Source organism: Dialister succinatiphilus, from assembly GCF_928721695.1.
GTDB lineage: Bacteria > Bacillota > Negativicutes > Veillonellales > Dialisteraceae > Dialister > Dialister succinatiphilus.
Window position 1 is genome coordinate 782,501 of record NZ_OV788641.1, and the last position, 115,343, is coordinate 897,843.

Consider the following 115,343-nt stretch of genomic DNA (forward strand, 5'->3'; position numbering starts at 1 on the left):
TGATGATATCACGGATGGCTCTTTGTGTCAACAGTTTTTTTGAAATATTTTTTGGACACGCCCTTTGGACACGCCCTTTCGGGCGTGAAGGTTCAGAAGGTTCAGAAGGTTCAAAAGGTTCAGAGGGGAAAGGTTCTTAGGATTGACCGGCCTGACGGCCGGAGGGTTCTTAGGTTTGACGGCCTTTCAGGCCGAGGGTTGTGGTGGCGGCTTCGCCGCAAATTATAAAAAGGGACGCGGCTGACGCCGCGGGTTGTACAGAAGGGTTGTGTTCGCTTCCGCTCAAGGGGCGACAGCGCCTGCGGCGCTGAGGGTTGTGGTATCGCCCTTACTGGCGATGAGTATAAAGTCAGCGTTACGGATTTACCTTTCTGTGTCATATGGCATGATAAGCATTCTGCTGACTGGCTCGCTGCGCTCGCCTCCCCCTATCCGGCTGCGCCGGACTTCCCACGCAAGCGGGGGCAGAATAAAACACCGCGAAACACTCTCCTCATAAATGGCTCTACAGTAAGCACGGGTTATAGTGCCACTGTGCACATCCTGCATAGGATGTGCAAGTTGGTCAAAGTAAGCCCTAAGCCTGCCCATAAAAGGGCCTTCCTTTTAATTGACCAACCGAACTGCGGGGGGTGGCAAAGGAACTGGATTCATAGGGGAGCCCCGCGACCCGCGAATCCAGTGACATGCTTCCCACCGGGCAAGGTGGTGGCGCCAGCCACCAAAGGAGAATTGCATTTCCAACGCCCGCAGGGCGGTTGTAAAGGTTTTATACAAACTGGCGCCTTCTATAATTTAGAGGCGCCCTACAACAACCCTCGCGCCAAAGGCGCGTCAAACTTAAGCCCCTTAAGAACCTTCGGCCCAGCGGGCCGTCAACCCTCACGCCCCAAAGGGGCGTGTCCATAGGGCGCGTCAACCTTCGGGAATACTGCAAAGCACCGCTCCGACCCCGACCCCGCCCTAAGTTATTCCTTACAAAATCTTTTTATTTCTGTTACAATAAGCTAGCTAAATGATTCATATTCTTATACTCATATAAGGGAACGGAGGCGTGCCTGTGGACGCAGGAAGGATACAGACCATGGCGGAGCAGCTGATCCGGGAGAATCCGAAGCGCCGGATACTGGATTTCACGCTGGAGGGGCAGAAGTACTGGATCAAGCGGAAGCTGGGAAACGGGCGGAACCAGCTGGTCAAGTATTCGGTGGAGAAGGAATTTTATTATGAAATCGCCCGCATGACCATTGCCGGAAGGTTTCATCCGGAGCTGGTGCCTCATATGGTATGCCTTACGCCGGACTACATGGTCACTTTGGACGGAGGTCCTACGCTGAAGAATGTGCTGGGCTCCAAACGGGAGGAAGAGGAGAAGGAAGGTATTCTGGAGGATACCGGCGCCGCCCTGGCTTCTCTTCATCATGACGGCATTATCCACGGCCGTCCTGCTCTCCGGGATATCACCTATCTGGACGGAAAGCTCACGTTTCTGGACTGGGAAAACAGAATGTATGCCCGGGACCGGGAAACGCTGAAGGCCCTGGATTTCCTCCTGCTTCTCCAGGGCATCTGCCGGGAAAATTACAGGGAGGAAAAGTCCCGCGTCGCTGCCGTCATACGGGGGTATGAGGAAAACGGCGGCGCCCCTTCGGTGGAAAATGCTCGTCAGTTTCTGAAGCACCACAGCATCATCGGCTCTCTGGTGCACCTGCTGTCTCCTTTCCAGATGAAGGATATTGAATCGGTACGAAAAATATATGATTATCTAAAATAAAGGGTTCCTGTTCTCATGGCATTTCCTGTGATGAGGACAGGAATTTTTTCTACAGCTTTTTCCCAAAAGCGCTCTCCCTCTTATCCCCGGAAATTCGCCTCTTGCCGCCGGAGCTCCACTTCTCTATACTTAAGGAAGTATGATAACAGGGGGAAGTCAGATGCTGTTTTTAGAACAGGAAAAAGAAAAGTTCATGGCCTGGTGTAATGATATTTCCATGAAAGAACTGGCGCTGTATTTCGTCAGCGCTCTTGGCCTGCTGCTTTTAGTATTCCTATATTATAATGCGCTGGGGATTACCGGCCTTTTTCAGTGGTACCGGTTTGGAAGAAATATGGGAGAGTGTTTCCTTCTGATTTTCTTGACGGAGCTCATGACCGGAAAAAATCTGCTCCATCCTTTCTGGCGCATCGGGTACATTCCCTTCTTTTCCTGGGTCCTGGTATTTCCTTATGTGCTGATTCACGCGGTGAACGGCATGAAGGATCCCACATTTAACCACCTGAGTCCCTATTTTCTCACTGCCATCGGTACGCTGCTTCTGATTTTTTTTATGATGAATGTGATCTGCCGGGTCTATGTAGGGCGGAAGCTGGCTGCCTCTATCTGTCTTCTGGCAGTCTGTTTCTTTTCCTTCAGTGCCTTCATCTTCCTCATGCATTATGCCTTTATGCATATTATGATGTCTCCCCGGGAAATGTTTTTTGCCCTGTACCAGCCGGTGCGCTGGTTTCACCGCATTGTGCTGCCTCATGTGGGCCTCTGGAATCTCCTTCTCATGGGAGCAGGCCTGGTGGCCTTTGTGGTTTTGTACTGGCAGTGGATTTATAACAGTGCCTATGCACTGTCTCCCCGCTGGAAGAAGCAGGGAAGAAAATCCTATTCCTGTATCCATCGTATCCTCCAGTTCCTGGTTTTCTTCGGCTGTCTCTGGCTTCTGGTACGCTGGCTCAGCGAATGCTTCCCGCTCCACGATTACGAGCTGGCAAAGCAGTATAAGGAATATATCGATTTCATCCAGAATACAAGGCTCTGAGGGCGGCGGAGCCGCCGGGTTCCGCGCCCTTTTTTCGCATGCAGGGATACAGGCATCTCTTCCTTTTGCCTCAATTTATGAAAGAAGGCTTATATTGGAAAATATAGATAGAAATAACCTGACCATCCGGGATAAGATGAAGCTGATCCTGGACACGGGGCAGCTTTTGATGGAGAATGGCTCCGGCAGCAAGCGTATCGTCAGGGATATGCTGGAAACCGCTGCCTATCTTGGTATTTACTGGCAGGATGTGCAGATCCACCTGACCTACTCCACCATTATGATTAATGTGGATGACGGAAAAACCACGCATACCATGTTTCGGAAATGCTACCGCCACGGCATCAATATGACTGCCGTGCTCCAGGCCAGCCGTGCTTCCCGGAATGCCCTCTACCAGAATGCGCCTTATGACCGGTTTGTGACCCATCTGAACCATATCCAGGAGTCCAGCACCCGCCGCATTTATCCGGAATGGATGGTGATCCTGGCCATCGGGCTGGCCTCTTCTGCCTTCTGCCTCATTTTCGGCGGTCATGCGGTGGAAGCTCTCTATACCATGCTGGCTGCCATGGCCGGCGCCCTGGTACGCTATCTCTGCAGCCGGGTGGAATTCAATGTGTATGTCACCATTGCAGCCTCCGCTTTTGCTGCTACAGTAACCGCCTATTTCACCATGTACCTGCCCGGTGCCATTTCCCCTTTCCTGCCCATTGTGGCCTGCGCCCTCACGTTGATACCAGGGGTGCCCCTCATTAATGCGGTAGACGATTTTCTGAACAATTACCTCACCTCCGGCATGACCCGCATCACCCATACCCTTCTCATCATGCTGGCCATGACCTTCGGCATTGCCGGCGCTGTGGGAATCACCGACGTACCCAGCTTCACCGACGTGAACATTGCGCCGGAGAGCCTGTACCTGACCCAGGCACTGGCGGCTGCCATGGCGGCCCTGGGCTTTTCCATCATGTTCAATGTGCCCAGACGCTACATCCCCGCCGCCTGTCTGGGGGCCATTATCACCGTGGACGTGCGGGACGTATGTATGGTGCTCTTTCACACCGGCATGGCCAGCGCCTCCTTCTTCGGCGCCGCCGTGCTGTCCCTGCTCTATTTCAGTATTTCCAAATACTTCCACGCTCCCGTATTCGTAGTCACCATTCCTGCCATTATCCCTCTCATTCCCGGCGTGCTGCTGTACCGCTTCCTCTTTGCCATTATCGACATTTCCCATATGAACCTGCTGGAGCTCATGATGGCCTTCCGGACCGGCGTAGAAGCCATGCTCATCCTTCTGGGCATATCCCTGGGCGCCACCCTGCCCGACGTGCTGGCCCATCAGTACATTGAAAGAACCAAGCGGAAAAAGCTGCAGAAGCTGCTGATGAAGCGGGATGGAAATAGGGAAATCCTGAAAAATGCGGCGGATCTGGACAAGGCCAGCGGGAGAGGGTGATGGGAGCGCTTTTGGACACACCTTCGGTGTGAGGGTTGACGGGGCTGCGCCCCGAGGGTTCTTAAGGTTCTTAAGTTTGACGGCCTTTCAGGCCGAGGGTTGTGGTATCGCCCTTCGGTGCACAGCGAACACATTTTGAAGGAGCGCTAGCAACGCGCAAAATGTAGTGAGTCGTTTCCCCTTTAGGGGGCGATGAGTATAAAGTCAGCGTTATGAGGGAGGATTCTTAAGATGGACCGGCCCCATGGGCCAGAGGGTTCTTAAGTTTGACGGCCTTTCCGGCCGAGGGTTGTGGTATCACCCTTGCGGGCGATGAGCATAAAGTCAGCGTTACGGATTCACCTTTCTGTGTCATATGGCATGATAGGCATTCTGGTGATTAGCCACCTCCGGTGGCTTTTCCCCCCTTTGGTGCCTTACGGCACCACCTTTCCCCCGCTGAGCGGTGGGACAATAAAGAGACGCAAAGCAATCCCTTCATAAGCAGCTCACAGCATAACGGAGCTTTATAGTCCCCTGTGGAGGTCCTGCATAGGACCTCCAAGTGGGGCGAAGTAAGGCGCCTAGCCTGCCCATTAAGGCGCTTTCCTTTTGTCGCCCCACCGAACTGCGGGGGTGGCAAGGGAACTGGATTCATAGGGGAGCCCCGCGACCCGCGAATCCAGTGACATGCTTCCCACCGGGCAAGGTGGTGGCGCCAGCTACCAAAGGGGGATTGCATTTTCTCGCCCGCAGGGCGGTTGTTAAGGTTTTGGCGCCTTATATAATTTAGAGGCGCCCTACAACAACCCTCGCGCCAAAGGCGCGTCAAACTTAAGCCCCTTAAGAACCTTCGGCCCAGCGGGCCGTCAACCCTCAAGCCCGTCAGGGCTTGTCCATAAGGCGTGTCAACCTTCGGGAATACAGCTTCCCGCCAATTCTGCACAAAAACCCATGGTTTCCCTGACGCCAAAGGCGGCATATAAAACTCCCCTCTGATCGAGATGACGGTGGCGGCTAATGCCGCAAGTTTTATAAAAAAGACAAAAAAATCCCCTATCCTGCCGGAATTCAGAGGAGCAGGATAGGGGTGTTTCTCACTTCCGAAGAAGTGAGGGGGGACAACGATATGGAAGATGAACCATTGTTCATCGCGTCCCTGCAGGGTGAAGGGTGGTCTCAGATATGAGCCTTGGCGCCTTCTTCTTTAGCAGCCAGTGCTGCTTTTTCAGCTCTTTCCTTAGCAAGTACGCCCTGGAAGCGGACGACTTCTTCTTTAATGACAGGAGAGAGAACGAGCAGGGAAATGAGGTTTGGAATTGCCATGAGTGCGTTGGCAATATCGGAGAGGTTCCATACCAGATCCAGGGTCTGGGTAGCACCTACGTAAACAACCAGGGAGAATACAACTCTGTAAACCATATTGAATTTATGGGTTCCGAAGAGGTATTCCCATGCTTTTTCGCCGTGGTATTCCCAGCCAAGGATGGTGGAGAAGGCGAAGAGGATGATACCGATAGCTACGATGTAGGTTCCGATGACGCCGATGTTGGAAGAGAAGGCTGCCATGGTGAGGGCAATGCCTTTCAGAGGAGCACCGCTGGCATCAGTGGTGCCAAGGACACCGGAGGAAGCAATGGTAAGACCGGTAATGCTGCAGACAACGATGGTATCCCAGAAGGTGCCGGTCATATTGATGTAGCCCTGACGAACAGGATCATCGGTGGTGGCAGCAGCAGCGGTAATAGCTGCAGAGCCCAGGCCGGCTTCATTGGAGAAGCAGCCTCTGGCAACGCCGTAACGCATGGAGTTCATAATGGTGACGGTAATGGTGCCGAGGACGCCGCCGCCGATAGCCTGCGGATTGAAGGCCATCATGAAGATCAGATAGAGGCCGTGAGGTACGTTCTGGATATTAATAAGAATGCAGATAACGCCTGCGATGATGTAGAACACAGCCATACCGGGAACAACGACAGAGGAAACCTTGGAAATTGTCTTGATACCGCCTACGATGATGATGAGAGACAGGATGGTCAGAACCACGCCGCAGACTTCCAGCGGAATGCCGAAGACTGTCTGCACAGCTCCGGAAATGGAGTTTGCCTGGGTCATGTTGCCGATACCGAAAGAAGCGATGACAGAGAAGAGTGCGAAGAGGAAACCGAGGGTGCGGCCGGCCATTTTATTTTTGAAGCCGTTTTTCATGGTGAACATGGGGCCGCCCTTCATTTCACCTTTGGCATTCACTTCACGGTATTTAATAGCCAGCATGCATTCGGAGAATTTGGTGGTGAGGCCGAAGCATGCGGAAATCCACATCCATACCAGGGCGCCGGGGCCGCCGGAGAACATGGCGGTGGCAACGCCTACAATATTGCCGGTGCCGATGGTGGCAGCCAGGGCAGTCATTAATGCGGAGAATGGAGAAACATCGCCTTTGCCTCGTTTTGTGGTGCGGGCTTCTTTAGAAAGGACGCTGTGGATTGCATAGGGCAGATTCCGCCAGGTCTGAAATTTCAATAAACAGGTGAGGTACACGCCGGTACCGACAAGGAGCACCAGCATTACCGGGCCCCAGACTATGCCGTCAATGGTATTGACGACCGAGTTGATTGCAGCCATGTCCATAATAATATCCCCCTTACATTTGACCCGTATTTCTGAGAAAAAAACAACCGCCGCACTCAGGCTGCTGGTGAAAAAAGTCTGAGGCTGGCGGTGATATGTATGTATGCATCCATGCATAGCGGGAGTTACCCGACTGCCAGCCCTGTCCTTTTGCCTGAGAGATTCGGGATTTACGGGTGAAATCCCTTTACACCTTCGGCGCCCAATTGAATGGGACTCTCCAGAGTTGTGTCCGTACACAGTTTCGTGTTCTTCTGAACGCCTGATAGTATTACTCCTTCGGCAGAGGGGCTTTGGGCCTCTCATTTTTCAGTGTACATCATCCACCATATTTTGCTTTTCGGCTTCTTTCGGGAACCAGATCTGAATTCCCCCTCCGGAAGCCTGCCGTGCATTGCGGCATATATTCACAGGCATTGCCTGATCCTATACATACATTAAGGGTATTGATTTTATGGAACCATTTTTAGAAAAGCAGGGCCTCCACTTCGGGAAATATTTCCAGGGATACTTCCCGAAGCCCGGCACTCCCTGATGAATCAGTTTAGGAGGGCTTATCCACCAGGGTGCCCTTTGCCGGATGGGGTGTCATATTAATCCCGGCGGAAGGAAAATGGGAAAACCTTTCCGTCTGGAAATAATATGTAATATCGGTGCCTGATTGAAAGACTCAGTCTTCCGCATTGGCGGAAATTTTGGCCTTTACTTCCTTGCTGGGGTCCTGGTCTACGTATTCTTCGTAGTCCTTGCCTGTCTTCAGGTGGTCGAAATACTTGGCAGTTTCTCTTACCACCACGCCGGACAGGGCCAGCAGGGCAATCAGGTTAGGAATAGCCATGAGTCCATTGACAATATCTGCCAGAACCCAGATGGCTTCAAGTTTCAAAAATGCGCCGCTCGCAACCAGTGCGATAAAGATGATACGGTAAGGAAGAACTCCTTTGGTACCAGCCAGGTAAATCATGCAGCGTTCGCCGTAGTAGTTCCATCCAAGGATGGTGGTGAAAGCGAAGAGTACCAGGCCGATCATGAGCATGTAGCCGCCAAAAGCGGGGAATGCATCTTTGAATGCGGCATTGGTCAATGCTGCACCGTTCAGGCCGTTCAGCCATTCACCGGAAACGACGATGGTAAGACCGGTCAGTGTGCAGATGATAATGGTATCAATGAAGGTACCGGTCATAGAAATAAGTCCCTGTTCGGCAGGCCATTTGGTTTTAGCAGCGGCTGCTACGATAGGAGCAGAGCCCAGGCCAGATTCATTGGAGAATACGCCTCTGGCTATACCATTTCTCATAGCCATGATCATGGTAGAACCAAGGAAACCGCCAGCTGCTGCACTGCCTGTAAATGCGTTGGAAATAATAGTTTCCACAGCGCCAGGAATCTTATCAGCGAAGAAAATCAATACACCAATGGTTGAAATGAAGTAAATCACTGCCATAGCCGGAACGATTTTGGAAGCGGCTGCAGCGATGGACTGGAGTCCGCCAAGAGTAATGGCTGCGACCAGAACCGTGAGAATCACGGCTGTCCACATGGGATCCAATCCGATAGTCATCTTGGTGATATCCACAATGGAATTCACCTGGGCAAAAGTACCGATTCCGAAGTAGGCTACCAGAACGCCGAAGATGGCGAAGAGGGTGCCCAGCCACTTGTACTTCTCGCCCATACCGTTTTTAATGTAGAACATAGGGCCGCCGGCGATTTCACCTTTGGCATCTACTTCGCGGTACTTGACGGCCAGAAGACCTTCTGCATACTTGGTAGCCATTCCGAAGAATGCGGCAAGCCACATCCAGAAAATGGCGCCCGGGCCGCCGGCTGCGATGGCTGTTGCCACGCCTACAATGTTGCCGGTACCTACTGTGGCAGAAAGGGCTGTGCAGAGAGCCTTGAAAGAATCAATATCACCGCTGCCTGCATTCTGTGCTTTGAAAATCAGCTTCAGTGCCTTTGGTAATTTGAATACCTGCAGCAGCTTCAGTCTGATGGTAAGCAGGATACCGGTTCCTACAAGAAGAACCAGCAGCGGCGGCCCCCAGATAAAACTATCCAGCGAATTCAACACATTCATGTAATTCAAATCCATTTTAACAACGCCCTCCAGATAATAAGATAGATACAAAAAAGCCGGCTTTCCATGAAAAATAAAACTCTGGAAGCCGGCATTGTCTACCTTAAAGCGGAACACATAGTGTGACGCTGCTTTCTCTGTCCTTTTGCCTGAGAGATTGGGATGTTTCCATCCTTACACCTTCGGCGCTCTTTAATCGAGACTCTCCAGAGTGTGTCCGCATACGGTACTCATCTTTTCAGATACCTGAGAGTGTCACTCCTTCGGTAAGCCTTACGGCTTTCTCCCATATGTTTCATCCACCTGTATGAATTTGATGTTTGCATTATAGGTCCCCTTGTAAAATTTTGCAAGAGGTTTTTTCGCATTTAATTATTTTTTAATTTGATACGCCTGCGGCGTGAGGGTTCTTAAGATAGACCAGCCCTATGGGCCGGAGGGTTCGTAAGTTTGACGGCCCTTCGGGCCGAGGGTTGTGGTATCGCCCTTACGGGCGATGAACATAAAGTCAGCGTTACGGGATTGGCTTTCTATGTCATATGGCATGAAAAACAATTCTGCTGATTGGCTCGCTGCGCTCGCCTCCCCCTTTCCGGCTGCGCCGGACTTCCCCCTGTTCAGGGGGCAGAATAGGTTTCTATGCTTTCCTACAGAGACATGGCTCCATTGCTAAGCACCCATAGTGCCCCCGCTTGCGGGGGAAAGGTGGTGGCGCCAGCCACCAAAGGGGGATTGCATTTCCGACGCCCGCAGGGCGGTTGTATGGTTTTATACAAACTGGCGCCTTCTATAATTTAGAGGCGCCACCACAACCCTCAGCGGCAAAGCCGCTGTCAAACTTAAGAACCTTCGGGGCGATAGCCCCGTCAGTCGAGTAGACGGAATCAGATTACTCTGTCCGCCCCTCACAGAACCGTACGTGCGGTTTTCCCGCATACGGCTCTTAGAATAGTCCTTGAGGTGTACTCGTTACACCTTATCAGTTGCAGTTCCGTTTACATTTAACTAATCTCTAAGTCTTAGTTTCTTCTACATCTCTGTGCAGAACCTGTTTCCCTGCGATTGTTGACTATTCTTTACCCCCTTCACTCCACCTGCTTTCACAGGTTTCATCACTACTATGAGGTAATCCGACTGCTGACCGGGCATCTGTGACGTCTCCATACAGTTAAGTATTTTGGCGTCCATACCATTGGGATGGGTGTCATCCATTTAGGACCCTTGTCAGCTCTCCCAGGTACATGTATAGTACTTCGTGCGCTCGCCATGCTCTATGACCCCGGTGGAACCTGCACAGTTCTCGCTTACCGACCTGCGCATTTCTGCCTGCGACCAAAGTTAGAGTATCGGCTTCCACTTGTCGTTCTAACGAGGCTGAATCGCTTCACGCTTTCGCATTACGGCTCTCGCACTCCTTTGTCTACGCTTCATGCTGGCCTCACGGCTTCACATGCAAGACTAAGTACCGGCTGCTTGCTAGGCTTTGCCGGGTCTGGGCTTTCACCAGACTATACTATACACGCCGAACTGGCGCACAACTTTAGAACCCTCACGCCCATAAGGGCGTGTCCATAAGCAGGCCCACTCTCCTATCCCAGGGCCACATCCAATGTCATCATCACCATGAAGCCCAGGGCGAAGGTGAGGACCCCTATATCGGAATGCTCTCCTTCCGACATTTCAGGAATCAGCTCTTCCACCACCACATACATCATGGCGCCTGCCGCAAAGGAAAGAAGATAGGGCATAAGAGGCACCACCAGGGACGTGAGGAGAATGGTGAGCATACCGCCTACCGGTTCCACCGCCCCTGACAGCATACCGCCGACGAAGGATTTCATCTTTCCCATACCGGCACCCCGAAGAGGCATGGAAATAATGGCCCCTTCCGGGAAATTCTGAATAGCAATGCCGATGGAAAGAGCCATGGCTGATGCATAGGTAATATCCCCGTGGCCTGACAGGAAACCGGCCAGCACCACCCCCACGGCCATACCTTCCGGAATATTATGGAGCGTCACTGCCAGTACCAGCATAGTGGTGCGGGCCAGATGACTCCTGGGCCCTTCTGCCTCCTCCGCCCCCATATGAAGATGGGGAATGATGTGATCCAGGAAAAGCAGAAAAAGAATGCCTCCACCAAATCCAATCACCGCAGGCAGAAAAGCCAGCTTCCCCCAGTCCGACGATTCCTCAATGGCCGGAATGAGAAGACTCCAGATGGAGGCTGCCACCATGACGCCGGAAGCAAAACCTGTGAGCCCCCGCTGTACGCCGCGATGCATTTCTCCCCGCATAAAAAACACACAGGCCGCCCCCAGAGAGGTGCCCAGAAAGGGGATAAAGAGTCCCCAGAAAATATCCATATTCATTATGTTCTCCTTTAAGCAAAATTTTGAATTAACTTATCCTAACAATAGGCTAACTGAGAGTATTTGTCAATATGGTTTCTTTGAGGTTTCCTGTCCGGCTTAGTTCCGCTTCCTTTTATGCCGACAGGAAACTTTTTGCGAATGGTTTCCTTACTTGTCGTGGCTCACACGGTGCTTCTTACCGACAGGAAACTTTTCGACAGAAAACTTTCCATTCACTACATATTCACAGATTGTGAATAACTCTGTTGTGAATCTCTGTGACTAACTTTGTCGATAAAATCAGTAATTCAGAACTTTTTTCCTGTGAATTTCTACAGGAATTCACAGAGTTTTGAACAAAATGTGGATAACTTAAAAGGGCCGCGAAGCGGCCCTTGGACACGCCTGCGGCGTGAGGGTTGACGGGACTTCGTCCCGAAGGTTCTTAAGGTTCTTAGGTTTGACGGCCCTTCGGGCCGAGGGTGATGGTGGCGGCTTCGCCGCAAGTAAAAAAGGGGCGCGGCTGGCGCCGCAGGTTGTGTAGAAGGGTTGCATAAAAAGGGTTCTTAAGATGGATGGGCCTTCGGCCCAAGGGTTATTAAGTTTGACGGGGCCTTTGGCCCCGAGGGTTGCGGATTGCCATAGGCAATGCTTATAAAGTCAGCGTTACGAGATTTACTTTCTGTGTCATATGGCATGATAGGCATTCTGCTGACTGGCTCGCTGCGCTCGCCTCCCCCTATCCGGCTTCGCCGGACTTCTCCACGGGAAAGCGTGTCACACGATTCTCAGGTCGCTTCGCTTCCTTACGAATCGTGTTCCCTTGCCACCCCTATGCAGGGGGAAGAATAAAACACCTCGAAGCATTTCTTTCATAAGTCACTCACAGCATAACGTAGCTTTATAGTGCCCTCGCAAAGTGGGGGTGGCAAAGGAACTGGATTCATAGGGGAGCCCCGCGACCCGCGAATCCAGTGACATGCTTCCCACTGGCCAAAGTGGTGGCGCCAGCCACCAAAGGGGGATTGCATTTTCTCGCCCGTCAGGGCGGTTGTATGGTTTTTCCTGCTGCCGCAAGGCAGCATTGATACTGGCGCCCATAAGGGCGCCCACCACAACCCTCAAGCCCCAAAGGGGCTTGTCCATAAGCCGCCTGTCCGCTATTTTACAAATTCCCCTATATGCCGGTTAATCATATCTGCCATCCTCTTTTTGGCTTCCACGTCGCCGTGGAGGCCGTCCAGAGCCAGGTATTCCGGCATCAGGTTATCGTAGAGGAAGGCCGCTGCCGTGTCGATATGGGGCTGGGTGCGGATGAATGCATTAACCTTTCGAAAGGCTTCTTCCCAGCCTTCTGCTGTCGGTTCGTGAAAGACTTTATCTATGCTGGATGGATTGATAGGCGGCAGGGTGAGGAGGATGGGCACAATGCCATGGTCTCTGCACTTCTGCTGGATTTCCTGCAAATCACGGATGACCTCTTCCGCCGGCACGCCGCCGCGGAGGCTGTTGCTGCCGCCCAGAATGAGGAGGTATTTCAGATGAAAGGGAAGGACGTCCCGATCGAAGCGCTCCACCATGTCATGGCTCGTATTTCCTGAATCTCCCAGATTGATGGTGTCAAAGTCCAGATAGTGGCCATAGCTGTATTCCAGGTCATTGGGGCCATAGGACATGCGGCCGCCGCCATGAGTAATGCTGTCGCCAAAGAGGCCGATGGTATAGCCTTCCGTAGAAAACTGCCGCTTCTGGGGCAGGCTCCACTGTCCCACCGGATTTCCTTCCTCATCCTTTCCCCGCACCCGCCAGTACCAGGTGCCGAATCGGGGAGTGTCGTCGTAGAAATCGGTATAAAGGAAATCTCCGCCGCCTATGTGGTACATGGAATGGGCAGTGCCTTCCGTATTTTCGGGATAGGCAGACAGGACTTCGATTTCATAGGAGGAAGCTCCGGGATTTCCTATGTAGGAATAGACAGGATAGAGCAGAGCCCCTCCCCTTTCTCCGCTTCTGTCCGGCCGGGGAAGGGGTGCATTTCTGGAAACAGGAGTCACCGAGCTTTCCAAAGGCCGGGGCCTGCTTTCCATCCCTATGGGATACCCGTCAAAATCAAGGGGCTTTTCCTGCCAGTACAACTCCTGCAGGTCCTTGAACTGCCCGCTTTCAGGAAGAAGCATATCGCTCATATAGGCGGTGGTTTTCCAGGTGCCTGCCATTTTTCCGTGATCCCTGCGGCTGAAGGTGACATCATACTTCACGGCATCATAGTCGGGCTTCCAGGACAAATGAAGCAGCCCCTCTGCAGGCACAGTGCCTGCGGCAAGAAGAGCTGCCAGTATAGTAGAAATCATGATTTTTTGATTCATTGTTTATCTCCATTGTTTCACGTGAAACAAGTGCGCCCTTAGGGCGCAAAGGGGCACGGCTTCGCCGTGGGTTGTGGCCTGCTGGCGCAGGCAGGTTGTGTAGAAGGGTTGTATAAAAAGGGTTCTTAAGATGGATGGGCCTTCGGCCCAAGGGTTCGTAAGTTTGACGGCCCTTTGGGCCGAGGGTTGTGGTGGCGGCTTCGCCGCAAGTTTTAAAGATTTCATACAAACTGGCGCCTTCTATCAATTAAAAGGCGCCATACTACAACCCTCAGCGGCAGAGCCGCTGTCAGTCGAGTAGACGGAATCAGATTACTCTGTCCGCCCCTCACAGAACCGTACGTGCGGTTTTCCCGCATACGGCTCTTAGAATAGTCCTTGAGGTGTACTCGTTACACCTTATCAGTTGCAGTTCCGTTTACATTTAACTAATCTCTAAGTCTTAGTTTCTTCTACATCTCTGTGCAGAACCTGTTTCCCTGCGATTGTTGACTATTCTTTACCCCCTTCACTCCACCTGCTTTCACAGGTTTCATCACTACTATGAGGTAATCCGACTGCTGACCGGGCATCTGTGACGTCTCCATACAGTTAAGTATTTTGGCGTCCATACCATTGGGATGGGTGTCATCCATTTAGGACCCTTGTCAGCTCTCCCAGGTACATGTATAGTACTTCGTGCGCTCGCCATGCTCTATGACCCCGGTGGAACCTGCACAGTTCTCGCTTACCGACCTGCGCATTTCTGCCTGCGACCAAAGTTAGAGTATCGGCTTCCACTTGTCGTTCTAACGAGGCTGAATCGCTTCACGCTTTCGCATTACGGCTCTCGCACTCCTTTGTCTACGCTTCATGCTGGCCTCACGGCTTCACATGCAAGACTAAGTACCGGCTGCTTGCTAGGCTTTGCCGGGTCTGGGCTTTCACCAGACTATACTATACACGCCGAACTGGCGCACAACTTTAGAACCCTCGGGGCGATAGCCCCGTCAAACTTTAGAACCCTCAAGCCACAAAGGGGCTTGTCCATAAGGCGTGTCAACCTTCGGGAATACTGGAAAGCACCGCTCAGATCCCGGTCCCGGTCCCGATCCCGACCACGCCACAGGCTCACTATTTCATAAACTCTCCCATATGCCTGTTGATTTCTCCGGCTATCATCTGCTTGGCATTCCAGTCTCCGTGGATGCCGTCCATAGCCAGTTCTCCCGGCATGACGGGGTAGTCTGCAAAGGGAGCGGCCGTATCTATATGGGGCTCTGTGCGGATCCAGTTGTTCACGGTGTCCACTGATTCCTTCCAGCCGCTGTAGGTCACATCGCCGTAGTATTTCTGTATGTTTTCCGGGTTGATGGGAACGATGGTGAGGAGAATGGGCACAATATGGTGTTCTATACATTTTTTCCGGATGGCTTCCAGATGACCGATGACTTTCTGGGGATCTGCGCCCATGCGAAGGTCATTGATGCCTCCCATGATGAGAAGGTATTTCACATGGAAAGGCAGTACGTCCCGGTCAAAGCGGTCTTCCATCATTTCCGTGGTGTCGCCGCTTCTGCCCATATTGACAGCCGGAAAGTCCAGGTAGGTCACATAGCTGTAGGCCATATCGGCCGGACTGTGGTACAGGTGGCCGCCGCCCTGGGTAATGCTGTCGCCGAAAATGCCCACTTCGAAATGCTCTTCCGGATTGGTGCGCACTTTTTCCGGAAGGCTCCAGATGCCCAGGGGATTTCCATTTTCGTCCATGCCTCTGACCCGCCAGTAGAAGGTGCCAATGCGCGGATTGTCATCATATACGTTGGACAGGGTGGTTTCTTTGGAAAATACCCGGTATTTCGAAGGTTCTGTGCCGTCCCTATTTTCCGGATACTGGTCCGTCACTTCCACTTCGTACTTCACAGCGCCCGGATTTCCTGCATAGGAATAGACGGGATAGAGAAGGGTGGAGCCATTCCCCGGACGGTACACATGGGGATAGGGGGCGTTCCTGGTGATGGGCTTCATGGTGCTTCTTACTTCCATGGGCGAGGAAAAGGGTCCCATGCCTTCCCAGTTGGCGTCAATGGGCCGCACCCGCCAGTAGAGGGGTGCTTCTCCGGGCGGGAAGGTGGACAGGTCCACCAGGACCTGGTTCGTATAAATGCGCTGGTTATCGTACAAATGATTTTCCACCGGGCTGTTCCGGTCCAGGTTTTCCGGCAGTCCCCGGAAGATTTCCACTTCGTAGCGCACCGATTCCGGATCTTCCTGCCAGGTAAGAAGGATGAGCTTTTCCTGGGGTCCCGTCTTTTCTTCTATCTGGGAAGGAAGGGCCCCTTCTTCCCTGCCCGCAGCCAGGGCGCTCTGAAGGAGCTGGTCTTCTATAGACCCATCTTCTGCTGAAACAGGAAGGGAAAAGGACAGGGCCAGAAGGGCCGATATAATCAGTTTCGCAGGATTTTTACCAGTCAGGGATTTCATGATTTCATTCCTTTAATTTCGTTATAGAGATACTGAAGGGCCTGTTCTGCTTCCCGGCTTCCCAGGGAGGCCGCTTTTTCCAGCCACTGCACGGCGGCCAGGCTGTTTACCTCCGTACCGTAGCCGTACTGATAGCAGGCGGCCAGCCAGCCCATAGCTTCCGGGAATCCCCGGTCTGCGGCCTCTTTGAAAAGGGCAAAGGCTTTATCATCATTTCCATCTTCATGGTACATGACTCCCAGCTGGGTGGTGGAGGAATCCATGCCGGCCTTAGAGGCTCTGCCATACCATTCTTTGGCCAGGCGCCGGTCTTTTTTCGTGCCATTGCCATAGTAGTAGCAGTTGGCCAGATTGCCCATGGCGGTGGGCTCTCCCCCTTCTGCCGCCTTCTTTGTATACCGGAAGCCTTCTTTTTTGCTCCCCCCTTTTTCATCAAAGAGATAGAGCATGCCCAGGGCGGTGCCTGCCTTCAGGTGGCCTTTGGAAAAGGCTTTCTTAAAGAGGCGAATGCCTTCCTTTTCATCCTTCGCCACGCCGTCGCCCAGGTAGTAGAAATAGGCCAGGCGGTTCATACTGTCAGGATAACCGGCTTCCATGGATTTCCGATAGCAGGAAATTGATTTCTTATCGTCAATGTAGGGTTTCAGAAGAGGATTATTATCCTTCACATGGCGGTCATGGAACTGGCCCAGGTCATTCCAAGCTTTCCAGTAACCCTGCAGGGCAGCTGCTTCCAGCAGATGAAGACCCGTATGCACTTCTTCTGCCGTTTCTCCATGCACCACGCTGAGGCAGCCAAGGGCTTCCAGGGCAAATACATCGCTTTCCTTTTTGACAGCGTCTATCCACTTTTCTTTAGCATCCATAATTTCATGGAATTCCTCATGACTTAACAGGTCGTAGTGGAGCATGCAGAAAACGCCGCAGAGCCCATCGTCTGCCCGGGCGCCTTCAAACGCTTTTCGTATGGCTTCTTTGGGGTCCGGAGAAACCGCATCCAGAGGATACAGCTCATAAAGCGCCAGAAAATAAAGGGCCCGGCTCTGTCCTTCCCCTGCCAGCTTCTGGAAGAGAGGGTATGCTTCTTTTACCTTATAGGACTGAAATAATTTTTCGGCATTTTCTAATTCCGTCATTATGATTCCTCGTTTCTTGTGGATATATTGACACACCTGCGGTGTGAGGGTTGACGGGACTTCGTCCCGAGGGTTCTAAAGGTTCTTAAGTTTGACGGCCCTTCGGGCCGAGGGTTGTGGTATCGCCCTTCGGGCAATGCTTATAAAGTCAGCGTTACGGGATTTGCTTTTCTGTGTCATAGGGCTTGATTGGCATTCTGGTGATTAGCCGCTGCGCGGCTCCCCCTTATCCGGCTGCGCCGGACTTTCCCCCATCCGGGGGACAGAATAAACTGCTCCATGCTTTCCTGTAGAGACTTCGCCCCATGGTTAAGCATCCACAGTCCCACCACGAAGTGGTGGCAAGGGAACTTGATTCGCAAAGAGCCGTAGGCGACTGAGAATCAAGTGACACGCTTCCCAACGGGGCGGGAAGGTGGTGGCGCCAGCCACCAAAGGGAGAATGCATTTCCTCGAGCGGAGCGAGGTTGGCCTGTTTTCCGACGCCCGCAGGGCGGTTGTATGGTTTTCGCCGCCAAAGGCAGCATATAAATAAAACTCCCCTCTGAACCAGCCCGCTCTGTGGGCCGAACCCATCGTTCGGTGCGCAGCACACGGACCATAGAACCCGGGCGCCGAAAGGCGCCTGAACCCTCAAGCCCCAAAGGGGCTTGTCCATAGGGCGTGTCAACCTTCGGGAATACCGGAAAGCACCTCCCAGGTCCCGATCCCGACAGCAGCCGCAGGCTCACTAGATATCATAAATTCCCTGTTTCTTTAATTCTTCCGCTGCTTCCTTCGAGCCATGGAGTTCTGCTTCCCGGAGGTAGTCTATGCCTTTTTCTCTGTCCGGTTCTGTTCCTTTGCCATAGAGGTACATCATGCCTGCCAGGTAGAGGGCCCGTTCTTCTCCTTTGGCTGCGGCGGCTTCCATGTATGGCAGGGCCTCGTCCTCTTTTCCTTCGTCCAGGTAATGAAGAGCCAGGGAGAAAAGGGCTTCGTCATAGCCATAGCCCACGGCGTCTTTGAGAAGGTCTGCCGCTTTTTTGCTGTCTTTCGGCAAGGTGACGCCGTTTTCGTAGAAGAAGGCCAGTTCTGCCAGGGCTTCTCCATTTCCTTTGGACGCCGCTTTTTCAAACCACAGCCTTGCCTTTTCCGGTGCCGGGGACATTTCCATGTCTGTATCTATGGTTCCTTCATACAGTTTCCCCAGAAACAGGGCAGCCTCTTCGTTTCCCTCCTCCCAGGATGTTTCCATCCATGACACAGCTTCATCCATGTCTTTTTCCGTCCTGGCTTTCATGGCCAGCATAAGACCCAGCATGTATTGGCTTTCTTTATCATGAAATTCTGCTGCCTTCTTGAAGCAGACCATGGCTTTTTCTTCGCTGTCGGCGCTGATGTTGAATTCATAGTAGAACATGCCCAGATCATAGAGGGCTTTCCAGTATTCATAGAAAGCGCCTTTGGCCAGCCATTTCACTCCTTCTTCGTAGTCCAGAATGACGCCGCCGCCGATGTAGAAAAGGCCGGCTTCGTCCATGGCCAGTACATCGCCATGGTTGGCGGAGAGAAGGACCCGGGAGAAATCCTGGTTCACCGTGTCCCACATATTCTTTCCCGTTTCTCCCTGAAACAGGGCCACGCTGCAGAGAGGGCTGCCCTGTTTCTTTCCTTTTTCAAAGAATTGACGGCTCTTCTCTTCGTCAGCCTTCCGGTGGCCATAGCCTTCCCGTTCTATGAGGCCTAACAGATAGAGGGCCCGTCCTGTTTTCTCTTTTTCCAGCACTTCATAGGCTTCATCAATTTTTCCCTGTAAAAACAGACTTTCTCCTTCTGTCATGGTTTGGCTCCTTTTGGTAATCTAAAAAGTTTACTCCCCGGCAGGGCACCACTGTGGTTCTTACCCACAGGAAACTTTTTGCCGTTAGGGAAGCGCTGATTAAATCGTTGTTTGCTTTTATTCTTGAATTTTTATGCAATGCAAGGAATGAGGCGACGCGAATAGCGAGCTATTTAAGGAGCCTCATGACGAAGCAGTGCATGAAAATTCTTATAAAAGCAAACTCTATGAATTAATCAGTGCTTCCCTAGATTTCGGGGCTCCGCTTCCAACCCTCGAAATGACGGGGCAGCATGACGCCGCCGTATTTTATGAAAAATGGATTTTCAGTTCCTTTTCTGCCTCTTTCTGTCCCTTCAGGGCAGCCCGCTGAAAGAGTTCCTGTGCTTTTCTAAGGTTTCTGGGAACGGCGGTGCCGGAGAAGTAGCAGTATCCCAGGGCAAATTCCGCATTCGGTTCGCCCATGTCCGCTGCTCTGCGGAAGTATGGCAGGGCTTTGTCCGGCTCTTTCTGATTCATATACCAGTTGCCCAGAGCCGTAATGCTGAGGGGCTCATTTTCTTCTACCAGCTTTTTCAGTATGGCAAGTCCCTGGGATTCATCCTTTGGTATACGCCGGCCATAAAGGATGCAGAGAGCCATTTCCCGGAATGCACTAATGTCCCCTTCCTGACCTGCCTGATAAAAGTAGGAAATCCCCTTTTTTGCACTCTCCTCATCGTCGAATCCATAGATGTAAATGAGCCCCAGCATGGTACCGGCCATGGGATTTCCAGCGTCCCAGGCCTTCTCATAGCACTCAATCGCTTTTTCTGTATCCGCCTCTGTCCCTTCTCCCTGATAATACATATGACCCAGACGCATGAGAGCTTCGCTTTCCCCCTGCCTGGCGGCCATCTTCAAATAGGAAAAGCTCTTTTCCTTATCGCGGAGCTCAAGTTCTTCTTCCCCTTCTGCCCCTTCACCGGAATAGATTTCATAGAGCAGCATGGCTGCTTCGGCAGAGCCATGGGACGCTGCTTTTTCAAGGCAGATGAGGGCCCGGTCCATATCCTTCCCGGTACCGATGCCATCACGATAGCAGAAGCCCAGCTGGCACTCGCCGTTTCCATAGGTCATGGCCGCACTTTTCAGATACCAGAGAAAGGCCTTATGGTCATCATGGTCCTTGAAACTGTGACTCTCCCAAATCCATCCGGCCTTTACCATGGCATCTGCATGGCCCAGGGATGCGGCCTTTTCATACCAGGTCAGCGCTTTTTTCAGATTCACTCTCCGGTGGTAGCCGAATTCAAACATGAGTCCCATCTCTATCATGGCCAAGGTATTTCCCTGATCTGCCAGCTTTTTCAGCTTTTTCACCAGCCTTTCAAACTCAGCCGATGAAATATCGGGGTCTTTGGATTCTACCAGGAAGAGGCCCAGAGGACTTTCGAGCCTGACGGCTTTGGCCAGAAAATCATCGGCCAACCGGTCGTTTACCTCCCCTGTCATACCGCATCCATACATATGGGACAGCATGGCAGCGGCAGTGCCTCTGTCTTCATCACTGTCAGAATCGTTGTATATACGGTTATACATGGCCAGGGAGGCGGAAAAATCGCCTGTCAGAAGAAACTGCTGTGCTTGTTCGATGGTATCAGTCATAAAGGTCTCCTTTGGAAATCGTATTTGAGGCTTGAGGGTTCAAATGGACACGCCCTGTCGGGCGTGAGGGTTCAGGCACCTTTCGGCGCGGTCGGGATCAAAGATCGGGATCGGGACGGTGCTTTCCGGTATTCCCGAAGGTTGACACGCCCTTACGGGCGTGAGGGTTGAGCCAGCCGCCGGGCCTTTCGGCCCTGGGCTGCCAGGGTTCTGCCTGTGATCGGCTTCGCCTTACAGGCGGGTTGAGGGCTCTCGCCCTCGGGAGGTATGAAGTACTGTGGAGGTCCTGCATAGGACCTCCAAGTCAGCCAAAGTAGGCCCTTAGCCTGCCCATTAAAGGGCTTACCTATTGGTTGGCTGACCGTGCCCGCTGGGAAGGTATAGCGCCCTTTCGGGCGCCATCATATATGTCTATGCCGCCTGCGGCGCAGAGGGGCATATGGCATCCATCGGGCCTCCGGCCCTTGGTGCCAAGGGTTGTGTAGAAAGGTTGTGCCCCACAGGGGAAACGACTCACTACATTTTGTGCGTCGCTCCGCTCCTTCATCCTCTGCTGTCACTGACTCACTGGATTTTCAGGTCGCTGATGCTCCCTTACAAATCCAGTTCGCATAGTGCAAAATGTGTTCGCTGTGCATCGCTTCGCTCAGGGGGCCGCCGATTGGCGGTCAGGATAATGATGGAGTATCACTTCTGTGCTCTGCCCCGTACACCCTTTTGCCACTACGTGGCATTTCCCCTCAAGGGGAAACAAGGAATTTGAGGAGAAAAACAGAGAGTCATATACTTCATGTACCACTCCGGCATTCCCCCTTTGGTGGCTGGCGCCACCAACTTCCCCCCACTTCGTGGTGGGACTATGGATGCTTAGCCATGGAGCCATGTCTCTACAGGAAAGCATAGAGCGGCCTATTCTGCCCCCTGAACAGGGAGAAGTCCGGCGAAGCCGGATAGGGGGAGGCAAGCGCAGCGAGCCAATCCGCAGAATGCCTATCATAACGTATGACACAGAAAGGTGAATACGTAACGCTGACTTTATACTCATCGCCCAAAGGGGCGATACCATCACCCTCTGAACCCTTTGAACCTTTTGAACCCGAGCGCCGAAAGGCGCTTGAACCCTCAAGCCCTAAAAGGGCTTGTCAAAGGGCCGCCGAGCGGCCCCATTTGTTTCACGTGAAACATTTCTAAAAAACGCAGCCCGTCTCTATGACGCGCTGCGTTTTTATCAATAGTTTCCAGGCAGGAAGTAGGTAGGATCCACGGCGTCGCCGTTAATCCTGACTTCATAGTGGCAGTGGGGACCAGTGCTGTTTCCTGTGCTGCCGGCCAGGGCGATGACGGTGCCCTGTTCCACTTCCTGTCCCACGGACACAAGAAGGGCGGAGTTATGGCCGTAGCGGGTAACAAGGCCGCCATCGTGTTTGATTTCTACCAGGTTGCCATAGCCTCCCACCCAGCCGGCCTGGGTTACCACGCCGGAGGCGGTGGCTTCGATGGGACTGCCGTAATCGACAGCAATATCAATGCCTTCATGGTAGGTAGATCCGATGCCGCCGGGGCTTGACCGGAAACCGTAGGTACTGGAAATGGTGCCTTTTACCGGCCACATGTCGGGGGTGGTGGAAGAGGTATGGAGGAGCGGAGCCTGCATGCCATAGGTTTCATTAATCAGCTTTTCCCGAAGGACGATCATGGTTTTGATCTGGCTGTCCAGCCGTTTATCCAGCTTCCTCATGCTGCTCAGCAGCTGGCCGGGGGTGGAAATTTCACCGTCTCCATCCTCTGCTCCATTGTCATGTTCCGAGGCCTTTACGTCCCTTGCTTTATCGGGCACCGTAGAAGCACCGCCCTGGCCGCCTTCACCAGAAGCAGAAATATTCTGTCCTGCGCCGTTGTTATTGGCTTTAATCATATCCTGCAGCTGGGAGGACAGTTTTTCAATGGTTTTCGTCTTATCGGACAGGGCGGTCATTTTTTCTTCCGCCATTTTCAGCTGGTTCTTATAGAGCTCATTTTCGCTCTTCAGGGAGTTCATGGAAACAGCGGCATACACCGCTGTGCCCAGGCTCAAGACGAAAACAGCCGCACCTGCCAGGGATAGGATTTTCAGTTTTTTGATTTCTTTGTCTGTAAAGGAGAAGGTCACTTCTCCTGTGTCTTTATTCAGTGTTTTTTTCATGGATTACCTTTTATCTGAAATCAACTGCCGGAAGTATCCCCATATTCCGGAGGTTACATGGTAGACTTCGGGTACCTTAAGGTATTCCCGATTACATGAGGCTCATAGGATTCATAAGACAGCGGATTGCCGTCAAAGGCGCGCTGCCCTGTGCATCAAAGTTTTTACAGATGCCCCTTCCTTGCGGAAATGCATCTTTGTTACGGAGGCTTTTACCGACCCTTAGCGGTATCGATCTTATGCTGCTGGGGTTTGGATTCCGGAGAAGCAGGGGCCATCTGATTTCCTGCTTCTTCTGCCATATCGGGCATCAGGGTATCCAGAGCGATATTGATACTTTCCGCTTCTTCTGAAGAAAGGGCTTCCCGGCACTGGCCGTTCACTACTTTCTTGGCGTAAATGCGGGAGGTATCATGACCGGCCAGGGAAGACAGGATGAAGCCGTTATTCTTCCCGTCCAGCACGGTGAGGGAGAAGGACAGCTTGTCTCCCGTATCATCGAAGGCATCATAGCGCACCAGGCCCACCTTCTGGAAGGACTGGAGCTGCATGGTGGCCAGCAGTTCCTGCTGATGAAGCATATTTTCAGAGGAAGCCACCATTTCCCGAAGCTCCCTGACTTCGGTAGACAGTTTCAGCTCAATGGAACCGCCATCTTCGCCGTTCATGAAATATTTATATTTCTTGGCCAGACGGTTCAGTTTATTTCTAAGCAGCACATACTGCAGAAGAATAAAAAGGAAAACTACAATGACTACGCCGATAGCGGCATACATGAATACATTGGGATTGATCATATTCGCAGAAACTCCACCTATCTTGACTTATGATTCTGATTCAGAATATCGGCAATGCGCTGAAATTCCTCGTCATTGCTGAAAGAAATGGAAATGGTGCCTTTGTGGGCATTTTTTCCTTTTCCTATTCGTATACGTACTTTGGATCCTACAGAAAGACCCAGCTTTTCTTCCACCGCCTTCATAAAGGTTTCAGCCGGCGGCGGATTGTCTTTTGGCTTCGATTCCCTGCCCTGCCGGATGATTTCTTCCACCCGCCGGGCCGAGAGTCCTTCTTTCACAATGCGGCGGGCCAGCTGCACTTTTTCCGCATCGCTTCCAAGCCCCAGAAGAGGCCTTGCCTGGCCGGCAGTGAGCTGTCCTTTGGAAAGGAAATCCTTCACTTCCTCCGGCAGTCCCAGAAGACGCACCATGTTGGCCACATAGGGCCGGCTCTTTCCCACCTTCCGGGAAATGTCTTCCTGGGTAAGACCGTAGTCGTCCATGAGCTTCTGGTATGCCAGGCCTTCATCCACAGGATTCAAATCCTCCCGCTGCAGGTTTTCCACCAGTGCCATTTCCGCCATGGACCGGTCATCATAGTCCTGGGTCACGGCAGGAATAGTCTCAAGGCCTGCCAGTTTGGCCGCACGCCAGCGTCTTTCGCCGGCTGCCAGCTCATAGGTGCCGTTTTTCTTCTGCCTCACCACCACCGGCTGGATGAGACCGTTTTCCTTAATGGACTCCGCCAGCGCCGTGAGGGATTCCTTCGGGAAATCCCGTCTGGGCTGCCAGGGATTGGGGGAAATGTCACGGACAGCAATTTCCATCACCCTGCCTGTATCATCCAGGGCATCTCCCAGAAGCTCGCCGAGGCCCCGTCCCAATTTTTTCTTATTCACGTTTTAAAACCTCCCGACTCAGCTTCTTATAGGCTTCTGCACCCTTGGACTTGGGGGCATAGGTCAGCACCGGCTCTCCGAAACTGGGCGCCTCCGACAGCTTCACTGTCCGGGGAATCACCGTCCGGAACACCTTGGAACCGAAATATTTCTTCACTTCCTCCGCCACCTGGAGGGACAGGTTCGTCCGGCCGTCAAACATGGTGAGAAGGATGCCCAGAATATGGAGACGGGGATTCATCCTGCGGGAAACCACCTGCACCGTCTTCACCAGCTGGGACAGCCCTTCCAGGGCATAGAACTCCGCCTGGATGGGAATGATAATGGAATCGGAAGCCACCAGGGCATTCAGCGTCATGAGCCCCAGAGAAGGAGGACAGTCGATGATGATGTAATCATACTGCTCCCGGAGCGGCTCGATTTTCCGCTTCAGAAGAGACTCCCGCTCCGCAAGCGGCGCGATTTCGATTTCCGCCCCTGCCAGATCAATGGATGCCGGCAGCAGATGGAGCTTGCGGATGGCGGTCTTCACCACCGCCTCCTCAGGAGAGGTATCATTCAGCAGTACATCATACAAACTTTTGTCAAAGGTCACAGACCTGCTGAGACCACTGGTCGAATTTCCCTGCGAATCTTCGTCGATAAGAAGAGTCTTCTTCCCCTTGTCTGCCAGGTACGCCGACAGATTCACCGCCGTGGTAGTCTTCCCTACCCCGCCCTTCTGGTTGATGATGCTGATGATAGTTCCCATGGTCTTTTCCTTTCATAGATAGTCCTTTATATTATAGCATAAAAAGGGGTAAAGGGACCCTTGATTTCGTAAGGAAATATGAGTTTCCTTATGAAATCAGGGTTCAAAAGGTGCAGTAAGTCAATAAAAAATCATTCCGTTGTCTGCTGTATTCCCGAAGGGGCCTTCGCCTCCGGCGAAGAGGGGCATATGGCATCCATCGGGGCTTTTGCTCCTCGGTGCCAAGGGTTATGGCCGCTGCCGCGGCAGGTTGTGGATTGGTAGGACAATGGGCCATATATACGATAAAATAACTTTTTCCTGTGTCCATCAAGGAAGTCTAACTATATAAGGAGACTGATGACGCAGCATTGGAAAAAATACATAGGAAATTCGATTCTGCGAATGAATCAGTGTTTCCCTAAGCAGCAGAACACTTCATTTGGCCCCTTGAGCGCAGCGAACACAACCCTTTTATACAACCTGCCGCGTCAGCGGCGCCCCTTTGAACTTTATGACCCATGGGCCCGTCTCCAGAAGTGACCTCATCGCGATTTGACAAACTCTTTCATCTCTGATACTCTCACTATAGAAATAATTCTATTTATCACAGGAGTTCAGATATCTTATGGAAAAAATTTACATTGATACCGCCAAAATCCTGAAGGCCATTTCCGATCCCAAAAGGCTGAAAATCGTGGATATGCTTTCCTGCCGGGAACAGTGCGCCTGCAAGCTGCAGAAAGCCTTTGCCATTACCCAGCCCACCCTGTCCCACGACATGAAGGTGCTGGTGGAGTCAGGGCTCATCATTGACCGCCGGGACGGCAAGAATATTTTCTATTCCCTCAATCCCGAAGCCTTAAAGGAATTCCACACCATTATGGGCGAGATTTTCAAAAATAAGCTGCACTGCGTCTGCGACGGCCATGACAGCCATGAAAGAAAAGCCGCCGGACAGCCGTAAAGAACGGTTTTCTCAAACCTTCATGCCATCCTTTCATAAAGAATGACAGAACTTAAAAACCTTTCCATTTCCTTCCCATAAAAGGAATTTTCCTTTTTTTACAGAAAAAAAGAAATATTTCCCCGGGAAATCTTCTGTTTATCATGAAAAAGTGGTAAACTATATAAGGAAATAGCAATGGTTCGTTGCTATAAATTGGTCGTAGAGGTGATAAACATGGCAGAAGTAACTGAAAAAAGTATTGTTGTGTGCGGCGTTGATAAATACGCTGTAGCAGATCTGAAGCGTGTTTACGGCAGCGTAACATACCAGGGTGCAGAATATATTTTCCTGCAGTTCCCGGTAGTTGGCGACACAGTCAGAGAATATCGTCCGGACAGCTATACCACAGCTATTCAGCTGGGCGATGAAATTTTCGATGGCCAGACTTTCCATTATCATGTAACCCTCACTTATGACGGACATGTAAGAGAAGTGGCTTATCTCGGTCTTGATGATGCAGGCAGACCGGATACTGTGGATATCGAAGCCTGAAACCAATGAAAAAAGTCCCCGGAGAAATCCGGGGATTTTTTTATGCTATAGAGTCATGGGGGTAGAGGCATATGTGCAGAGCGGCTGTATTCCCGAAGGTTGACGCCCGCTTCCGCGGGCGAGGGTTGAGGCAGCCGCCGGGCCTGTCGGCCCTGGGCTGCCAGGGTTCTGCCTGTGATCGGCTTCGCCTTACAGGCGGGTTGAGGGCTCCGCCCTCGGGAGGTATGAAGTACTGTGGAGGTCCTGCATAGGACCTCCAAGTCAGCCAAAGTAGGCCCTTATCCTGCCCATTAAAGGGCTTACCTATTGGTTAGCTGACCGTGCCCGCTGGCGAGGTACGGCGCCTTCGGCGCCATTTTATATGCCGCCTTTGGCGGCGAAGCACCACGGTCGGCCGACTAAGCGGAAAACCCTTTTATGGGCAGGCTAAGGGAGGGCTTCGGCCGACTTGCACATCCTATGCAGGATGTGCACATCAACCTTCGGGAATACAGCTGCCCGTCACCCATGACTCTACAGCCCGTAATCCTTTGTTCCTGGTATCTTCTTTATCCGGATTCCCGGAAGAATAAAAATCACACTGGCTATGAGACCCACAAAGAGAGGCTCCACCGGAAGACCCATAAAGACAGACAGAAGAGCGGCCAGGGTACTTCCGGCCATGGAAATCACGGCCCAGGTCTTTGTCAGGTGCCCGGGAAGGAAAACAGCCAGGGTGAAGGGGATGAAAATGCCGCCGCCGCGAAGGGCCATGGAGAGATAGTTCCAGAAAAGCACTTCCGAGCCCCTGTTGGCAATGGAAATGAGGCAGGCCAGAATCATGACTGCCAGTACCGTCAATTTCGTCACCTTCAGCAGCTTCAGATCATCGGTGATTTTTGTGATGGGCATGATGATATCATGGGAAATCATGGTGCCGATGCCCAAAGACAGGCCGCCGATGCTGCCGATGAGGGAAAGAAGGATGCCGCCCATGGCCAGACCGCCGATGAGGGTGGAGCTGTGATTAATCAGATAAGACGGGAGAACCAGAATCGGTGATACGTTTGGATCAAAGGCATGCATGTACATGCCGATGGCCACGCTGGGAAGACCTACAGGAATGACAATGAGGGCTGCCGCAAAGCATCCGAAGGCCGCCGTCACCGGTGTACTGGCAGAGAAGATGCACTGGATATAAGTCTGGGTGCAGAGAACCCCTACAATCACGGAAAACAGATTCGCCATGGAAAGCTCGAAGCCCCGGCCGAAAAGGTCCATGTCCACGGCTGGAAGAGAAGCCCATTCCGAAGTGCCGTAGAGAGATTCCATGGCTTCGAAGCCTGCCACAAAAAGGGACAACCAGATAATGACCATTTTCAATATGCCCCCTACCGCCGCACTCTTCATGCCGCCGAAAAAGGTATATCCAATGACCATGACAATGAGAAGCACCGATGAAATCACAGGATCCAGCCCTGATAGACTGGAAATGATTTCAATACCCGGCAGACAGCTGGCCACGGCGGAAAAAAGAATGCCAATGGATGAAATCACGGAAGAAAGCTCCTCCGCCTTCTTTCCATAATTGAGAGACAGAAACTGGGGAATAGTTTCCAGCCCCGTGCCCCTCATGCGGCGGGCATAGAAAAGTCCCATCAGAATAAAGGCAATCCCGCTTCCCAGCGTAAACCACCAGGCAGAGAGACCGAAATTAAAAGCCAGCTGCGCCGTACCGATGGTAGCGCCGCCGCCTACCACGGTGCCCGCAATACTGCCTGCCACCAGAGGCACCCCGGCGCTCCTGCCGCCTACACTGTAGCCGGCAGCGGACTTGATGGACCGGGAATGATAAATACCGATGCCGATGACCAGGGCCACCGTGAAGAGGATAATCACAGCATGCATGGTTGTAAGATTCATAATCCTATCCTTCTTTCCATGAATCTTCAAAAAACTTTTTAAAAGCATTATAGCAGAACAGGTTAGCTATGAACAGGAAAAAATGACTTTTCATAACCATTTTTTCTTTTGCAGGAGAAGAAGGTATAATGGAAATACAGGGGACGCCCGCTCCGCGGGCGGGGGTTCTTAAGGTTCTCAGGTTTGACAGCTGCCTTTGGCGGCTGAGGGTTGTGGATTGCCCTTCAGGCAATGAGTATAAATGCCGCCTGTCAGCGGACAGCGGTTAGCCTTTTCTTTGTCCCTTGGGCTGTCGCCCTTCATGTTTTCGGGAATACATCCCGGCACTGCTTCCCGCCGACTGGTATGCAGCATCATTCCCTTACTTACGATTCTTACCGAGATCCTTCGCCTGCGGCTCAGTATTCTGGTCATAGGTCAAGTCTTTTTTTTGAAGAAATTTATTATTTTTTCTTAAAAAAGTGTAACCTTAACACACCACCGGGTAAATTGATTTTTTCGAATATATTCCGGCGTTCGATCTTTCTATTCCAACGTTACCATTACTTTGTTATCGGAATACAGCTGATGTTTATCCAGTAATGTAAAGATCAGCCGGACGATCTTTCGAGCAACGAGATTGAGTGCGGCCCTGTATGGAAATAGGGTCTTACGACTGCGAATACGTTCATATGCCTCGCGATATTTAGCGCTGTAGTTTATGATCTGTCCTGTAGCTAAGAGCACATAATAGCGGAGATACACATCACCGGCTTTTGACAGATGCTTAACCGGGCTTTCTGATTGACCGGATTGCTTTCCTCTCCAGGTTAATCCTATGTATTTAGCTAGGGCATCATCGGTTTTGAACCGCTTGATATCGCCAATTTCCGCTAGGAGCCCTCCGGCTATGACTGGTCCGACGCCGTCGATTGACAGCAGGATCTGATATGAGTCGCTTGAAAAACTTTTGGCCATTGTCTCAATGGACTTGTCCAATTTCTTTATTGCAGCCTCAAGAGAGTGTATAATGAAAAAGGACACGGATAATCCCGAAGTCAGTGGCTCATAAACCCTTTTGTCCAACCGATAGGAATTGCGGGCTGCCTTCTTCACTTTTTCGACGACATCTAAAGGATGGGAAAATCTTCCGTGTCCTTTTTCTGTGATGAAATTGAGCAGTTCCTCATCGGACAGACTGAGGATTTCATCAGGGCCCTGAAAGGTTGTCAGCAGCTCCTGGCAGGTGGTGGTCCATACATTACAAAAGGGATTCTCTCCTGTCATAAGTCCGCTGCATTCAAGGTAGATGCTGTTTCCGGTCGAGTTCTTCACTATTCCCATGAGTTTGGCGATGCGGAATCTCAAACGTGTAAGTACCCGCAAGCCAAGCAGTTCTGGCCCTTTCCAAGGGCGTGACCGGATTTTGTTGGAACGCGCATAATCGGCAATAACCATGGCATCGACATAGTCGTCTTTCCCTACATCCGTAAAAGTTTTCTTGTAAGCATGAATCTCTTTGGGATTAACGGAATAGACGATGGCTGGGATGTGTCCGTTAAAATGTGCAACGGACAGAAATGTTGCCAGGTGAAAAGAATAAACCGAAGTAGCCTCTAACGCAATGACAACCTGTATGACATCAGGATAGAATTTCAAGAAGTCACTGACTTTTTCGACAATTCCTACAGATCCAGCAGGAGTGTTAGGAGCGGAAAAACGCAGATGCGCGTGCCCAGGATGGTCCTCAGGGGAAAAAGGCATCGCATGCACAACGTTCTCTTTCATCGAAACGTCTATACCAACAAACAAAGAATGGAGTAATTCATATTGTTTCATAATCGCACCTCCTTCCTGGCAACATTCATGAAATAGGAGAAGGAATCCTGATCTCAAACTCCCTCTAAAATCTCGTTAATAGGCAATCACCCGTGGAGGTAAATCGTTTACTGGAAGAAGCTCCGCCCGGGGCCGCAAATTCTGAAGTAGGCAGAATGGGAGAAAGAGCCAGGCGAGAATACTGAGCTGGCGGTAGAACCGCAGGATGACTTGGTCGTCTTCTGAGCTATTCCATGTTACTTTCATCGTAGCACCAGGATTCCCTACCCATCAAGATGGGCAATGGAAGTATTTGACTTCATGCCCTACACATACTATACGAGGATGACAGTGGCAGGCGGGAATCGGACAGCCGACAGCTGCCCCCCCTGTCCCACTATCTCACCAGCCAACTAGCTCACTAGATCACTAGATCACTAGATCACTAGATCACTAAATCACAAAGGAGCATCCCATGTATAAAGCAGTTATTTTTGATATGGACGGTACCATTTTAAATACCATCGGCGACCTCACTGCCGCTTCCAACTATGCCCTTGAGAAAATGGGGAAGCGCCATGATTTCCCGGAGGAGAAAATCAAGCTCTGTTTCGGATGCGGCATTGATGCGGACATGGAGAAGGTGCTGGCCCTGGAAGGGGGATGCCCGGAGGAGGAGCTGGAATACATAGGCAGTTCCATCGCCTTTTCCCGCTATCACTTTACGGAAGAAGATGTGAAGAGGCTGAAGAGTTTTTTCGTGCCCCGCTATACCGCCCACTGCCGGGAAAAGACGGCGCCCTACGAAGGCATACCGGAGGTGCTTTCTGCCCTTCGGAGCCATGGCATTCTGACGGCTGTGGCTTCCAATAAGGATGACCGGGATGTGCAGGTGCTGGTACGCGCCCTTTTCCCCCGCCTCTTTGACCGGGCCATGGGCAATCATAAGGAAATCCGGCGCAAGCCGGCGCCGGATATGGTACTGGCCATTCTGAAGGACCTTCATGTTTCTCCGGCCCAGGCTGTGTATATCGGCGATTCGGAAGTGGATCTGGAAACAGCGAAAAACGCAGGGCTTCCCTGTATTTCCGTGGACTGGGGCTTCCGCACCCGTCCCTTCCTCCTTTCCCACGGAGCCAGGGTGATCGTCTCGTCCCCCAGAGAACTGATTCCTCTCTTGATGGGATAAATAAAGGGGTTCCGAAGGTTTAAAGAGAAAGGTTGACGGCCCTTTGGGCCGAAGGTTCTTAAGGTTCTAAAGTTTGACAGCGGCCTTTGGCCGCTGAGGGTTGTGGTACCGCCCATAGGGGCGATGAATTTTATATACCGCCCTTGGCGGTATGGGCTCGCTTCGCTCCCCTGCAAATCCAGTTTCTTTGCCACCCCTGAGGGGCGCTATGGATGATTCCCATAGATTCATATATCCGGACTGCAGTCAGCCAAACTTCCGCCTCCTTTTCACCGACCATCAGTTATCATTTTTTCTCACTTCCCCGGAAAGCACGTAACGTTGATTATATACTCATTGCCCCAAAGGGGCGATACCACAACCCTCGGCCCGCAGGGGCCGTCAAACCTCCGAACCCTCCGGCCGGAGGGCCGGTCAATCTTAAGAACCTTTTTCCAAATAAAAAATCCCTGTGAAACCATCTGATTTCACAGGAATTTTTATTTCTCATCCATTATTTATGTTCGAAAATATCCACGCGCCGTCCATCGGCTCCGCTTCCATCTTCCGAACCTTTCACCATGGCCACCAGTTTGGAAGCATCCACACCATGGTCCAGGGCGTACTGTTTCACGCTGTCAATGCGGCGGGCAGAGAGATCCCTGTTATAGTCGGCACTGCCGGTAGCATCAGCACGGCCTACCAGTTTGAAGGTATGGCCCGTTTCTTTCGCCTTTTCCACGAAAGCGTCCAGGTTTGCCTTCTGGGCATCGTCAAGGGCCGCAGAATCGCTCTTGAAATGAATGCTGTTGAAGTAGTAATCATTTTCCGGAGCTTTCACCGGCGTATCAGCCGGTACTTCCTGGGTGTCCGCCTTTCCTGCAGCAGGCTTCACAGTCACCGTGGACGGTTCCGTTTCTTCTTCAAAATCGTAGTTCTTTTCTTCTTCCACAGGCTGCAGGGTTTCATTGCTGCCGCCGAAGCGGTAGGACAGGCCTGCCAGGAAGCCCTTGTAGGAAACATTATGGTCATCGTCGCCCCGGGTATTGAGGTAGCGATAGCCGGCGTTGAGGTCTACATTCTTGTCCACCGCCAGGTTCACTCCCGCTTCCCACAGGGAGGTGGATTCGGTGCCTACAGCGCCTTTGGCGTATACATCCACCACATCATTCACCGGCTGCCGGGCAATGATACCCAGCTGGGCAATGTTATTGGTAGTCTCAGAAGAACCGAAAGCGCGATCCGGGAAGTCCTTCATGGAAATCCGGTTCCAGCCGGCAAAGGCAGCCACCTGGGGATGGAGGGAATACAGGGCATTCACTTCGTTCATATTGCCATTGGTATGGTCCGTATGAAGGCCGGTGTACTGATACTGGGCAGCCCAGCGGTCATTGATGCCATAGGTCAGGCCGCCAAGGAAATTCCATTCTCCGTCTGATTTATAACCATTGGAATGGGCGGAAGCATCCCACATGCCCACATTCACTTCCGTTTCTCCCTTCTGGAAGGAAGTCTGGGGAGAGGCATAGGCCGCACCGGAAATGGAGGCCGCCAGGGCCATCATAAGAAGTATCTTTTTCATATCATTCACCTCACGAATTGACACATTCATGGATTCAGTCTTATGGATATTATATCATATGGGGACACGCCCTGTCGGGCGTGAGGGTTGACGGGACTTCGTCCCGAGGGTTCTAAAGGTTCTTAAGTTTGACGGCCCTTCGGGCCGAGGGTTGTGGTGGCGGCTTCGCCGCAAGTAAAAAAGGGGGCGCGGCTGGCGCCGCAGGTTGTGTAGAAGGGTTGTGGAAAAAGGTTCTTAAGATGGATGGGTCTTCGACCCAAGGGTTCTTAAGTTTGACGGCCCTTCGGGCCGAGGGTTGTGGATTGCCGCTCTGCGGTGCACAGCGAACACATTTTGAAGGAGCGATAGCGACGCGCAAAATGTAGTGAGTCGTTTCCCCTTTAGGGGGCAATGCTTATAAAGTCAGCGTTACGGGATTTACTTTCAGTGTCATATGGTATGATAAGCATTCTGCGGATTGGCTCGCTGCGCTCGCCTCCCCCTTTCCGGCTGCGCCGGACTGCCCCCTGTTCAGGGGGCAGAATAGGTTTCTATGCTTTCCTGCAGAGACATGGCTCCATGGCTAAGCATCCATAGTCCCACCACGAAGTGGTGGCAAGGGAACTGGATTCGCAAGGAGCCGTAGGCGACTGAGAATCAAGTGACACGCTTCCCAGCGGGGCGGAAAGGTGGTGGCGCCAGCCACCAAAGGGGGATGCATTTCCAACGCCCGCAGGGCGGTTGTAAAGGTTTTATCATAAGAGGGCGCCTTCTATCAATTAAAAGGCGCCCTCCTCGCCAGCGGGTACGGTCAGCCAACCAATAGGTAAGCCCTTTAATGGGCAGGCTAAGGGCCTACTTTGGCTAACTTGGAGGTCCTATGCAGGACCTCCACAGTACTATATACCTCCCGAGGGCGGAGCCCTCAACCCGCCTGTAAGGCGAAGCCGATCACAGGCAGAACCCTGGCAACCCAGGGCCGAAAGGCCCGGCAGCTGGCTCAACCCTCACGCCCGTAAGGGCGTGTCAACCTTCGGGAATACTGGAAAGCACCGCCCAGGTCCCGGTCCCGAAAAGCGGCTTTAAACCTTCGGGAATCCTGTTTTTCTATAAATCGTCTATTCCTTCTGCAGTACGTCTTCCATTTCTTCGATCATGCCCACATTGCCGCTTTCGATGAGCTTTCTGAATTCTTCCAGCTGTTCCCTGATTTCCTTTGACATTTCCGGAAATTTCGGCGCAATGTCCTTCAGTGCCCGGATGACGATCTGGGAGACCACATAGCGGGTGTACCATTTGTTGTCTGCCGGCACAATGTACCAAGGCGCTTCTTCGGTAGAGGTGGCGGATATCATTTCGCTGTACAGTTCCTGGTACCGGTCCCAGTACCGTCTTTCATTGATATCAGCCATGGAAAATTTCCAGTTTTTCTTTTTGTTCAGAATCCGCTGGGCCAGGCGGTCCCGCTGTTCGTTTTTCGATACATGAAGGAAAATCTTAATCATGTGGAATCCATTTTCCCACAGGTACCGTTCCCAGTCCCGGATCTGGCGGTAGCGGATATCCCAGATATTTTTCGTAATCAGGTTCTTCGGCAGCTTTCCCTGGTGGATGAGGTCATGCACCCGGGTCACCACCACATCTTCGTAGTGGGAGCGGTTGAAAATACCGATATCCCCCCGCCGGGGCAGGGCTTTATTGATGCGCCACATGTAGTCGTGGTCTTTTTCTTCGCTGGTGGGCTGCTTGAAGGACACCACGTGGACACCGTTGGGGTCCAGATGGGAAAAGACATGACGGATAGTACCGTCCTTGCCGGCGGCATCCATGGCCTGGAGGACGATGATGAGGCCGTAGGTGCTCTGGGCATAGAGCTTGGCCTGCAGCAGGTTCAGCTCCTCCAGTGCTTTGGGAAAGGCACTCATTTTGACCGATTCCTTATCCACATTCACATCGCAGGCCGTAGGGAATTTCTTCAGATTGATTTTCTCCCCTTCCCTGGCCCGATAGCGGTCAATATCGATTTTTACAGGGCCGTCATATTTCTTTTCCGGCACAGATTCCTGATTCCCCTGATTTTCCATAATGGTTTCTCTCCTTGTAATCCTATGATGCGAAAATAATTGATCAGTAAAAGCTGTTTTCCCTTGGAATATGGCATCGGCCGCCATGTCTCCTCCACTCCCTGAGTGGAGAAAACGCAGCCTTTCTATGCAGCCTGCCCCACCAGCGGCGCCCTTTTTGCCTTCGGGAATCCCCTGCAGCAGTCTGCCCTGCCAGCTGCTCCTTTTACTTCTTATCTATGGAATTCTTGATTTCCTCCAGGGATTTGATATCCACTTCAGAAATGAGTTTCTTGAACTGTTCCAGCTGTTCCTGTACTTCCGGCGCCAGCTTCGGAAACTGGGGATTGATTTTCTTGAGGACCTCAAGGGTAATGAGGGCCACCACGTAGCGGGTGTACCACTTATTGTCTGCCGGCACAATATACCAGGGGGAAATTTCCTTGGAAGTTTTGGTAATCATTTCTTCATAGAGTTCCTGATACCGGTCCCAGTACTGTCTTTCGTTAATATCGGACATGGAGAATTTCCAGTTCTTCTGCTGGTTAATGATGCGGTCCATAAGGCGGCGCTGCTGTTCCTTCTTCGATACATGAAGGAATATTTTTACCATCTGGAAACCATTCTGGTGCAGATACTTTTCCCAGTTGTTGATCTGCTCATACCGCTCTTCCCAGAAGTCCTTGTGAATCAGGTCCTGCGGCAGCTGGCCCTTATGGATAAGGTCATGAATGCGGGTAACAATGACGTCCTCGTACTGGGAACGGTTAAAAATGCCGATGTCTCCCCGTTCCGGCAGAGCCTTGTTGATACGCCACATGTAGTCATGGTCCTTTTCCTCGCTGGTGGGCTGCTTGAAGGACACTACCTTCACGCCGCCGGGATCCAGGTTGGCGAAGACATGGTTTACCGTGCCGTCCTTGCCGGCAGCATCCATGGCCTGGAGTACGATGATGAGACCGTAGGTATTCTGGGCATACAGCTTTTCCTGCAGGTCCTTCACTTTTTCAATGACCTCCGGAAAATAGAGAGATTTCACCTTTGCCTTGTCAATGACCACATCGCAGGCCGTGGAATATTTCTTCAGATTGACCTTGGTGCCTTCCTTGACACGATACCGATCAATATTCACTTTTCCATCTTTGATTTCATCCATCACAGCATCCTCCTGTCTATCAGAATCACACACTCTCTTTTATTATAAAACACATGTACTTTTACAGGCATAAAAAGAATTTCTATTAACCCTTATCAGCATAGTATAATAAAAGCAGAAAGGAGGAGCACCATGGAAGAAGATAAGAAACCGGAAGGAAAAAGGTACCGCACCATGGAAAGCATTGCCGGCGTCTTTACGGAATCCGACGTAAGGCAGAAACTCTTCGGAAATAAGGGCTTCCAGTTTTACCTGTTCCAGAAAAGGTGGAAAAAAATCGTAGGCAGCCTCATGGCGGAGGAATCCTACATTTCCGGCTGCAAAGGTCCCCTCCTCTTCGTCCGGGTCACCAACTCCGCCTTCCTCCAGCAGCTTTTCATGATGAAGGCGGACATTCTGAAAGAGCTTTCCAAAGATGAAATCGGCCGCTATTTCACGGATATCAAATTCCTTGCCGGTTCTCCCCAAAAGCCTTACAAGCCCTTCACCACCCTGGATCCAGTGAATTCGGCCATTGAAAAGGAACAGAAACGGTACAGCCAAAGCCTCTCCGAAGGAGAAGAAGCCTGGATACAGAACTGGGTCAAAAGTCACGTGAAAAAAGAGGCCGTCCGTGCCCCCTTTGCTGAAATGATGGAAGAAGTGCTGAAAATCCGAAAGGGAGAACTGGCCGACGGCTACCACCCCTGCTCCATCTGCGGCAGCCTCTGCCCGCCTGCTTCCCCCATCTGCCCTGCCTGCCAGCGGAAACTGGCCAGAACAAAGAAAAACAAGGTCATCCTCATTCTGAAAGAAAATCCCCACTACACCTATCAGCAGGTCAGCGCCATCCTCCCCTGCGAATACAGCCTCTATGAAGAAGCAAGGGATATCCTCATTCATCGGGCCAAAGAAAAAATCTTTCGCAAAGAGGCGGCAGATGAAGAAAAGAGAAAACTTCTTTCCCTCCTCCTCCACCGGCCTCTGTCTGATATTACGGCGAAAGAAGCAGAGGACATGCTGAAGCACATGCCCCAGAAGAAATGGGACTAAAGCGCCTCACAGCACAGATGCGGAAAGTTCAGAATCAAGGTCCATCTGCGAAGATTCACAGGTAAGGTCACTTCCTATGATGGAATAAAAAATTGTTTCACGTGAAACAGGCCCGGCGCCAAAAAGCGCCGGGCCTGTTTTTTGTAGCAAAAAACTCCTGATTCGTCCCATGCCGATGCATGGTAGGACTCAGGAACACCGTCTTCAGTGAATCGGCCAGGAGCAGCCGCCGAAGCGGAATATCTGTGTCGTCAGAGAAGATCGGCCGAAGCCATATTGCCACCGTGATGTCTGACAGGTTTTTCCTCAGGAGTTTTTTCAGAAATTTTTCAGTTGTCGGTACCGAAGAGAGGCTGAGTCATGAGAAGTTTCCTTCTCTCCCGCCGGTTCCTCAAGGATAGGCGCCTGCCGGAAGGAAAAGGAGGGCCCTTCGGAGCTCCCTCAGCTCTCTCTGTATACATAGTCCTTTTGAGAAAAGGGATGTCTCAATGGTTTCATTGGACACACCTTCGGTGTGAGGGTTGACGGGACTTCGTCCCGAGGGTTCTAAAGGTTCTTAAGTTTGACGGGGCCTTCGGCCCCGAGGGTTGTGGTATCGCCCTTACGGGCGATGAGTATAAAGTCAGCGTTATGGGATTAGCTTTCTGCATCATATGGCATGATAGGCATTCTGCTGATTGGCTCGCTGCGCTCGCCTCCCCCTATCCGGCTTCGCCGGACTTCTCCACGGGAAAGCGTGTCACACGATTCTCAGGTCGCTTCGCTTCCTTACGAATCGTGTTCCCTTGCCACCCCTGTTCAGGGGGCAGAATAAAACACCGCGAAACACTCTCTTCATAAATGGCTCTACAGTAAGCACGAGTTATTGTGCCACCGAACTGCGAGGGTGGCAAAGGCGGTATAAAAAATGGCGACGAAGGCGCCGTACTTCGCCAGCGCAGCGATACTATATACCTCCCGAGGGCGGACGCTCGGAGCCCGCCTGTAAGGCGAAGCCGATCACAGGCAGAACCCTTGGCGCCCAGGGCCAAAGGCCCGGCGGCGCCATCAACCCTCGCCCGCGAAAGACCACGGTCGGCCGACTAAATGGAAAGCCCTTTTATGGGCAGGCTAAGGGCCAACTTCGGCCGACTTGCACATCCTATGCAGGATGTGCACATCAACCTTCGGGAATACTGGAAAGCACCGCCCAGGTCCCGGTCCCGATCCCGACCGCCGCCTGCTATCCCAGGGCCACCACTTTTCCTTCTCCTTCAAACATTTTCTCTGTCCCTGTGACCAGGGTCTGAATGTCCTGTTCTGTAAGGAAGGAAAGGAGGGCAGCCCGCCGGCTTCTGTCCAGTTCGCTTCCTATGTCGTCCAGAAGGAGCACCGGGTATTCCCCTGTTTCTTTTCTGATGAATTCCATTTCCGACAGTTTCATGGACAGGATGGCTGTCCGCTGCTGGCCCTGGGAGCCGTAGGCGGATATGTCCAGTCCGTTCAAGAGGAACCGGAGGTCGTCCCGGTGGGGTCCCAGGGAGGTGTGGCAGAAGCGGGTGTCTTCTTCTCTTCTCCGGGAGAGCTGCTCTAAGAACCATTCCATGTCATAGCGGGGGCTGTCGCTGCCCTGCTGGATGTAGCGGATAGAGAGGCTTTCTTTGTTTCCTGTCAGTCTTTCTTCCATGGCCGGCACCATGCGGTTCATCTGGTCTATGGTTTCCAGTCTTTTCCTGACCAGGTAGGAGGCGGAGGCAGCGATCTGCATGTCCCATATGTCCAGGTCCGGTTTCCGGCCGGTGAGCTGGGCGTTTTTCAGTGCGCTGTTCCGCTGCTGCACCGCCCTGGTGCAGCGGAGAAATTCTTCGTAGTACCGGGGGGATACCTGGGAAATTTCCATGTCCAGGAAACGGCGGCGCAGCTGGGGAGCGCCTTTGATGAGCTGCAGTTCATCAGGGGTGAAGAGGACGGTGCGGAACAGGCCCAGCAGTTCCTTTTTCCGGATGGCCGTGTCGTTCAGGAAGATTTTCTTCCCCTGGCTTCTGGTGAGTTTGATTTTAATGGTCTGCACCGTTTTTCCTGCTTCAAAGTCCACCAGTATGGTGCCCTCCTCTTCCCCCAGACCGATGATTTCCCCATCACTTCCGGTGCGGAAGGATTTTCCGGTGGAGGCATAGGACAGGGCTTCGATGAGGTTCGTTTTGCCGCTGCCGTTGGGACCGGTGAAAAGGGTGAGCCCCGGGGAGGGCTCCACCTTGTAGTCCTGAAAGCTTCTCACCTGGATGAGGCGGAGGGATTTGCATTTCATGGCTAGGCTCCGGTCATGTGGAATTCTTCGCCGTCAATGGAAAGGATATCATCCTTTCTGATTTTCTTTCTTTTTTCATGGACTTTGTTTCCATTCAGGGTGATGGTATGTCCTTCCAGAAAGGCGCCGGTTTCTCCGCCGGAGGAAATATAGTCTAATTTTTTCAGAAACTGGTCCAGCTGGATGTAGTCTCCGTAAATCGGGATATCTTTCATCAATATTTCCTTCCTCTCATAGGGGTGAGCATATAGCTGTAGCTCTTGTCCTCTTCCTGTTCAATCACAATGGGGCCTGCTTTCTGCAGATTCAGAATGATCACGTCCCCTTTGGAATGTTTCAGAATGTCTTCAATGTAGTTGCAGTTGAAGGTGAGGCTGATATTGTCTCCTTCCAGTTTCACGGGAATGGAGGTGTCCGCCTTGCCGATGTCCGGATCTTCTTCGAAGATTTCCAGGGTATCTCCTTCGAAATGGAAATTAATAGTCTGGTAGCTCATGTCTCTGGAAATGGGGCTCACGAAACGGACTGCTTCTTCAAAGTCCTTCAGGTTTACTTCTGCCCGGGCATCGAAATGAGTAGGGATAATGCGGTGGTAGTCCGGATATTCCCCGTTCACCAGGCTGGCAATGAAGTAGGTGTCTCCGAAGGTGAAGGCCACATGGTTCTTGGACCAGGAAATTTCTACCTGGGCTTTGTCGTCATCCAGTGGAAGAATACGGCTCACGTCAGAAAGGATTCCTGCCGGAACGATGAAACGGCCTTCTGCTGCCGCCTCTTCATCCAGGGTGATTTCCTTGGCTGCCAAGCGATGGGTATTGGTAGCGGCCATGGTGAAGGTGTTCTTTGTGACTTCAAAAAGAATACCGGAAAAAATGGGTTTCTGTTTGTCATTGGCAGCAGCAAAGGAAACGAGGGATACCATGTCTGCAAAATCCCTGCATTTCACTAGGCAGTGGTTCCGATGGTCCATTTCCTGTACATCCGGAAATTCTACCTGATCCCGGGTAGGAAATTTGGATACATAGGATCCGCTCTGGAAGGAAACCAGATTTTCATGGTCTCCTTTTTCCATAGTAATGTCTCCTGACGGCATCATGCGGATGGTGCTCTGCAGCTGAGGTGCTGCAATGACGGTAACTCCTTCTTCTTCTATGTTGGCAGGACAGGAGGTTTTGATACCGATGGTGTAATCATTGGCCTGGATGAGAATGTTCCCTCCGGCAGCAGAAATGAAAAATCCATTATTTGTATTGGATGTGACTTTGGTCTGAGCAGCCCGCTGGACACGATCCAGGGCACTGACGAGATCGGATTTGTTGAAGATGACTTTCATGGCAGCTCCTTTAAAAAACGACGGGGATATATAAAAGATAGTAGTAGTCGTAGTAGTACGCTGTGAAAAAGTGAATAACTTTGTGAAAATCCAGATTTTCTCGAATTTCCCGGTTTGTCAGAAAGGAGTGAATAACTTTTTTCGCTATTCACAGAATTCACAGCTTTTTGGGAAATCCCCTTTATTCACAGTGTGTTAACAGGAATATCCCCTGCCCCTGGTCCCATTATTCACAGTCATTTGAGAAGGGGCAGGAGGAACGTTTCCTGCTGTACTTAGGGGTGATGGTGTTTCCTATATACAGGCCACACCATGGCTCACCTGTTCCGAAGCAGTTTCCTTATGGCTTCCACGGCGGCCCGGGTCTGGGGGTCTTTGGCCATATCGTTTTCTACCCTTTCGCAGGCATAGAGGACGGTGGAATGATCCTTGCGCTTGAAGCAGTCCCGGAGGGTGGGATAGGATTCATGAAGCTCGTTGCGGCAGAGGTACATGGCAATCTGCCGGGGAATGACGATCCTCTTGGGACGGCCGTTTCCCAGAAGCTTTTCCTTCTTCACGCCGTAGTACTTGCATACCGTGTCGATAATGAAATCTACGGTGAGCTCCTGTCCGCTTTCAATGGGAATCTGGTCCTTCAGCGCTTCCCGGGCAAAGGACAGGGTAATAGGTTCCTTTTTAATATGAGAGAAGGTGACTAGCTTGTTGAAGGCCCCTTCCAGCTCACGGACATTGGTATTGATGTGGCTGGCAATGTAGTCCACCACATCCTTGGGCAGAGTGATGCCCATTTTTTCCGCCCGTTTCTGCAGGATGATACAGCAGATTTCATAGTCCGGCGGTGAAATGGGAGCCACCAGGCCGCTGGAAAAGCGGCTCTGCAGACGGTCCTCCAGCTTGTCAATGTCCGATGGCGTGCGATCACTGGTCATAATGATGTATTTCTTCTTATCGAAAAGCTCGTTGAAAGTATTGAAAATTTCCATCTTGGTGGAATCCTTGGAGCCGAAGAACTGCACATCGTCGATGAGGAGGAAATCCAGATTCCGGTACTTGGCCCGGAACTTGGGCATGGTATGGTTCTGGATGGCATCGATGAGCTCGTTGGTGAAGGTTTCGCTGGAAACGAAGAGCACTGACAGGCTGGGCTTATAAGTATGGATATAGTTGCAGATGGCATGAAGCAGATGGGTCTTCCCCAGTCCCGACGGGCCGTAGATGAAAAGAGGATTCATCTTCTGGTCCGCCTGGTTCGGATTGGTGGCGGTCTGGGCCACCGCATAGGCGGCCTGGTAGGCGATTTCGTTGCAGTTGCCGTGGACGAAGGTTTCAAAGGTGTATTCCTCGTTCACCGGATTGGGCTGGAAATTTTTCTTCGTCTCCACCGTAGTCCCCAGCGTATCGAAAAGGGAAGGTTCGTGGAGTCCTTCATAATTCCGGATATCCGGCAGAGTCACCTGGTCCGCCGTTTTCGGTTTGAGGCTGGAGAAATCGGGCGGCGCCACTTCCTTCGGGAAGGGGTCCGTTGCCGGTGCCGGTGTTTCCGGAAGGGGCTGCGGAACCGGTGTCGGAAGGGGCTCTTCATCCTCCGGCAGAGGAACGGCAGGCGCCGGAGAGGGAGCCGGTTCTTCCTTTTGTGCCGGAGGCACCGGCATCTGCGGTGAGGGAGACGTGGAATCAGGAGGCGGGGCCACTTCCACCTTCATCGGCTTTCCCGCAATCCGGCTCACAATCTGCTCCAGCTTTTCCCTGTACACCCCGTTGATCCACCGCACCAGGTAAGGCTTATTGGGTGTAATGACCAGGGTGGTGTCGGTGATGGATGTGGGAAATACATTGTATGAGAACATCTGATAGTACTGGCTGTCATTTTTATTAATGTAGTCCAGCACCTGTTCCCAAAGCAGAAAAAAATCCATAATATCTCCTTTGGATAACATGTGAATACCTGTGAATTTCTGTGAAAAAGTTTTTCGCGGAAAATTCTGTAAAATCCGATAAATACGGAAAGTTCAGCCTTTGAATAAGGCTGTTCATAAGTGAAGAATCTTGTGAATAACTTAATTTTACCATCTCTTCCCCCTTCTGTACATTCACAAGATAATGGGAGAAAATCCTTTTGAACCTACTAGGGGTAGTAGAAATCACTGTTCACAGGAATTCACAGGGGAGAAAAGCCTGCTGTCGGCTGACTGCGAACCGCTGTCTGCTGCCTGTAGAGCTTTCCCGCTGGGCAGCGTCATCCTAGGTGTAAGCGAAGGATCTCGTTACATGCAGTATATGAAATAACAGGTACCAGCTCTATTCGGCGGGAAGAAATCATAGACAGCAGGCAGAAGGTTCAAAGGCGGCAGAGTTACATAGAAAGCGATACAGGCTGATGGATTCATTCATTTCCAAGTAGAAAAGCAAGTAAAAAAACACAGAAAATGGAACAATCAAAAATTTGTCTTTTCCATTTTCTGTGATATAATGGGCATAGAAAGAGACAGCTGGCATCCGTGGAGTGGAAAACGGCTCTCTCAGAATATTTTGTATTTGAAAGGAGCCTTCCAAGCCATTGGATGGCTTTTTTCAATTGCTACTTTTTAGAAAGTGCAATGATGGCGACCACCAGAGCAGCAAAATTAATAACGACCATAAAGGCCTGATACAATTCTTGGCTCATAGTGAATCACCTCCTCTTACGGAAAGTAAGAGAAAGCCCTGCCAGCTGTCCTGTGTAAATATTATCATTTTTTTTAAAGTTCTGGCAAATATTTCCCTAAATAGTGAGGTGCTTTCCCCTTTGGGACGCTTTCTTTTCTGTCGGGAATACAGTCCGGTACTCAGCAGACAGCGGGAAGGTGTCCGGTAAACAATCTCTGGCTCCTTCCCCGGAAAGGGGCTGAAAAAATGCGCCCGAAGGGCGCCACCACCCTAAGAACCTTCGGGACTCCTGCCCGTTAATCTTGTCCCTAAAGGCTGCATTATAAAATAATTACCCGAAGGGCAATCCACCACCCTTTGAACCTTATGAACCCTCTGAACCTTTTGAACCCGGGGCCGGGCAGCGGCCCCTTTTACACTAGTCAAAGCGTCCAAATCATGGTACCATAAAGGAGATATTATTACGGAGGCCCTGTATTATGCCGGACTGGGAAACAGGGCTTCCCTGGAAAGGAATCACGCCATGAAAAGACCGCAGAAAGTGACCCGGGAGACCAGGCCCAATCAGTATGCCCGAAAGATGTACGGCAAAGAAAAGACGGAAAAAATCATGGAAGATGAAGACATGGAAAAGATACAGCCCAGCAGGAACGGAACGAAGAAGAAAATACGGACCCTGCTGAACAGGAGACTCCGCCATTCCATGAAAAATAAAGACCTTCCCAATGGAGCTGCTTACCGCCGGGAAACAGCCTGGGAAGAAGAGTAGTCAAGGCGCAGGGAAGGCTGCGCTTTTTTAATAGGAAGTGACTTGGATGAATCAAAGCGACATTCTTGTACTGGATACGGAAACCACCGGCTTTCTGGGAGACGCAGAGCTTCTGCAGGTGTCTATCCTTGACGGCCAGGGCCAGGTGCTCATGAATGAATATTTCAAACCAGACCATACGGTAAGCTGGCCCGGTGCCATGGCGGTGAACCACATCACGCCGGCCATGGTGGCGGACAAGCCTTCCATAAGGGAGCGGAAGGAAGCCATTTCCCATCTTCTCCGCCATGCCCGGATAGTGGTGGGATACAACATTTTCTTCGACCTGAAAATGCTCCGCCAGAACGGCGTCTTCGTCCCCGGCCCCAGGCAGCTTCGGGCCATCGACCTCATGGGCCCCTTCTCCGACCGCTACGGAAAAGAAAAGAATCTTCCCCTGAATCAGTATGGCCACTACCGGTACCAGAAGCTCATCACCTGCGCCGGCTACTACGGCTATGAAGGCAGCGCCTGGCATGACAGCCTGGAAGATACCAGGGCCACCCTCTTCTGCTTCTGGAAAATGGTGGAAGACGGAACGGTCATATTGTAAACAAGCACGGATTCTTTCAGGAATCCGCGCTTGTTTTTTCAAAACAGGAAATAGATATGCAGCGTAAAAATTTCAAAACATCAGCCAAAAAGAAATATTATATTGTCAAAAAAGGTAAAAATCCGGGGGTTTACTACAACTGGCCGGACTGCCAGAAACAGGTGCAGGGATTTCCCGGCGCTGTGTATAAAGGATTTGTGACTCGGGAGGAAGCGGAAGCCTGGTACGGAAAACCGGTGAAGGAAGCCTCCCATGCCCCTGTCTTAGCTCCCAAAAAAGAAATCCCCGATATCAGGAAACAGGAAGTCCTCTACCCGCCCCACATTCACCCCCTGGATGACAGCATCCTTTCCTATAATGGCGTTTCCATGGCCCTTTCCCTGCCCGAAGAGCTCACCATCTACACCGACGGCTCCTGCCTGGTGAACCCCGACGGTCCCGGAGGATTTGCGGCGGTCTTCCTGAGCCGGGAAGGAAAAGAACTGCTCACATTAACCGGCGGCGAGCCCTCTTCCACCAATAACCGCATGGAACTTCGGGCGGCCTATGAAGCCTTGAAACTGGCAGACGACGGCACAGTCCACACCATTTCCTTCCACACCGACAGCAAGTACCTCCAGCAGGCCTTCACCAAAGGGTGGGTAGAAAAATGGAAGAAAAACGGCTGGAAAACCGTGCAGGGCACACCGGTGCTGAACCGGGACCTGTGGACAGCCATCGACGGCTTTATGGAAAAACACCACATCCTCTTCCAGTGGGTCAAAGGCCATGTGGGTACCAGGTATAACGAACTCTGCGACCGCCTGGCCAAAGAAGAAGCCAGAGATCATAGATAGCTGGCGGCTGTCCGCTTGCCGCTGGCGCGAGGGTTGCAGTGGGCGCCTATGGCGCGGTCGGGATCGGGACCGGGGCGGTGCTTTCCAGTATTCCCGAAGGTTGACACGCCCTTACGGGCGTGAGGGTTGAGCCAGCCGCCGGGCCTTTCGGCCCTGGGCTGCCAGGGTTCTGCCTGTGATCGGCTTCGCCTTACAGGCGGGTTGAGGGCTCTCGCCCTCGGGAGTTATATAGTATCGCTGCGCTGGCGAGGTACGGCGCTTTCGGCGCCATCATATATATGCCTATACCGCCTGCGGCAGGGGAGACAATAAAGCTTCGTGATGCTATCTTTTGATAAGTGACTCTACTTTAAGCACAGGTTGTTCTGTCCCCCGGATAAGGGGGAGCCGCGCAGCGGCTAATCACCAGAATGCTTATTATGTCATATGGCACTGAAAGTAAATCCCGTAACGCTGACTTTATAAGCATTGCCCCCTAAAGGGGAAACGACTCACTACATTTTGCGCGTCGCTAGCGCTCCTTCAAAATGTGTTCGCTGTGCACCGAAGGGCAATCCGCAACCCTCGGGGCCAAAGGCCCCGTCAAACTTAAGAACCCTCCGGCCAAGGGCCGGTCCATCTTAAGAACCTTTTTCCACAACCCTACTACACAACCCGCGGCGGAGCCGCGCCCCTTTTTTTTAAATCTGCGGCGAAGCCGCCACCACTCCCTCTGAACCCTCTGAACCCTCTGAACCTTCTGAACCCTCTGAACCCGGGCCGCGAAGCGGCCCCATGCGTGCCCTTCTCTCATATACTGCAAAAATTTATTTTTTCTCTTGTGCTTGTTATGAATAGCGCCTATAATAAAAAATGAATAGGAGGCAAGTCTACTTTTCACATATTTTCAACTCTGTTTTTCTTTAGGAGAAAGAAGGTACTATCATGACATCGGGCAAGGAAGATTATTTAAAGGCAATATATCTGCTCAGCGAAAACCATGATATTGTCACAAATAAGGAACTCTCGCAGACCCTCCAGGTCTCCCCTCCTTCGGTGAGTGAGATGATCACAAAACTGCAGAAACAGGGATATGTGGACTATACAGCCTATAAGGGAAGCAAGATGACGAGAAAAGGCCGGAAAGAAGCAGGCAGCCTGCTCCGCTACCATGCCCTGTGGGAAGTATTCCTGGTAAACTACCTCCATTTCTCCTGGAGCCAGGCCCATGAAATGGCGGAAGGACTGGAACACCAGACCAATGATATTCTTTCTGAAAAGCTGGAAGCCTACCTGAACCACCCCACCCACTGCCCTCACGGCGATCCCATCCCCCGAAAAGATGGCAGCCGTCTGGGAATCACCCGCGAGCGGCTGGCTGATCTGGAAGTAGGAGATACCACCCACATCCGCCGTATCATGGAAGACTACAGCCTCATGGACTACCTCCAGAGTCGGGGCATCGACATTGACATGGAAGTCAAAGTCAAGGAAAAAGAACCCTACGAAGGCCCCATCCTTCTGGAAACACCCAAAGGAGACATTTCCCTGAGCTACAAAGCAGCCCAGCGGATTTTCGTAGACGATAAGAAATAAAAAATATCCCGCCGGACAAGAATGAATTTCATGGCCGGCGGGATTTTTTGCGTAAAAAGTTTCCTGCTGAGGCGGAATGTAGCGGCCCCATGCCGCTCCCGTCATTTTGAGCGAAGCGAAGCGGAGTCGAGAAATCTCCCGTACCGAAAAGTTTCCTATCGAGTTGAAACGCAGCGGCTCCAAGCCGGACAGGAAACCATTGGCGAAAAGTTTCCTGCTGGGATGACAGGCAGTGGTTTCACGTCGAACAGGGTATATACCCATCGCCCGAGAGGGCGATACCACTACCTTCTGAACCCACTGAACCCGGGCCGCGGAGCGGCCCCTTTTCCCCTTGCTTTTTCCTTTCCGTTTCTGTAAAATGAAAAAAGGGATAATCTTTTCAGGTTATCCGGCCCCGGATGGGGCTTTTTTGTTGCCTGCTTTTCCCCAGAAAGCGCATATGCGTGATAAAGCAGGATGATTTTATGCAAACGGGGTGTTTTTTATGGCAAAATCCTATGATGTAGTCATTATCGGTGCCGGCCCTGCCGGTATTTTCACCGCACTGGAGCTGGCGGATACGGGCCTTTCCATTCTGATTCTGGAGAAGGGCCTGGATATCCGGGAGCGCATTGCTTTAAACAGGGACAGGACAGCACCGGCCGCTGACCGTCGGGCCAATATCGTGTCCGGCTGGGGCGGTGCCGGCGCCTTTTCCGATGGCAAGCTCACGCTGACCACTGATTATGGCGGCAATCTGGATGATTATATGAATAAGGGCGAACTGGCCCGGCTCATTTCCTATGTGGATTCCGTATACTGCCGGTTCGGCGGCGAGGGGCGCCAGGTGTACGGCGATGAGCACCGGGATAAGATTCACGAGCTGAAAAGGAAGGCGGCCGCAGCGGATCTGGCCTTCATTCCGGCCCGCATCCGTCATCTGGGCACCGACGTGAATGGGGAAATTCTGACCCACATGCGGGACAGCTTCCCTTCCTATGTGACGGTGAAGGCAAACTGCCCGGTGGACCATATTCTGGTGAAGGATGGAAAGGTGGAAGGCGTCATAGCCGGCGGCGAGACCTATCTCTGCAAATACCTGGTGGCTGCACCGGGCAGAGACGGTGCCGAATGGTTCACGAAGGAAGCGGAGAGCCTGGGGCTCCATACCGCCTCCAATGCTGTGGATATCGGCGTTCGGGTGGAATCTCCGGCGGAAATCTATGAACCCATCACCGACATCTGCTATGAATCCAAACTGGTTTATTTCTCCAAATCCTTTGACGACCGGGTGCGTACCTTCTGCATGAACCCCTACGGCTTTGTGGTAACAGAAAACAATAACGGCCTTATGACGGTGAATGGCCATTCCTATGCCCATAAGAAAAGCGGCAATACGAATTTCGCCATTCTCGTTTCCAAACAGTTTACCCAGCCCTTCCACGAACCCATCGAATACGGCAAGTACATTGCCTCCCTGGCCAACATGCTGGGCGGCGGACCCATCGTGCAGCGGCTGGGAGACCTGCGGGACGGAAGGCGCTCCACGGCAGAACGTATCCGCCGGGGTCTGGTGCACCCCACCATGCCCTCTGCCACACCGGGAGATTTATCTTTGGTCTTGCCATATCGCTTCTTAAAGGATATTATGGAGATGTTCGAAGCGCTGGATAAAGTGGCGCCGGGAGCCAACTCACGGCACACCCTTCTCTATGGTGTGGAAGTGAAATTCTACTCCTCCCGCATCGAGCTTTCAAACCAGCTGGAAACGAAGATCCCCAACTTCTTCGCTATTGGTGATGGAGCCGGCATCACCAGGGGTCTGGCACAGGCCTCCGCCGCCGGTGTAGTGGTGGGCCGCGAAATCTGCGCCCGCATTGGGAAACCGAAGGGAGAAATCTGACAAATGATACCAAGGTACACACGTCCGGTCATGGAAAAGATCTGGAACGAAAGAAATGAATGGCAGACCATGCTGAATGTGGAAATCGCTGCCTGCGAAGCAAATGCTGAACTGGGCCGCATTCCGAAGGAAGCAGTGGAAGTGATCAAAGCCAAAGCAGACTTTGACGTAGACCGCATCCATGAAATTGACCGCGAAATCAACCACGACATTATCGCCTTCCTCACCAACGTAGGTGAACACGTAGGCGACGAAGCCAAGTACATCCACATGGGCCTCACCTCCACCGACGTGAAGGACACCGGCCTCAACGTACAGCTCAAACAGGCCTCCGAAGTCCTCATCGACGACCTGGAAAAACTGGCAGAAGTACTGAAGAGAAGAGCTGTAGAATTCAAACATACCCCCACCATCGGCAGAACCCATGGCGTTCATGCAGAACCCACCACCTTTGGACTGAAACTCCTCCTCTGGTACTCCGAAACCCTCCGGAACATCGACCGCATGAAACGGGCCGCTGACGAAATGGCCGTAGGCAAACTCTCCGGCGCCGTAGGCACCTATGCAGACATCGATCCCTTCGTAGAAGAATACGTATGCAAAAAACTGGGCCTGAAACCGGAAATCGTTGCCACCCAGGTCGTACAGCGCGACCATCATGCAGAATACGTAGCCACCCTGGGCGTCATTGCCGGCGTCCTCTCCCAGATGGCCCTGGAAGTCCGTCACCTCCAGAGAACGGAAGTGAGAGAAGCAGAAGAATACTTCAGCCCCAAGCAGAAAGGCTCCTCTGCTATGCCTCATAAGAGAAACCCCGTGAAATCCGAAAGAATCTGCGGCATGGCCCGCCTTATCCAGGGCTACAGCCTCCCTGCCTTCGAAGACATCCCCCTGTGGCATGAAAGAGATATTTCCCACTCCTCTGTAGAAAGAGTGATCCTCCCCGATGCCACCATTGCCCTTGACTACATCCTTGACCAGACCACCAGCCTCATCGACAAACTGCTGGTTTATCCGGAAAAGATGATGGCTGACCTGAACCTTACCGGCGGCCTGATCTACAGCCCGAGAGTCCTCCTGGCTCTGGTTGCCAAAGGTGCCTACAGAGACACCGCTTACCGCTGGGTACAGAGAAACGCCATGAAACGCTGGCTCCAGGGAGAAGACTTCTACGAAAACCTCTGCAAAGACGAAGACGTCAGAAAGTACCTCACCCCCGAAGAAATCAAAGCCTGCTTCGACTACAAACCCATGCTCAAGCACGTGGACGAAATCTTCGCCAGATTCGGCCTGTAATCTTATGTGAAATCAAAAATCCTCTCCATGAAGGAGGGGATTTTTATTTGTGTAGTTTCCTGTCCGGCATGGGCTCATAGCTTGTCACCGCCATAGGAAACCCTTCAGGCAGGAGATTTCTCGACTCCGCTTCGCTGCGCTCGAAATGACGGGAGCGGCGTGGGACCGCTGCGTGTCACTGCCATAGGAAACTTTTGGCAAACAGTTTCCCGTCCGGCATGGGACTACTGCGTGTCATCACCATAGGAAACCTTTCAGACAGGAGATTTCTCGACTCCGCTTCGCTGCGCTCGAAATGACGGGGCGGAGTGGGGCCGCTGCGGTCCACCTTAGCAGGAAACGATTCCCTGTATGCCCTTAGTGTAAAATTTTACTCGGTAAGGGAATTTTTCCAGAAACAATAAAAGAGGAAAGCCTCCCCTTGAGTGGAAATGTTATAATTTCCGTGGCAAAGAATAAAACAAAGAAAGGGCTTTCCTCATGGATATTATAACAAAAACTGGAGAAATTTGGAGTGAAAATGCAATTGGTGCAGTCATTTCTCTCATTAAGGAATCTGATGACTCTATCGAGGCTGAAAGGAAGCTAACTCATTGGCTCACTGAAATGAACTGTCAGCTTATAGCTATGGCCCTGGCGCGTATTGACACTGAGCTGTATCAGATTTACAAGGCACAGGGGTGGCGTGTGGCGCGCCGGGACTCTAGGACGATTTGCTGCCGCTATGGAGAGCTGACCTATACACGAAGACTTCTGCAGAAAGAAGGGAAGAGCTTCTATCCCCTGGACTGCAAAATGGGCTTTGAGTCCAGAAAGCACTACAGCTTGGGAATGATTGAGCGGATTGTCGAGGCTGTTGCAATTACCACATCTCGCAGTGCCAGCGAACTCCTGCAAAGCCTGGCCGGGATTACCATCTCCCATCAGTCCGTTATCTCACTCAAGAACTATGCCGGCGAGAAGGCGAAGACTTATGAAAAAGCATTGGCAGAAGAGGAAAAGGTTGAAAAGCCGACACAGCCGGAAATTATAGCGATTGAAGGAGATGGAATTGTACTCAAGAACAAGGAGAAAGGCAGCGTTTCGGAAGTGCACCGCCTCCAGATATATGAGGGAGTCAGGAAAAATGGCAACAGGACAGAACTGGTAGGACTTCGCTGCTTTGCATCTACCAGCAGAAAAGAACTTTTTGCAATGGTAAGAAGCTATCTGCTTGGGCACTATGACCTGTCTAAGACCACAGTGCTGTCGAATGGGGATGGAGGGTCCGGATACCAGTTTCAGGACTTTGAGCGAATGGTAGAAGGCTGCCTGGATCACCAGCACTTCCGCGACTGCTATCATGTGCATGAAAAGATCCGGACCCGGCTCAGCTTCTGCAACAGGAAACTGATAGACCGTATTATCCGAGAACTTCACCGGACCGACAATATTATGAAACAGATTCCCGTATGGATGGACACTGCCCGGAGCTGTGCCCGGACAGAGGAGGATTTGGAGGAGGTAGACAAGCTGCAGAGCTATCTGGAGAGAAATGCCCCCTATATCCCCAGCCTGAGTCAGCGCGGCATCCATACAGAGATTCACCTGGGGACTGCAGAAACAAACCACCGGTTCTATAGCTATCGCATGAAGCGGCAGGGACGGAGCTGGTCCAGCGAGGGAATGGAGTGTATGGTTTGGGTATTGACCGCCCGGAAGAATAAAACACTTACAGCAGCTCTCCTGTACCATGCTAATGGGAAAAGCTACAAAAAGATGGATAGAGCCATGCACAAGGCTGCGGTGCAGGCAGAGCGTAAAATCGCCCAGAATGTCCGGAGTGAGGCGCAGAAGCGTAAAATGAGAAACTATAGGCCAGGATGCCTGGAGGGGCGTATAGGCGTTTATGGAGCTTCTTCTTCACCAATGGGGAGACTGGCCAGAGCTATACAGAAATACTGATTAAACCGAAGCCACGGAGATAGTAATCATCGACAGTCAAATGAATTACCGAGGAAAACTTGACACTTACCTGTATGCCTATCAGGTATCACAGAAAAGTGGGAAATATAGTATATTAATAAAGTATGAAAAATTCATGATATATTTTCATAAAAGAAAGGACATTTGTATGAAACGAGCATCCCTATCTCCTGAAGACCAGGTCCGGAGCATCCATTTCAAATATGAAATTCCCAAAGACAGAGTACAGGCTGCCCTGGACAGAGGCTTCCGCTTCGGCGACGTAGACCAGGCGGCCCTTCTTTCCTGCCTCTCCGACGCCTCTATGGAAGACATTCTGGCCATGCGGAAGGACGATCCCTGGGGCGTGATAAAAAAGAAACTGGGCCTTACGGCAGCAGTCTACGAAAAAACCTATCTTCTTCACCGGGCAGAGCGGCTGGAGCGGTTCTACGGCATTTCCGCCCAAAGGGCCCTCACCCTTCTGGAAGAAGGCTATCCCAACCACTGGATCCGTCTGGCTTTCCTTTTGGAGCAGCACACCGGCATGAAAACCGAGGACATTGTCCACAGCCGGAAGAAATCGGAAAAATGGAAGCCCTGGGCGGAAAGAGTACTCCATGTATCACCGGAAGACTTTACCGCCTGGATTGCAGAAACAAGAAATCCCTCCCTGGCGAGGAAGAAGTGAGCTGGTGGGCTAGTGAGCTGGTGAGCTAGTGTGACAGTTTGGCATCTGTCCTCCGGGTCCGGGCTGTATTCCCGAAAGCAGGGAGACCTTCAGACTGTCAGACATTAGACTTCGAGTCTTACTGTCATCCTGAACGTAAAAAAGGCGCCGCTTACGTGGCGGGAAGCAGTGTGTATAGATACCGCAGATTTATCGTTAAGGAAAATAAAAGACACAGAAAATGGAATCATCTCAAATTTGTCTTTTCCATTTTCTGTGGTATAATGAGCATAGAAAGAGACAGCTGGCATCCTGGGGAGGAAACGGCTCTCTCATAATTTTTTAGATTTGAAAGGAGCCTTCCAAGCCATTGGATGGCTTTTTTCAATTGCTACTTTTTAATAAGCGCAATAATGGCGACCACTAAGGCCGCGAAGTTGATGATGACCATAAAGGCCTGATACAAATCTTGGCTCATAGTGAATCACCTCCTCTTACAGGAAGTAAGAGAAAGCCCTGCCAGCTGTCTTATATAAAGATTAACATGTTTTTTAGAGATTTGGCAAATATTTCAAAAACAGGATAAGTGTACATACGATATATCCATAGCATTTATGATTACATATGATTACACCCGCAGGGCGCTGAATCTTTTTTGCTGCGGCGGAGCCGCCACTGCAGCCCTCAGCCCTGAAAGGGCCTGTCAAACCTCCGAACCCTCCGGCCAATGGCCGGTCAATCTTAAGAACCTTTTTCCACAACCCTTCTACACAACCCGCGGCGCCAGCCGCGCCCCTTTTTTATAAAACTTGCGGCGGAGCCGCCACCACCACCCTTTGAACCCTCTGAACCTTTTGAACCCTTTGAACCCTCACGCCGCAGGCGTGTCCATTTATCCCCTTGTTTCCTGGGCGGAAAGAATTTCCACGCCTTCCGAAGGATGAGCGCCGGCATCCGCCATTTTCCGGGCCACCGATTCCGTAGGCACGGGGGCCATGGCTTTGCAAAGCCCCAGACTGCTGGCCAGCTGAAGCAGTTTCACCGACACCGTTTCAGCCGGCCTTTTGGCGTGCTTCCGAATCAGGGACGGGGGCCGGAGAATGGTAAGGCTGGGAAACTGGAGAGCTTCCACATCTTTTTCGATGAGTCCTTTTAATTGTAAATAGAAAAAACGGGAAGAACTGTCTGCTCCTACCGACGAAACCAGAACCATATGGGGCACGCCGTTTTCCTTGGCCGCCCGGGCAAAGGAAAGCTGGTAGTCGTGATCTACCCGGTACTGGGCTTCTTTAGAACCCGCCTGTTTCAGAGACGTACCCAGGGCGGAGAAAAGGACATCCCCCTGCACCAGATGATGCCAGGTGTCAGGAAGGTTGAAATCAACGATAAATGATTGGATTTTGGGATGGGTAAAACCCAGAGGACGACGGGTAAAGGTGGTCACTGTTTCATAACGGTCATCATAGAGAAGCGTTTTTACCAGATCCTGCCCTACCGCTCCGGTGGCACCGATTACAATGGCTTTCATGGGGCCTCCTTGCAATTATGAACGATTGGCGTGAATCATTTCCTGCACTGCCCGGAAATCGGGGTCCCTGTCAAAATCATAGTTTGACTTTTCCCCCACCTTCCAGCGAATCCACACAGCGCCGTCAGCCATGATTTCAGAAGAAAGGGCCCTGAAACGGAGGGGCTGGTCTTTGGAAAGGCCTTCCTTTGCCATGAAAAGGGTCTGGGTATGGCAGCTGCCGTCGGCGGCAGGCGCTATGACCTGGCTCACCTCATCTGCTAGTCCGGCCTGCAGGAAGCTCCAGTTCAGCACGCCGCCGCCGCCCAGAATCATGGTGTCCACATGGAGGAGGTTCTTGATTTTCCTGCAGGCCAGGGGAAGGTCCACCTTGTCTTTGCCGCAGATCAGGTAACTGATACCTTTCCGGCGGAGAAAATCTTTGTACCCCATGGAAGCAGATTCCGTCAGGATTTCCACAATGTCCATGGAAATCCCGTTTTCCTCGGCCCTCTTTTCCTCCCAGGCCAGTTTTCCCTTCCCGTCCACCGCTATGAGGAAGGGCCCCTTGGCGCCGGTAAGGAAATCTCCCTCCGGCAGGGGAACGGCATTTTCATAGATTTCCGGCTTTTTGTACAGGGTCCTGTTGTCATCGATGGTGGTGCGTCCCATGATGATGGCTTGGAAATTAAATTTCCTCTGCACTGCATAAAAGGAATCCTCCACACCCTCCGGGCCGGGGAGCCACAGATACTTTCCCATGATTTTGCCGTCCAGGCTCGTTTCCATATGACAGATAATATAAGGTCTTTCCATGATAGTCTCCTTCCTTCTGGGAAAACAGGTTCGCTAGGGAAGCGCTGATTAAATCACTGTCTGCTTTTATTCTTGGATTTTTATGCAATGCAAGGAATGGGACGACGCGAATAGCGAGCTATTTAAGGAGTCCCATGACGAAGCAGTGCATAAAAATTCTTATAAAAGCAGACTCTATGAATGAATCAGTGCTTCCCTAGAAGCGGCGGGAAGCATTGTGTATAGATACCGCAGATTTATCGTTAAGGAAAATACGCAGAAAATGGAATCATCTCAATTTTGTCTTTTCCATTTTCTGTGGTATAATGGGCATAGAAAGAGACAGCTGACATCCGTGGTAGGGAAATGGCTCTCTCATAATTTTTTGAATTTGAAAGGAGCCTTCCAAGCCATTGGATGGCTTTTTTTAATTGCTGCTTTTTAACAAGCGCAATAATGGCGACCACTAAGGCCGCGAAGTTAATCATGACCATAAAGGCCTGATATAAGTCTTGGCTCATAGTGAATCACCTCCTCTTACAGGAAGTAAGAGAAAGCCCTGCCAGCTGTCTCATGTAAATATTAACATGCTTTTTAGAAATTTGGCAAATATTTCAAAAACAGGGGTAGGTGCACATACGATATATCCATAGCATTTATGATTACACCCGCAGGGCGCTGAATCTTTATTACTGCGGCGGAGCCGCCACCACAACCCTCAGCCCTGAAAGGGGCTGTCAAACCTCCGAACCCTCCGGCCAATGGCCGGTCAATCTTAAGAACCTTTTCACTTCAAAGTGATACAATATATATAGGAAACGAGCCCTCACGGCTCATACTGTCAGAAGGAGGTTGACACAAATGGAAATCAGAAAAATTACCATTGCCGGCGCCGGTACCATGGGGTATTCCATGGCGGAGATTTTTGCGCGGAAGGGCTATGATGTGATTCTCTGGAACCACCGGAGTGCTACGCTGGAACGGGCAAAGACGAAAATCGCACCGGATATGGTGAATCATATTTCTTACACCACCGACCCGGCGGCCTTCCGGGGGCGGGATCTGATTGTGGAAAATATTGTGGAAGATCTGGCGGTGAAGTCCGATTTCTACCAGACCTATTCTCCCCTGGCCGATGAACAGACCATCATAGCCACCAATACCTCCGGCCTTTCCATCAATACCCTGGCAAAGTCAGTGAAGGGGCCCGAGCGTTTTCTGGGCATGCACTGGTTCAATCCGCCGACCCTGATTCCGCTCATTGAAATCATCAAGAATGACCATACCCAAGATGAAGTGGCAAAAACCATTTATGACCTGGCCGTTTCCATCGGGAAGAAACCGGCCATTGTGGAAAAAGATGCCCCCGGCTTTGCAGCCAACCGCATCCAGCTGGCAGTGATGCGGGAGGCTCTTTCCATGGTGAAAAAAGGGATTATCAGCAAAGAAGGCATTGATGCGGTGATGAAGTACGGACTGGGTTTCCGCTGGGCCTGCCTGGGACCGCTGGAAACGGCCGATTTCGGCGGGCTTGATGTATTTGCCCATATCAGCGAATACCTGATGCCGGACCTGGAAGACAGCCATGAGGTGCCTTCCCTTCTGTCGGAAAAGGTAAAGGAAGGCCATCTGGGCGTGAAAACGGGAGAAGGCTTCTATCGGTATGACGGCGATAAAGCGGCCAAAGCTACCAGGGAAAGGGACCGGAAACTGAAGGCCCTGTATGACGCGCTGTATAAATAGTGTCCAGTTCTTCGCGGGGGAGTGCTAAAGACTCTCTGTAAAGGCAAAGGGGCTGTGAAAAAATGGTCATCATTTCTTCACAGCCCCTTTTTTATAATCTGCGGCAAAGCCGCCACCACAACCCTCGGCCCGAAGGGCCGTCAAACTTAAGAACCTTTAGAACCCTCGGGCCAAAGGCCCGTCAACCCTCACACCGCAGGTGTGTCCGAACCCCTTTTTACTTAGCAAAATGTTCTCTAGCAAATCCCATTTTCTGTACGATTTCCAGGGTTCCCAGGAAGGTGCCTTTGGCGTCCCGCACCGCCATGTATCGTACCAGCACCGGCTCTCCGTTTTTCTCCATCCATACATCGAAAAGGTCCTGCTTTCCGGTGCGGAAGGAGTCAATCAGGTTTTTCACCATGGGCACCACCTTCGGCGGGTGGCAGGTATAGACTTCCCGGCCCAGGGCAGTGGCGGGGCGGGAGAAGAGTTTGGGGGCGCCGTCGTCGTTCCAGTAGCGGTTGATGTCATGGGCATCTACGAAGGTGATTTCAAAGGGAAGGGTGTTCAGCAAGGCGGTGAGTTCCTTCACTGTGAGCCGTCCTGTGGGAAGATGGATGATTCCGTCAGAGAGAGAGCTTTCTTCTTTTTCCTGTGGGAAGGCTTCCTGCCAGCGGGGCTGGGGGTCAATGAGACAGGGTTCCATGTGGGCGAAGTCCCGGGCAATGCTTTTCCATTCTTCTTCCTTGAAATTCTTGGCGCAGAGGGGGAAGAGGATATTCTTTTCTTTGTAAATCATTTCTTCAGCTCTGGTGAGGGCAGAGGAGAGACGTTCCTGCCACTGGGGCGTTTCACGGACAGCGGGGCTGGCAAGGCCCCGCTTTTCCAGATTTTTCAGGGTGTCCCTGATTTCATCGTCCACGCTCCACATGACGTCCGAGGGGCCGGAGAAGCCGTAGTTCATCTTCAGGATGGGGTAAAGGACGTTCTTTTTGTTGTAATGGAAGGAAATCCGGCGGAGCGCTGCCAGTTCTTCCATCAGATTGCCTCCTGTTTCCATCGCTTTCCGCACCTTTTCCAAGTGACTGCCGAGGGCTTCGTTTTCCAGGGAAAGGATGGACAGGGGATGTCCCGGAATGGAGCGGAGGGCTTCGTAAAGGCCGTCGGCGCCGTCTTTTCGTTCCAGGGCGGCAGGGGAGCGGCGGCCCAGGGATTCCTGCACTTTGGCTTCGGCAGCAGCGATTTTTTCCGCTCTGGTGGTGCCGTGGAAGAGGGCGGAGTGGACGTCGCAGAGCCGCTGCACATCCCGGAGGGGGACGCCGCCTTTCAGAAGGGACTGTTCTGCCAGGGCGATTTCGCCGGGGTCCACGTCTTTGAAGTGCTTTACAAAGTCTGCCCGCACCTTTTCCAGATCCTCTCCGGCGGAAAGGCGGCGGATATATTCGGTGATTCTGGCGGTTCTTTCATCCGGTGCAGTTTCCTCGGAAGGAGCCGCTTTCTCCTCCGGCGCCTGGGCGAAGGAACCGCCCAGGGTAAAACCGTGGGCCAGGAGGGTGGAAATCACCTTCCCCATGTCAATGTGCATCATCATGGCTCCTTTGGGAATAGTCATGAAACGGCCCAGGGTGTTGAGAGCCGTTTTCTCGGTAATGCGGGTAAATCCCAGCTCCTTCATAAGGGGAATCAGTTCCGGATATTCCTTCACCAGATCATGGACGCTTTTGGTGAGATAAATGATTTTTGAGTCTGCCATAGGGGCCTCCTTATATTTTATAGATGATTTTCAATGGATAAAATCATTGTAACATGAAAAAAGGGGGGATGTCACTACAGGACATCCCCGGGGGAAAAGGCAGATTTTGGGAAATCTATGATAGAAACAGCTTTATATAGTCCTTACCGCTTTCCGGCAGCGGGTGAAGATTTTTCCGAAGGCCCAGGCTGTGGCGGCGGTGAAGGCCATGCCGGGTGCGGCAGCTATGAGCATGAGGGTGAGGCCCTTGCCCAGAAGGAAGTACATCACCACCCGGGCCAGAGCGGTGCCAAAGGGACCGGAAAAGATGTAGAAAAGTTTGTTAGACCCTGAAAGGAGCCAGAAGGCACCTACCCCCAGACGGAAGGACATCTGGATGGCCACATTCAGAATGGTGCAGGTGCCGAGGGAAAGGCCTATAAGAGAAGCCAGAATGCCGGCGATGATATATTTCTTAAATCCGAAGACACCGCAGATGGCCACAGCAATGGGCGCCGACAGCTGGAACTCCGTGCCTGGCACAATGCCGGGAATGCGGAAGGTGCCGCTCACGGCAATGAGCACGGCCAGAAGGGCTGTTTCGCAGCAGTCCGTGACCATGGTTCGTTCTTTGTTAATGGATAAGGTCTTTTCCATGATGTTCTCCTTTGAAACTTTGAGGGGACGGGAAAGTGCCGGACCGGTGGGTCAGCGCCCTGTGGACAAGCGCCTGTGGCGCGGTCGGGATCGAAGATCGGGATCGGGACGGTGCTTTCCTGTATTCCCGAAGGTTGACACGCCTTATGGACAAGCCCTGACGGGCTTGAGGGTTGACGGCCCTTCGGGCCGAAGGTTCTTAAGGGGCTTAAGTTTGACGCGCCTTTGGCGTGCACAGCGAACATGATTTGAAGGAGCAAAGCGACGCACAAATCATAGTGAGTCGTTTCCCCTTTAGGGGCGAGGGTTGTGGTGGGCGCCCTTATGGGCGCCAGTATAAATGCTGCCTTGCGGCTCTTGATTGTCCCACCGCTCAGCGGGGGGAAGGTGGTGCCGTAAGGCACCAAAGGGGGAAAAGCCACCGGAGGTGGCTGATCATCGTAATGCTTATTTTGCCATATGATACCGAAAGTAAATCCCGTAACGCTGACTTTATAAGCATTGCCCGCAGGGCAATCCACAACCCTCGGCCCGAAGGGCCGTCAAACTTAAGAACCCTCCGGCCAAGGGCCGGTTCATCTTAAGAACCTTTTTCCACAACCCTTCTACACAACCCGCGGCGTCAGCCGCCACCACAACCCTCGGGGCCAAAGGCCCCGTCAAACTTAAGAACCCTTGGGCCGAAGGCCCATCCATCTTAAGAACCTTTCCCTCTAAACCTGGGACTGCGTCAGCAGTCCTCTATAAAACATTCTTTCATCACCTTTACGGCCCGGTCCAGTTCTTCTCTGGTATGGGCTGCGGTGACGGTGAGGCGGATGCGGCTGGTGCCGGCAGGCACGGAAGGCGGGCGGATGGCGGAGAGGAGGATACCCCTTTCCCGGCAGCGGGCGGCGTATTCCATGGCCGCTTCTTCCCGCCCCATGACGATGGGGATGATGGAGGTATCACCGGGAAGGAAGGGGATGTTTGCTTCTGTGAGCTTTTCTTTTATATACCCGGTGTTCCTGCGGAGGGCGCCCATGTATGTTTCCGGATTTCTTTCCAGCAGGCGCAGGGCTGCCAGGGCGGCGGCGCCGGTGGCAGCGGAAATGGAGGTGGAGAAGATGAAGGGGCGGGAGCGGTTGCGGAGGTAGTCGGTAATCTGACGGCTGGCAGCGGCAAATCCCCCTTCGGAGCCCAGGGATTTGGACAGGGTGCCCACCTGGATGTCGATGCCCTCCATGTGGTAGTATTCCGCCGTGCCCCTTCCGGTTTCACCGATGACCCCTGTGGCGTGGGCGTCATCTACGATAAGGCAGGCTTTGTATTTATCCTTCAGCCTGACAAGGGACGGCAGGTCTGCCACGTCGCCGTCCATGCTGAATACGCCGTCGGTGACGATGAAGCGCTGGCCCTCTGTCTCCGTTTCATGCAGGAGTTTTTCAAGGGTTTTCATATCAGAGTGGGGGTAGACTTTTACGGCGGCTTTGGAAATACGGCAGCCGTCCACAATGCTGGCGTGGTTCAGGGCGTCGGAGAAAATCACGTCCCCCGGGCCGGCCAGGGCATAGAGGACGCCCAGGTTGGTCATGTAGCCTGTATTGAAAATGACAGCATCTTCTTTATGCTTGAAAGCAGCGATTTCTTTTTCCAGATCTGACAGTTCAAACACTGCGCCGCTGGTGAGCCGGGCACCACCGGAGCCGGTGCCGTAGGCTATGGCATTTTTAGCCGCTTCTTCCACTTCTTTTTCGTGGGTCATGCCCAGGTAGTCGTTGGAATTGAAGACAATGTATTCTTTTCCCTCCCGGTCCACGCCCCGGGAGGCGGTGATCATGCGGAGGTCACGGACCTTCCGGAAACGGTCGGCTTTCCGGATTTCCTCCAGCTCCTTTGGAATGTCACTGATCTTCATGGGGCAGCCTCACAAGAACGGTCTGGTTCTGCATGTAATCATCATAGGCGGCTATATCGGTGCCCGGCTGTACGAAGAATACCCGGCCTCCCACGGGGTCCCCCATGTCCTTCATCACCGTAATGCGGCCGTAACCGAATTTCCGGGAGCCCACGTAGCCGGTGACATAATCCGGGTCATCGGACCAGCAGAGCTCTGCCACCGTACCGGGAGCATAGGCTACCTTGGACGCCAGCACCAGCGCTTCCCGGGGATGGTCTCCGCCAAGGCCCTTCCTGCCCATGATTGCATCGTAAAGGGCAGTGTCTTCACAGTCCATATTGCTGCACCGTACGCCCCGTTCATGACGGTCGTCCAGCCGTTTCCCCGTGACTGCGTCCATGACGATGGCGCCCCGCATGCTGTCGGTGAGGGACTCCAGCTCATGAAAGGCGCTCTCAATGGCAGCCTGGCTTACGCCGATGCGGGCAAGCTCCTTCCTGGCTGCCTGCCGGCCCTCTTCTTTGGTGGACGTATTGATTTGGTAAATGGGAATCATGGGACAGTAGGTAATGGTCTGGGGCTTCACCTCTTCCACCTTCACCTGAATGAAATCGGCGGCGCCCCGTTCATGGGTCCGGGCCCGGCGAAGCATGGCAATCACATCAGCCTCGACCTGATCCTCCGGCACGATTCTCTCGGCCCCGGAAATATGACGGCCCCCTTCTCCATGATAACCGCCAAGACTGGAACGCATTTTTACACTATACAGCAACGAAACCACTCCTTTTGTCAACTTATTATAGCCTTATTGTCAACTACAAGGGTATAAAATAATCCGAAGTTATCGCGCTTCGGCTGTTATTTTTTAGTGTAAAACTGTTAACTCTTATTTGTCAAGTAAGAAGTATTATTTAGTTTACAATATAAGAAAATGGCAGAGTATGGACAAGCGCCTGTGGCGCGGTCGGGATCGGGGCCGGGACCGGGACCTGGGCGGTGCTTTCCAGTATTCCCGAAGGTTGACACGCCCTTACGGGCGTGAGGGTTGAGCCAGCCGCCGGGCCTTTCGGCCCTGGGCTGCCAGGGTTCTGCCTGTGATCGGCTTCGCCTTACAGGCGGGTTGAGGGCTCTCGCCCTCGGGAGTTATATAGTATCGCTGCGCTGGCGAGGTACGGCGCCAAAGGCGCTATTTTTATACCGCCTTTGGCGGCTAAAACCATACAACCGCCCTGCGGGCGAGGAAATGCAATCCCCCTTTGGTGGCTGGCGCCACCACCTTGCCCGGTGGGAAGCGTGTCACTGGATTCGCGGGTCGCAGAGCTCCCCTATGAATCCAGTTCCTTTGCCATCCCCACTTCGCGGGGGCACTATAAAGCTCCGTTATGCTGTGAGCTGCTTATGAAAGGACTGCTTTTCAGAGCTTTATTCTGCCCCCGCTTGCGGGGGAAGTCCGGCGAAGCCGGAAAGGGGGAGGCGAGCGCAGCGAGCCAATCCGCAGAATGCTTATCATGCCATATGACACAGAAAAGTAAATCCCGTAACGCTGACTTTATAAGCATTGCCCGAAGGGCAATCCACAACCCTCGGGGCCGAAGGCCCCGTCAAACCTAAGAACCCTCCGGCCCATAGGGCCGGTCCATCTTAAGAACCCTCCCTCATAACGCTGATTTTATAAGCATTGCCCGAGAGGGCAATCCACAACCCTCGGCCTGAAAGGCCGTCAAACTTAAGAACCCTCCGGCCGCAGGCCGGTCAATCCTAAGAACCTTTCTCCCTGCCCCCTGATCGATAGCGACGCAACCCTTCTACACAACCCGCGGCGTCAGCCGCGCCCCTTTTTTTAAAATCTGTGGCGAAGCCGCCACCACAACCTTCGGCCCGAAGGGCCGTCAAACTTAAGAACCTTAAGAACCCTCGGGGCGCAGCCCCGTCAACCCTCACGCCGCAGGCGTGTCCTCCTCCCTCTTTATTATTTGAAAGAATTCTATTTTTTTGCTAGAATGGTACTGTTATCAGTTAGAGAGGTGCGAAATGTTTTTACATGAAATTATAAAAGGGGCAGATCCTGCCCATGCGGTGTTTGAAGGAGAATCCAGGGTAACCTACGGAGAACTGGAACAGGACCTTCGCCAGTACCGGAACTGTCTGTACCATATGGGCGTAGGCAGGGGAGACCGGGTGGCCCTTTATTCTTCAAACCGGCCGGAATTTGTGTATGTGTATCTGGCTGTGGTGAGTCTGGGAGCCATTATTATTCCGGTGAATAATTCCCTGGTGGACCGGGAAGTGGACTACATTATCAGAGATGCGGGCGCCAAACTTCTGGTCACCGATACGGCTCTGGAAGTATCCTGTCCGTCTATTGATATCCATGACCTGGATTTCCAGGCTTCCAGGGATACCTGCCCCGAAGCACCTCAGTTTCCGAAAGATATCACCGAGGATGACGTATGTGCCCTGGTGTACACTTCCGGTACCACCGGCAGCCCGAAGGGGGCTATGCTCACCCATCGAAACCTGGTGGGCAATGTGGAGCAGTTTATTTCCCGCATCGTCTTCAAGCCGGAAGACAAGGTGCTCTGCGTACTGCCCATGTTTCACTGCTACGGTCTGACCACTGTGGTGAATGCCGGCCTCTATGCCCATTCCACCATCGTCATTCTCCGGTCCAAGAGTCCGACGGAAATCATCAATACCATTGTGGAACATTCCGTTACTATCGCCATTATGGTGCCGCCCATGTACAACCTGCTGGCAAGGCGGGGCGATCCTTCAGTCATGAAAACGGTTCATACCTTCATTTCCGGCGGCGCCTCTATTCCCCAGCCTGTGGCCCAGGCCTTCTATTTCCGTTTCCGCCATCCCGTACAGGAAGGCTACGGCCTCACCGAAGCGTCACCAGTAGTATGCGTCCTGCCCAGCGCGAAACCGAAATACCTGACCAGCGGCCCTGTGCTTCCCGGCGTGGAAGCCTATATCCGCACCGAAAACGGCGGCCCCTACGTGGCTGGTACCGTGGGCGAACTCATGGTGCGGGGCTCCAATATTATGAAGGGATACTGGAACAAGCCGGAGGAAACAAAGAAAGTCCTCTCCGAAGACGGCTGGCTCCATACCGGCGACCTGGCCTACATGGATGCCGATAAATACATTTACATTGTGGACCGCATCAAGGACCTGATTATCGTAAACGGGGAAAATATCTATCCCGGCGAAGTGGAAGACTGCATTTACGAAGTGGAAGGCATAGCGGAATGCGCCGTCGTAGGCCATCCGGATCCCCTCCGCGGCCAGGCAGTGTGGGCCTATGTGGTCATGAAAGAGGGCTATGGTTTTGATGAAAATAAAATCAGAAAGCACATGTCCAAAAACATTGCCAGCTACAAGATTCCCCGCCGTTTCATCCCCATGGACGCTCTGCCGAAGAACGCCACAGGCAAGATTCTGAAACGGGCCCTCCGGGATAATTGAAATCAGCAGCATAGAAAAAAGAGCAGCTTCTTTGGCTGCTCTTTTTATGTTATTAATGGCGCTTTTACGGACAAGCCCCTATGGGGCTTGAGGGTTCAGGCGCCTGTGGCGCGGTCGGGATCGGGACCGGGACCTGGGTGGTGCTTTCCAGTATTCCCGAAGGTTGACACGCCCTTACGGGCGTGAGGGTTGAGCCAGCCGCCGGGCCTTTCGGCCCTGGGCTGTCAGGGTTCTGCCTGTGATCGGCTTCGCCTTACAGGCGGGTTGAGGGCTCTCGCCCTCGGGAGGTATGAAGTACCGTTCCACTGGGGAGGTACGGCGCCTTCGGCGCCATTATATATTAAAACCTTGACAACCGCCCTGGCGGGCGATGGAAAACAGGCCAACCTCGCTCCGCTCGAGTAATGGCTTCCCCCTTGCCCGCTTCGCGGGACTTCTCCACGGGAAAGCGTCTCACGAAATTTTCGGTTGCCTTGCGGCCCCCCTGCAAATTTCGTTCGCTTGCCACCCCGCAAGCGGTGGCAAGGGAACTTGATTCGCAGGGAGTCGTAGACGACTGAGAATCAAGTGACACGCTTCCCAGCGGGGCGGGAAGGTGGTGCCGTAAGGCACCAAAGGGGGGAAAGCCACCGGAGGTGGCTGATCATCGTAATGCTTATTTTGCCATATGATACCGAAAGTAAATCCCGTAACGCTGACTTAAATAATCTGCGGCGAAGCTGCCACCACAACCCTCAGCCCGTCAGGGCTGTTGCCCCCTGAGCGGAAGCGAACATAACCCTTCTACACAACCCGCGGCGCTAGCCGCGCCCCCTTTGTTAACTTGCGGCGAAGCCGCCACCCCCTCTGAACCCTCTGAACCCTCTGAACCTTTTGAACCCTTTGAACCCTCACACCGAAGGTGTGTCCAATGGCGCAGTCTTTACAGCTCCGGCAGTTCTCTCCCTTCCAGCGTTTTCTGTACCATGCGGATATGCTTATCCACGGTTTCCAGTTTCCAGCGGGTTTCCAGTTCTTCTTCTCCGTCCAGGCGGAGGACGCATTTCCCGCTGTCTCCGGTGTAGAAGCCGCGGATGGCGTCCAGGCGGACGTAGCCCAGGGTGGGCACTCTGTCGGTCATGCGGATCTGTACGAAGATGCTGCCGTCGTTTAAGAGGATGCCGGTGCCCCGCTTTCTGTCGAACAGTTTCCGGCAGGCCCGGTTGTCATTTCCCATGAAGGCGGCTAGGGTATTCATGTACCGCTCTACGCTGCAGAAACGGCGGCAGCGGCGGCCGTCTTCGTAAACCACCATGCAGCCTTTGGCAGGGCCGTTCATGATGGGAATCAGTGCTGTAATCTTTGATGGTTCCATATATCCCTCCTGCGTTTCCATACTGTTCCTGTTTGTATTGGGGAGAAGGCGGCTGGAGGCCTTCGGCATCGCTCCTCAATAAGAACGTTAGTTCTTTATAGATTATAATAGAACTGATGTTTGAAATCAAGGGAAGGAAATGGATTTCCTTCTTTGCAGGAGCATGGGAGAGCATGTATCTCTAAAAGGAATGAAAATCATGGAAATCGATGAAAAACAAATATATATTGACATATTGCAATTTCAAAATTCTAGTGTATAATTTGGATAAATCACTTTTCTGCGGGAATTCAGACAATGCAGGGGTGATGGAGAAATGTACGGGAAACCGTACCATACTGGTGGATGATGTACACTGAAAAATGAGAGCCAAAGGCTCTCTGCCGAAGGAGTAATACTATCAGGCGTTCAGAAGAACACGAAACTGTGTACGGACACATCTCTGGAGAGTCCCATTCAATTGGGAGCCGAAGGTGTAAAGGAATTTCACCCGTAGAAATTCCGAATCTCTCAGGCAAAAGGACAGGGCTGGCACATGGGTAACTCCCGTGTTTTCTGTTACGCCAGCATCAGTCTTTTCAGAAGCCTGAGTGCGGCGATTTTTTGTTTATCACAACAATTACGGGAAACAAGGGGGACATGATTATGGACATGGCACAGATTAATCAACTTGTAGGTACCATTGACGGGTTCGTATGGGGACCGGTCATGCTGATTCTGCTGGTAGGCACGGGCATTTATATGACCGTGAGCCTCCGTTTTCTGACTTGGCGGAACCTGCCTTATGCGCTGAAGAGCGTATTCGGCCATGATGCCCGCACCACCAGCCGCGGCAGCGGCGACGTATCGCCTTTTTCCGCCCTCATGACGGCTCTGGCTGCCACCATCGGCACCGGCAATATCGTCGGCGTGGCTACGGCCATGTTTGCCGGCGGCCCCGGCGCCCTGGTATGGATGTGGCTGTCTGCCTGCTTCGGACTGTCCACCAAGTTTTCCGAATGTATGCTGGGCTTCAAATACCGTGAAGTGAATGCCAAGGGTGAAATGAAGGGCGGCCCCATGTTCACCATGAAGAACGGTTTCAAGAACAGAAAAGCGGGCCTTGTCATGGGCACCCTCTTCGCTTTCTTTGCCGTCATTGCTTCTTTCGGCATCGGCAATATGACCCAGGCAAACTCCATCAGCACCGCTGTGCAGACTACCTTCGGCATTTCCACCACCATCGTGGGCGCCGTGCTGACCGTCCTTACCCTGGCAGTCATTGTAGGCGGCATTACTTCCATTTCCAAAGTTTCTTCCGTTGTCGTTCCCGGCATGGCTGCCTTCTATATCCTGGCCGGCCTGCTCTGCATTGCCATTAATTATGAAAATATTCCTCACGGCTTATATCTGATTCTCATGATGGCCTTTGACCCCTCTGCCGTAGAAGGCGGCGTGGTAGGCACCATCACCGTTTCCGTTATGAATGCGGTCCGCTTCGGCGTGGCCAGAGGCTGCTTCTCCAATGAAGCCGGCCTGGGCTCAGCTGCTATTTCCGCTGCTGCTTCCACCACCGACCGTCCTGCCAGACAGGGTTATATTTCCATGACCGGTACCTTCATCGATACCATCGTAGTATGCTCCATCACTGGCCTTACTATTGCCTCCTCCGGCGTCCTGGGCACCATGGGCGCTGACGGCAAGCCTTTAACCGGCGTAGGTCTCACCATGGCCGCTTTCTCCACCCACCTGGGAGTGGTAGGCAGCTACATCGTCTCCATCGGCATTATCCTCTTCGCCTTCTCCACCATTCTCGGCTGGGAATACAATGGCGAAAAAGCCTGGGAATACCTCTTCGGCACCCATAAATACAACATCATTTATCGCGTAGCCTTCTCCCTTGTGGTATTCGTAGGCGCCACCCAGACCCTGGATCTGGTATGGAACCTCTCCGATATCGCCAACGCCCTCATGGCTATCCCGAACCTCATTTCCATCCTGGTTCTCTCTCCGGTTATCAAGGAAGAAGTTTTCTCCTTCCAGGAAGTGATCCGTCAGGAAAAAGCAGCTAAAAAAGCACTGGCCCATGAAACAGCCAATGAATCTGTAAAAATCTGATACCCCCTGCGCTGCAGCCCCCGGCTTTGAAAAGCCGGGGGTTTTTGATTTCGCCGGGAGTGATATGCCGTCTTTGGCGTCAGGGAAACCATGGGTTTTTGTGAAGAATCGGCGGGAAGCTGTATTCCCGAAGGTTGACGCCCGCTTTCGCGGGCGAGGGTTGATGGCGCCGCCGGGCCTTTGGCCCTGGGCGCCAAGGGTTCTGCCTGTGATCGGCTGACGCCTTACAGGCGGGTTGAGGGCTCCGCCCTCGGGAGGTATGAAGTACCGTTCCACTGGGGAGGTACGGCGCCTTCGGCGCCATCATATATTAAAACCTTGACAACCGCCCTGGCGGGCGATGGAAAACAGGCCAACCTCGCTCCGCTCGAGTAATGGCTTCCCCCTTGCCCGCTTCGCGGGACTTCCCCCGCAAGCGGTGGCAGAATAACCCGTGCTTATGGTAGTGTGACTTATGAAAGGATTGCTTTGCGGATCTTTATTGTCCCACCGCTCAGCGGTGGCAAGGGAACACGATTCGTAAGGGAGCAAAGCGACCTGAGAATCGTGTGACACGCTTCCCAGCGGGGCGGGAAGGTGGTGCCGTAAGGCACCAAAGGGGGAAAAGCCACCGGAGGTGGCTGATCATCGTAATGCTTATTATGCCATATGACACAGAAAGTTGAATCCGTAACGCTGACTTCATGCTCATCGCCCGAGAGGGCGATACCACAACCCTCGGGGCCGAAGGCCCCGTCAAACTTAAGAACCTTAAGAACCCTCGGGGCGAAGCCCCGTCAACCCTCACGCCGCAGGCGTGTCCAAAGGCGCCAGCGGCGCCTTAATTGATAGGCAAAATGATGCAATTTCATGAATTATAATTCAAATGTTATTATTTCCATATTTTATTGACTATTCAATTTCAATATATATAGAAATGTATGAAAGATTTTACAAATATATTGGTTAAGTGATATATATTTGCTATAATAGGGTAAATATCAGGTACAAGTGTACGAGGGAGGACACGAAATGAACTTATCTGTACAAATTTTTATTTCCCTGGTTCTATCCGTGGTGGTAGGACTGGTGTTGGGGGACGGAGCGGCGGCTCCGGTGAAGACATGGATCGCGCCTATCGGCACCATGTTTATCAACCTCATCAAGATGATGATTGTTCCTGTGGTTTTCTGCTCCCTGGTGGTGGGCATGACTTCCATGGGGGATATGAAAAAGCTGGGCCGTATCGGCGTGAAGACCCTGTGCATCTACATGGTGACCACGGCCATTGCCATTGTTATCGGCTTTGCAGTGGCCGGTGTCATCGAGCCTGGTGTGGGCATGGCCCTGCCTACCGATGCAGCGGCACCGAAGGTGAAGGAAGCGCCTTCCATTATGCAGGTATTTGTCAATATGATTCCTGCCAACCCCATTGCGTCCATGGCTAAGGCCGATATCCTTCCGGTCATTATCTTCGCCCTCTTCGTAGGGGCCGGCATTGTTTCCGTCGGCGGAAAACGGGCGGAAACTTTGATTTCCTTCTTCGACGCATCGGCGGAAGTATGCTACAAGATTATCGGCATGATTATGAAAACCGCGCCGGTAGGCGTGTTCTGCCTTCTCCTTCCGGTGGTGGTACAGAATGGTCCCAAGGTGCTCCTGCCGCTTCTGTCTGTCATTATCTGCATGGCTGTAGGCAGCGTTATCCATGCGGTATGCGTGTATTCTTCCCTTACGGCTGTATCGGCTCACATGAGCCCTCTCACCTTCTTCCGGGGCATGTCGGAAGCCATGGCCATTGCCTTTACCACCTGTTCTTCCGCCGGCACCCTTCCGGTGAATATGCAGAATGTGCAGACGAAACTGGGAGTGAAGCGGGATATCGCATCTTTCGTCCTGCCTCTGGGCGCCACCATCAACATGGACGGCACGGCGCTGTACATGGGCATCTGCTCCCTTTTCATTGCTAACGTATTCGGCATTCCCCTGACCGTGGACCAGATGATGATGATCGTCCTCACCGGTACCCTGGCTTCCATCGGTACCGCCGGCGTTCCCGGCGCGGGACTCATTATGCTGGCCATGGTGCTCCAGTCCGTAGGCCTTCCCATGGAAGGGCTGGCTCTGGTGGCAGGCATTGACCGTGTACTGGATATGTTCCGTACCTGCCTGAACATTACCGGCGATGCCGCTGTGGCAGTGGCCGTGAATGCTACGGAAAAAGAATAAACTTTTTGAAATCCAAGTCATGGAATCATATTGTTTATTTCTTCATGATAATTTATAATAGTGACAACTTCACAAGTGGATGATGCATGTGGAAAAAGACCGTAAGGTCTGCCGAAGGAGTAACACTATCAGGCGTTCATGGAACACGAAACTGCATGCGGACAAAACTCTGGAGAGCCCCGGGCATTCCCGGGCGCCGAAGGTGCACAGGCCGGATTTCCGGCTGTAATCTCTCAGGCAAAAGGACAGAGCCGGGTGGTGATTCTGCATGATGACCGCCGGCTCTGTTTTGTTTTACGGAGCCGGCGGTTTTATTGTGGAGAGGTAGAATGGAAGGATCATCCATCGTTCATAGGGTAGTGAATCTGACAGATTCGGGGAGGTTGTTTTATGCTGGTAGATGTATTGAACCAAATCGACAGTATCGTATGGGGGCCCTGGCTCCTCATTCTTCTGGTAGGCACCGGTGTATTCCTGTCCTGCCGGCTGGGTTTCCTGCAGGTCATGAAACTGCCCCGGGCGCTGAAGCTCATTTTCTTCGCCCGGAACAAGGGAGACGGGGACATTGATTCCTTCAAAGCCCTCTGCACCGCCCTGGCAGCCACCGTAGGCACCGGCAACATCGTAGGCGTAGCCACCGCCATCAAACTGGGCGGTCCTGGCGCCCTCTTCTGGATGTGGCTGGCCGCCTTCTTCGGTATGGCCACCAAATTTTCCGAAGGCTGCCTGGCCGTGAAATTCCGGCAGGTGGATGATCAGGGAAATATCGCCGGCGGTCCTATGTACTACATCGAAATGGGCCTGGGAAAGAAATGGAAACCTCTGGCCATAGCATTTGCCCTCTTCGGCATTATGACCGCCATGCTGGGCAGCGGCACCACCACCCAGATGAACGCCATCGTTTCCTCAGTGAACGCAGGATTCGGCGTTTCCACCTACATTACCTGCGCCATCGTCACCATCCTGGTAGCCATCATCACCTTCGGCGGCCTCCAGTCCATTTCCAAGACCGCCTCCAAAATCGTACCGGCCATGGCTGTGATTTACTTCATTATCACCGTCATTTTCCTCATCATGAATGCCTCTGAAGTACCCCATGCAGTGAGCCAGGTCATCACCGGCGCCTTCAACGGCACCGCTGCCGCCGGCGGCTTCGCCGGAGCTGGCCTGATGCTTACCATCCGAAGCGGTATCGCCAGAGGCCTCTACTCCAACGAATCCGGCTTAGGCTCTGCCCCCATCGTGGCAGCAGCCGCCAAAACCAAGTGGCCTGCAGAACAGGGCCTCATTTCCATGACCGGTACCTTCATCGATACCATCATTATCTGCACCCTCACCGGCCTCACCATCATCGTATCCGGCGTATGGACCGGCACCACCAACGGCGCCGAAATGACCCAGTCCGCCTTCGCCACCACCTACGGGAGCCTGGCACCCTTCATCCTCACCATTTCCCTCACCCTCTTCGCCTTCACCACCATTATCGGCTGGAACTACTACGGCGAGCGGTGCTGGGAATACCTCTTCGGCACCAGGACCATCAAACTCTACCGCATCGGCTACATCGCCATCCTGGCCTCCGCCGTATTCCTCAAGCTCGAAGCCATCTGGTCCCTGGCTGATATCGTGAACGGCCTCATGGCCATTCCAAACCTCATCGCCCTCCTGGGCCTCTCCGGCGTCATTACGGCGGAAACCAAGAAATACTTCAACCACCTGGCCATCAGGGATGCGAAGCTGAAAGCCTACAAAGCAAGAAGGATAGGAAAGAAATAAGAAAAACCGGGCGCCAGCCCGGTTTTTTACGTAGAGGCACTGGCGATATGACAAGCCCCTATGGGGCTTGAGGGTTCTAAAGTTTGACGGGGCTATCGCCCCGAGGGTTCTAAAGTTGTGCGCCAGTTCGGCGTGTACAGTATAGTCTGGTGAAAGCCCAGACCCGGCAAAGCCTAGCAAGCAGCCGGTACTTAGTCTTGCATGTGAAGCCGTGAGGCCAGCATGAAGCGTAGACAAAGGAGTGCGAGAGCCGTAATGCGAAAGCGTGAAGCGATTCAGCCTCGTTAGAACGACAAGTGGAAGCCGATACTCTAACTTTGGTCGCAGGCAGAAATGCGCAGGTCGGTAAGCGAGAACTGTGCAGGTTCCACCGGGGTCATAGAGCATGGCGAGCGCACGAAGTACTATACATGTACCTGGGAGAGCTGACAAGGGTCCTAAATGGATGACACCCATCCCAATGGTATGGACGCCAAAATACTTAACTGTATAGAGACGTCACAGATGCCCGGTCAGCAGTCGGATTACCTCATAGTAGTGATGAAACCTGTGAAAGCAGGTGGAGTGAAGGGGGTAAAGAATAGTCAACAATCGCAGGGAAACAGGTTCTGCACAGAGATGTAGAAGAAACTAAGACTTAGAGATTAGTTAAATGTAAACGGAACTGCAACTGATAAGGTGCAACGAGTACACCCCAAGGACTATTCTAAGAGCCGTATGCGGGAAAACCGCACGTACGGTTCTGTGAGGGGCGGACAGAGTAATCTGATTCCGTCTACTCGACTGACAGCGGCTTTGCCGCTGAGGGTTGTGGTGGGCGCCTTACATTTATAGAGGGCGCCCTCTTATGAAAAAACCTTTACAACTGCACTTATTAAAACGAGTGCCACCTGCTTGCAAGGGGGAGAGGACCATGAGGTGGCGAGGGAGGCCGCCGATTGGCGGTCAGGATAGCGATGGAGCATCCTATCGGTGCTCTGCCCCGTACACCCTTTTGCCACTACGTGGCATTTCCCCTCAAGGGGAAACGAGAAAATAGGTAGCACTGGATATTGTGTCACATATGACACAGACAGCCAATCCCGTAACGTTCTTGCGTCCCCTTTAGGGGAAGAGGGCCACGAAGTGGCGAAGGGGTGGACGGTGGTAATCCTGATTATGATACTTGATGTGGACGTGACCGCCGAAAGGCGCCATTATAATACTCATCGCCCGCAAGGGCGATACCAGAACCCTCGGCCCGAAGGGCCGTCAAACTTACGAACCCTCCGGCCCATAGGGCCGGTCCATCTTAAGAACCTTCACGCCCGAAGGGCAATCCATAACCCTCGGGGCGCAGCCCTGTCAACCCTCACGCCGCAGGCGTGTCCGTGGGCGGAGCCGCCCCCTTTTCACCCACATTTCCAAGTGCTATGCTATACATAAATCATTTCATACAGGAGGCAGCGATGAACTACACAGAGGACAAATCATATCGGAAATGGATACTGGCAGCCCTTTTGACGGCGGCGGGGGTGCTTCTTTCGCCTTTGTTTTCCTTTCCCCTGGGGGTGACCCGGGCTTTTCCGCTGCAGCACATGATTAATATTTTCCTGGCCGTGCTCTGCGGCAGCCGGTACAGCACGTCGGCGGCGTTCTGCACGTCGGTGATTCGAAATCTTCTGGGCACCGGAAGCCTTCTGGCTTTCCCCGGATCCATGGTAGGCGCCTTCCTGTCTGGGTTCCTCTACAGCCGGCTCCATACCCTGTGGGCGGCGGTGCTGGGCGAATTTGTAGGTACCTCCCTCATCGGTGGCCTTCTGTCCTATCCCATTGCGGCCCTCTTTATGGGCTCTTCCAAAGGGGCTCTCTTCTATGTATCCCTCTTTTCTATTTCCTGCGGCACCGGCTGCGTCATTGCCTATGTGGTTTTGAAGAGCGCCCGGTTAATTCAAACGGAATTCATCAAAACGAAATAAAATACAGCTTCTTTATGAAATGAAATGCCCTTTCAAAGGGAAAAACAAAGAAATATTCTCAAAAGAGACCTGGCCCCGGTCTCTTTTTTTATGGAAGCTATATGATTTTTAGTGCGAAAAATAGGGTATCCTTGCCATTTTAGCATCAGGTGCTAATTCCTATTGACAAACTATTTCATTCCAGTGTATAATGTTTTAGTTTCATGAGCTGAAAATCATTCAATTTCATACTAACGTTTTAAAAATAAAAATCCATTTGAGAATTTAGAGAGCTTACCGAAAGCTCCGGGGAGAGAAAATGAACCACTGCCTTCTGAAAACCACACTGGCTGCCCTCTTTGCAGCCACCGCCTTCAATGTTTCCGCTGCCAATCCCTTTGCTGATGTAGATACATCCTCTTGGGCCTACCAGGCTGTATCCCAGCTGTCCGACCAGGGTGTGGTGGATGGATATCCCGACGGTACATTCAAAGGGGATAAGAATGTAAGCCGTTATGAACTGGCCCAGATCATCGCCCGCCTCATGGCTAAGGAAGAAAGCTTGAACGACAGCCAGAGAGCCACGGTACAGAAGCTCTCCGCCGAATACGCCGGCGAACTCCAGAGCCTGGGCGTCCGGGTGAAGGAACTGGAAAAGAAGACAGGCAATCTGTCCAACATTACGGAAATCCGGGTGCAGGACATTCCCCGCTATGACAATGTATACAAAGACAATAAATCCAGCCACGATGAACTGAGCCTTCGGGTACGTCTCAACACCATGGCCAACGTCAATGACAGAAGCACCGTGTACAGCCAGCTGGAAACCACCATGGGCATGAACGGCTCCACCCCCTTCAACCCCAACCGCCAGGACTGGTCCAGCCGGGAAAGTTCTGATTCCGACAAAACAAGGACCGGATACGGTGATGGCGACTTCCACATGAACCGCCTGTGGGCTACCTACCACTTCGGACCGAAACAGGACACCTCCAAGCTCCCCTTCGGACCGTCCAAGAACCTCATCGGCATCGGCCAGTTCCCCGTTAAAATGGGCGTTACCGGCTACACTTACGACGGCCAGTTCAAAGGCGCCTTCATCTCCTTCGGCGACTACCGCCAGGGCGGCCGCTTCACCATCGCCCATGGCCGGGCTACGGATATCAACTATAACTACACCCGCCCCATGATTCACGGCATGGATATTAAGGGGTCCGGCAGCAATGCAGGTTTGATTTCTGCCATCCTTGCTGCAGGAAATGGAGAACTGGGAGAACTGAACCAGGCTATCAACCTTAAAGCCGAAGGAAATGCAGCTAAAAGAGAAGCATTCATTAATGACATTGTAGATAAAGTGGAACAAATTAAAGCTCAAACGAAAGATCTTTCGGCCGATCAGAAGCAGACTTTCATGGCGCAGGCTGTAGGCCAACTGGCTGGACAGCTGCCGGGGGATTTAACGGCCAACATGGGGGCCATCAAGGGTGCACTGGATAAATTTGACAGCATGTCTGCCGGTGGCATGACCATTCATGATGGCACTGCCGTGTTTATGCAGAATGAGGACTGGGGCAGCGATCAGGACGTACCAGTCACCTATGCTTCCTACATTTTCAAGAAACCCCAGCAGTGGGAATTCCATGCCTACGGTATGACTGCCAACGGCCCGGTAGGTAAAATCTGCAGGGCCTATGGCTTTGCCGGCGCCTACTATGTCACCCCCATGTGGCATGTACAGGGTGAATTTGTAAAGAACCTGCGGAAACTGCCGCTGAATGAAGAAAGACCTTACAGCTTCAACTATGGTCTTCACTACGGCACTGCCGATGTATTGAAAGCTCGTTCCTTCGAAGTGGGTCTTGACTACGTATACAGCCAGGCAGGCAGCTACTTCGGCGGCTCCTCCGATGACATTGTGGATCAGTACATGGGCCATGTATACAAGGACTGGCATGGCATGAAGAACGTACCGGCCTATATCGCTGACGTCATGGACGACACTGCCAAATACGGCGGCAAGGTAGACGGAAAGAACTACGGCGGCGCCAAATTCTTCCTGGCCAAAGCCTCCTTCGTCCCCATGAGAGGCCTTATCATTGACGCAGAATACGGCTTCAACGCCAAGGACATGGGCGGCCGGAAGATGGACAACATGTTCATGCTGAAAGCTACCGCTTATCTGAAATAAAAAAGGCATCAAAAAACCGGATGAGAAATCATCCGGTTTTTTCGTGTGCATGGTATGGACAAGCCCCTATGGGGCTTGAGGGTTGACGGCCCTTTGGGCCGAAGGTTCTTAAGGGGCTTAAGTTTGACGCGCCTTTGGCGCGAGGGTTGTTGTAGGGCGCCTCTAAATTATAGAAGGCGCCAGTTTGTATAAAACCTTAACAACCGCCCTGACGGGCGAGGAAATGCAATCTCCCTTTGGTAGCTGGCGCCACCACCTTCCCCCACTTCGTGGTGGGACTATGGGTGTTTAGTCATGGGGCCATGTCTCTACAGGAAAGCATAGAGCGATTGATTCTGTCCCCCGGATGGGGTGGCAAGGGAACACGATTCGTAAGGGAGCAAAGCGACCTGAGAATCGTGTGACACGCTTTCCCGTGGAGAAGTCCGGCGAAGCCGGATAGGGGGAGGCGAGCGCAGCGAGCCAATCCGCAGAATTGTTTTCATGCCATATGACACTGAAAGCCAATCCCGTAACGTTCTTGCGTCCCCTTTAGGGGAAGAGGGCCACGAAGTGGCGAAGGGATGTACGAGGGTAAGAATGATTATGATACTCGATGTGGACGTGACCGCCGAAAGGCGGCATTATAATACTCATCGCCCCCTAAAGGGGAAACGACTCACTACATTTTGCGCGTCGCTAGCGCTCCTTCAAAATGTGTTCGCTGTGCACCGTAAGGGCGATACCACAACCCTCGGCCCGAAGGGCCGTCAAACTTAAGAACCTTTAGAACCCTCGGGCCAAAGGCCCGTCAACCCTCACGCCGCAGGCGTGTCCGTGGGCGAAGCCCCGTCATCACACCGTAGGCGTGTCCGTATCTTCCGCGATTTCCGACACCTTTTCCCATACCAGACCCAGCAGGAAGCCGGCGGCGAAGAAGAGGAGCCAGGACATATTGGACGAAGAAAGGGGAAGGGATTCCATGAAGCGGGCCATGACAGGCACCGAGAGGCCTGCGGCTGTCAAAGCGTCGTAAAGAGCGGGGACCATGGTGAAGAGGGTGGCCAGCACGTACACCTTCCGGCTGCCCTGGAAGAAGTCATGGAGGAAAGTGAGGACAATGAGTGAAATGGACAGGGGATAGAGGAAAAGGAGCACCGGAATGGCGCCTTTGATAATGGCAGACAAACCGAAGAGAGCGATGGCAAAAGAAAGGACCGTAAAGAAGGTGGCCCAGGCCTTATGGGAGAAACGGGGCAGGAGGGTGTGGAAATAGGCGGCGCAGGAAGCGATGAGGCCGATGGAAGTAGTGAGGCAGGCCAGGATGACGATGAAGCCCAGAAGAAGACTGCCCATAGGTCCGAAATAGAAGGACGCAGCCCCTACCAGCACAGGCGCCCCGTTTTCCACGTGGCCCAGCACAGACACCGAAGAGGCGCCCAGGGTGCAGAGGGCGGCATAAATGAGGAACATGAAGAATGTGGAAATGAGACCGGACTTCAAGGCAGCGCCGGCGATTTCACGGTTGGAAGACAGGCCGTAGAGACGGATGGATTCCACCACGATGACGCCGAACACCAGGCCTGCCAGACAGTCCATGGTATTGTAGCCCTCCAGCAGAGCCGAAGAAAAGGCTTTCACCGGCGTGTCATAAGCAGGAGACGGCGCCTGCCAGCTTCCCATGGGCAGGAAAAGAGAGGCGGCGATGAGGATGAAAAGGAAAGAGAGAAGCATGGGCGTAATGCACTTGCCGATGCGGGGCACCAGCTTGGAAGGGCTGATGGACAGATACCAGGAAAGAAGGAAGAAAAGAAATACAAATCCGTAAAGCCCCATACCCCTTATGTCAGCAGGAAGGAAATGGGAAATGGCGATTTCATAGGACACCGTGGCCGTCCGGGGGATGGCAAAGAAGGGTCCGATGGTCAGGTACAGGGCGCAGCTGAAAAGAATGCCGTACAGCGGGCTCACCCGTCCGGCCAGCTCCCTCAGATTCTTCCCGGAAAAACAAATAGCCAGCACCGAAGCAAAAGGCAGCCCCACGCCGGTGATCAGAAATCCTGCCGTGGCATACCAGGTATTCCAGCCGGAATTCTGTCCCATAAAAGCAGGAAATATCAGATTTCCCGCACCAAAAAAGAGGGCAAACAGCATGAGCCCGATAGCAATGTATTCATTCGAAGTTTTTTTCATACAATTCCCATTTCTTTATTTAAATACGTCGAAACAACATAATGATATTTTATCATAAATTCTAATGTTTTGCATGAAAAAAGTGAATAATATATAAGTATATAAATAGGGTGGAGGTGGGCGCCTTATGGACAAGCCCCTATGGGGCTTGAGGGTTCTAAAGTTGTGCGCCAGTTCGGCGTGTATAGTATAGTCTGGTGAAAGCCCAGACCCGGCAAAGCCTAGCAAGCAGCCGGTACTTAGTCTTGCATGTGAAGCCGTGAGGCCAGCATGAAGCGTAGACAAAGGAGTGCGAGAGCCGTAATGCGAAAGCGTGAAGCGATTCAGCCTCGTTAGAACGACAAGTGGAAGCCGATACTCTAACTTTGGTCGCAGGCAGAAATGCGCAGGTCGGTAAGCGAGAACTGTGCAGGTTCCACCGGGGTCATAGAGCATGGCGAGCGCACGAAGTACTATACATGTACCTGGGAGAGCTGACAAGGGTCCTAAATGGATGACACCCATCCCAATGGTATGGACGCCAAAATACTTAACTGTATGGAGACGTCACAGATGCTCGGTCAGCAGTCGGATTACCTCATAGTAGTGATGAAACCTGTGAAAGCAGGTGGAGTGAAGGGGGTAAAGAATAGTCAACAATCGCAGGGAAACAGGTTCTGCACAGAGATGTAGAAGAAACTAAGACTTAGAGATTAGTTAAATGTAAACGGAACTGCAACTGATAAGGTGTAACGAGTACACCCCAAGGACTATTCTAAGAGCCGTATGCGGGAAAACCGCACGTACGGTTCTGTGAGGGGCGGACAGAGTAATCTGATTCCGTCTACTCGACTGACGGGGCTATCGCCCCGAGGGTTCTTAAGTTTGACAGCGGCTTTGCCGCTGAGGGTTGTGGTAGGCGCCTTACATTTATAGAAGGCGTCCTCTTATGATAAAACCTTCACAACCGGGCTTTCGCCCGAGGGAAAACCATACAACCGCCCTGCGGGCGAGGGAAATGCATTCCCCCTTTGGCGCCTTACGGCACCACCTTTCCCCCGCAAGCGGGGGCACAATAACCCGTGCTTACTGTAGAGCCATTTATGAAGAGAGTGTTTCGCGGTGTTTTATTCTGCCCCTGAACAGGGAGAAGTCCGGCGCAGCCGGATAGGGGGAGGCGAGCGTAGCGAGCCAGTCAGCAGAATTGTTATTTTGCCATATGACACTGAAAGCCAATCCCGTAACGTTCTTGCGTCCCCTTTAGGAGAAGAGGGCCACGAAGTGGCGAAGGGTGTGCAAGCGAACTGGATTCATAGGGGAGCCCCGCGACCCGCGAATCCAGTGAGACGCCATCCAGCGAAGTCGGTATGTACAAGGGTAAGAATGATTATGATACTCGATGTGGACGTGACCGCCGAAAGGCGGCATTATAATACTCATCGCCCCCTAAAGGGGAAACGACTCACTACATTTTGCGCGTCGCTAGCGCTCCTTCAAAATGTGTTCGCTGTGCACCGCAAGGGCGATACCACAACCCTCGGCCCGAAGGGCCGTCAAACTTACGAACCCTCCGGCCCATAGGGCCGGTCCATCTTAAGAACCCTCCCTCATAACGCTGACTTTATAAGCATTGCCCGAAGGGCAATCCACAACCCTCGGGCCAACGGCCCGTCAAACTTAAGAACCCTCCGGCCAAGGGCCGGTCAATCCTAAGAACCTTTCCCTTCACAACCCTTCTACACAATCCGCGGCGCCAGCCGCGTCCCTTTTTTAAAATCTGCGGCGAAGCCGCCACAACAACCCTCGGCCCGAAGGGCCGTCAAACCTAAGAATCTTAAGAACCCTCGGGCCAAAGGCTCGTCAACCCTCACGCCGCAGGTGTGTCCAACTCCATAGTGACACTGCTGCCATGAGGCTGTATAATAAAAAGAAAATCCGCCGTTTTGGCGGAAGGTGTACAGAGGGAGGATACCTATGGGTCTCAGAGAATACAAACTGGCCTATGGCCATGGAACACAGTCTGTCATGCTCCCGGAGGAGCATATTTCCGATGTGCTGGAAGGGGTGCCTACGCCTGCCTGTGATGTGAAGAAAGCCACCATAGAGTGCATGCGTCATCCCATCGGCACGAAGCCCCTGCAGGAACTGGTGAAGAAGGGTGATAAGGTATGTCTGGTGGTGGCCGACATTACCCGCGCCTGGAACAGGGCATCGGAATTCACCATTCATGTGGTGAATGAGCTGAATCTGGCCGGCGTGCCGGATGAGGACATTTACATTGTCTTTGCCCAGGGCACCCACCGTCCCCACACGGATGAGGAAAACGTGACCTGCGTAGGCGAAGAAGTGGCCCGCCGCATTAAAATGTACCAGCATATTTCCACAGACAAATCCATGCTCACCCACATGGGCGTCACCAAGCTGGGCACTGACGTGTGGATCGATACCCGGGTGGCAGAAGCGGACAAGGTCATCCTCATCAATGCCGTTTCCACCCACGACATGGCCGGCTTCGGCGGCGGCAGAAAGCTCATCCTTCCCGGCGTGGCAGGATTTGAAACAGTGCAGCAGAACCACTGCCATGCCCTGGGACCCACCCTGGGCAGCGGCCTCAACCCGGATGCCAAACTTTTGAAAATTGAAGGAAACCCCGTATCCGATGACATGCAGGAAGCCTGCGACATGGTGGGCCCCTGCTTCCTGGTTCATTCCATCATTAATGAAGAAGGGGAAATCTCCTCCATGGTGGGCGGAGATCCCTACAAAGCATGGCTGGAAGGGACGAAAGAAACCTACCGTATGCAGAAAGTGCCCATGAAACAGCAGGCCGACGTGACCATCGTATCCGCCGGCGGCTACCCCAAGGACACCAACCTCTACCAGGGCACCAAGTGCTACACCACCGCTGAAATCGCCACGAAAAAAGGCGGCATCATCATCACCATGATTGAAGCAGAAGACGTCATGGAACCACCGGCCTACCTGGGCAGCTTCAAGTATAAAAACCTGGAAGACATGGAAAAAGGCCTCCGCGGCTGCTTCACCATTCCCTTCTTCGTAGCCTTTGAAAACCTCATCACCGCCATGACCCATACCGTTTACATCGTGACCCGGCCGGAAAACTTCGACATCCTCCGGGAAAAGACCCATCAGATCCCCGTGGCCACTGTGGAAGAAGCCTGGGAACTGGCGAAAAAACAGCTGGCAGAAGAAGGAAAGACAGACTATTCCATCAATATCATCCCCCACGGCAGTGCCATTGTGCCGTTCCTGAAAAAATAAGAGACAGCCCATGAAAAAAGAAATCCTGACCCTCGCTGCCGCCCTGGTCTTCGCCCTGCCCTTCACTGCTGGAGCTGCCGATTTCATCCATCTGGACGAAACATCCTTCGATACCATGTGGCAGCAGGGGAAAACCATCAAAAAACATGGCTCCCTGGAAAATCCCATGCACTACGGCGTAGAAATGCGCCACGGCACCATCGGCTCCAACCAGGTGGTACTGGTGACACCCTACACTGCAGGACTCTATATTTCCTCCACCGAAACCCTGCGCCTTCTGGACGTGCCCCATGACTTCAGGGACCGGCTCCTCCAAAACCAGGACATCCTCTTCATCGCCCCCGCCTACGTGCCGGTGCACCACCTCATCTCCTGGTCCACCGAAACCAAGGGCAGCGGAAGAGCAGAACACCTGGCCCTGGTAAAAGAAGGGAAAATGATTTTTCCCCGGTATACCATGGACCCCGTGGTAGACAGCCTCCTGCCCCACAGCCACTTCGTCCGCTACTTCGGCTTCACCAGAAAAGAAATCCTGGACGTACCCTACGAAGTGCGCTACGTCAATGGCGAAGGAGACCTTATCTCCTTCAAAGTGGATGAAAAAGATCTGGAAACGCTGATTCGAGAAGAAAAGAACTTTAAAGCCTGAACCTGAATAAAGAAACAAAAAAACTGCGAGAAAACTCGCAGTTTTTTTGTTTCCAACTCGGACAAGCCCCTTTGGGCTTGAGGGTTCAGGCGCCTGTGGCGCGGTCGGGATCGGGACCGGGACCTGGGCGGTGCTTTCCCGTATTCCCGAAGGTTGACACGCCTTATGGACAAGCCCCTATGGGGCTTGAGGGTTGACGGCCCGCTGGGCCGAAGGTTCTTAAGGGGCTTAAGTTTGACGCGCCTTTGGCGTGCACAGCGAACATTATTTGAAGGAGCAAAGCGACGCACAAATCATAGTGAGTCGTTTCCCCTTTAGGGGCGAGGGTTGTGGTAGGGCGCCTCTAAATTATAGAAGGCGCCAGTTTGTATAAAACCTTAACAACCGCCCTGGCGTGCGAGGAAATGCAGTCCCCCTTTGGTGGCTGGCGCCACCACCTTGCCCGGTGGGAAGCATGTCACTGGATTCGCGGGTCGCGGGGCTCCCCTATGAATCCAGTTCCTTTGCCACCCCCACTTCGTGGGGGCACTATAAAGCTCCGTTATGCTGTGAGCTGCTTATGAAAGGACTGCTTTTCAGAGCTTTATTCTGCCCCCGCTTGCGGGGGAAGTCCGGCGCAGCCGGAAAGGGGGGCGAGCGCAGCGAGCCAACCCGCAGAATGCTTATCATACCATATGACATAGAAAGCCAATCCCGTAACGCTGACTTTAATAATCTGCGGCGAAGCCGCCACCACCACCCTTTGAACCCTCTGAACCTTTTGAACCCTTTGAACCCTCACGCCGCAGGCGTGTCCCATAAACCCTCACACCGAAGGTGTGTCCAAAGTCCTACCACATAATATCCCCATCCACCAGCTGGCCGTCCAGGGGAAGGCTGCTGGTGAACTGCCAGAGCCGGGCGCCGGGCTGGCTGCAGGTGCTGCCCCACTGGGCGCACCAGAGGGGCGTGCCTTCGGGCAGGGAGGGGAGGTGAATCTTTTCTTCCAGCCAGGAGCAGCTGCTGTAGAGGCCGGCGGGGTATCCTTCTTTTTCCATTTCCAAAAGAAAGGCCCGGCAGAGGGCAGTGATTTCTTCTCTGCCTGCGATGCCCCGCTTTTCTTTATAGCCGTCGGCGTCTTCCATGTCCAGCCAGCAGCCCGCTGGGAGGCAGTCTTTGGACAGGCCGCAGTCTTTCAGCACGGCGGCGGTGAAGCGGGCTTCTTCCACCGCTTCTTCTTCGGTGAGGGCATAGCTGTAGTAGTAGATGCCCAGTTCCAGTCCGGCGGCCAGGACGCCGTTTACCTGTTCATAGAAACGGCTGTCCAGGTGGCCTTTTCCCCAGCCCAGACGGACGATGACGAAGGAAGCGCCCTGCTTTTTCAGGGACTGCCAGGAGAGGGGCTGGTTGTGCTCCGATACATCGATGCCCCATTTCATTTTCTGCCTCCTTTCATGTGCTTCAGCATGAAGGTGACAGAAGAAAAGCCTGCTTCCGACAGATTTTCCATGACAGAAAGGGCTTCGGCAGCAGTCAGGTAGCCCACGGCCAGGGATACCATGCCCGAGGGGAAGCCGCTTTCGGAGAGAAGATAGTCGGCGCAGGCGGAAACCAGGACGCACAGATTATAAAGGATGAGTTTGGACAGGCCCTGCTCTTTCATGACGCTGCTGCAGATGAGACCCAGACGGCGGGCCCGGGGAATGGCGCGAATCATGGAAAGCAGGGTGGCCTCCGATTTCCCTTCGGCCCTGAGCAGAGCGGCGCTGATGGCAATCCAGCGGGACAGCAGGTCTGCCAGCACCAGCAGGGAAAAGCAGAGGAACATGAAGGCGTGGTGCACCAGGGCAAGAAAGAAAATAGACAGGGCCGTCTTCAGGGGAAAGTGGGAGGCCAGGTCCTCCCCGGGGTAAAATGATTGATTCATAGGAAACCTCCTTTCATGAAATCCATTTCCTGTTTCTATAGTCATGAAAGGGGTGGATTGTCACCGGAGGCCCTTTTTGTGGTAAAATACGCTTGATGAAAGGGAAAGGAGAGGTTTCTTTGAACCATTTGAAATTGAAAGCGGCGTCTCTTCTGTTTTCTGCTGCTCTGCTGGCAGGCTGCGGACTGACCGATGAGAAAATCACCATGAAGCCGGAGACAGGAGAGAGCATCCAGGTCACCCTGGACAGGGGCGATGATTTTTCCATGGAAGAATCGTCCGGTGTCCTTCTGGTGTACCAGAAGAAGAAGGTCATGATGCGCTGTGCCTTCATCAGCAGGGAGCAGGAACAGGCCCAGCGGGCCTCTATCATTACCATGCCCTTTGAAATCCACAGGGAAGAGGAAAACTATATTTCCTACAGCATGGGCGGCCCCGACGGCATGGTAAACTACTACATGTATCCCGTGGGAAAAAAGACCTGGCTCTACGCCGCCACCCACCTGCCTCCGGAAGCAGCGGACAAGGTACTTTCCCGCATCCATTTCAAAGAGGGCAGTGAGTAATTCATTGCCTTCACGCAAAGGAGGACATCATGAGAGTTCTGGTGAGCGCCTGCCTTCTGGGCAGGAACTGCAAGTACAGCGGCGGGAATAACAGAAACGAAAGGGTCATTTCTTTCCTTAAAGACAAGGAAGTCATTCCTGTGTGCCCGGAAGTGGAAGCAGGCCTTCCGGTGCCAAGGCCGCCTGTGGAGATCCGAAAGGGCCGGGTGGTCCGTAAAGATGGCAGGGACATGGATGAAATCTACCGCCTGGGCGCAGCCCGGGTGCTTTCCCGTATGGGAAAAGTGGACCTGGCCATACTGAAATCCGGCAGCCCTACCTGCGGCGTCCACGATATCTACGACGGCACCTTCAGCGGAAAGAAAATCAAAGGCCGGGGCGTGCTGGCAGAAGCCCTGGTCAGGGCAGGAGTGCCGGTGGTGGATGAAAAGGAGCTGCTCAGCGGCCCGGGGCCAAAGGGGTTGACGGCTTTTAGGGACAAGTCCTGACGGGCGTGAGGGTTCAAGCGCCTGTGGCGTGGTCGGGATCGGGACCGGGATTGGGACCTGGGCGGTGCTTTCCAGTATTCCCGAAGGGGCCTGCGCCTGCGGCGCAGAGGGGCATATGGCATCCATCGGGCCTCTGGCCCTCGGTGCCAAGGGTTGTGGAGAAAGGTTGCATCGCTTCGCTCAGGGGGCCGCCGATTGGCGGTCAGGATAGCGATAGAGTATCACATCGTTGCTCTGCCCCGTACACCCTTTTGCCACTACGTGGCATTTCCCCTCAAGGGGAAACGAGAGATATGAGGGAAAAAACAGCGAGTCATATACTTCAGGTACCATTTCGGCGTTTTTCCCCTTTGGTGGCTGGCGCCACCACCTTTTCCCCCCACTCCGTGGTGGGACTATGGATGCTTAGTCGTGGGGCCATGTCTCTACAGGAAAGCATAGAGCGGCCTATTCTGCCCCCTGCATAGGGGGAAGTCCGGCGCAGCCGGATAAGGGGGAGCCGCGCAGCGGCTAATCACCAGAATGCTTATCATGCTATATGACACTGAAAGTAAATCCCGTAACGCTGACTTTATACTTATCGCCCGTAAGGGCGATACCACAACCCTCGGCCCGAAGGGCCGTCAAACTTAAGAACCTTAAGAACCTTCGGGGCGAAGCCCCGTTAACCCTCACACCGCAGGTGTGTCCTCTGAACCCGGGCCACAGAGTGGCCCCCACTGCCCTTAATTTCCCATTGCAAGAAGAGTCAATATATTATAAACTGATACGAGTGATATTTCCAAAAGCGTAAGAGCAGGGAGGCGTTTCAAAATTTTAATCGGCGGTATAGAAGCAGGCGGTACTAAAATAATTTGCGGCGTGGGAGAAGTGAAGGATGGCACCATTCGCATTCTTTCGGAAATGCGGTTTCCTACCACCACCGCATCCCGGGTGCTGCCGGAAATCATTGCCTGGTTTAAGCAGTATTCCATCGAATCCCTGGGAATAGCCAGCTTCGGGCCTCTGGACCTGAAGAAGGACTCCCATACTTACGGCTACATCAAAGCGACACCGAAGAAGGGCTGGCAGGATGTGGACTTTGTGGGACCCTTTGCCCGGGCTTTTGCGATTCCTATCGAGTTTGATACAGATGTGAACGGGGCGGCTCTGGGTGAATCGGTCTACGGCGCCGGCAGGGGATGTCAGGTGGTGGCTTATATGACCGTAGGCACCGGCATCGGCGTAGGTCTTTACACGGAAGGAAAGCTCCTCCATGGTCTGGTGCATCCGGAAGCAGGGCACATGCTGATCCAGCGCCACCCGAAGGATACCTATGAAGGAAGCTGTCCTTTCCACAAGGATTCCTTCCTTCCCGGCGGCTGCCTGGAGGGATACGCCTGCGGACCGGCTATCCAGCAGCGCTGGGGCGCGCCGGGAGAGACGCTGCATAACCGGAAGGAAGTATGGGAAATGGAAGCCTATTACCTGGGACAGGGCGTTTCCAATCTGGTGCTTCTCTATTCTCCGGATAAAATCATTATCGGCGGCGGCGTCATGCATCAGGACAACCTGTTCCAGATGGTGAGAGATGAAGTCAAGAAGAATCTGAACGGTTACATTCATTCGGATATGGTGGAAGGAAATCTGGAGAATTACATCGTTCCGCCGATGCTGAAAGATCATGCCGGTCTCATCGGTGCCATCGAACTGGGCAAGAGAGCCTGGGAAAACGAAAATAAACAGTAATAGCAAAAAACTTCAGCCTTTTTGGGGGCTGAAGTTTTTTTGTGTATTTTCTTGTGCCAAAAGCGCAGCTTTCCACTCCCGTCCTTTCGACGGTCGGGAAAATTCTGGTTTTTCTTCATAGTGCTGGATGCATGGAAGCGGGAGATCTCTCGACTCAGAGTTTCAATAAACCCCGAAGTCTTTACAGCCCATACCGGCATGCAGCTCCGCTCGAGATGACGATGGCGGCGGGCAGCATAGAGTTAGTTCAACGGGGGATCAATGAAAGGTAAGTGTCAAGTTTTCCTCGGTAATTCATTTGACTGTCGATAATTACTATCTCCGTGGCTTCGGCTTTATCAGTATTTCTGTATAGCTCTGGCCAGTCTCCCCATTGGTGAAGAAGAAGCTCCATAAACGCCTATACGTCCCTCCAGGCATCCCGGCCTATAGTTTCTCATTTTACGCTTCTGCGCCTCATTCCGGACATTCTGGGCGATTTTACGCTCTGCCTGCACCGCAGCCTTGTGCATGGCTCTATCCATCTTTTTGTAGCTTTTCCCATTAGCATGGTACAGGAGAGCTGCTGTAAGTGTTTTATTCTTCCGGGCGGTTAATACCCAAACCATACACTCCATTCCCTCGCTGGACCAGCTACGTCCCTGCCGCTTCATGCGATAGCTGTAAAACCGGTGGTTTGTTTCTGCAGTCCCCAGGTGAATCTCTGTATGGATGCCGCGCTGACTCAGGCTGGGGATATAGGGAGCATTTCTCTCCAGATAGCTCTGCAGCTTGTCTACCTCCTCCAAATCCGCCTCTGTTCGGGCGCAGCTCCGGGCAGTATCCATCCATACGGGAATCTGTTTCATAATATCGTCGCTCTGGTGAAGTTCTCGGATAATACGGTCTATCAGTTTCCTGTTGCAGAAGCTGAGCCGGGTCCGGATCTTTTCATGCACATGATAGCAGTCGCGGAAGTGCTGGTGATCCAGGCAGCCTTCTACCATTTGCTCAAAGTCCTGAAACTGGTATCCGGACCCTCCATCCCCATTCGACAGCACTGTGGTCTTAGACAGGTCATAGTGCCCAAGCAGATAGCTTCTTACCATTGCAAAAAGTTCTTTTCTGCTGGTAGATGCAAAGCAGCGAAGTCCTACCAGTTCTGTCCTGTTGCCATTTTTCCTGACTCCCTCATATACCTGGAGGCGGTGCACTTCCGAAACGCCGCCTTTCTCCTTGTTCTTGAGTACAATTCCATCTCCTTCAATCGCTATAATTTCCGGTTGTGTCGGCTTTTCAACCTTTTCCTCTTCTGCCAATGCTTTTTCATAAGTCTTCGCCTTCTTACCGGCATAGTTCTTGAGTGAGATAACAGACTGATGGGAGATGGTAATTCCCGCCAGGCTTTGCAGGAGTTCGCTGGCACTGCGAGATGTGGTAATTGCGACAGCCTCGACAATCCGCTCAATCATTCCCAAGCTGTAGTGTTTTCTAGGCTCAAAGCCCATTTTACGGTCCAAAGGATAGAAGGTCTTCCCTTTTTTCTGCAGAAGTCGTCGGGTATAGGTCAGCTCTCCATAGCGGCAGCAAATCGTCCTAGAGTCCCGGCGCGCCACACGCCACCCCTGTACCTTGTAAATCTGATACAGCTCAGCGTCAATACGCGCCAGGGCCATAGCTATAAGCTGACAGTTCATTTCAGTGAGCCAATGAGTTAGCTTCCTTTCAGCCTCGATAGAGTCATCAGATTCCTTAATGAGAGAAATGACTGCACCAATTGCATTTTCACTCCAAATTTCTCCAGTTTTTGTTATAATATCCATGAGGAAAGCCCTTTCTTTGTTTTATTTGTGCACGGAAATTATAACATTTCCACTCAAGGGGAGGCTTTCCTCTTTTATTGTTTCTGGAAAAATTCCCCTACCGAGTAAAATTTTACACTAAGCAATGAAAGAAGCGCTGCTTTGCACTCCCGTCATTTCGACGAAAGCGTTGCGGAGTGGAGAAATCTCCTTTCCGGGAAGTTTCCTGCAGCGATGAGCTTCCATAGTATCAAGCCGTACAGGAATCCCTTATTTCACCCATTCCACCGACTCGGAGAGGGGCTTTCTGCTCTTGTCCCGGTGCGGTGTTTCGGCCCGATAGCCGAAGGCGGCCATGACGGCGATGCCGTAGTGTCTGGTGTCGAAGAGGTGATGTTCTTCTCCCAGAAGGCGGGTCATGTCAGCAGGATTGAATCCTTCCAGGGGCAGGAGTCGATGCCCATGTAGGCAGCCATGGTCATCATGTTGGCCATGACGATGTAGGCCTGCTTGGAGGTCCAGTCCAGTGCGGTGCGTTCGGAGTCAAAGATTTTCATTTCCTCTTTCCCGAAGCGGGTGTACACCTGGCTGTAGAAGTTGTATACTTCCGGCGGCACCTGGTGGATGTCCTTCAGCATGTGGTCTGCATAGGGGGAACCGAAGGTGATGTCTTCTCTCTTGTTGGCCAGGAAGACTACGAAATGGCTGGCGCCGGAGAGTCCGGCTCTGGCGCCCCAGCCGTAGGGCATCATTTCCTCCCGGATTTTTCTGTTCTGGATGACCAGGATTTTCTAGGGCTCCATGCCAAAGGAGGTGGGAGACAGACGGGCCGCTTCCAGCAGGGTTTCAAAGTCTTCATCGGAAATGATTTTTTCCGGATCAAATTTCTTCGTGGCATAGCGGTACTTCATGGCTTCCAGAAGGACCTTCTTATCATTATGGGGCTTGGGTGTATCTTTGGTGGGGATCGTAATGGATTCGTTATTCATGATTGGCTCCTTTACATCTATAATTATCTATAAAGAGATGGATTAAATATAGCATTTTTTCTATGTAAAGTCAATGGGATGCTTTATGGACACGCCCTTATGGGCGTGAAGGTTCTAAAGTTTGACGGAGCTATCGCCCCGAGGGTTCTTAAGTTTGACAGCGGCTCTGCCGCTGAGGGTGGAGGTGGGCGCCTATAAATTATAGAAGGCGCCCTCTTATGAAAAACCTTTACAACTGCACTTATTAAAACGAGTGCCACCTGCTTGCAAGGGGGAGAGGACCATGAGGCGGCGAGGGAGGCCGCCGATTGGCGGTCAGGATAGCGATAGAGTATCACATCGTTGCTCTGCCCCGTACACCCTTTTGCCACTACGTGGCATTTCCCCTCAAGGGGAAACAAGAAAATAGGTGGCACTGGATATTGTGTCACATATGACACAGACAGCCAATCCCGTAACGTTCTTGCGTCCCCTTTAGGGGAAGAGGGCCACGAAGTGGCGAAGGGGTGGACGGTGGTAATCCTGATTATGATACTTGATGTGGACGTGACCGCCGAAAGGCGGCATTATAATACTCATCGCCCAAAGGGCGATAACCACAACCCTCGGCCCGAAGGGCCGTCAAACTTACGAACCCTCCGGCCCATAGGGCCGGTCCATCTTAAGAACCCTCACGCCGTAGGCGTGTCCAATGGCGCAGCCGGATAGGGGGAGGCGAGCGCAGCGAGCCAATCCGCAGAATGCCTATCATAACGTATGACACAGAAAGTAAATCCCGTAACGCTGTTTTTATAAGCATTGCCGCAGAGCGGCAATACCGCAACCCTCGGGGCCAAAGGCCCCGTCAAACTTAAGAACCCTTGGGCCGAAGGCCCATCCATCTTGAGAACCTTTCCCTTCACAACTCTTTTACACAACCTGCCGCCATCAGGCGGCCATAACCCTCGGGGCGCAGCCCCGTCAACCCTCACATCGCAGGTGTGTCCAATGAACCCTCCATATCAAAAAAGCTCCCCGAGGGGAGCTTTTTGCATTCGATTTCATCCTATTCATGTACGGCTTTGGCAGGCTGGAAGTGGGAGAGAATGATGCCCAGGATGAGGCCTGCCAGGCAGAAGGATACCCAGGAGAGGCCGTAGCCTGCAAGGGGCAGGGAGGCCATGAAGGTGTCCAGGCCGCCCAGGGAAAGGCCTGCGGTGTGGAGACCGTCATAGAGGGAGGGGAAGAAGGTGAAGAGGGTGGCGGTGCGGTATACGCTGCGGTAGCCGCCGTAGAGGGAGTGGGTGAACGTGAGGATCACTAGGGAAATGGTGAGGGGATAGAGGAACATGAGCACCGGAATGGCTGCCTTGATAATGGTGGTGAGGCCGAAGAGGGCTACAAAGAAGGAAATGATAGAGAAGGCAGATACCCACAGGGTGTAGGAAAGGGCAGGAATGAGACGGGAGAAATATTCAGCGCAGGCGGTAATGAGTCCCACACTGGTGGTGAGGCAGGCCAGAAGCACGATGACACCCATGATGATGCGGCCATAGGAGCCGAAGTAGTAATGGGCGGCACCCACCAGCACGCCGGCACCGTTTTCCTGCATGCCCAGTTCCGTCACAGAGCTGGCGCCCAGGAAGCAGAGGAAGATGTAAATAATGCCCAGGCAGGCACCGGCGATGAGGCCGCTTTTCAGGGTAGAAAGAGCCACTTCTTCATTGGTGTCGGCGCCATACTGACGGACGGAATTGACTACGATAATGCCGAATACGAAGGCAGCCAGGGCATCCATGGTGCCGTAGCCGTCCAGGAAGCCCTGGGTGAGGGCTTTCATGGTGTCCCGATAGCTGTCGGCAGCCGGCTGCCAGGGTCCCATGGGATGGATGGTGGAAACAATGAAAAGAAGGGCCAGGAAAAGGAGGAGTACCGGCGTAATGACTTTGCCGATACGGCTGACCAGCTTATTGGGGCTGATGGAAAGCCACCAGGAAACGACGAAGAAAAGGAAGCAGAAAATATAGAGAGCGCTGGATTTCATGGCGCTTCCGAAGAAGGGGGAAATAGCGATTTCAAAGGATGTGGTGGCCGTACGGGGGATGGCAAAGGCCGGCCCGATGGTGAGGTACAGAGCCACTGTGAAGAAAATGGCATACTTGGGGTGGATGCGGGAAGCCAGGGCCTGCAGGTCATTGCCGGAATAACCGATGGCCGCTACCCCCAGGATAGGAAGGCCCACACCGGTGACCAGAAAGCCGATGGTGGCGGGAATGGTATTGACGCCGGAATTTTGACCCATGAATACGGGGAATATCAGGTTGCCGGCGCCGAAGAAGAGGGCGAAGAGCATGAGCCCGATGGGAATGAGGGAATTGGCTGATTTCTTCATGACATACACTCCTTTGACAATAGAATGCAGAGGCAGGACATCAAAAAGCCCTGCCGGAAACAATCCGACAGGGCACAAATGCGTGAGGTACCACCTTGTCTTGCGTACTCAATTGGGTTGTAACGGTGCCGCCGCTTGCTCCTGGCCATGGATAGACTCAGAGAAGGACTCCCGGGTGACGCGGCTCGTTCGCTTCAGCAGCTCGCACCATCCGCTGCCTCTCTGGGAAGATTCCCGGGCCTGATTCCGGTCATTGTCATGATATAAGTTAAATTAATTCTAGCATGAGGAAATTAGTAAGTCAAGAGGCTTTTAGGGACAAGCCCCTTATGGGGCTTGAGGGTTCTAAAGTTTGACGGGGCTATTGCCCCGAGGGTTCTTAAGTTTGACAACGGCTCTGCCGCTGAGGGTTGTGGAGGGCGCCTTACATTTATAGATGGCGCCCTCTTATGATAAAACCTTTACAACTGCCCTGCAGGCGAGGGAAATGCAATCCCCCTTTGGTGGCTGGCGCCACCACCTTGCCCGGTTGGAAGCATGTCACTGGATTCGCGGGTCGCAGAGCTCCCCTATGAATCCAGTTCCTTTGCCACCCCCGCAGTTCGGTTGGTCAATTAAAAGGAAGGCCCTTTTATGGGCAGGCTTAGGGCTTACTTTGACCAACTTGCACATCCTATGCAGGATGTGCACAGTGGCACTATAACCCGTGCTTACTGTAGAGATGCTTATGAAGAGAGTGTTTCGCGGTGTTTTATTCTTCCCCCTGAACAGGGGGAAGTCCGGCGAAGCCGGATAGGGGGAGGCGAGCACAGCGAGCCAATCCGCAGGATGCGTATCAAGCTATATGACTCATAACGACAATCCCGTAACGCTGACTTCATAAGCATCGCCCGAGAGGGCGATACCACCACCCTCTGAACCCTCTGAACCCTCTGAACCCTCACACCGAAGGTGTGTCCAATAGCGCAGCCGGAAAGGGGGAGGCGAGCGCAGCGGGTCAATCCGCAGAATGCTTATTATCCCATATGATACAGCAAGGTCATCCCGTAACGCTGACTTTATAAGCATTGCCTGAAAGGCAATCCACCACCCTCAGCGCCGCAGGCGCTGTTGCCCCCTGAGCGAAGCGAACATAACCCGCCGCCGACAGGCGGCCACAACCTTCGGCCCAGAGGGCCGTCAACCTTTCTCTTCACAACCCTTTTACGCGACCCGCGGCGCCAGCCACGCCCCTTTTTTAAACTGCGGCGAAGCCGCCACCACAACCCTCGGGGCCAAAGGCCCCGTCAAACTTAAGAACCCCCCGGCCCTCAGGCCGGTCAATCCTAAGAACCTTCACGCCCGAAGGGCAATCCGCCACCACAGAATCCGGCGGCGCCCAGGGGTGCCTCTTCCACAAAAAAAAACTCCCCTTTCGGGGAGTCAATCCATAAAGGGGAGGATAGTTATCTGTCTCTGGTACGGCAGAGGCCGCGGTCGCAGTTGCGGAGGAAACGGAGGAGGTGTTCGATTTCCGGAGTGGAAGGAAGTTCCTGTTCCATTTCCAGGATGGCATCGTTCAGCTTCAGGCCGGAGCGGAAAATGAGGCGGTATGCCTTTTTCAGGTAGCTCTTCACTTCCGGCGTAATGTTGTTGCGGGCAAGGCCTACGCTGTTCAGACCTACCACCCGGGAGGGGTTGCCGTCTACGATGACGAAGGGGCATACGTCCTGTACGATCTTGGACATGCCGCCTACCATGGCGCAGGCGCCGATTTTAACGAACTGGTGGATGCCGCTCATGCCGCCGATGACTGCATGGTCTTCTACGGTGACGTGGCCTGCCACGCCGGAGAAGCTGGACATGACGATGTGGTCGCCGAAGTTGCAGTTGTGGGCTACATGGGTGTAGGCCTGCAGCATGTTGTAGGAACCTACCCGGGTTTCGCAGTTTTCGCCGGTGGCCCGGTGGATGGTGACGTATTCGCGGATCAGGTTGTGGTCGCCGATGACTACGGTGCTGTATTCGTCATGGAATTTGAGGTCCTGGGGATCTTCACCGATGACGGCATGGGGGTAAATGTGGTTTTCTTTACCCATGCGCACGTTTTTGGCGATGACGGCGTGGGCGCCGATGACGGAGCCTTCGCCGATTTCACAGTTCTCACCGATCACCGCATAGGGCCCGATGACAACATTTTTATGAAGGATGGCCGTCGGATCGATGACGGCGGTTGGATGAATTTTCGGTTCTGCCGATTGAATGACTTTTAATTCCATAGTCTCATTCCCCTTTATGGTGGCGGCTGTTTTGACTGACAGCCGATTTTTTTAATTTGTGATTCTCTTTATACATAAATCCCTGATTCATGATCGTTTTGAAACAGCGGTTTTTGAGTGTTTATAAGGGGAATCCTTTATTTCCTTTGACTTTCTTTCATTTCCTCTATTTATTAACTGTTTTTGATTAGTTTAAGGAAATTTATTTTTTCTGGGCTTCCTGTTCCTTTTCCTTCTTTTCCGGGGAGTCGTTGGGATCCATGAGGTAGAAGAGGAAATCGGCTTCTGCCTTGTGCACGCCGCCTGCCTGGCATTCGCAGTGTACTTTGCCCATACGGCCGATGATTTTCTTAATCACTGCCTTGGTGACCAGCTGGTCTCCGGGGAGGACAGGGGAACGGAAACGGACGTGGTCCATGCCGGTGAACATGGGGATGAGGCCCCTGTTTTCTTCCGGATACTGAAGGGCTACGCCGCCGACCTGGGCCATAGCCTCGCAGATGAGGGCGCCGGGCATGACGGGATGGCCGGGGAAGTGGCCCTGGAAAAAGGGTTCGTTCATGGTGACGCATTTCACGCCAATGGCATATTTCATGGGAACCATTTCAATAATCTTGTCTACCAGCAGCATGGGGTACCGATGGGGCAGGATTTCCATAATTTCTTCAACATTTAATTCCATAACAGTTCCTCCTTATCCTATTTCGTATATTCCTATCTTATTTTTTCAAAGCCTGCAGTTTTTCGGAAAGTTCCGCATTCAGCTTGTGACTTCCCAGGACGGCGATGATATGGGCATGGAGCGGTCCGATGAGGGAAATATCGCCCAGAATGTCCAGAATCTTGTGGCGTACCAGTTCATCTTTGAAACGGGGCACCGAGAGGCATTCCGTTTCAGAGTAGACCACTGCATTTTCCAGGGTGCCTCCCTTGCCAAGGCCCATTTTCCTCATGGCTTCCAGCTCCCAGGTGAAACCGATGGTGCGGGCGGAAGCGATTTCCTTCATGTAGGAATCGTGGTCAATGACGATATCCACCATCTGGGTGCCCAGAAGGGGATGGGGATTGATGGAAGTGAAGGTAATGCGCAGGCCATCATAAGGAAGGGCGGTGATGAATTTTTTCCCTTCGTAAATGGCTACGCTTCTGTCCAGGGTGAGGACAGGGATCTCTTCGTCCTGCTCTTCAATGCCTGCTTCCTCCACCATGTCCACAAAGGTCTTCGCACTGCCGTCGCCTACCGGCGGTTCCGGCGAATCCATTTCAATGATGCAGTTGTCGATATTCAAAGCGTAGAGAGCGGAGAGCAGATGCTCCACGGTAAACACCTTGGCCGGCCCTTTCTCCAGGGTGGTGGCACGCATGGTGCTTGTAATGTACCGGCTGTCGGCGGGCACTTCCGGCATACCGGGAAGGTCGCTTCTGCGGAAGAGGATGCCCGTCCCCGGTTTGGCGGGATGCATGGTCATGGTTACCGGCATGCCGGAGTGAAGACCATTGCCTTTGTAGGAAACCGGTTTTCTGATTGTGTGCTGTTTTCTATTCACAATGAGACACCTTTCATTATTGAATTACACCTTTACAATTATTTTATTATATCGTTTTTTGAAGAATAGTACAAGGTTTAGGGACAAGCCCCTATGGGTGTGAGGGTTCAGAAGGCTCAAAGGGTGGTGCTTTCCAGTATTCCCGAAGGTTGACGCCCGCTTTCGCGGGCGAGGGTTGATGGCGCCGCCGGGCCTTTGGCCCTGGGCGCCAAGGGTTCTGCCTGTGATCGGCTGACGCCTTACAGGCGGGTTGAGGGCTCTCGCCCTCGGGAGTTATATAGTACCGTTCCACTGGGGAGGTACGGCGCCTTCGGCGCCATCATATATGTCTATGCCGCCTGCGGCGGCAGGGAAACCGTGGGCTTTTGTGAAAAATCGGCGGGAAGCTGTATTCCCGAAGGGGCCTGCGCCTGCGGCGCAGAGGGGCATATGGCATCCATCGGGCCTCTGGCCCTTGGTGCCAAGGGTTGTGTAGAAAGGTTGCACCCCACAGGGGAAACGACTCACTATGATTTGTGCGTCGCTGGCGCTCCTGCAAATCATGTTCGCTGTGCATCGCTTCGCTCAGGGGGCCGCCGATTGGCGGTCAGGAAAACGATAGAGTATCAAATCGGTGCTTTACCTCGTACACCCTTTCCCGCTGCGCGGGAATTCCCCTCAAGGGGAAACGAGAGATATGAAGAGAAAAACAGAGAGTCATATACTTCATGTACCACTCCGGCATTCCCCCTTTGGTGGCTGGCGCCACCATCTTCCCCCCCACTCCGTGGTGGGACTATGGATGCTTAGCCATGGGGCCATGTCTCGACAGGAAAGCATAGAGTGATTTATTCTGTCCCCCGGATGGGGTGGCAAGGGAACACGATTCGTAAGGGAGCAAAGCGACCTGAGAATCGTGTGACACGCTTTCCCGTGGAGAAAGTCCGGCGAAGCCGGATAGGGGGGCGAGCGCAGCGAGCCAATCACCAGAATGCTTATCATACCATATGACACTGAAAGTAAATTCCGTAACGTTCTTGCGTCCCCTTTAGGGGAAGAGGGCCACGAAGTGGCGAAGGGATGTACGAGGGTAAGAATGATTATGATACTCGATGTGGACGTGACCGCCGAAAGGCGGCATTATAATACTCATCGCCCGCAAGGGCGATACCACAACCCTCGGCCCGAAGGGCCGTCAAACTTACGAACCCTCCGGCCGTCAGGCCGGTCCATCTTAAGAACCCTTTTCCTCAACCCTTCTACACAACCTGCCGCCATCAGGCGGCCATAACCCTCGGGCCAAAGGCCCGTCAACCCTCACACCGCAGGTGTGTCCAAAGGCCCCTTTACGCACAATAAAAAATCCGCTAAACTTCTGTTTAGCGGATTTCATGGTGACCCAAGAGGGATTCGAACCCCCGACACCTTGATTCGTAGTCAAGTGCTCTATCCAGCTGAGCTATTGGGCCAAATTGGCAGGGGCAGAGGGACTCAAACCCCCAACCTACGGTTTTGGAGACCGTTGCTCTATCAATTGCGCTATGCCCCTAGACGCATGTTTCTTGCGACTGTATTATCATAACAGATAGATTCCAAAATTGCAAGGGGTTTTGAAAATATTTTTTTCAAATCTGCGGCGAAGCCGGATAGGGGGAGGCGAGCACAGCGAGCCAATCCGCAGAATGATTATCATGTCATATGACACAGAAAGGTGAATCCGTAACGCTGACTTTATACTCATCGCCCGAGAGGGCGATACCACCACCCTCTGAACCCTCTGAACCCTCACACCGAAGGTGTGTCCAATGGCGTGTCCGCAGTTTACTTATTTCTCACAATGTATTCCCGGATATCCTGGTGAAGGATTTTCTTATAGTCTTCCACGCCGGGCTGGTCGTAGGCATTAATGCCTGCCAGGGCGCCTTCGTAGGCGATGGTGAGGAAGAAGAAATACATGAGGGCCCCCATGTGGAAGGGGGTGATTTTCCGGATGCGGATGCTGCAGCTCATGCGCCCTTCGCAGGCCAGGGCTTTTTCGTTGGCCTTGCGGGCGGATTCCAGCATGTAGTCCATGGGGACCATGCCTTTTTCGCCACCCTCTTCACAGGGGACGGAAAGGGTACTGCGGCTTTCTTTGACGGAAATGAACTGCACCAGCTTGTTTTTGGCTCCCTGCTGATGTTCCTGGGTGAGGGAGTGCATGTCTGTGGTGCCTACGGCAGCTACGGGGATGCGGCCGTAGTGGATTTCTCTGCCCCGGATGTCATATTTCTTTCCCAGTGATTCTCCCAGGAGCTGGGCGTACCACCAGCCGAAGGAACGGAGGGTGTCGCCGTAGGGCATGATGATTTCTGCGGCAGTGCCGTATTTCCTGCTGGCTGCGTATTTCAGGGATGCCAGCAGAAGGGCTGGGTTTTCCTCTGCCTTTTCGCTTTGGCAGGCTTCTTCCACCATGCGGGCGCCGGAGAGGAGGGCTTCGATGTCCACGCCGATGAGGCGGGCAAAGACGAGGCCCACCTGGGAAAGTTCGCTGAATCGGCCGCCGATGCCGTCGGGCACGGTGAAGCAGGGGAGGTGGTGTTCATTGGCATAGTGCCTAAGGGTTCCCTTTTCCTTATCCGTAATGGCAAGGAGGGACAGGTCCGCAAAGGGAGCAAGGATGGTCCGCAGGGCCTTCAGGGCGCTGGAGGGTTCGATGGTGGTGCCGGATTTGGAAATCACCAGGAGAAGGACCCGGCATTTTCTTCCAAGGCACCGGCTCTGGCGCTCTACTTCCTCTGCCAGCTGCAAAAGGCCATGGGGATCCATGTTCTGACCGGCGAAAAAGACCTGGGGAAATCCCTGGCGCTCTTCTCGGCTCATCATGTTCCAGTAGGGACCGCAGAACACGTCGAAAAGCATCTGGTTTCCCAGATAGGAACCGCCGATGCCGATGGAAATCAGGATATCCGATGCTTTGGACAGTTCATGGACATGGGAAAGGTGCTCCCTCTCTTCTTTGGACATGAGCCGTTCTTCTTCCAGAATATAGGGCAGATGTGGAAAAAGGACCAGGCTGCCGTCGGGTCCTTTTCCGCTTTTACGGAGTTCTGTCAGTGACCGTCCTGCCTGGCGGATACGGTCTTCTATACTCTTCAGGTCTCCCTCTTTTACGCTCCAGGGATTTCCCAGAAGATTTCGTATATCAATATCCAGCTCGTTCTGAATGGTCATACCTTGCACTCCCTCATTGCCTATATATAATAAGATACTGTCAAAAAATAATTATACAGGATAAAACAGGGGAATACAAGTTATAAAAAAAGGCGCGGTCGGGACCGGGGGCGGTGCTTTCCAGTATTCCCGAAGGTTGACACGCCCTTACGGGCGTGAGGGTTGAGCCAGCCGCCGGGCCTTTCGGCCCTGGGCTGCCAGGGTTCTGTCCGGGACCGGCTGACGCCTCCCGGACGGGTTGAGGGCTCCGCCCTCGGGAGGTATGAAGTACCGTTCCACTGGGGAGGTACGGCGCTTTCGGCGCCATTTTTTATGCCGCCTGCGGCGGCGAAAACCTTTACAACCGCCCTGCGGGCGTTGGAAATGCATTCCCCCTTTGGTGGCTGGCGCCACCACCTTGCCCGGTGGGAAGCATGTCACTGGATTCGCGGGTCGCCTACAGTTCCCCTATGAATCCAGTTCCTTTGCCACCCCCGCAAGCGGGGGCACTATGGATGCTTAACCATGGGGCCATGTCTCTACAGGAAAGCATAGAGCGATTTATTCTGCTCCCTGAACAGGGGGGAAGTCCGGCGCAGCCGGAAAGGGGGAGGCGAGCGCAGTGAGCCAATCCGCGGAATGCCTATCATGCCATATGACACTGAAAGTAAATCCCGTAACGCTGACTTCATACTCATCGCCCGAGAGGGCGATACCACAACCCTCGGCCCGAGGGGCCGTCAAACTTAAGAACCCTCCGGCCATTAGGCCGGTCAATCCTAAGAACCTTTCTCCCTGCCCCCTGAGCGCTAGCGAACACAACCTGCCGCCATCAGGCGGCCATAACCCTCGGGCCAAAGGCCCGTCAACCCTCACACCGCAGGTGTGTCCAACGAACCCTCACTCCGAAGACGTGTCCTTACTTAATCTGATTCAGCCGCTCTGCCAGGGTCTGGGCGGAGGGATCGCCGTTTACGGGGGTCATGATGGCCTGGCTGCCCAGGTAGACGGTGCCGTTTCTGTCTTCTGCAGGCTTTTTATTTTCTCCATGGTCATAGGCGGCGGCCAGGTTGCCCATGACGAAGTATTTCCTTTCGGCGCTGCTCATGTCTCCTGCCGGAGCGGGAGTGACGAATTCTTTTCCGTTGATTTCCAGGGTATTGGTATTTTCTTTCAGGGTGACATGTTTTTTGGAAAGTGCGGTGAGCCGCTTTTCGTAGGTGTCTCTCCGCTCGCTGTTGGAGGGGTGGTCGGAGGGGGAGAAGACTTCCTGGGCGAAGGTGGGGTCGTTGTCACCGTTTTTTTCTATGACCCGCTGCCACACGGCGGCGGTGGCGCCGGGGTTGTAGCCGGCACGGTAGATGTAGTCGAAGGACAGTTGATCTGCTTCTTTTTCATCATTTCTGCTGATCTGTACCGTTTCTATCTGGTTGACTGCAAGGCTCAGCACTTCCTGACTCAGGGCGTTGTCTCCCAGGGCACCGGAAATGACGGCGGCGCCCAGATTGGTTTTGGCTTTCTTGTACATGGCGTTTCCCACATGGTTTTTCTGGTCGTGTCCCATTTCATGGCCCAGCACCACCGCTATTTCATCGGTGTTGGTGAGGTACTTGAAAATGCCGTCATTCACTATCATCACATGGCCCATGGAGCAGGCGGCGTTGAAGGATTCGTCGGGGCAGATGAAATAGAGGTAAGGCTTTTTGTAAATGTCCGGGTCTTCGGCGCCGATGCTTTCTGTGAGGCGGTTCATAATGCCTGCCAGTTCGTCTTCCTTTTCTTCATCGTGAAGGACACCCAGTTCCTGCTGATAGGATTGGAAGAGTTTCTGCCGGCCTTCTTCGGTGTCGTTGTAATACTTGAATTGTTTGTCCAGCATGGCGTACTGGGCAGCGCCCTGGGCAATGCCGATAATGTCTCCGATGCTGAAGGCTTCTGCTGCCGGGGCGGGGGCCAGGGAGCCAGAGAGTAGGGCGGCGGCTGCCGCCAGGCAGAGGATTTTCTTTTTCATAAAACTGTCTCCTTTCTGTCATGTCCGGGAAAGACGATTTCATCATGGTGACGAGATCTCCTCTTTTCGTGCCATTCCATGACGGGGCAGGGCCTATGAAGGGAGAGGCGGCGATGAATCGGTGCTTTCTTTGTCTCTTTCTATGATACTCCATTATAGAGAAGAGAGAAATGGGAGGCACAGCGGCTCTGCAGGAAAAAAATCCCGGAACCTGTTGGCTCCGGGATGGGTGGTATTTCTTTATTTTGTCCAGTCGTGGTTGTAGACGTCGTAGTTTTTCTTGGATTTCAGATAGCGGATGCTTTCGTCAATGTCGGCGAGGAGCTTTTCCTTATCTCTGGGGAGGGTGGCTGCCAGGCGGATGTAGTTGGACACATGGTTGCTTCTGAAAATCATGTGTTCCGTTTCCGGCAGGTCCAGGTGTTCCACAATGACCTTCAGTTCTTCCATAAGGCCATAGGGGGGAAGGGGAGTGAATTCGCCCCGTTCGAACTGGTCCTTCAGCTCGCTGCCCCGATAGAGCATGAGGGAGAGGGCGGAAAGGTGGGTCGGTTTGATTTCGTTGATGGCATGGGCGGTGGCCAGGGCGTGTCTTTCGCTGCCCGGTACGCCGGCAATGCCGAGGATGATCATAATGGAGAGATCCATGCCTGCTGCGCGGACCCGTTTGCCTACTTCGATGGACTGCTCACCATTCACGCCTTTGCGAATGTCCTTCAGGGTCTGGGAGTCACCGCTTTCCATACCGTAGTACAGAAGCTGGAGGCCCGCTTCCCGAAGCTGTTTCAATTCGTCCAGGGACTTTCTGAGAATGTCTCCCGGCGCCGCATAGGAGGAAACGCGCTCCAGGTTGGGGAAATATTTCTTCAGTGTGTTCAGAATCTTGAGAAGCCTTTCCGTAGGAAGCACCAGGGCGTCGCCGTCAGCCAGGAACACCCGGCGTACGCCGTCCCGGTCCACAGAGTAGGCGATGGCGATCTGCCGCATGATCTGCTCGTCGGAGAGCTTTTCAAATTTCACGCCCCGGTACATATTGCAGTAGGTGCAGCTGTTGTGTGCGCAGCCTCTGGTAACCCGGAGAATGAAGCTGTCCGCTTCACTGGGCGGACGAAAAACGGGGGTATCATAATCGTCAAAAAATAAACCTGCCATGTGCTCATATCCTTTCGCGGAAAAGAAATATTCTTTTCCTATCAAACGGGAAGTTCTGCTTCCCAGAGTAAGAAATGTTACGAATGTCATTATACAGTATGGGAAAGAAAAATACAACTAAAAATTTAAATATGTTAATGTAAGATCGGTGAGACGGCTGACTGCCTGGGCTTGAGGGTTCGGGCGCCTTTCGGGGACACGCCCCTATGGGGCGTGAAGGTTCTAAAGTTTGACGGGGCTATCGCCCCGAAGGTTCTTAGGTTTGACGCGCCTCCGGCGCGAGGGTTGTGGTGGGCGCCTCTAAATTATAAAAGGCGCCAAATTATATGATAAAAACCATACAACTGCCCTGGCGGGCGTGGAAATGCATCCCCCCCCTTTGGTGGCTGGCGCCACCACCTTTCCCCCGCAAGCGGGGGCACTATGGGTGCTTAGCCACGGGGTCATGTCTCTATATGATACAGAAAGGTAAATCCCGTAACGTTCTTGCGTCCCCTTTAGGGGAAGAGGGCCACGAAGTGGCGAAGGGATGTACGAGGGTAAGAATGATTATGATACTCGATGTGGACGTGACCGCCGAAAGGCGGCATTATAATACTCATCGCCCGCAGGGCGATACCACAACCCTCGGCCCGAGGGGCCGTCAAACTTACGAACCCTCCGGCCCATAGGGCCGGTCCATCTTAAGAACCTTTCCCTTCACAACCCTTCTACACAACCTGCGGCGTCAGCCGTGCCCCTTTTTAAAATTCTGCGGCGAAGCCGCCACCACAACCCTCGGCCCAAAGGGCCGTCAATCCTAAGAACCTTAAGAACCCTCGGGGCGAAGCCCCGTCAACCCTCACACCGAAGGTGTATCCACTCATCACTGACATTTCATGGAAAGGGGAGTATAATGAAGCAATGATAGACTGATATTCTTTTACATATTATGGTCAATATATGGTTATGGTCAAAAGGAGTTTCTTATGAAAAGTACATTTTTCCCCCATTTCACTATCGGCACCGATGCCTATGATGCCATTCCCGGTATTTGCCGTGAGTACGGGAAGACGGCGGTGATTGTGGGCGGCAATAAGTCCAGGGCTGCAGCGGAGCCGCTGATCCGGAAGGCCTGCAAGGGGACCATCGAAATCACAGGGTCTTTTCTTTACGGCGATGACGCCACCTTTGAAAATGCCGAGGCCCTGACGAAGATTCCGGAAATCCAGAAGGCCGATATGGTTTTTGCGGTAGGCGGCGGACGGGCGGTGGATACGTCCAAGTGGGCGTCCCATCTTCTGAAGAAGCCTCTCTTCACGTTCCCCACGCTGGCATCGAACTGCGCTTCCGTGACGGCGGTGTGCATTATGTACAACCCGGATCACAGTTTCCGGGGCTCCATTTACCGGGACCGCAATGCTTACCATACGTTTATCAATACGGAAATCATTGCCCACTCTCCTCGGGAATATTTCTGGGCCGGACTGGGCGATGCCCTGGCCAAGCAGTATGAAGTTCCCTTCTCTGCCCGGGGCATGGATCTGACCTGGGTGCAGCAGACAGGGGTGCGGAATGCCCAGAATGTGGCACCGGGGATTTTGAAATACGGCAAGGAAGCGCTGGCAGCCGTGGACCGGCAGGAAGTGAATGACGCTCTGGAACCGGCCATTCTTTCCATCATTGTGGCACCGGGCATGGCCTCTGTGTGCATTGAGGATGATCTGGATTCTTCCCTGGCCCATGCCATTTACAACAGCCACACAAGGACGCCCCATAAGGGAAATCACCTCCACGGCGCCGTGGTGAATTACGGCCTTCAGGTGATGCTCACCATGGACGGACAGCTGGAGGAAAGGGATAAGATTTACAATTTCGCCAAGTCCATCGACCTGCCCCACTGCCTGGCAGATATCGGTATCGACCCGGCCCATCCGGACGAACTGGTGCAGAACTGCCTCCACACCAAGGATATGCGGGTGAAGCCCTATGACATTACTTTTGATATGGTGTACAAGGCCATGATGGATCTGGAGAAATTAAATCACTGATTAGCAGGTGGTCTCAGATAGCGAAAAAAGGGGCGAAATTTCTTCAATTTCCCCTTTACAAACCGATAGAGTCCATGTATACTATTTCCAACTTCAATTTTGAATAAAGCTTCACAGCACACTTGTGCATGAAAGACAAGGAACGGAAGCGAGTGAACCGGCTTTCTTACAGAGAGCTGCCGCAGGGTGGAAGGCAGCAGGAGGTCCTCACAGAGTCGTCCGCAAGTCCTGTATCTGAACAGAGTAGGATATGGCGTTTGGCACCGTTACAAAGCCGCATGAGTATAGTGCGAGGTGGTACCGCGTAGATGTGACGCCCTGGTTGATTTTAATCAATCAGGGCGTTTTTTGTAGTATGGCAGGCTGGTACAGCTTGATTTGAAATGGGGAACACAAATGATTTTTATTAAAGGAGGATTTCACTATGGGTATGTTTAAGAGAAGTCACAAAGTAGTTTTAGCAGGTTTAGCAGCCCTTGCCATTGCAGGCGTGATGACAGGCTGCGGTATGTCCGGCGGCGATCAGAAACAGGCCGCTGCCTCCGGCAATGGACAGAAAGTGGAATTGAAGCTGGCTTACCAGCTCCCTGCAGAACATCATTTGTCCAAGAGCGTTGAAAAATTTGCGAAAGAAGTAAACGAAAGATCCAAGGGCCAGATCGACATCAAAGTCTATCCGGCAGGCCAGCTGTATAACGACCAGAACATGAACGACGCCCTCATGAGCGGCGGCCTGGATATCGGCATGAACTCCACCGCCCGCTGGTCCATGGTAGTGCCGGCACTGAAAGTACTGGATATGCCTTTCGTCCTCACCTCCTATTCTGCCGTGGATAATGCACTGGACGGAGACCTGGGCAAGGCACTGAACCAGGAAATGGAAAAGAAAGGCGTTCATCCGCTGATCTGGGCAGACTACGGCTACGTACAGTTCTGCAACAACGTGAAGAAAATCGAAAAACCGGAAGATTTCCAGGGCATGAAGATCCGTTCCTACTCTGAAACCTCCGCCGACATCATCCAGGCTCTCGGCGCATCCCCCACGACCATGAGCTCCTCTGAAGTATACATGGCCATCAAGAACGGCACCATCGACGGCCAGTCCTCCGGCCAGACCGCTATCCTGTCCCGTAAGATCTACGAAGTGGCCAAGTACCTCACTGTGACCAACAACTCCTACGTAGAATTCCTGGTATCCATGAACGACAACTCCTGGAAGAAACTGACACCGGAACAGCAGAAGATCATCACCGACACCGCCAAAGAAATCCAGGATGAAATCCGCAAGGAAACCAAGGCAGAAGACGAACGCTGCCTGAAAGAACTCTCTGACAAGGGCATGGATGTCTATGTAATTCCGAAGGATGAAATCCACCTCTGGCAGGAAGCTACCGCTCCGGTAGTGGCCAAGTTCGAACAGGAACAGGGCGACTTCGGTAAGAAACTGGTAGATGACTGCCTGAAAGCCAGCGCTGCTGCGAAGGACTAAGGGCGTGAAGGTTGACGGCCCGCTGGGCCGAAGGTTCTTAAGGGGCTTAAGTTTGACGCGCCTTTGGCGTGCACAGCGAACATGATTTGAAGGAGCAAAGCGACGCACAAATCATAGTGAGTCGTTTCCCCTTTAGGGGCGAGGGTTGTTGTAGGGCGCCTCTAATTTATAGATGGCGCCCCCTTATGAAAAAAACCTTACAACCGCCCTGCGGGCGTCGGAAATGCATCTCCCCCTTTGGTGGCTGGCGCCACCACCTTGCCCGGTGGGAAGCATGTCACTGGATTCGCGGGTCGCGGGGCTCCCCTATGAATCCAGTTCCTTTGCTACCCCCGCAAGCGGGACACTATAAAGCTCCGTTATGCTGTGAGTTGCTTATGAAGGGATTGCTTTGCGGATCTTTATTGTCCCACCGCTCCGCGGTGGCAAGGGAACACGATTCGTAAGGGAGCAAAGCGACCTGAGAATCGTGTGACACGCTTCCCAGCGGGGCGGGAAGGTGGTGCCGTAAGGCACCAAAGGGGGGAAAGCCACCGGAGGTGGCTGATCGACGTAATGCTTATCATGCCATATGACACAGAGAGCCAATCCCGTAACGCTGACTTTATAAGCATTGCCCGTAGGGCAATCCGCAACCCTCGGGGCCAAAGGCCCCGTCAAACTTACGAACCCTTCGGCCCATAGGGCCGGTCCATCCTAAGAACCCTCCCTCATAACGCTGACTTTATACTCATCGCCCAAAGGGCGATACCACCACCCTTTGAACCAGCCTGCCAAAGGCAGGCCGAACCCTCTGAACCCTTTGAACCCGGGCCGCGGAGCGGCCCCCTGGGCCCATCCATCTTAAGAACCTTTTATGTCCCACTATTTCACTAGCCCACTAGCTCACTAGCTCACTAGCTCACTAATAAATTATTTCACAAAGGAGGGCTGTCCTGTGCGTTCTATTTACCATATATATGACCGCATTCTCGGTTATATCACCAATTTTGCCGCAGCCATTGCAGGGCTTGCCATTTTATTGACAGCCTTCATGATCTGCTATGAAATCATTGCCCGCAGTATTTTCCACAGTCCCACGGTGTGGGTTATGGAAATTTCCACCTACCTTCTGGTGCTGGCCGGCTTCTTCGGCATGGCCTACACCATGAGGAAGAACGGGCATATTACCGTTGATTTTCTCTACAGTCGTTTCCCCAGACCCCTGCAGCGGGGACTGGACATTGTTACATCCATTCTTTCCCTTTTCGCTGTGTACGTATGCATGACCGAATCCACCAACTACATGCTCATGAGCCAGGCCATGGGAGTGGTTTCTCCCTCCCTGCTCCGGGTACCCATGTGGATTCCCCAGACCTTTATGGTCATAGGCTTCGTACTGCTGTTTCTGGAAATCATCAACCATCTTCTGGGTGATTTCTTTAAAGAAGAAAAGGAGGGAAAATAAATGGTTCTGGCAGGTTTCGCACTGTTTATCATTGCCCTCCTCATTATAGGCATGCCGGTGGCCTTCACCCTGTCCCTGGCGGGCATTCTGGGTATCATCCAGTTCGTGGATATGTCCACCCTTTCCCAGGTGCCGGTGATTGCCTTTAAGACACTGAACTCCTACGTGCTGACGTCAGTGCCCCTTTACATCCTCATGAGCCAGATCATGCTCACCGGACGGGTGGGCAGCGGGCTCTTCGACCTGGGCAGCAAATGGATGGGCCACCTTCCCGGCGGCCTGGGCATTGCCACCATCTTTGCCTGCGCCATTTTCGCCGCCATTTCCGGCTCCTCTGTGGCTACCGCCGTCACCATCGGCGCCATGGCCATTCCGGAAATGCTCAAACGGGGCTATGACAGAAGACTGGTGGTAGGCTCCGTAGCTGCCGGCGGCACCCTGGGCATCCTCATTCCGCCGTCCATCCCCATGATTCTCTACGGTACCATTACTGATGAATCGGTGGGCAAGCTCTTCATGTCCGGCGTGGTGCCCGGCGCCCTTCTCACCCTGGCCTTCGTGGCCTACATTGTCTTTGCTTCCTGGAACAAACCCCGGGAAGAAAGGGCTTCCCATGAAGCCAAGATGAAATCCCTTCGGGAAAACATCTGGGGCCTCCTCCTGCCGGTCATCATTATCGGCGGCATTTATACCGGCATCTTCACCCCCACCGAAGCCGCTGCCGTAGGTACAGTGTACGCCCTTATTATTACCTTCTTCATTTACCACAGCATAACCATCGAAGACATGCCGGCCATCCTCCGCGCTACCATCAAAACATCCTGCATGATTTTTGCCATCATGGTAGGCGCCATGCTCTTCGGCTACATCCTCACCGTGCTCCAGGTACCCCAGGCCCTGATGTCCCTGGTTACCGAAGGACACTTAAACAAATGGATCGTCCTCATCGGCATCAACATCGTCCTTTTGATTCTGGGCTGCGTGCTGGAAACCGTTTCCATCATTCTCATCACCCTGCCTATGCTCTACCCAATTATCAAAGCCCTGGGCTTTGACCCCATCTGGTTCAACGTAGTGCTCCTGATCAACATGGAACTGGCCCTCATCACACCGCCGGTAGGCATGAACCTCTTCGTCATCAAAGGTATCAGTGAAGACAGCTCCATTCAGGACATCATCGTAGGGGCCGCGCCTTTTGCAGTGATTATGGTCCTGGAAATCGCCCTCCTCTGCTTCGTCCCCGGCATTGCCACCTGGCTGCCTTCCGTTCTGAAATAAGGACAATCAAAGAGGCAATCAAAAAACCGACACGAAATGTGCCGGTTTTTTATATGCATAGATAGGGTTTGAGGGTTCAAGCGCCTTCGGCGCGGTCGGGATCGGGACGGTGCTTTCCAGTATTCCCGTAGGGGCCTGCGCCTGCGGCGCAGAGGGGCATATGGCATCCATCGGGCCTCTGGCCCTCGGTGCCAAGGGTTGTGTAGAAAGGTTGCATCGCTTCGCTCAGGGGGCCGCCGATTGGCGGTCAGGATAATGATGGAGTGTCACTTCTGTGCTCTGCCCCGTACACCCTTTTGCCACTACGTGGCATTTCCCCTCAAGGGGAAACAAGGAATTTGAGGAGAAAAACAGAGAGTCATATACTTCATGTACCACTCCGGTATTCCCCCTTTTGTGGCTGGCGCCACCACCTTTCCCCCACTTCGTGGTGGGACTATGGATGCTTAGCCATGGGGCCATGTCTCTACAGGAAAGCATAGAGCGATTTATTCTGCCCCCTGCATAGGGGGAAGTCCGGCGCAGCCGGAAAGGGGGAGGCGAGCGCAGCGAGCCAATCAGCAGAATGCTTATCATGCCATATGACACTGAAAGTAAATCCCGTAACGCTGACTTTATAAGCATTGCCGCAGAGCGGCAATCCACAACCCTCGGGCCAACGGCCCGTCAAACTTAAGAACCCTTGGGCCGAAGGCCCATCCATCTTAAGAACCTTCACACCGCAGGTGTGTCCAATGAACCCTCGCGCCCGTCAGCTCTTCAGGAACTGTCCGATTTCCTTTACCGGAAGGGTATAGAGGAACCCCTTCCCAATTTCCTTAATCAGGGTGATCTGGATCACATCGCCCTTGATTTTCTTGTCATGCTTCACAGCCTCATAGAGGATATCGTAGGGCACCGTGGTGCTGACAGGCAGGGACAGGGACTTCAGCACATACTCCAGCCGGGACGTGGTGCCTCGTTTGGTGAGGCCCTCCAGCTCCGAACGGCGGGTAATGAGGTACATACCGATGGCTGTGGCCTCGCCGTGGGTGATTTCTGCATCATTATACCGAAGGCACCGTTCGATGGCACCGCCGATGGTGTGGCCGAAATCGAGGATGCGCCGCTCTCCTTTGGAGAAAGGATCGATTTCCACATAATGAGCCTTGATGGCGCAGCAGCGGCGGATGATTTCCGGAAGCACCCGGTAAATATCCATGTCCGACGACACCTGTTCAAAAAGCTCAAACAGCGCCTTGTCCGCCACGCAGCCCAGTTTCACCGCTTCCCCCAGGCCGTTGTGGAAATAACGGCGGGGCAGGGTTTTTGCCATGCCCGGGTCAACGAATACCGCCTTGGGCTGGTAGAAAGTGCCTACCACATTCTTCCCTGCCGGTATATCCAGATCCAGGGTCACCTTGCCGCCGATGGAACTGCCGATCTGGGACAGCACGGACGTGGGGAACTGGACATAGGAAATCCCCCGGTGGTAGGTGGCCGCTGTAAAGCCGGTGATATCGCCCACCACGCGTCCGCCCAGGGCGATTAAAGTATCGCTGGAACCCAGGCCGAAATCCACCAGAGCCCCGTACACCCGGCGCACCACCTGCAGGGTCCGGGACTTTTCACTGGAAGGCACTACGATCATCTGGGTGCGGACCCCCGCCTCCTCCAGAGACTTCACCAGACTCATGCCGTAAAGCTTATCAATGCCGTCCTCCGTAATAATGGCCGCCTTCTCCGCGCCCGTCAGATCCCGGATAGCAGGCCCCGCCTTGCGCACCAGCCCTGTATCAATGAGGATGTCGTAAGAATCCTTACCAAGGTTAATATGAATTTTATCCATATCCGAAGCACCTCTTTCAAATACTCTTAACTTACCTATATTATACATCATGGGAGAGAGGGGACGATAGGGGGCGAAAGTTACCCGTTTTCCCGTCGGAACGGGCAGCTTCGCCGATGTCTCTGTCAATGGTCTATCTTACATCGCACAAACCATACGTGTTATAGTAATAAAAGAAATCGGATCATCGGGAGGCAGAGCATGAAACAGTCAGTGAGCCATTACATGATGCCCCATGACAGGGAAGAAGACATCGAAAAGACCCTGAGGAAACTCCATCTGAATGGCATAGAAAACCTCATATACGGCACGGAGCCCGCACTCCATCCGGCGGACAGGATTACCCTGGGCTGCCATCTGGCCTATTGGCCGGACTGGATGGATTTCTATCTGGGGAAAAAGGATTTCTACGAAAAAGATTTCCCCACGAAGCAGTCCCTGATGGATACCTTCGGGGGCACCACGGTGGAAGATTGGATAGAGAAAATCCGCAGGAATATCCGCGCTGCCCTGGCGGAAAAACCGGAATACTTGGTATGGCACGTGGCCCACTGCTCCCTGGACGAGATCTGGACCCGCCGCTTCCGCTACAGCAGCCATGACGTGCTGAAAGCGGCAGCCGAAGTGTATGGCGCTGTGGCGGAAGAAGTGCCGCCGTCGGTGACAGTACTTTTTGAAAACATCTTCTGGCCCGGTCTTTACACCCTGGAGCCGGAAGAAGTGGACTATTTCTTCTCCCTTCTTCCCGGAAAAAACATCGGCATCATGCTGGATACGGGACACCTGATGAATACGAACCCCTGCCTTGCCACAGAAGAAGATGGAGCCCGCTATGTGAAAGATATAGTGAACCGCCTGGGCTCCATGAAATCCCTCATCCTAGGCATCCACCTCAGCTGCTCCCTCTCCGGTGCCTATCAGAGAAGCCTCCCCGGCACCATTCCCGCCTCGGTGACACCGGACATCATCAGCCGCCACATTATCTCCATAGACCAGCACCGCCCCTTCACCACCAGCGCCGCCAGGGACATCATGGACTGCGTAGAACCCCGATACGTGACCCACGAACTCTTCGGCAGCGATTTCTCCATACCGGAAGACAAAGTACGCCTCCAGATGAAAGCGGCCGGCCTGTGGAACAGGTCATGAGAGGAAACCGCATCCCTTTGGACTATATGGACAGAGAGGCGAGGGGAGCCCATCCCCGGCCGCCAGATCCCGCCAGCGCGCAACCATGGAAAGCGGGATGACCGGGCATCGGAATGTCCGCTTCTCTACTCAGCCGGCTGAAAAATATAAGAAAAATGAAAAAACTTCCTGAAATTTCGGAAAACCAGGTATCCTTCGGTGCCTGCCTGGGACATCCGGAGATTTCAGGAAGTTTTTGTGCGTTACAGGGGCGTTCTGCACGAAGCAGAGGAAGATGGAATTTGTTTTTCTGTTCCTTCCCTTGGGGATACAGCCGGTTTATCCTGCTATGCAGATTAAATTTTTATAAAAATTTAGATTTTTGGGATGGAGTGACAGGGCATGTCATGCTGATGAGTATAATAAAAATAGAAGGCGCCATATGTGAATGAATCAAAGACGCAGACTGAGCATACATGATATAATGGCTTTAATGATAAATTGAGTTCATAGAAAATCCTTTTTTATGCATAGAGAAGGGATGATCATAATGATGGCTAGAAAAGCAGAAAGAAAACAGACACGCTTTTTCAGGTTCTGTTATTCATGTCTTTTGAGATATGAAATAACGGGACCTTTTATTGTGGCTCAAATCGGGCAAATAAAAAGAACTCCCGAAGGAGCTCTTTTATCCACACACTGTGGGGTCACCGAAGTGACGATTTGAATAAATTTTTATTTGAACTTGTGTTGTGATCGGATAGTGGTAAGTTATCCTGACATCTACAGGATACTCCATTTCAGGGAGGGTGTCAATGATGAAAGAAATTAAAAAAATTTTTATCGGTCTGGATATGGGAACGAATTCCGTAGGATGGGCAGCAACGGATGAAAATTATGAAGTCATCAAGAAAAATGGTAAGGCTCTCTGGGGCATCCGTCTTTTTGATGAGGCTCAGACTGCGGAGGACCGGAGAATGCATCGCATTGCCCGCAGGAGAATCGAGCGAAGGTCCCGGCGCATCGATCTGCTTCAGGAATTATTTGCCCAGGAAATCTGCAAAAAGGATCCCGGCTTTTATGAACGACTGAATGAAAGTGGGCTGTATGAGGAAGACAAAACGGTGCACCAGACAAACAGCCTTTTTAATGATGTGGATTTTAACGACAAAGCTTATTATAAAAAATATCCTACCATTTACCATCTTCGCCATGCCCTGATGACGGAAAATCATCCCTTTGATGTGCGGCTGGTTTATCTGGCTATCCATCATATCCTGAAACATCGCGGACATTTTTTATTTGAAAATTTCCAGACCGATAAAAAGGGCACCTCCGGGTTTGAGGAAAGCTTTGCAGCCTTTGGCAGTGCATTGGATCGGATTAAAGGAAGCTCTCCGGATGTTCGCAAGGCAGACAGCATGAAAGATATCTTAAAAGATAAGAAATTAGGGGTGAAAGAAAAAGCTGCATCCCTGCTGCAGTGTCTGGGCCAGGGAAAAGAGAAGGACTTCAAAGCCATGATGACTCTCGCTGCCGGAGGACCGGCTTCACTCAGCGATATATTTAACGATGAAAAGCTTAAGGATTTTGAGAAAAATAAAGTGAACTTTTCCAGTGCCCAGTTTGAAGAAAACGAGCCGGACATTATGGCGGAACTGGGAGACCGCTATGATCTGATTGCAGCCCTTCATGGGCTCTATAACTGGTCCCTCCTGGCGGAGCTGATGGGTGAGCACCATTATATTTCGGAAGCAAAGATAGCCGTTTATGATAAACATAAGGCTGATTTAAAAGTACTAAAAAGGGTACTTAAGCAGCGTCCGGATATCTATGCAAAGATTTTCAGGGAACCGGGCAGCAGTGCCAATAAAAATTACAGCGCCTATGTGGGAGTATGCAAAGTCAAGGGGAAAAAAGCGGCTATTGAAAAATGCAGCTATGAGGATTTCACAAAAACACTGAAGTCCTGCCTGAAAGACATGCCGGATAGTAACGATAAAGACTATATCAGCCGGGAACTGAATATGGGGACCTTTCTGCCCAAATCCGTGTCCAAGGAGAATGGTGTTATTCCCTACCAGCTGCATTTGCAGGAATTAAAAATCATTCTCTCCAAAGCGGAAGCCTATCTGCCTTTCCTGAAAGTAAAGGATCAATACGGTACCGTGTCCGACAAAATTATCAGCCTCTTTACCTTCCGCATTCCTTACTATGTAGGGCCAATCAATGAACATGCAGGCAGCTGCTGGGTGGTAAAAAAAGACAAGCATGGGAAAGTGTACCCCTGGAACTTTACTGAAAAAATAGATATTGAAAAATCGGCAGAAGGTTTTATCCGTAATCTGACTAATAAATGTACTTATCTCATTGGTGAAGATGTGCTGCCGAAAAATTCCCTGCTCTATTCTGAATTTACAGTTCTGAATGAGCTGAACAATGTCAGAATTGGGGAAACCATGCAGAAATTGCCGCTCAGCCTGAAAGAGAAGGTGATGGATAATCTTTTCAGCCGCCATAAGCATGTGAGCAGGACAAAATTTATCAAATACCTGGTATCAGAAGGCATAGACAAAAAAGAAGCGGAATCCATCTCCGGACTGGATGGAGATTTCAAGAGCAGCCTGTCTTCCCTGATTGACATGGAACATATTCTGGGAAATGATTTTAGCCGTGAAGACGCAGAAAAGATGATTCAAGACATCACCATTTTCGGCGGGGATAAGAAAATGCTGAAAAACCGTCTCCACCGTGAATTTTCCTATCTGACCCCCGAGCAGCTGACATCCCTCACCCGCCTTTCCTATGATGGCTGGGGAAGACTGTCCAGGGAATTTCTGGTCCATCTCCTGCCGGCAGAAGGGGACAGCTGCGAAGTTCTTGTAGATCATACTTCGGGAGAAGTGCTGAATATCATTTCAGCCATGAGGCAGACCTCCTATAATCTTATGGAACTTTTAGGCAGCCGTTTTGGCTACGGACAGGCCATTGAAGAAAGAAACAGGAAAGAAGAAGGACAGGGCAGGATTACCTATAAGGATGTAGAAGATCTCTATATTTCGCCGGCTGTCAGGAGACCGCTCTGGCAGGCATTGAAAATTGTGCGGGAAATCGTGAAAATTACGGGGAAAGAACCTTCAAAAATCTTTATCGAAATGGCTCGGGAAAATGGGGAGAAAGGCAAAAGAACGATTTCCAGAAAAGCCAGGCTCCAGGCACTTTATAAAAAGTGCAGAGATGATACCAGAGACTGGGCCAAAGAACTGGAAGGGAAATCAGAAGAAGATTTCCGGAGCGATAGACTCTACCTTTACTATACCCAGATGGGCCGCTCCATGTATACAGGAAAGCCCATCGATATTAACCGGCTCTTTGACCGCAACGTATATGATATCGACCATATCTATCCCCAGT

At 52.6% G+C, this 115,343-nt stretch carries 76 protein-coding genes, 2 tRNA genes, 1 pseudogene and 4 riboswitches (1 of these 83 cut by a window edge); of the genes and pseudogenes, 33 read left to right on the forward strand and 46 right to left on the reverse strand.

The window, feature by feature from the left end; translation table 11 throughout:
* Window positions 1–1,060 precede the first annotated feature (1,060 nt).
* The 3 genes from NW747_RS03365 (at window position 1,061) to NW747_RS03375 (ending at window position 4,269) form a co-directional block, all read left to right on the forward strand.
* The gene (locus tag NW747_RS03365; RefSeq protein WP_273188007.1) at window positions 1,061–1,774 is read left to right on the forward strand and encodes a BUD32 family EKC/KEOPS complex subunit; all 714 of its coding nucleotides are present in this window, start codon (window positions 1,061–1,063) and stop codon (window positions 1,772–1,774) included.
* Between the two features lie 160 nt (window positions 1,775–1,934).
* On the forward strand, window positions 1,935–2,810 hold the full coding sequence (locus NW747_RS03370) for a hypothetical protein (protein ID WP_273188008.1): 876 nt from the start codon (window positions 1,935–1,937) through the stop codon (window positions 2,808–2,810).
* Window positions 2,811–2,904: 94 nt separating this feature from the next.
* Window positions 2,905–4,269: a threonine/serine exporter family protein gene (locus NW747_RS03375; protein WP_273097414.1), complete on the forward strand. Its 1,365-nt coding sequence runs from the start codon at window positions 2,905–2,907 to the stop codon at window positions 4,267–4,269.
* A 1,158-nt stretch (window positions 4,270–5,427) separates the two neighbouring features.
* Here the strand turns inward: NW747_RS03375 and NW747_RS03380 are convergent.
* The 12 genes from NW747_RS03380 to NW747_RS03435 form a co-directional block, all read right to left on the reverse strand.
* Window positions 5,428–6,879: an alanine/glycine:cation symporter family protein gene (locus NW747_RS03380; RefSeq protein ID WP_273188009.1), complete on the reverse strand. Its 1,452-nt coding sequence runs from the start codon at window positions 6,877–6,879 to the stop codon at window positions 5,428–5,430.
* A 132-nt stretch (window positions 6,880–7,011) separates the two neighbouring features.
* Window positions 7,012–7,113, reverse strand: a riboswitch (glycine riboswitch).
* A 436-nt stretch (window positions 7,114–7,549) separates the two neighbouring features.
* A complete protein-coding gene (locus NW747_RS03385) occupies window positions 7,550–8,974 on the reverse strand; it encodes an alanine/glycine:cation symporter family protein (protein ID WP_273188010.1) in 1,425 nt (474 codons plus the stop codon).
* Between the two features lie 112 nt (window positions 8,975–9,086).
* Window positions 9,087–9,179: riboswitch (glycine riboswitch) on the reverse strand.
* 1,369 nt (window positions 9,180–10,548) lie between these two features.
* The gene (locus NW747_RS03390; RefSeq protein ID WP_273188011.1) at window positions 10,549–11,331 is read right to left on the reverse strand and encodes a ZIP family metal transporter; all 783 of its coding nucleotides are present in this window, start codon (window positions 11,329–11,331) and stop codon (window positions 10,549–10,551) included.
* Window positions 11,332–12,473: 1,142 nt separating this feature from the next.
* Window positions 12,474–13,679, reverse strand: coding sequence for an SGNH/GDSL hydrolase family protein (locus NW747_RS03395; protein WP_273188012.1), 1,206 nt, complete (start codon window positions 13,677–13,679; stop codon window positions 12,474–12,476).
* A gap of 1,113 nt (window positions 13,680–14,792) precedes the next feature.
* Entirely contained in the window at window positions 14,793–16,142 is a 1,350-nt protein-coding gene (locus tag NW747_RS03400) for an SGNH/GDSL hydrolase family protein (protein ID WP_273188013.1), read from the reverse strand.
* Window positions 16,139–17,278 carry a tetratricopeptide repeat protein gene (locus tag NW747_RS03405; protein WP_273188014.1) on the reverse strand — a complete coding sequence of 380 codons (1,140 nt, stop codon included), beginning with the start codon at window positions 17,276–17,278 and terminating at the stop codon, window positions 16,139–16,141. Before NW747_RS03405 ends, NW747_RS03400 begins: the two co-directional genes overlap by 4 nt.
* A 730-nt stretch (window positions 17,279–18,008) precedes the next feature.
* Window positions 18,009–19,100: a tetratricopeptide repeat protein gene (locus NW747_RS03410; RefSeq protein WP_273188015.1), complete on the reverse strand. Its 1,092-nt coding sequence runs from the start codon at window positions 19,098–19,100 to the stop codon at window positions 18,009–18,011.
* Between the two features lie 309 nt (window positions 19,101–19,409).
* A complete protein-coding gene (locus tag NW747_RS03415) occupies window positions 19,410–20,747 on the reverse strand; it encodes a tetratricopeptide repeat protein (protein ID WP_273188016.1) in 1,338 nt (445 codons plus the stop codon).
* A gap of 1,228 nt (window positions 20,748–21,975) precedes the next feature.
* Complete coding sequence (locus NW747_RS03420; protein ID WP_273188017.1) at window positions 21,976–22,929, reverse strand: M23 family metallopeptidase; 954 nt, start codon at window positions 22,927–22,929, stop codon at window positions 21,976–21,978.
* Window positions 22,930–23,141: 212 nt separating this feature from the next.
* Complete coding sequence (locus tag NW747_RS03425; protein WP_273097320.1) at window positions 23,142–23,726, reverse strand: DUF4446 family protein; 585 nt, start codon at window positions 23,724–23,726, stop codon at window positions 23,142–23,144.
* Between the two features lie 17 nt (window positions 23,727–23,743).
* The gene (locus NW747_RS03430) at window positions 23,744–24,607 is read right to left on the reverse strand and encodes a ParB/RepB/Spo0J family partition protein (protein WP_273188018.1); all 864 of its coding nucleotides are present in this window, start codon (window positions 24,605–24,607) and stop codon (window positions 23,744–23,746) included.
* Window positions 24,600–25,358, reverse strand: coding sequence for a ParA family protein (locus NW747_RS03435; protein WP_008859532.1), 759 nt, complete (start codon window positions 25,356–25,358; stop codon window positions 24,600–24,602). The genes NW747_RS03430 and NW747_RS03435 overlap by 8 nt, the downstream gene beginning before the upstream one ends.
* A 607-nt stretch (window positions 25,359–25,965) precedes the next feature.
* Here NW747_RS03435 and NW747_RS03440 point away from each other — a divergent pair.
* Entirely contained in the window at window positions 25,966–26,304 is a 339-nt protein-coding gene (locus tag NW747_RS03440; protein WP_273188019.1) for an ArsR/SmtB family transcription factor, read from the forward strand.
* 216 nt (window positions 26,305–26,520) lie between these two features.
* The gene (locus NW747_RS03445; RefSeq protein ID WP_232217322.1) at window positions 26,521–26,838 is read left to right on the forward strand and encodes a glycyl-tRNA synthetase; all 318 of its coding nucleotides are present in this window, start codon (window positions 26,521–26,523) and stop codon (window positions 26,836–26,838) included.
* A gap of 513 nt (window positions 26,839–27,351) precedes the next feature.
* Here NW747_RS03445 and NW747_RS03450 read toward each other — a convergent pair.
* Window positions 27,352–28,740 (reverse strand): sodium:solute symporter family protein, encoded by a 1,389-nt coding sequence (locus tag NW747_RS03450; RefSeq protein ID WP_273188020.1) that lies wholly within the window; start codon window positions 28,738–28,740, stop codon window positions 27,352–27,354.
* A gap of 525 nt (window positions 28,741–29,265) precedes the next feature.
* On the reverse strand, window positions 29,266–30,558 hold the full coding sequence (locus NW747_RS03455) for an IS110 family RNA-guided transposase (protein ID WP_273186860.1): 1,293 nt from the start codon (window positions 30,556–30,558) through the stop codon (window positions 29,266–29,268).
* Between the two features lie 454 nt (window positions 30,559–31,012).
* Here NW747_RS03455 and NW747_RS03460 point away from each other — a divergent pair, with 454 nt between their 5' ends.
* Window positions 31,013–31,726 (forward strand): HAD family hydrolase, encoded by a 714-nt coding sequence (locus tag NW747_RS03460; RefSeq protein WP_273188021.1) that lies wholly within the window; start codon window positions 31,013–31,015, stop codon window positions 31,724–31,726.
* Between the two features lie 493 nt (window positions 31,727–32,219).
* On the opposite strand, the gene NW747_RS03465 is transcribed toward NW747_RS03460, so the two are convergent.
* The 3 genes from NW747_RS03465 to NW747_RS03475 form a co-directional block, all read right to left on the reverse strand.
* The gene (locus NW747_RS03465; protein ID WP_273188022.1) at window positions 32,220–33,287 is read right to left on the reverse strand and encodes an OmpA family protein; all 1,068 of its coding nucleotides are present in this window, start codon (window positions 33,285–33,287) and stop codon (window positions 32,220–32,222) included.
* 1,097 nt (window positions 33,288–34,384) lie between these two features.
* Window positions 34,385–35,350, reverse strand: a complete 966-nt coding sequence (locus NW747_RS03470) for a polyphosphate kinase 2 family protein (protein ID WP_273188023.1) — start codon at window positions 35,348–35,350, stop codon at window positions 34,385–34,387.
* A gap of 205 nt (window positions 35,351–35,555) precedes the next feature.
* Window positions 35,556–36,485 carry a PPK2 family polyphosphate kinase gene (locus NW747_RS03475; protein WP_273188024.1) on the reverse strand — a complete coding sequence of 310 codons (930 nt, stop codon included), beginning with the start codon at window positions 36,483–36,485 and terminating at the stop codon, window positions 35,556–35,558.
* 132 nt (window positions 36,486–36,617) lie between these two features.
* On the opposite strand from NW747_RS03475, the gene NW747_RS03480 reads away from it, so the two are divergent.
* A complete protein-coding gene (locus NW747_RS03480) occupies window positions 36,618–37,517 on the forward strand; it encodes a DciA family protein (protein ID WP_273188025.1) in 900 nt (299 codons plus the stop codon).
* A 1,222-nt stretch (window positions 37,518–38,739) separates the two neighbouring features.
* Here the strand turns inward: NW747_RS03480 and recF are convergent.
* The 5 genes from recF to NW747_RS10325 all read right to left on the reverse strand — a co-directional run bounded on the left by recF (window position 38,740) and on the right by NW747_RS10325 (window position 43,805).
* Window positions 38,740–39,804 (reverse strand): DNA replication/repair protein RecF, encoded by a 1,065-nt coding sequence (gene recF / locus NW747_RS03485; protein ID WP_273188026.1) that lies wholly within the window; start codon window positions 39,802–39,804, stop codon window positions 38,740–38,742.
* A gap of 2 nt (window positions 39,805–39,806) precedes the next feature.
* A complete protein-coding gene (locus tag NW747_RS03490) occupies window positions 39,807–40,019 on the reverse strand; it encodes an RNA-binding S4 domain-containing protein (protein WP_008859521.1) in 213 nt (70 codons plus the stop codon).
* Complete coding sequence (gene dnaN / locus NW747_RS03495; protein WP_273188027.1) at window positions 40,019–41,137, reverse strand: DNA polymerase III subunit beta; 1,119 nt, start codon at window positions 41,135–41,137, stop codon at window positions 40,019–40,021. Before dnaN ends, NW747_RS03490 begins: the two co-directional genes overlap by 1 nt.
* A gap of 317 nt (window positions 41,138–41,454) precedes the next feature.
* Window positions 41,455–43,056, reverse strand: a complete 1,602-nt coding sequence (dnaA, locus tag NW747_RS03500) for a chromosomal replication initiator protein DnaA (protein ID WP_273188028.1) — start codon at window positions 43,054–43,056, stop codon at window positions 41,455–41,457.
* A 662-nt stretch (window positions 43,057–43,718) separates the two neighbouring features.
* The gene (locus tag NW747_RS10325) at window positions 43,719–43,805 is read right to left on the reverse strand and encodes a putative holin-like toxin (RefSeq protein ID WP_414630727.1); all 87 of its coding nucleotides are present in this window, start codon (window positions 43,803–43,805) and stop codon (window positions 43,719–43,721) included.
* Window positions 43,806–44,309: 504 nt separating this feature from the next.
* Between NW747_RS10325 and NW747_RS03505 the strand changes: the two genes are divergently transcribed.
* From NW747_RS03505 to NW747_RS03540, 8 genes are all read left to right on the forward strand, one after another.
* Window positions 44,310–44,555, forward strand: a complete 246-nt coding sequence (locus NW747_RS03505; RefSeq protein WP_008859517.1) for a hypothetical protein — start codon at window positions 44,310–44,312, stop codon at window positions 44,553–44,555.
* A 46-nt stretch (window positions 44,556–44,601) separates the two neighbouring features.
* The gene (locus NW747_RS03510) at window positions 44,602–45,147 is read left to right on the forward strand and encodes a 3'-5' exonuclease (RefSeq protein ID WP_273188029.1); all 546 of its coding nucleotides are present in this window, start codon (window positions 44,602–44,604) and stop codon (window positions 45,145–45,147) included.
* A 56-nt stretch (window positions 45,148–45,203) separates the two neighbouring features.
* Window positions 45,204–45,983, forward strand: coding sequence for a ribonuclease H family protein (locus NW747_RS03515; protein ID WP_273188030.1), 780 nt, complete (start codon window positions 45,204–45,206; stop codon window positions 45,981–45,983).
* A 924-nt stretch (window positions 45,984–46,907) separates the two neighbouring features.
* Window positions 46,908–47,558, forward strand: coding sequence for a metal-dependent transcriptional regulator (locus tag NW747_RS03520; RefSeq protein ID WP_273188031.1), 651 nt, complete (start codon window positions 46,908–46,910; stop codon window positions 47,556–47,558).
* Window positions 47,559–48,045: 487 nt separating this feature from the next.
* Window positions 48,046–49,443, forward strand: a complete 1,398-nt coding sequence (locus tag NW747_RS03525) for an NAD(P)/FAD-dependent oxidoreductase (protein WP_273188032.1) — start codon at window positions 48,046–48,048, stop codon at window positions 49,441–49,443.
* 3 nt (window positions 49,444–49,446) lie between these two features.
* Window positions 49,447–50,739, forward strand: coding sequence for an adenylosuccinate lyase (gene purB / locus NW747_RS03530; protein WP_008859512.1), 1,293 nt, complete (start codon window positions 49,447–49,449; stop codon window positions 50,737–50,739).
* 480 nt (window positions 50,740–51,219) lie between these two features.
* A complete protein-coding gene (locus NW747_RS03535) occupies window positions 51,220–52,683 on the forward strand; it encodes an ISLre2 family transposase (protein WP_273186357.1) in 1,464 nt (487 codons plus the stop codon).
* A gap of 169 nt (window positions 52,684–52,852) precedes the next feature.
* On the forward strand, window positions 52,853–53,374 hold the full coding sequence (locus NW747_RS03540; protein WP_273188033.1) for a hypothetical protein: 522 nt from the start codon (window positions 52,853–52,855) through the stop codon (window positions 53,372–53,374).
* A 370-nt stretch (window positions 53,375–53,744) separates the two neighbouring features.
* Here NW747_RS03540 and NW747_RS10330 read toward each other — a convergent pair whose 3' ends face one another.
* The 4 genes from NW747_RS10330 to NW747_RS03555 all read right to left on the reverse strand — a co-directional run bounded on the left by NW747_RS10330 (window position 53,745) and on the right by NW747_RS03555 (window position 56,176).
* A complete protein-coding gene (locus tag NW747_RS10330) occupies window positions 53,745–53,831 on the reverse strand; it encodes a putative holin-like toxin (protein WP_353888835.1) in 87 nt (28 codons plus the stop codon).
* 414 nt (window positions 53,832–54,245) lie between these two features.
* A complete protein-coding gene (locus NW747_RS03545) occupies window positions 54,246–54,881 on the reverse strand; it encodes an NAD(P)H-binding protein (RefSeq protein ID WP_273188034.1) in 636 nt (211 codons plus the stop codon).
* A gap of 15 nt (window positions 54,882–54,896) precedes the next feature.
* Window positions 54,897–55,676 carry a RibD family protein gene (locus NW747_RS03550; protein WP_008859509.1) on the reverse strand — a complete coding sequence of 260 codons (780 nt, stop codon included), beginning with the start codon at window positions 55,674–55,676 and terminating at the stop codon, window positions 54,897–54,899.
* Window positions 55,677–55,918: 242 nt separating this feature from the next.
* On the reverse strand, window positions 55,919–56,176 hold the full coding sequence (locus NW747_RS03555; RefSeq protein ID WP_273097400.1) for a putative holin-like toxin: 258 nt from the start codon (window positions 56,174–56,176) through the stop codon (window positions 55,919–55,921).
* A gap of 340 nt (window positions 56,177–56,516) precedes the next feature.
* Here NW747_RS03555 and NW747_RS03560 point away from each other — a divergent pair, with 340 nt between their 5' ends.
* Window positions 56,517–57,398, forward strand: a complete 882-nt coding sequence (locus tag NW747_RS03560; protein WP_273188035.1) for a 3-hydroxyacyl-CoA dehydrogenase family protein — start codon at window positions 56,517–56,519, stop codon at window positions 57,396–57,398.
* A 217-nt stretch (window positions 57,399–57,615) separates the two neighbouring features.
* On the opposite strand, the gene NW747_RS03565 is transcribed toward NW747_RS03560, so the two are convergent.
* From NW747_RS03565 to NW747_RS03580, 4 genes are all read right to left on the reverse strand, one after another.
* Complete coding sequence (locus NW747_RS03565) at window positions 57,616–59,133, reverse strand: DUF438 domain-containing protein (RefSeq protein ID WP_273188036.1); 1,518 nt, start codon at window positions 59,131–59,133, stop codon at window positions 57,616–57,618.
* A 132-nt stretch (window positions 59,134–59,265) separates the two neighbouring features.
* Window positions 59,266–59,769 carry a hypothetical protein gene (locus tag NW747_RS03570; RefSeq protein ID WP_273188037.1) on the reverse strand — a complete coding sequence of 168 codons (504 nt, stop codon included), beginning with the start codon at window positions 59,767–59,769 and terminating at the stop codon, window positions 59,266–59,268.
* 730 nt (window positions 59,770–60,499) lie between these two features.
* On the reverse strand, window positions 60,500–61,666 hold the full coding sequence (locus NW747_RS03575) for an aminotransferase class I/II-fold pyridoxal phosphate-dependent enzyme (protein ID WP_273188038.1): 1,167 nt from the start codon (window positions 61,664–61,666) through the stop codon (window positions 60,500–60,502).
* Complete coding sequence (locus NW747_RS03580; protein ID WP_273188039.1) at window positions 61,653–62,429, reverse strand: 6-carboxyhexanoate--CoA ligase; 777 nt, start codon at window positions 62,427–62,429, stop codon at window positions 61,653–61,655. Before NW747_RS03580 ends, NW747_RS03575 begins: the two co-directional genes overlap by 14 nt.
* Window positions 62,430–63,679: 1,250 nt before the next feature.
* Here NW747_RS03580 and NW747_RS03585 point away from each other — a divergent pair.
* Complete coding sequence (locus tag NW747_RS03585; RefSeq protein ID WP_273188040.1) at window positions 63,680–65,119, forward strand: class I adenylate-forming enzyme family protein; 1,440 nt, start codon at window positions 63,680–63,682, stop codon at window positions 65,117–65,119.
* A gap of 922 nt (window positions 65,120–66,041) precedes the next feature.
* Here the strand turns inward: NW747_RS03585 and NW747_RS03590 are convergent.
* Window positions 66,042–66,473: a hypothetical protein gene (locus NW747_RS03590; RefSeq protein WP_273188041.1), complete on the reverse strand. Its 432-nt coding sequence runs from the start codon at window positions 66,471–66,473 to the stop codon at window positions 66,042–66,044.
* A gap of 432 nt (window positions 66,474–66,905) precedes the next feature.
* Window positions 66,906–67,009, forward strand: a riboswitch (glycine riboswitch).
* A gap of 109 nt (window positions 67,010–67,118) precedes the next feature.
* Here NW747_RS03590 and NW747_RS03595 point away from each other — a divergent pair.
* The 5 genes from NW747_RS03595 to NW747_RS03615 all read left to right on the forward strand — a co-directional run bounded on the left by NW747_RS03595 (window position 67,119) and on the right by NW747_RS03615 (window position 76,679).
* Window positions 67,119–68,570 carry an alanine/glycine:cation symporter family protein gene (locus tag NW747_RS03595; RefSeq protein WP_008859497.1) on the forward strand — a complete coding sequence of 484 codons (1,452 nt, stop codon included), beginning with the start codon at window positions 67,119–67,121 and terminating at the stop codon, window positions 68,568–68,570.
* Between the two features lie 1,011 nt (window positions 68,571–69,581).
* Complete coding sequence (locus NW747_RS03600) at window positions 69,582–70,778, forward strand: dicarboxylate/amino acid:cation symporter (RefSeq protein ID WP_008859495.1); 1,197 nt, start codon at window positions 69,582–69,584, stop codon at window positions 70,776–70,778.
* Between the two features lie 159 nt (window positions 70,779–70,937).
* Window positions 70,938–71,037, forward strand: a riboswitch (glycine riboswitch).
* A gap of 131 nt (window positions 71,038–71,168) precedes the next feature.
* A complete protein-coding gene (locus NW747_RS03605; protein WP_273188042.1) occupies window positions 71,169–72,554 on the forward strand; it encodes an alanine/glycine:cation symporter family protein in 1,386 nt (461 codons plus the stop codon).
* A 1,448-nt stretch (window positions 72,555–74,002) separates the two neighbouring features.
* On the forward strand, window positions 74,003–74,512 hold the full coding sequence (gene thiW / locus NW747_RS03610) for an energy coupling factor transporter S component ThiW (RefSeq protein ID WP_273188043.1): 510 nt from the start codon (window positions 74,003–74,005) through the stop codon (window positions 74,510–74,512).
* 298 nt (window positions 74,513–74,810) lie between these two features.
* Window positions 74,811–76,679 (forward strand): S-layer homology domain-containing protein, encoded by a 1,869-nt coding sequence (locus tag NW747_RS03615; protein WP_273188044.1) that lies wholly within the window; start codon window positions 74,811–74,813, stop codon window positions 76,677–76,679.
* 834 nt (window positions 76,680–77,513) lie between these two features.
* On the opposite strand, the gene brnQ (NW747_RS03620) is transcribed toward NW747_RS03615, so the two are convergent.
* A complete protein-coding gene (brnQ, locus tag NW747_RS03620) occupies window positions 77,514–78,851 on the reverse strand; it encodes a branched-chain amino acid transport system II carrier protein (protein ID WP_273188045.1) in 1,338 nt (445 codons plus the stop codon).
* A 1,953-nt stretch (window positions 78,852–80,804) separates the two neighbouring features.
* Here brnQ (NW747_RS03620) and larAH10 point away from each other — a divergent pair.
* Both larAH10 and NW747_RS03630 read left to right on the forward strand, forming a co-directional pair.
* Window positions 80,805–82,112, forward strand: coding sequence for an NPN-dependent 2-hydroxyacid racemase, LarAH10 family (gene larAH10 / locus NW747_RS03625; protein WP_008859489.1), 1,308 nt, complete (start codon window positions 80,805–80,807; stop codon window positions 82,110–82,112).
* Between the two features lie 10 nt (window positions 82,113–82,122).
* Complete coding sequence (locus tag NW747_RS03630; protein WP_273188046.1) at window positions 82,123–82,761, forward strand: hypothetical protein; 639 nt, start codon at window positions 82,123–82,125, stop codon at window positions 82,759–82,761.
* A gap of 830 nt (window positions 82,762–83,591) precedes the next feature.
* On the opposite strand, the gene NW747_RS03635 is transcribed toward NW747_RS03630, so the two are convergent.
* Together NW747_RS03635 and NW747_RS03640 are read right to left on the reverse strand one after the other, a co-directional pair.
* Window positions 83,592–84,179, reverse strand: a complete 588-nt coding sequence (locus NW747_RS03635) for a GH25 family lysozyme (protein ID WP_273188047.1) — start codon at window positions 84,177–84,179, stop codon at window positions 83,592–83,594.
* Window positions 84,176–84,667, reverse strand: a complete 492-nt coding sequence (locus NW747_RS03640; RefSeq protein ID WP_273188048.1) for a phage holin family protein — start codon at window positions 84,665–84,667, stop codon at window positions 84,176–84,178. The genes NW747_RS03635 and NW747_RS03640 overlap by 4 nt, the downstream gene beginning before the upstream one ends.
* Window positions 84,668–84,786: 119 nt before the next feature.
* On the opposite strand from NW747_RS03640, the gene NW747_RS03645 reads away from it, so the two are divergent.
* From NW747_RS03645 to NW747_RS03655, 3 genes are all read left to right on the forward strand, one after another.
* On the forward strand, window positions 84,787–85,233 hold the full coding sequence (locus NW747_RS03645) for a hypothetical protein (protein ID WP_273188049.1): 447 nt from the start codon (window positions 84,787–84,789) through the stop codon (window positions 85,231–85,233).
* A 29-nt stretch (window positions 85,234–85,262) separates the two neighbouring features.
* Window positions 85,263–85,721: a 2-thiouracil desulfurase family protein gene (locus NW747_RS03650; RefSeq protein WP_273188050.1), complete on the forward strand. Its 459-nt coding sequence runs from the start codon at window positions 85,263–85,265 to the stop codon at window positions 85,719–85,721.
* Window positions 85,722–86,549: 828 nt separating this feature from the next.
* Entirely contained in the window at window positions 86,550–87,449 is a 900-nt protein-coding gene (locus NW747_RS03655) for an ROK family protein (RefSeq protein WP_273097354.1), read from the forward strand.
* Window positions 87,450–87,787: 338 nt separating this feature from the next.
* Here NW747_RS03655 and NW747_RS03660 read toward each other — a convergent pair whose 3' ends face one another.
* The 11 genes and pseudogenes from NW747_RS03660 to NW747_RS03710 form a co-directional block, all read right to left on the reverse strand.
* The gene (locus NW747_RS03660) at window positions 87,788–89,251 is read right to left on the reverse strand and encodes an ISLre2 family transposase (protein WP_273186528.1); all 1,464 of its coding nucleotides are present in this window, start codon (window positions 89,249–89,251) and stop codon (window positions 87,788–87,790) included.
* Between the two features lie 249 nt (window positions 89,252–89,500).
* Window positions 89,501–90,219, reverse strand: a pseudogene (locus tag NW747_RS03665) (NAD(P)H-dependent oxidoreductase).
* Window positions 90,220–91,264: 1,045 nt separating this feature from the next.
* Window positions 91,265–92,590, reverse strand: coding sequence for a branched-chain amino acid transport system II carrier protein (gene brnQ, locus NW747_RS03670; protein WP_273188051.1), 1,326 nt, complete (start codon window positions 92,588–92,590; stop codon window positions 91,265–91,267).
* 1,445 nt (window positions 92,591–94,035) lie between these two features.
* Entirely contained in the window at window positions 94,036–94,848 is an 813-nt protein-coding gene (lpxA, locus tag NW747_RS03675) for an acyl-ACP--UDP-N-acetylglucosamine O-acyltransferase (protein ID WP_008859479.1), read from the reverse strand.
* Between the two features lie 202 nt (window positions 94,849–95,050).
* A complete protein-coding gene (gene fabZ, locus NW747_RS03680; protein ID WP_008859478.1) occupies window positions 95,051–95,530 on the reverse strand; it encodes a 3-hydroxyacyl-ACP dehydratase FabZ in 480 nt (159 codons plus the stop codon).
* Between the two features lie 37 nt (window positions 95,531–95,567).
* The gene (lpxC, locus tag NW747_RS03685) at window positions 95,568–96,395 is read right to left on the reverse strand and encodes a UDP-3-O-acyl-N-acetylglucosamine deacetylase (RefSeq protein ID WP_008859477.1); all 828 of its coding nucleotides are present in this window, start codon (window positions 96,393–96,395) and stop codon (window positions 95,568–95,570) included.
* A gap of 1,371 nt (window positions 96,396–97,766) precedes the next feature.
* Window positions 97,767–97,843: transfer RNA gene (locus NW747_RS03690), tRNA-Arg, on the reverse strand.
* 4 nt (window positions 97,844–97,847) lie between these two features.
* Window positions 97,848–97,923, reverse strand: a tRNA-Trp gene (locus tag NW747_RS03695).
* A gap of 272 nt (window positions 97,924–98,195) precedes the next feature.
* Complete coding sequence (locus NW747_RS03700; protein WP_273188052.1) at window positions 98,196–99,587, reverse strand: glucose-6-phosphate isomerase; 1,392 nt, start codon at window positions 99,585–99,587, stop codon at window positions 98,196–98,198.
* Between the two features lie 898 nt (window positions 99,588–100,485).
* Window positions 100,486–101,577 (reverse strand): M48 family metallopeptidase, encoded by a 1,092-nt coding sequence (locus NW747_RS03705; RefSeq protein ID WP_273188053.1) that lies wholly within the window; start codon window positions 101,575–101,577, stop codon window positions 100,486–100,488.
* Between the two features lie 240 nt (window positions 101,578–101,817).
* Complete coding sequence (locus NW747_RS03710; protein WP_008859472.1) at window positions 101,818–102,729, reverse strand: radical SAM protein; 912 nt, start codon at window positions 102,727–102,729, stop codon at window positions 101,818–101,820.
* 968 nt (window positions 102,730–103,697) lie between these two features.
* Between NW747_RS03710 and NW747_RS03715 the strand changes: the two genes are divergently transcribed.
* The 4 genes from NW747_RS03715 to NW747_RS03730 all read left to right on the forward strand — a co-directional run bounded on the left by NW747_RS03715 (window position 103,698) and on the right by NW747_RS03730 (window position 108,973).
* A complete protein-coding gene (locus tag NW747_RS03715; RefSeq protein ID WP_273188054.1) occupies window positions 103,698–104,759 on the forward strand; it encodes an iron-containing alcohol dehydrogenase family protein in 1,062 nt (353 codons plus the stop codon).
* A 424-nt stretch (window positions 104,760–105,183) separates the two neighbouring features.
* The gene (locus tag NW747_RS03720) at window positions 105,184–106,248 is read left to right on the forward strand and encodes a TRAP transporter substrate-binding protein (RefSeq protein ID WP_008859470.1); all 1,065 of its coding nucleotides are present in this window, start codon (window positions 105,184–105,186) and stop codon (window positions 106,246–106,248) included.
* Between the two features lie 937 nt (window positions 106,249–107,185).
* A complete protein-coding gene (locus tag NW747_RS03725) occupies window positions 107,186–107,695 on the forward strand; it encodes a TRAP transporter small permease subunit (protein ID WP_008859469.1) in 510 nt (169 codons plus the stop codon).
* Window positions 107,696–108,973, forward strand: coding sequence for a TRAP transporter large permease (locus NW747_RS03730; protein ID WP_008859468.1), 1,278 nt, complete (start codon window positions 107,696–107,698; stop codon window positions 108,971–108,973).
* Window positions 108,974–109,724: 751 nt separating this feature from the next.
* Here NW747_RS03730 and NW747_RS03735 read toward each other — a convergent pair.
* On the reverse strand, window positions 109,725–110,801 hold the full coding sequence (locus tag NW747_RS03735) for a 3-dehydroquinate synthase (RefSeq protein ID WP_008859467.1): 1,077 nt from the start codon (window positions 110,799–110,801) through the stop codon (window positions 109,725–109,727).
* A 201-nt stretch (window positions 110,802–111,002) separates the two neighbouring features.
* On the opposite strand from NW747_RS03735, the gene NW747_RS03740 reads away from it, so the two are divergent.
* Together NW747_RS03740 and cas9 are read left to right on the forward strand one after the other, a co-directional pair.
* Window positions 111,003–111,950 (forward strand): apurinic/apyrimidinic endonuclease family protein, encoded by a 948-nt coding sequence (locus NW747_RS03740; RefSeq protein ID WP_273188057.1) that lies wholly within the window; start codon window positions 111,003–111,005, stop codon window positions 111,948–111,950.
* Between the two features lie 794 nt (window positions 111,951–112,744).
* On the forward strand, window positions 112,745–115,343 hold the 5' portion of the coding sequence (gene cas9, locus NW747_RS03745) for a type II CRISPR RNA-guided endonuclease Cas9 (RefSeq protein ID WP_273188058.1). Its footprint extends 1,541 nt past the window's final position; only the first 2,599 of its 4,140 coding nucleotides appear in the window; the start codon lies at window positions 112,745–112,747; its stop codon lies off the right edge, out of view.

Bases quoted from the DNA above. Each gene is read 5' to 3' on its own strand.
- NW747_RS10325 (WP_414630727.1), bottom strand. From the start codon at position 43,805: ATGAGCCAAGAATTGTATCAGGCCTTTATGGTCGTTATTAATTTTGCT.
- NW747_RS03535 (WP_273186357.1), top strand. From the start codon at position 51,220: ATGGATATTATAACAAAAACTGGAGAAATTTGGAGTGAAAATGCAATT.
- dnaN (WP_273188027.1), bottom strand. From the start codon at position 41,137: ATGAAAGTCATCTTCAACAAATCCGATCTCGTCAGTGCCCTGGATCGT.
- NW747_RS03545 (WP_273188034.1), bottom strand. From the start codon at position 54,881: ATGAAAGCCATTGTAATCGGTGCCACCGGAGCGGTAGGGCAGGATCTG.
- NW747_RS03455 (WP_273186860.1), bottom strand. From the start codon at position 30,558: ATGAAACAATATGAATTACTCCATTCTTTGTTTGTTGGTATAGACGTT.
- NW747_RS03635 (WP_273188047.1), bottom strand. From the start codon at position 84,179: ATGAAATGGGGCATCGATGTATCGGAGCACAACCAGCCCCTCTCCTGG.
- NW747_RS10330 (WP_353888835.1), bottom strand. From the start codon at position 53,831: ATGAGCCAAGATTTGTATCAGGCCTTTATGGTCATCATCAACTTCGCG.
- NW747_RS03435 (WP_008859532.1), bottom strand. From the start codon at position 25,358: ATGGGAACTATCATCAGCATCATCAACCAGAAGGGCGGGGTAGGGAAG.
- NW747_RS03380 (WP_273188009.1), bottom strand. From the start codon at position 6,879: ATGGACATGGCTGCAATCAACTCGGTCGTCAATACCATTGACGGCATA.
- NW747_RS03410 (WP_273188015.1), bottom strand. From the start codon at position 19,100: ATGACAGAAGGAGAAAGTCTGTTTTTACAGGGAAAAATTGATGAAGCC.
- lpxA (WP_008859479.1), bottom strand. From the start codon at position 94,848: ATGGAATTAAAAGTCATTCAATCGGCAGAACCGAAAATTCATCCAACC.
- NW747_RS03415 (WP_273188016.1), bottom strand. From the start codon at position 20,747: ATGACTGATACCATCGAACAAGCACAGCAGTTTCTTCTGACAGGCGAT.
- larAH10 (WP_008859489.1), top strand. From the start codon at position 80,805: ATGGGTCTCAGAGAATACAAACTGGCCTATGGCCATGGAACACAGTCT.
- NW747_RS03450 (WP_273188020.1), bottom strand. From the start codon at position 28,740: ATGAATCTTACAACCATGCATGCTGTGATTATCCTCTTCACGGTGGCC.
- NW747_RS03390 (WP_273188011.1), bottom strand. From the start codon at position 11,331: ATGAATATGGATATTTTCTGGGGACTCTTTATCCCCTTTCTGGGCACC.
- NW747_RS03740 (WP_273188057.1), top strand. From the start codon at position 111,003: ATGAAACAGTCAGTGAGCCATTACATGATGCCCCATGACAGGGAAGAA.
- NW747_RS03600 (WP_008859495.1), top strand. From the start codon at position 69,582: ATGAACTTATCTGTACAAATTTTTATTTCCCTGGTTCTATCCGTGGTG.
- NW747_RS03735 (WP_008859467.1), bottom strand. From the start codon at position 110,801: ATGGATAAAATTCATATTAACCTTGGTAAGGATTCTTACGACATCCTC.
- NW747_RS03525 (WP_273188032.1), top strand. From the start codon at position 48,046: ATGGCAAAATCCTATGATGTAGTCATTATCGGTGCCGGCCCTGCCGGT.
- fabZ (WP_008859478.1), bottom strand. From the start codon at position 95,530: ATGGAATTAAATGTTGAAGAAATTATGGAAATCCTGCCCCATCGGTAC.
- NW747_RS03480 (WP_273188025.1), top strand. From the start codon at position 36,618: ATGGAAGAAGATAAGAAACCGGAAGGAAAAAGGTACCGCACCATGGAA.
- NW747_RS03490 (WP_008859521.1), bottom strand. From the start codon at position 40,019: ATGAAAGATATCCCGATTTACGGAGACTACATCCAGCTGGACCAGTTT.
- NW747_RS03575 (WP_273188038.1), bottom strand. From the start codon at position 61,666: ATGAAGATCAGTGACATTCCAAAGGAGCTGGAGGAAATCCGGAAAGCC.
- brnQ (WP_273188051.1), bottom strand. From the start codon at position 92,590: ATGAAGAAATCAGCCAATTCCCTCATTCCCATCGGGCTCATGCTCTTC.
- thiW (WP_273188043.1), top strand. From the start codon at position 74,003: ATGAACTACACAGAGGACAAATCATATCGGAAATGGATACTGGCAGCC.
- purB (WP_008859512.1), top strand. From the start codon at position 49,447: ATGATACCAAGGTACACACGTCCGGTCATGGAAAAGATCTGGAACGAA.
- NW747_RS03565 (WP_273188036.1), bottom strand. From the start codon at position 59,133: ATGGCAGACTCAAAAATCATTTATCTCACCAAAAGCGTCCATGATCTG.
- NW747_RS03570 (WP_273188037.1), bottom strand. From the start codon at position 59,769: ATGGAAAAGACCTTATCCATTAACAAAGAACGAACCATGGTCACGGAC.
- NW747_RS03700 (WP_273188052.1), bottom strand. From the start codon at position 99,587: ATGACCATTCAGAACGAGCTGGATATTGATATACGAAATCTTCTGGGA.
- NW747_RS03475 (WP_273188024.1), bottom strand. From the start codon at position 36,485: ATGGATGAAATCAAAGATGGAAAAGTGAATATTGATCGGTATCGTGTC.
- NW747_RS03510 (WP_273188029.1), top strand. From the start codon at position 44,602: ATGAATCAAAGCGACATTCTTGTACTGGATACGGAAACCACCGGCTTT.
- NW747_RS03550 (WP_008859509.1), bottom strand. From the start codon at position 55,676: ATGGAAAGACCTTATATTATCTGTCATATGGAAACGAGCCTGGACGGC.
- NW747_RS03440 (WP_273188019.1), top strand. From the start codon at position 25,966: ATGGAAAAAATTTACATTGATACCGCCAAAATCCTGAAGGCCATTTCC.
- NW747_RS03400 (WP_273188013.1), bottom strand. From the start codon at position 16,142: ATGAAATCCCTGACTGGTAAAAATCCTGCGAAACTGATTATATCGGCC.
- NW747_RS03405 (WP_273188014.1), bottom strand. From the start codon at position 17,278: ATGACGGAATTAGAAAATGCCGAAAAATTATTTCAGTCCTATAAGGTA.
- NW747_RS03445 (WP_232217322.1), top strand. From the start codon at position 26,521: ATGGCAGAAGTAACTGAAAAAAGTATTGTTGTGTGCGGCGTTGATAAA.
- NW747_RS03590 (WP_273188041.1), bottom strand. From the start codon at position 66,473: ATGGAACCATCAAAGATTACAGCACTGATTCCCATCATGAACGGCCCT.
- NW747_RS03720 (WP_008859470.1), top strand. From the start codon at position 105,184: ATGGGTATGTTTAAGAGAAGTCACAAAGTAGTTTTAGCAGGTTTAGCA.
- NW747_RS03385 (WP_273188010.1), bottom strand. From the start codon at position 8,974: ATGGATTTGAATTACATGAATGTGTTGAATTCGCTGGATAGTTTTATC.
- NW747_RS03395 (WP_273188012.1), bottom strand. From the start codon at position 13,679: ATGAATCAAAAAATCATGATTTCTACTATACTGGCAGCTCTTCTTGCC.
- NW747_RS03555 (WP_273097400.1), bottom strand. From the start codon at position 56,176: ATGAGCCAAGACTTATATCAGGCCTTTATGGTCATGATTAACTTCGCG.
- dnaA (WP_273188028.1), bottom strand. From the start codon at position 43,056: ATGGATTTTTTTCTGCTTTGGGAACAGGTGCTGGACTACATTAATAAA.
- NW747_RS03515 (WP_273188030.1), top strand. From the start codon at position 45,204: ATGCAGCGTAAAAATTTCAAAACATCAGCCAAAAAGAAATATTATATT.
- NW747_RS03370 (WP_273188008.1), top strand. From the start codon at position 1,935: ATGCTGTTTTTAGAACAGGAAAAAGAAAAGTTCATGGCCTGGTGTAAT.
- recF (WP_273188026.1), bottom strand. From the start codon at position 39,804: ATGAAATGCAAATCCCTCCGCCTCATCCAGGTGAGAAGCTTTCAGGAC.
- NW747_RS03660 (WP_273186528.1), bottom strand. From the start codon at position 89,251: ATGGATATTATAACAAAAACTGGAGAAATTTGGAGTGAAAATGCAATT.
- NW747_RS03585 (WP_273188040.1), top strand. From the start codon at position 63,680: ATGTTTTTACATGAAATTATAAAAGGGGCAGATCCTGCCCATGCGGTG.
- NW747_RS03520 (WP_273188031.1), top strand. From the start codon at position 46,908: ATGACATCGGGCAAGGAAGATTATTTAAAGGCAATATATCTGCTCAGC.
- NW747_RS03705 (WP_273188053.1), bottom strand. From the start codon at position 101,577: ATGAAAAAGAAAATCCTCTGCCTGGCGGCAGCCGCCGCCCTACTCTCT.
- NW747_RS03630 (WP_273188046.1), top strand. From the start codon at position 82,123: ATGAAAAAAGAAATCCTGACCCTCGCTGCCGCCCTGGTCTTCGCCCTG.
- NW747_RS03730 (WP_008859468.1), top strand. From the start codon at position 107,696: ATGGTTCTGGCAGGTTTCGCACTGTTTATCATTGCCCTCCTCATTATA.
- NW747_RS03650 (WP_273188050.1), top strand. From the start codon at position 85,263: ATGAGAGTTCTGGTGAGCGCCTGCCTTCTGGGCAGGAACTGCAAGTAC.
- NW747_RS03420 (WP_273188017.1), bottom strand. From the start codon at position 22,929: ATGAAAAAAACACTGAATAAAGACACAGGAGAAGTGACCTTCTCCTTT.
- NW747_RS03710 (WP_008859472.1), bottom strand. From the start codon at position 102,729: ATGGCAGGTTTATTTTTTGACGATTATGATACCCCCGTTTTTCGTCCG.
- NW747_RS03460 (WP_273188021.1), top strand. From the start codon at position 31,013: ATGTATAAAGCAGTTATTTTTGATATGGACGGTACCATTTTAAATACC.
- NW747_RS03425 (WP_273097320.1), bottom strand. From the start codon at position 23,726: ATGATCAATCCCAATGTATTCATGTATGCCGCTATCGGCGTAGTCATT.
- NW747_RS03615 (WP_273188044.1), top strand. From the start codon at position 74,811: ATGAACCACTGCCTTCTGAAAACCACACTGGCTGCCCTCTTTGCAGCC.
- NW747_RS03715 (WP_273188054.1), top strand. From the start codon at position 103,698: ATGAAAAGTACATTTTTCCCCCATTTCACTATCGGCACCGATGCCTAT.
- NW747_RS03605 (WP_273188042.1), top strand. From the start codon at position 71,169: ATGCTGGTAGATGTATTGAACCAAATCGACAGTATCGTATGGGGGCCC.
- NW747_RS03470 (WP_273188023.1), bottom strand. From the start codon at position 35,350: ATGGAAAATCAGGGGAATCAGGAATCTGTGCCGGAAAAGAAATATGAC.
- brnQ (WP_273188045.1), bottom strand. From the start codon at position 78,851: ATGAAAAAAACTTCGAATGAATACATTGCTATCGGGCTCATGCTGTTT.
- NW747_RS03465 (WP_273188022.1), bottom strand. From the start codon at position 33,287: ATGAAAAAGATACTTCTTATGATGGCCCTGGCGGCCTCCATTTCCGGT.
- NW747_RS03640 (WP_273188048.1), bottom strand. From the start codon at position 84,667: ATGAATCAATCATTTTACCCCGGGGAGGACCTGGCCTCCCACTTTCCC.
- NW747_RS03595 (WP_008859497.1), top strand. From the start codon at position 67,119: ATGGACATGGCACAGATTAATCAACTTGTAGGTACCATTGACGGGTTC.
- NW747_RS03505 (WP_008859517.1), top strand. From the start codon at position 44,310: ATGAAAAGACCGCAGAAAGTGACCCGGGAGACCAGGCCCAATCAGTAT.
- NW747_RS03540 (WP_273188033.1), top strand. From the start codon at position 52,853: ATGAAACGAGCATCCCTATCTCCTGAAGACCAGGTCCGGAGCATCCAT.
- NW747_RS03560 (WP_273188035.1), top strand. From the start codon at position 56,517: ATGGAAATCAGAAAAATTACCATTGCCGGCGCCGGTACCATGGGGTAT.